Annotated in this window: 116 protein-coding genes (1 of these 116 cut by a window edge); 57 read left to right on the top strand and 59 right to left on the bottom strand. The window is 68.2% G+C overall.

Going from position 1 to position 112221, the window contains the following annotated elements; translation table 11 throughout:
- The 8 genes from L324_RS14805 to L324_RS14770 form a co-directional block, all read left to right on the top strand.
- A protein-coding gene (locus L324_RS14805) for an MFS transporter (RefSeq protein ID WP_037307473.1) crosses the window boundary here: on the top strand, positions 1-239 show its final stretch. The gene continues 979 nt to the left of window position 1, outside the view; only the last 239 of its 1218 coding nucleotides appear in the window; its start codon lies beyond the left edge, outside the window; its stop codon occupies positions 237-239.
- Between the two features lie 98 nt (positions 240-337).
- Complete coding sequence (locus L324_RS14800) at positions 338-2392, top strand: PhoX family protein (RefSeq protein WP_037307471.1); 2055 nt, start codon at positions 338-340, stop codon at positions 2390-2392.
- 179 nt (positions 2393-2571) lie between these two features.
- Positions 2572-4674 carry a PhoX family protein gene (locus L324_RS14795; protein WP_037307468.1) on the top strand — a complete coding sequence of 701 codons (2103 nt, stop codon included), beginning with the start codon at positions 2572-2574 and terminating at the stop codon, positions 4672-4674.
- 159 nt (positions 4675-4833) lie between these two features.
- Positions 4834-6468, top strand: a complete 1635-nt coding sequence (locus L324_RS14790; RefSeq protein ID WP_438938456.1) for a DUF7850 domain-containing protein — start codon at positions 4834-4836, stop codon at positions 6466-6468.
- Positions 6469-6507: 39 nt separating this feature from the next.
- A complete protein-coding gene (locus tag L324_RS14785) occupies positions 6508-7125 on the top strand; it encodes a class I SAM-dependent DNA methyltransferase (protein WP_037307464.1) in 618 nt (205 codons plus the stop codon).
- 54 nt (positions 7126-7179) lie between these two features.
- On the top strand, positions 7180-8904 hold the full coding sequence (locus tag L324_RS14780) for an arabinofuranosyltransferase AftB family protein (RefSeq protein WP_037307461.1): 1725 nt from the start codon (positions 7180-7182) through the stop codon (positions 8902-8904).
- Between the two features lie 14 nt (positions 8905-8918).
- The gene (locus tag L324_RS14775) at positions 8919-9605 is read left to right on the top strand and encodes an SDR family oxidoreductase (RefSeq protein WP_037307459.1); all 687 of its coding nucleotides are present in this window, start codon (positions 8919-8921) and stop codon (positions 9603-9605) included.
- A gap of 140 nt (positions 9606-9745) precedes the next feature.
- Entirely contained in the window at positions 9746-10639 is an 894-nt protein-coding gene (locus tag L324_RS14770; RefSeq protein ID WP_051173907.1) for a trypsin-like serine peptidase, read from the top strand.
- Between the two features lie 57 nt (positions 10640-10696).
- Here L324_RS14770 and L324_RS14765 read toward each other — a convergent pair whose 3' ends face one another.
- The 3 genes from L324_RS14765 to L324_RS14755 form a co-directional block, all read right to left on the bottom strand.
- The gene (locus tag L324_RS14765; RefSeq protein ID WP_037307457.1) at positions 10697-12004 is read right to left on the bottom strand and encodes an amidohydrolase family protein; all 1308 of its coding nucleotides are present in this window, start codon (positions 12002-12004) and stop codon (positions 10697-10699) included.
- A gap of 191 nt (positions 12005-12195) precedes the next feature.
- Positions 12196-12846, bottom strand: a complete 651-nt coding sequence (locus tag L324_RS14760) for a response regulator (protein ID WP_007032342.1) — start codon at positions 12844-12846, stop codon at positions 12196-12198.
- On the bottom strand, positions 12843-14618 hold the full coding sequence (locus L324_RS14755) for a sensor histidine kinase (RefSeq protein WP_037307454.1): 1776 nt from the start codon (positions 14616-14618) through the stop codon (positions 12843-12845). The genes L324_RS14760 and L324_RS14755 overlap by 4 nt, the downstream gene beginning before the upstream one ends.
- Positions 14619-14799: 181 nt before the next feature.
- On the opposite strand from L324_RS14755, the gene L324_RS14750 reads away from it, so the two are divergent.
- Entirely contained in the window at positions 14800-15495 is a 696-nt protein-coding gene (locus L324_RS14750; protein ID WP_037307451.1) for an ABC transporter ATP-binding protein, read from the top strand.
- A complete protein-coding gene (locus L324_RS14745) occupies positions 15495-17747 on the top strand; it encodes an FtsX-like permease family protein (RefSeq protein WP_037307449.1) in 2253 nt (750 codons plus the stop codon). Before L324_RS14750 ends, L324_RS14745 begins: the two co-directional genes overlap by 1 nt.
- Before the next feature lie 212 nt (positions 17748-17959).
- Here the strand turns inward: L324_RS14745 and trmB are convergent, their stop codons facing one another.
- The 6 genes from trmB to L324_RS14715 form a co-directional block, all read right to left on the bottom strand.
- A complete protein-coding gene (gene trmB, locus L324_RS14740) occupies positions 17960-18643 on the bottom strand; it encodes a tRNA (guanosine(46)-N7)-methyltransferase TrmB (RefSeq protein WP_037307446.1) in 684 nt (227 codons plus the stop codon).
- Between the two features lie 43 nt (positions 18644-18686).
- Positions 18687-19229, bottom strand: a complete 543-nt coding sequence (locus tag L324_RS14735) for a hypothetical protein (protein ID WP_037307443.1) — start codon at positions 19227-19229, stop codon at positions 18687-18689.
- A 170-nt stretch (positions 19230-19399) separates the two neighbouring features.
- Positions 19400-20152 carry an ABC transporter permease gene (locus L324_RS14730; protein WP_037307440.1) on the bottom strand — a complete coding sequence of 251 codons (753 nt, stop codon included), beginning with the start codon at positions 20150-20152 and terminating at the stop codon, positions 19400-19402.
- Positions 20149-21069: an ABC transporter ATP-binding protein gene (locus L324_RS14725; protein WP_037307437.1), complete on the bottom strand. Its 921-nt coding sequence runs from the start codon at positions 21067-21069 to the stop codon at positions 20149-20151. Before L324_RS14725 ends, L324_RS14730 begins: the two co-directional genes overlap by 4 nt.
- A gap of 178 nt (positions 21070-21247) precedes the next feature.
- Positions 21248-21997, bottom strand: a complete 750-nt coding sequence (locus L324_RS14720; RefSeq protein ID WP_037307435.1) for an ABC transporter permease — start codon at positions 21995-21997, stop codon at positions 21248-21250.
- Positions 21998-22026: 29 nt separating this feature from the next.
- Positions 22027-22965: an ABC transporter ATP-binding protein gene (locus tag L324_RS14715; RefSeq protein ID WP_037307433.1), complete on the bottom strand. Its 939-nt coding sequence runs from the start codon at positions 22963-22965 to the stop codon at positions 22027-22029.
- Positions 22966-23155: 190 nt separating this feature from the next.
- Here L324_RS14715 and L324_RS14710 point away from each other — a divergent pair, with 190 nt between their 5' ends.
- Together L324_RS14710 and L324_RS14705 are read left to right on the top strand one after the other, a co-directional pair.
- Positions 23156-23746, top strand: a complete 591-nt coding sequence (locus L324_RS14710) for a TetR/AcrR family transcriptional regulator (protein WP_037307431.1) — start codon at positions 23156-23158, stop codon at positions 23744-23746.
- Positions 23736-24647, top strand: a complete 912-nt coding sequence (locus tag L324_RS14705) for an SDR family NAD(P)-dependent oxidoreductase (protein ID WP_037307424.1) — start codon at positions 23736-23738, stop codon at positions 24645-24647. The genes L324_RS14710 and L324_RS14705 overlap by 11 nt, the downstream gene beginning before the upstream one ends.
- 100 nt (positions 24648-24747) lie before the next feature.
- Here L324_RS14705 and L324_RS14700 read toward each other — a convergent pair whose 3' ends face one another.
- The 3 genes from L324_RS14700 to L324_RS14690 form a co-directional block, all read right to left on the bottom strand.
- Complete coding sequence (locus L324_RS14700) at positions 24748-25164, bottom strand: VOC family protein (protein WP_037307423.1); 417 nt, start codon at positions 25162-25164, stop codon at positions 24748-24750.
- An 80-nt stretch (positions 25165-25244) separates the two neighbouring features.
- Positions 25245-25901, bottom strand: coding sequence for a response regulator (locus tag L324_RS14695; RefSeq protein WP_037307422.1), 657 nt, complete (start codon positions 25899-25901; stop codon positions 25245-25247).
- Entirely contained in the window at positions 25898-27106 is a 1209-nt protein-coding gene (locus tag L324_RS14690) for a sensor histidine kinase (protein WP_438938455.1), read from the bottom strand. Before L324_RS14690 ends, L324_RS14695 begins: the two co-directional genes overlap by 4 nt.
- Positions 27107-27301: 195 nt before the next feature.
- Here L324_RS14690 and L324_RS14685 point away from each other — a divergent pair, with 195 nt between their 5' ends.
- From L324_RS14685 to L324_RS14635, 11 genes are all read left to right on the top strand, one after another.
- Positions 27302-28825, top strand: a complete 1524-nt coding sequence (locus L324_RS14685; RefSeq protein ID WP_051173906.1) for a dynamin family protein — start codon at positions 27302-27304, stop codon at positions 28823-28825.
- A 112-nt stretch (positions 28826-28937) separates the two neighbouring features.
- Positions 28938-29417, top strand: coding sequence for a YqeB family protein (locus L324_RS14680; protein ID WP_037307409.1), 480 nt, complete (start codon positions 28938-28940; stop codon positions 29415-29417).
- Positions 29414-30094, top strand: a complete 681-nt coding sequence (locus L324_RS14675; RefSeq protein WP_037307407.1) for a TetR/AcrR family transcriptional regulator — start codon at positions 29414-29416, stop codon at positions 30092-30094. Before L324_RS14680 ends, L324_RS14675 begins: the two co-directional genes overlap by 4 nt.
- Positions 30095-30109: 15 nt before the next feature.
- Complete coding sequence (gene grpE / locus L324_RS14670) at positions 30110-30610, top strand: nucleotide exchange factor GrpE (RefSeq protein ID WP_081736343.1); 501 nt, start codon at positions 30110-30112, stop codon at positions 30608-30610.
- Entirely contained in the window at positions 30607-32442 is a 1836-nt protein-coding gene (locus tag L324_RS14665) for a dynamin family protein (protein WP_037307405.1), read from the top strand. Before grpE ends, L324_RS14665 begins: the two co-directional genes overlap by 4 nt.
- A gap of 92 nt (positions 32443-32534) precedes the next feature.
- Entirely contained in the window at positions 32535-33254 is a 720-nt protein-coding gene (locus tag L324_RS14660) for a DUF6802 family protein (protein WP_037307403.1), read from the top strand.
- A gap of 471 nt (positions 33255-33725) precedes the next feature.
- On the top strand, positions 33726-35549 hold the full coding sequence (locus tag L324_RS14655; RefSeq protein ID WP_037307401.1) for a phosphoenolpyruvate carboxykinase (GTP): 1824 nt from the start codon (positions 33726-33728) through the stop codon (positions 35547-35549).
- Between the two features lie 83 nt (positions 35550-35632).
- The gene (locus tag L324_RS14650; RefSeq protein ID WP_051173905.1) at positions 35633-36529 is read left to right on the top strand and encodes an LLM class F420-dependent oxidoreductase; all 897 of its coding nucleotides are present in this window, start codon (positions 35633-35635) and stop codon (positions 36527-36529) included.
- Positions 36526-37131 (top strand): ABC transporter ATP-binding protein, encoded by a 606-nt coding sequence (locus L324_RS14645; protein WP_037307399.1) that lies wholly within the window; start codon positions 36526-36528, stop codon positions 37129-37131. Before L324_RS14650 ends, L324_RS14645 begins: the two co-directional genes overlap by 4 nt.
- Positions 37125-38372, top strand: a complete 1248-nt coding sequence (locus L324_RS14640) for a DUF6297 family protein (RefSeq protein WP_051173904.1) — start codon at positions 37125-37127, stop codon at positions 38370-38372. The genes L324_RS14645 and L324_RS14640 overlap by 7 nt, the downstream gene beginning before the upstream one ends.
- A gap of 76 nt (positions 38373-38448) precedes the next feature.
- Positions 38449-39024, top strand: coding sequence for an EndoU domain-containing protein (locus L324_RS14635; RefSeq protein WP_037307397.1), 576 nt, complete (start codon positions 38449-38451; stop codon positions 39022-39024).
- Here L324_RS14635 and L324_RS14630 read toward each other — a convergent pair.
- Complete coding sequence (locus L324_RS14630) at positions 39021-39296, bottom strand: helix-turn-helix domain-containing protein (RefSeq protein ID WP_037307392.1); 276 nt, start codon at positions 39294-39296, stop codon at positions 39021-39023. The genes L324_RS14635 and L324_RS14630 overlap by 4 nt on opposite strands.
- Before the next feature lie 180 nt (positions 39297-39476).
- A complete protein-coding gene (locus tag L324_RS14625) occupies positions 39477-41093 on the bottom strand; it encodes an alpha/beta hydrolase (protein WP_037307390.1) in 1617 nt (538 codons plus the stop codon).
- A gap of 203 nt (positions 41094-41296) precedes the next feature.
- Here L324_RS14625 and L324_RS14620 point away from each other — a divergent pair, with 203 nt between their 5' ends.
- Positions 41297-41575, top strand: coding sequence for a DUF3311 domain-containing protein (locus L324_RS14620; protein ID WP_037307387.1), 279 nt, complete (start codon positions 41297-41299; stop codon positions 41573-41575).
- Positions 41572-43215: a monocarboxylate uptake permease MctP gene (gene mctP, locus L324_RS14615; protein WP_037307384.1), complete on the top strand. Its 1644-nt coding sequence runs from the start codon at positions 41572-41574 to the stop codon at positions 43213-43215. Before L324_RS14620 ends, mctP begins: the two co-directional genes overlap by 4 nt.
- Here the strand turns inward: mctP and L324_RS14610 are convergent.
- From L324_RS14610 to L324_RS14580, 8 genes are all read right to left on the bottom strand, one after another.
- Positions 43212-43844: a membrane protein gene (locus L324_RS14610; RefSeq protein ID WP_037307598.1), complete on the bottom strand. Its 633-nt coding sequence runs from the start codon at positions 43842-43844 to the stop codon at positions 43212-43214. The two genes, mctP and L324_RS14610, sit on opposite strands and share 4 nt — an antisense overlap.
- Positions 43845-44048: 204 nt before the next feature.
- Positions 44049-45260, bottom strand: coding sequence for an RNA polymerase sigma factor (locus L324_RS14605; protein WP_037307381.1), 1212 nt, complete (start codon positions 45258-45260; stop codon positions 44049-44051).
- Positions 45257-45634, bottom strand: coding sequence for a YciI family protein (locus L324_RS14600; protein ID WP_051173903.1), 378 nt, complete (start codon positions 45632-45634; stop codon positions 45257-45259). The genes L324_RS14605 and L324_RS14600 overlap by 4 nt, the downstream gene beginning before the upstream one ends.
- A gap of 3 nt (positions 45635-45637) precedes the next feature.
- Positions 45638-45895 (bottom strand): YciI family protein, encoded by a 258-nt coding sequence (locus L324_RS14595; RefSeq protein ID WP_037307379.1) that lies wholly within the window; start codon positions 45893-45895, stop codon positions 45638-45640.
- A 69-nt stretch (positions 45896-45964) separates the two neighbouring features.
- Entirely contained in the window at positions 45965-46888 is a 924-nt protein-coding gene (locus L324_RS14590; protein WP_037307376.1) for a bifunctional helix-turn-helix transcriptional regulator/GNAT family N-acetyltransferase, read from the bottom strand.
- Positions 46889-47127: 239 nt separating this feature from the next.
- The gene (locus L324_RS43090) at positions 47128-47277 is read right to left on the bottom strand and encodes a hypothetical protein (protein ID WP_007032374.1); all 150 of its coding nucleotides are present in this window, start codon (positions 47275-47277) and stop codon (positions 47128-47130) included.
- Positions 47278-47561: 284 nt separating this feature from the next.
- Positions 47562-48752, bottom strand: a complete 1191-nt coding sequence (locus L324_RS14585) for an ATP-binding protein (protein ID WP_037307374.1) — start codon at positions 48750-48752, stop codon at positions 47562-47564.
- A gap of 112 nt (positions 48753-48864) precedes the next feature.
- Positions 48865-49626 (bottom strand): MerR family transcriptional regulator, encoded by a 762-nt coding sequence (locus L324_RS14580; protein ID WP_037307592.1) that lies wholly within the window; start codon positions 49624-49626, stop codon positions 48865-48867.
- 71 nt (positions 49627-49697) lie between these two features.
- On the opposite strand from L324_RS14580, the gene L324_RS14575 reads away from it, so the two are divergent.
- Both L324_RS14575 and L324_RS14570 read left to right on the top strand, forming a co-directional pair.
- The gene (locus tag L324_RS14575; protein WP_037307372.1) at positions 49698-50729 is read left to right on the top strand and encodes a glycerophosphodiester phosphodiesterase family protein; all 1032 of its coding nucleotides are present in this window, start codon (positions 49698-49700) and stop codon (positions 50727-50729) included.
- Between the two features lie 131 nt (positions 50730-50860).
- The gene (locus L324_RS14570; RefSeq protein WP_037307370.1) at positions 50861-51367 is read left to right on the top strand and encodes a DoxX family membrane protein; all 507 of its coding nucleotides are present in this window, start codon (positions 50861-50863) and stop codon (positions 51365-51367) included.
- A 60-nt stretch (positions 51368-51427) separates the two neighbouring features.
- On the opposite strand, the gene L324_RS14565 is transcribed toward L324_RS14570, so the two are convergent.
- From L324_RS14565 to L324_RS14550, 4 genes are all read right to left on the bottom strand, one after another.
- Positions 51428-51799: a YciI family protein gene (locus L324_RS14565; RefSeq protein ID WP_081736342.1), complete on the bottom strand. Its 372-nt coding sequence runs from the start codon at positions 51797-51799 to the stop codon at positions 51428-51430.
- Between the two features lie 98 nt (positions 51800-51897).
- Positions 51898-52701, bottom strand: a complete 804-nt coding sequence (locus tag L324_RS14560; protein WP_037307367.1) for an ABC transporter permease — start codon at positions 52699-52701, stop codon at positions 51898-51900.
- On the bottom strand, positions 52698-53651 hold the full coding sequence (locus L324_RS14555; RefSeq protein ID WP_037307366.1) for a daunorubicin resistance protein DrrA family ABC transporter ATP-binding protein: 954 nt from the start codon (positions 53649-53651) through the stop codon (positions 52698-52700). The genes L324_RS14560 and L324_RS14555 overlap by 4 nt, the downstream gene beginning before the upstream one ends.
- A 70-nt stretch (positions 53652-53721) precedes the next feature.
- Positions 53722-55011: an acetyl-CoA C-acetyltransferase gene (locus L324_RS14550; protein WP_037307363.1), complete on the bottom strand. Its 1290-nt coding sequence runs from the start codon at positions 55009-55011 to the stop codon at positions 53722-53724.
- Positions 55012-55103: 92 nt separating this feature from the next.
- Between L324_RS14550 and L324_RS14545 the strand changes: the two genes are divergently transcribed.
- A complete protein-coding gene (locus L324_RS14545; protein ID WP_037307361.1) occupies positions 55104-56438 on the top strand; it encodes a 3-oxoacyl-ACP reductase in 1335 nt (444 codons plus the stop codon).
- A 2-nt stretch (positions 56439-56440) separates the two neighbouring features.
- On the top strand, positions 56441-57286 hold the full coding sequence (locus L324_RS14540; protein ID WP_037307359.1) for a MaoC/PaaZ C-terminal domain-containing protein: 846 nt from the start codon (positions 56441-56443) through the stop codon (positions 57284-57286).
- On the opposite strand, the gene L324_RS14535 is transcribed toward L324_RS14540, so the two are convergent.
- Positions 57269-57934, bottom strand: a complete 666-nt coding sequence (locus L324_RS14535; protein WP_037307357.1) for a TetR/AcrR family transcriptional regulator — start codon at positions 57932-57934, stop codon at positions 57269-57271. The genes L324_RS14540 and L324_RS14535 overlap by 18 nt on opposite strands.
- Positions 57935-58063: 129 nt before the next feature.
- Here L324_RS14535 and L324_RS14530 point away from each other — a divergent pair, with 129 nt between their 5' ends.
- Together L324_RS14530 and L324_RS14525 are read left to right on the top strand one after the other, a co-directional pair.
- The gene (locus tag L324_RS14530; RefSeq protein WP_037307355.1) at positions 58064-58699 is read left to right on the top strand and encodes an SCP2 sterol-binding domain-containing protein; all 636 of its coding nucleotides are present in this window, start codon (positions 58064-58066) and stop codon (positions 58697-58699) included.
- Positions 58700-58767: 68 nt separating this feature from the next.
- Positions 58768-59376 (top strand): SCP2 sterol-binding domain-containing protein, encoded by a 609-nt coding sequence (locus L324_RS14525; protein ID WP_051173902.1) that lies wholly within the window; start codon positions 58768-58770, stop codon positions 59374-59376.
- Between the two features lie 69 nt (positions 59377-59445).
- On the opposite strand, the gene L324_RS14520 is transcribed toward L324_RS14525, so the two are convergent.
- From L324_RS14520 to L324_RS14510, 3 genes are all read right to left on the bottom strand, one after another.
- Entirely contained in the window at positions 59446-61182 is a 1737-nt protein-coding gene (locus tag L324_RS14520) for an ATP-binding protein (RefSeq protein WP_037307352.1), read from the bottom strand.
- Between the two features lie 88 nt (positions 61183-61270).
- Positions 61271-61753 (bottom strand): FxsA family protein, encoded by a 483-nt coding sequence (locus L324_RS14515; protein WP_037307349.1) that lies wholly within the window; start codon positions 61751-61753, stop codon positions 61271-61273.
- Positions 61754-61819: 66 nt separating this feature from the next.
- Entirely contained in the window at positions 61820-62392 is a 573-nt protein-coding gene (locus L324_RS14510) for a TetR/AcrR family transcriptional regulator (protein ID WP_037307347.1), read from the bottom strand.
- A gap of 87 nt (positions 62393-62479) precedes the next feature.
- Here L324_RS14510 and L324_RS14505 point away from each other — a divergent pair, with 87 nt between their 5' ends.
- The gene (locus L324_RS14505; RefSeq protein WP_081736341.1) at positions 62480-63406 is read left to right on the top strand and encodes a quinone oxidoreductase family protein; all 927 of its coding nucleotides are present in this window, start codon (positions 62480-62482) and stop codon (positions 63404-63406) included.
- Here L324_RS14505 and L324_RS14500 read toward each other — a convergent pair.
- Together L324_RS14500 and L324_RS14495 are read right to left on the bottom strand one after the other, a co-directional pair.
- Positions 63403-65352 (bottom strand): ABC transporter ATP-binding protein, encoded by a 1950-nt coding sequence (locus L324_RS14500; protein WP_051173909.1) that lies wholly within the window; start codon positions 65350-65352, stop codon positions 63403-63405. The two genes, L324_RS14505 and L324_RS14500, sit on opposite strands and share 4 nt — an antisense overlap.
- Before the next feature lie 23 nt (positions 65353-65375).
- Positions 65376-65945 (bottom strand): TetR/AcrR family transcriptional regulator, encoded by a 570-nt coding sequence (locus L324_RS14495; protein WP_037307345.1) that lies wholly within the window; start codon positions 65943-65945, stop codon positions 65376-65378.
- 188 nt (positions 65946-66133) lie between these two features.
- On the opposite strand from L324_RS14495, the gene L324_RS42365 reads away from it, so the two are divergent.
- Positions 66134-66466, top strand: coding sequence for a hypothetical protein (locus L324_RS42365; RefSeq protein WP_152546855.1), 333 nt, complete (start codon positions 66134-66136; stop codon positions 66464-66466).
- A gap of 265 nt (positions 66467-66731) precedes the next feature.
- Complete coding sequence (locus L324_RS14490) at positions 66732-67508, top strand: polysaccharide deacetylase family protein (protein WP_037307343.1); 777 nt, start codon at positions 66732-66734, stop codon at positions 67506-67508.
- A gap of 51 nt (positions 67509-67559) precedes the next feature.
- Here the strand turns inward: L324_RS14490 and L324_RS14485 are convergent, their stop codons facing one another.
- From L324_RS14485 to pdhA, 3 genes are read right to left on the bottom strand one after another with little or no spacing between them, the layout of a single operon-like run.
- Positions 67560-68894 carry a dihydrolipoamide acetyltransferase family protein gene (locus L324_RS14485; RefSeq protein ID WP_037307341.1) on the bottom strand — a complete coding sequence of 445 codons (1335 nt, stop codon included), beginning with the start codon at positions 68892-68894 and terminating at the stop codon, positions 67560-67562.
- 16 nt (positions 68895-68910) lie between these two features.
- Positions 68911-69903: an alpha-ketoacid dehydrogenase subunit beta gene (locus L324_RS14480; protein WP_037307339.1), complete on the bottom strand. Its 993-nt coding sequence runs from the start codon at positions 69901-69903 to the stop codon at positions 68911-68913.
- 1 nt (position 69904) lies between these two features.
- The gene (gene pdhA / locus L324_RS14475) at positions 69905-71110 is read right to left on the bottom strand and encodes a pyruvate dehydrogenase (acetyl-transferring) E1 component subunit alpha (protein WP_037307337.1); all 1206 of its coding nucleotides are present in this window, start codon (positions 71108-71110) and stop codon (positions 69905-69907) included.
- A gap of 373 nt (positions 71111-71483) precedes the next feature.
- Between pdhA and L324_RS14470 the strand changes: the two genes are divergently transcribed.
- Both L324_RS14470 and L324_RS14465 read left to right on the top strand, forming a co-directional pair.
- Positions 71484-72896, top strand: coding sequence for a M20/M25/M40 family metallo-hydrolase (locus tag L324_RS14470; protein ID WP_081736340.1), 1413 nt, complete (start codon positions 71484-71486; stop codon positions 72894-72896).
- Between the two features lie 84 nt (positions 72897-72980).
- Positions 72981-73838, top strand: a complete 858-nt coding sequence (locus tag L324_RS14465) for an alpha/beta fold hydrolase (RefSeq protein WP_037307332.1) — start codon at positions 72981-72983, stop codon at positions 73836-73838.
- A gap of 76 nt (positions 73839-73914) precedes the next feature.
- Here L324_RS14465 and L324_RS14460 read toward each other — a convergent pair whose 3' ends face one another.
- Complete coding sequence (locus tag L324_RS14460) at positions 73915-74913, bottom strand: ABC transporter substrate-binding protein (RefSeq protein WP_037307330.1); 999 nt, start codon at positions 74911-74913, stop codon at positions 73915-73917.
- A gap of 113 nt (positions 74914-75026) precedes the next feature.
- Here L324_RS14460 and L324_RS14455 point away from each other — a divergent pair, with 113 nt between their 5' ends.
- A complete protein-coding gene (locus L324_RS14455; protein ID WP_037307329.1) occupies positions 75027-76010 on the top strand; it encodes a FecCD family ABC transporter permease in 984 nt (327 codons plus the stop codon).
- Positions 76007-77011: a FecCD family ABC transporter permease gene (locus L324_RS14450; RefSeq protein WP_037307327.1), complete on the top strand. Its 1005-nt coding sequence runs from the start codon at positions 76007-76009 to the stop codon at positions 77009-77011. The genes L324_RS14455 and L324_RS14450 overlap by 4 nt, the downstream gene beginning before the upstream one ends.
- Before the next feature lie 4 nt (positions 77012-77015).
- Here the strand turns inward: L324_RS14450 and L324_RS14445 are convergent, their stop codons facing one another.
- From L324_RS14445 to L324_RS14435, 3 genes are read right to left on the bottom strand one after another with little or no spacing between them, the layout of a single operon-like run.
- A complete protein-coding gene (locus tag L324_RS14445) occupies positions 77016-77858 on the bottom strand; it encodes a transglutaminase family protein (RefSeq protein ID WP_037307325.1) in 843 nt (280 codons plus the stop codon).
- The gene (locus L324_RS14440; protein ID WP_037307323.1) at positions 77855-78802 is read right to left on the bottom strand and encodes an alpha-E domain-containing protein; all 948 of its coding nucleotides are present in this window, start codon (positions 78800-78802) and stop codon (positions 77855-77857) included. Before L324_RS14440 ends, L324_RS14445 begins: the two co-directional genes overlap by 4 nt.
- Before the next feature lie 9 nt (positions 78803-78811).
- Positions 78812-80473: a circularly permuted type 2 ATP-grasp protein gene (locus L324_RS14435; protein WP_051173901.1), complete on the bottom strand. Its 1662-nt coding sequence runs from the start codon at positions 80471-80473 to the stop codon at positions 78812-78814.
- A gap of 148 nt (positions 80474-80621) precedes the next feature.
- Between L324_RS14435 and L324_RS14430 the strand changes: the two genes are divergently transcribed.
- The 3 genes from L324_RS14430 to L324_RS14420 all read left to right on the top strand — a co-directional run bounded on the left by L324_RS14430 (position 80622) and on the right by L324_RS14420 (position 83072).
- Positions 80622-81443, top strand: a complete 822-nt coding sequence (locus tag L324_RS14430; RefSeq protein WP_037307321.1) for a transporter substrate-binding domain-containing protein — start codon at positions 80622-80624, stop codon at positions 81441-81443.
- A 70-nt stretch (positions 81444-81513) separates the two neighbouring features.
- Complete coding sequence (locus tag L324_RS14425; RefSeq protein WP_005160261.1) at positions 81514-82320, top strand: amino acid ABC transporter permease; 807 nt, start codon at positions 81514-81516, stop codon at positions 82318-82320.
- Positions 82317-83072 carry an amino acid ABC transporter ATP-binding protein gene (locus L324_RS14420; RefSeq protein WP_037307316.1) on the top strand — a complete coding sequence of 252 codons (756 nt, stop codon included), beginning with the start codon at positions 82317-82319 and terminating at the stop codon, positions 83070-83072. The genes L324_RS14425 and L324_RS14420 overlap by 4 nt, the downstream gene beginning before the upstream one ends.
- Here L324_RS14420 and L324_RS14415 read toward each other — a convergent pair.
- The 7 genes from L324_RS14415 to L324_RS14385 form a co-directional block, all read right to left on the bottom strand.
- On the bottom strand, positions 83069-83812 hold the full coding sequence (locus L324_RS14415) for an ESX secretion-associated protein EspG (protein WP_037307314.1): 744 nt from the start codon (positions 83810-83812) through the stop codon (positions 83069-83071). The genes L324_RS14420 and L324_RS14415 overlap by 4 nt on opposite strands.
- 2 nt (positions 83813-83814) lie before the next feature.
- Positions 83815-85038 (bottom strand): hypothetical protein, encoded by a 1224-nt coding sequence (locus tag L324_RS14410; RefSeq protein WP_037307311.1) that lies wholly within the window; start codon positions 85036-85038, stop codon positions 83815-83817.
- Positions 85039-85041: 3 nt separating this feature from the next.
- Positions 85042-85653: a DUF3558 domain-containing protein gene (locus L324_RS14405; RefSeq protein WP_037307309.1), complete on the bottom strand. Its 612-nt coding sequence runs from the start codon at positions 85651-85653 to the stop codon at positions 85042-85044.
- A complete protein-coding gene (locus L324_RS14400) occupies positions 85653-86159 on the bottom strand; it encodes a hypothetical protein (protein WP_037307307.1) in 507 nt (168 codons plus the stop codon). Before L324_RS14400 ends, L324_RS14405 begins: the two co-directional genes overlap by 1 nt.
- 232 nt (positions 86160-86391) lie before the next feature.
- Positions 86392-86976, bottom strand: coding sequence for a DUF3558 domain-containing protein (locus tag L324_RS14395; RefSeq protein WP_235783536.1), 585 nt, complete (start codon positions 86974-86976; stop codon positions 86392-86394).
- A gap of 151 nt (positions 86977-87127) precedes the next feature.
- On the bottom strand, positions 87128-87730 hold the full coding sequence (locus L324_RS14390) for a DUF3558 domain-containing protein (RefSeq protein WP_037307303.1): 603 nt from the start codon (positions 87728-87730) through the stop codon (positions 87128-87130).
- Between the two features lie 90 nt (positions 87731-87820).
- Complete coding sequence (locus L324_RS14385) at positions 87821-88414, bottom strand: DUF3558 domain-containing protein (RefSeq protein WP_037307301.1); 594 nt, start codon at positions 88412-88414, stop codon at positions 87821-87823.
- A gap of 275 nt (positions 88415-88689) precedes the next feature.
- Between L324_RS14385 and L324_RS14380 the strand changes: the two genes are divergently transcribed.
- Entirely contained in the window at positions 88690-91035 is a 2346-nt protein-coding gene (locus L324_RS14380) for a hypothetical protein (RefSeq protein ID WP_037307299.1), read from the top strand.
- A gap of 35 nt (positions 91036-91070) precedes the next feature.
- Positions 91071-91535, top strand: a complete 465-nt coding sequence (locus L324_RS14375; RefSeq protein ID WP_037307297.1) for an SRPBCC family protein — start codon at positions 91071-91073, stop codon at positions 91533-91535.
- A 94-nt stretch (positions 91536-91629) separates the two neighbouring features.
- Here L324_RS14375 and L324_RS14370 read toward each other — a convergent pair whose 3' ends face one another.
- Positions 91630-92199, bottom strand: a complete 570-nt coding sequence (locus L324_RS14370; RefSeq protein WP_037307295.1) for a hypothetical protein — start codon at positions 92197-92199, stop codon at positions 91630-91632.
- 189 nt (positions 92200-92388) lie between these two features.
- Here L324_RS14370 and L324_RS14365 point away from each other — a divergent pair, with 189 nt between their 5' ends.
- The 3 genes from L324_RS14365 to L324_RS14355 are packed head-to-tail and all read left to right on the top strand — an operon-like array spanning position 92389 to position 96407.
- Positions 92389-94197, top strand: a complete 1809-nt coding sequence (locus tag L324_RS14365) for an NHL domain-containing thioredoxin family protein (protein WP_037307293.1) — start codon at positions 92389-92391, stop codon at positions 94195-94197.
- A 40-nt stretch (positions 94198-94237) separates the two neighbouring features.
- A complete protein-coding gene (locus L324_RS14360; RefSeq protein WP_007032412.1) occupies positions 94238-94531 on the top strand; it encodes a GroES family chaperonin in 294 nt (97 codons plus the stop codon).
- 28 nt (positions 94532-94559) lie between these two features.
- Positions 94560-96407, top strand: coding sequence for a VanW family protein (locus L324_RS14355; RefSeq protein ID WP_037307290.1), 1848 nt, complete (start codon positions 94560-94562; stop codon positions 96405-96407).
- 3 nt (positions 96408-96410) lie between these two features.
- Here the strand turns inward: L324_RS14355 and L324_RS14350 are convergent, their stop codons facing one another.
- Positions 96411-96887, bottom strand: coding sequence for a MarR family winged helix-turn-helix transcriptional regulator (locus tag L324_RS14350; protein ID WP_037307289.1), 477 nt, complete (start codon positions 96885-96887; stop codon positions 96411-96413).
- A 70-nt stretch (positions 96888-96957) separates the two neighbouring features.
- Between L324_RS14350 and L324_RS14345 the strand changes: the two genes are divergently transcribed.
- The gene (locus L324_RS14345; RefSeq protein WP_037307287.1) at positions 96958-97422 is read left to right on the top strand and encodes an ester cyclase; all 465 of its coding nucleotides are present in this window, start codon (positions 96958-96960) and stop codon (positions 97420-97422) included.
- A 3-nt stretch (positions 97423-97425) separates the two neighbouring features.
- Here L324_RS14345 and L324_RS14340 read toward each other — a convergent pair whose 3' ends face one another.
- From L324_RS14340 to mug, 6 genes are all read right to left on the bottom strand, one after another.
- Positions 97426-98142 carry a leucine-rich repeat domain-containing protein gene (locus L324_RS14340; RefSeq protein WP_037307285.1) on the bottom strand — a complete coding sequence of 239 codons (717 nt, stop codon included), beginning with the start codon at positions 98140-98142 and terminating at the stop codon, positions 97426-97428.
- A 32-nt stretch (positions 98143-98174) separates the two neighbouring features.
- Positions 98175-98471 (bottom strand): GlsB/YeaQ/YmgE family stress response membrane protein, encoded by a 297-nt coding sequence (locus L324_RS14335; RefSeq protein ID WP_037307283.1) that lies wholly within the window; start codon positions 98469-98471, stop codon positions 98175-98177.
- Positions 98472-98545: 74 nt separating this feature from the next.
- A complete protein-coding gene (locus L324_RS14330; protein ID WP_037307281.1) occupies positions 98546-98821 on the bottom strand; it encodes a GlsB/YeaQ/YmgE family stress response membrane protein in 276 nt (91 codons plus the stop codon).
- A 124-nt stretch (positions 98822-98945) separates the two neighbouring features.
- Positions 98946-100790 (bottom strand): acyl-CoA dehydrogenase, encoded by a 1845-nt coding sequence (locus tag L324_RS14325; protein ID WP_037307279.1) that lies wholly within the window; start codon positions 100788-100790, stop codon positions 98946-98948.
- Positions 100791-100937: 147 nt separating this feature from the next.
- A complete protein-coding gene (locus tag L324_RS14320) occupies positions 100938-101738 on the bottom strand; it encodes a response regulator transcription factor (protein WP_037307277.1) in 801 nt (266 codons plus the stop codon).
- Positions 101739-102019: 281 nt separating this feature from the next.
- Positions 102020-102571, bottom strand: coding sequence for a G/U mismatch-specific DNA glycosylase (mug, locus tag L324_RS14315; protein WP_037307275.1), 552 nt, complete (start codon positions 102569-102571; stop codon positions 102020-102022).
- A gap of 28 nt (positions 102572-102599) precedes the next feature.
- Here mug and L324_RS14310 point away from each other — a divergent pair, with 28 nt between their 5' ends.
- The gene (locus tag L324_RS14310) at positions 102600-103253 is read left to right on the top strand and encodes a class I SAM-dependent methyltransferase (RefSeq protein ID WP_037307273.1); all 654 of its coding nucleotides are present in this window, start codon (positions 102600-102602) and stop codon (positions 103251-103253) included.
- Positions 103254-103350: 97 nt separating this feature from the next.
- Positions 103351-103524: a hypothetical protein gene (locus tag L324_RS43085; protein ID WP_162835863.1), complete on the top strand. Its 174-nt coding sequence runs from the start codon at positions 103351-103353 to the stop codon at positions 103522-103524.
- Here the strand turns inward: L324_RS43085 and L324_RS14305 are convergent.
- Positions 103468-104112, bottom strand: coding sequence for a VanZ family protein (locus tag L324_RS14305; RefSeq protein ID WP_037307576.1), 645 nt, complete (start codon positions 104110-104112; stop codon positions 103468-103470). The genes L324_RS43085 and L324_RS14305 overlap by 57 nt on opposite strands.
- Before the next feature lie 150 nt (positions 104113-104262).
- Between L324_RS14305 and L324_RS14300 the strand changes: the two genes are divergently transcribed.
- From L324_RS14300 to L324_RS14285, 4 genes are all read left to right on the top strand, one after another.
- Positions 104263-104751 (top strand): GNAT family N-acetyltransferase, encoded by a 489-nt coding sequence (locus L324_RS14300; protein WP_037307272.1) that lies wholly within the window; start codon positions 104263-104265, stop codon positions 104749-104751.
- A 14-nt stretch (positions 104752-104765) separates the two neighbouring features.
- Positions 104766-105551 carry an alpha/beta fold hydrolase gene (locus L324_RS14295; RefSeq protein WP_037307270.1) on the top strand — a complete coding sequence of 262 codons (786 nt, stop codon included), beginning with the start codon at positions 104766-104768 and terminating at the stop codon, positions 105549-105551.
- A 105-nt stretch (positions 105552-105656) separates the two neighbouring features.
- A complete protein-coding gene (locus L324_RS14290; protein WP_037307268.1) occupies positions 105657-107342 on the top strand; it encodes a bifunctional metallophosphatase/5'-nucleotidase in 1686 nt (561 codons plus the stop codon).
- A 115-nt stretch (positions 107343-107457) separates the two neighbouring features.
- Positions 107458-107796 carry an MmcQ/YjbR family DNA-binding protein gene (locus tag L324_RS14285; protein ID WP_037307574.1) on the top strand — a complete coding sequence of 113 codons (339 nt, stop codon included), beginning with the start codon at positions 107458-107460 and terminating at the stop codon, positions 107794-107796.
- Here L324_RS14285 and L324_RS14280 read toward each other — a convergent pair.
- Entirely contained in the window at positions 107793-108320 is a 528-nt protein-coding gene (locus L324_RS14280; RefSeq protein ID WP_037307266.1) for a GNAT family N-acetyltransferase, read from the bottom strand. The genes L324_RS14285 and L324_RS14280 overlap by 4 nt on opposite strands.
- A gap of 34 nt (positions 108321-108354) precedes the next feature.
- The gene (locus L324_RS14275) at positions 108355-108747 is read right to left on the bottom strand and encodes a TIGR03618 family F420-dependent PPOX class oxidoreductase (protein WP_037307264.1); all 393 of its coding nucleotides are present in this window, start codon (positions 108745-108747) and stop codon (positions 108355-108357) included.
- Positions 108748-108783: 36 nt separating this feature from the next.
- On the opposite strand from L324_RS14275, the gene L324_RS14270 reads away from it, so the two are divergent.
- The 3 genes from L324_RS14270 to L324_RS14260 all read left to right on the top strand — a co-directional run bounded on the left by L324_RS14270 (position 108784) and on the right by L324_RS14260 (position 110344).
- Positions 108784-109185 (top strand): DUF4279 domain-containing protein, encoded by a 402-nt coding sequence (locus tag L324_RS14270; RefSeq protein WP_037307262.1) that lies wholly within the window; start codon positions 108784-108786, stop codon positions 109183-109185.
- Positions 109182-109616, top strand: a complete 435-nt coding sequence (locus L324_RS14265; RefSeq protein WP_037307260.1) for a GNAT family N-acetyltransferase — start codon at positions 109182-109184, stop codon at positions 109614-109616. The genes L324_RS14270 and L324_RS14265 overlap by 4 nt, the downstream gene beginning before the upstream one ends.
- Positions 109617-109690: 74 nt before the next feature.
- Entirely contained in the window at positions 109691-110344 is a 654-nt protein-coding gene (locus L324_RS14260) for a hypothetical protein (RefSeq protein ID WP_037307258.1), read from the top strand.
- Positions 110345-110347: 3 nt separating this feature from the next.
- On the opposite strand, the gene L324_RS14255 is transcribed toward L324_RS14260, so the two are convergent.
- Both L324_RS14255 and L324_RS14250 read right to left on the bottom strand, forming a co-directional pair.
- Entirely contained in the window at positions 110348-110836 is a 489-nt protein-coding gene (locus tag L324_RS14255; RefSeq protein WP_037307256.1) for a GNAT family N-acetyltransferase, read from the bottom strand.
- Positions 110837-110863: 27 nt separating this feature from the next.
- Positions 110864-111388 carry a hypothetical protein gene (locus L324_RS14250; RefSeq protein ID WP_235783535.1) on the bottom strand — a complete coding sequence of 175 codons (525 nt, stop codon included), beginning with the start codon at positions 111386-111388 and terminating at the stop codon, positions 110864-110866.
- 454 nt (positions 111389-111842) lie between these two features.
- Here L324_RS14250 and L324_RS14245 point away from each other — a divergent pair, with 454 nt between their 5' ends.
- Positions 111843-112130, top strand: coding sequence for a type II toxin-antitoxin system VapC family toxin (locus L324_RS14245; protein ID WP_235783534.1), 288 nt, complete (start codon positions 111843-111845; stop codon positions 112128-112130).
- Positions 112131-112221: the final 91 nt, after the last annotated feature.

Below are 112221 nucleotides of genomic sequence, written 5' to 3'. Positions count from 1 at the left end.
TCAGCGGTGCTCCGCGTCCGGTCGCGAGCGCCGGTTACAACTTCTGCCGCTGGCTCGGCGGCGCGGTCGCCGCGACCATCGTCGGTCACCTCGCCGAGTGGTTCGGGGCCAAGCAGGCGCCGTTCGTGATCGCCGCGATCCTCTGCGTGCTGGCCGGTGCCCTGCTGACGATCCGCGAGAAGTCCGCCGACCCGCACACGATCCCGGCCGAAGCCGTCCTCGTCGGCGAAGAGATGTGAATCGGAACGAAGGGTGAACACCGGACCAACGAGGGGTTTCCTCTCGTCGGTCCGGTGCCTTAGCGTCGACCTTCCGAACTGCCTGACCGGAGGTCCGCGTGAAGTTCCTTCCGTTGCTGGCCGGCCACTCACCAAGCCGCGCGTCAGTGACCTGTACCTACCGCTGTGGCGACGCGTGCTTCCACGACGCGCCGAACACCTCGGACAACCCCACCTTCGCCGACGTGCTCGGCGCGGTGAGCCGCCGCGGCGCGTTGAAGGCGACCGCCGTCGTCGCGCTGGCCGCCGGTACGCCGCTCGCGCTCGCCGGGCCCGCTTCCGCCGCGCCGGAGGCGGAACCGGCGGGACGGCGCAAGCCACCACCCGGCACCGACTACCAGCGGGTCCAGCCGAACACGCTCGACGCCGTCGTGGTGCCGGAGGGCTACGAGCAGGGCATCGTCATCCGCTGGGGTGACGCGGTGCTGCCCGGCGCGCCGGAGTTCGACTTCGACCACCAGACCGCCGAGGCGCAGGCGAAGCAGTTCGGCTACAACTGCGACTTCGCCGCGCTGCTCCCGCTGGACCATTCCGGCCTTTCCGCGCTTCTGGTCACGAATCACGAGTACACCTCCGAAGAGTTCATGTTCCGCGGCTACGACCGGAACAACCCGACCGAGGAGCAGGTCAAGATCGCCTGGGCGGCACACGGGCTGACGGTCGTGCAGGTGACGCGCGGACGCGACACCGGCCATCTGCGGCCGAAGATGTCGCGCTACAACCGGCGCATCACGCTGCACACCCCGTTCAAGGTCGCCGGCCCGGCCGCGGGCAGTGACCTGCTCAAGACCGCCGCCGACCCCACCGGCACGGTCGTGCTGGGCACGATGAACAACTGCGCCGGCGGCGTCACGCCGTGGGGCACGATCCTGTCCGGCGAGGAGAACATCAACCAGTACTTCGGGAACGCGGACACGGTGGCCGATCCGGTGAAGCGCAAGCGCTACGCGCGGTACGGCATCAAGGGCACCGCGACCACCCGGAAATGGGAGCGGTTCGACGCGCGCTGGGACATCGCCAGGGAGCCGAACGAGGCACACCGCTTCGGCTGGGTGATCGAACTGGACCCGAACGACCCGGACAGCACCCCGGTCAAGCACACGCATCTGGGCCGGTTCAAGCACGAGACGGCGAACATCCGCGTCGCCAAGGACGGCCGCGTGGTCGCCTACTCCGGCGACGACGAGCGCTTCGAGTACATCTACAAGTTCATCTCGAAGGGCCGCATGAAGCCGGGTGACAGCGCGCACGCGCGGCGGCACAACATGACCCTGCTCGACGACGGCACGCTCTACGTCGGCCGCTTCACCGGCGACAGCCCGGCCGCGGAGATCGACGGCACCGGGAAACTGCCCGGTGACGGCGAATTCGACGGCGGCGGCGAGTGGATCCCGCTGGCGTCCGGCAACAAGTCCTTTGTGGACGGAATGACCGCCGAGGAGGTCTATGTCTTCACCCGCGAGGCGGCCGACCGGGTGGGCGCCACCAAGATGGACCGTCCCGAGGACATCCAGGCGCATCCGTACACCGGCCGGATCTACTGCGCGCTGAGCAACAACGTCGAACGCGGCAACCCCGGCAAGGAAGGCGCCACCGAGCCCAACCCGCGGCTGAACAACAAGCACGGCCAGGTGCTGGAACTGGAAGAACGTCGCGGGGACGCGCTCGCGCTCACGTTCAGCTGGCGGTTGTTCCTCGTCTGCGGTGATCCGGCGTCGCCGGACACCTACTTCGCCGGCTTCCCCAAGGACCAGGTCTCGCCGATCTCCAGTCCGGACAACGTGGCCTTCGACCGGCACGGCAACCTGTGGATCTCCACCGACTCGGCGGGTGCCCTCGGCATCAACGACGGCCTCTATTCGGTGCCGCTGGAGGGCCGCAACCGCGGGGAGCTGAAGCTGTTCCTCACCGTGCCCCGCGGCGCGGAGACCTGCGGCCCGATCGTCGAGCGGAAGATTGTCACGGTCTGTGTCCAGCATCCGGGTGAAGTGGACGGCGCGAACGCCGACAAACCGGCCTCTCATTGGCCGGACGGCGGCGAAACCCAGCCCCGTCCCTCGGTCGTGGCGGTGTGGAAACCCGGCAGGCACGGCCTGGCCGACATCGGTTCTTAGTCGATAAGCAACGATCTAGCAGTACTTTTGGTCGATGGCGCGCTACCGGGTCCGGCAGCGCGCCATCGCTCGTTCGCACGCTGTTCATCTTCTGGCCAGAGCTGGATCGTTTTGGTCGCTTAACGTCACGGCGTTCCCCCGACTGGACTACGTGTACCCACCGCGACCATGGAGGCCCTGTGTCCTTCGAGCCTCAGCGGCTGCTGCCGTTGATCACCTCCCACCCCGGTGGCCGCTCCGCGGTCACCTGCGAGTACCGCTGCGGCAACGCGTGCGCCCACCCCGAGCCGAACACGTCGGACAACGAGTACTTCGGCGACGTCGTCAAGAACATGCTGTCCCGTCGTGGCGCGCTGAAGGCGAGCGCCGTGATGGCCGCGGCCGCCGGTGGTTTCGCCGCGCTGTCCGGCACGGCCGCCGCCGAGACCCCGGCTGACGTTTCCGCCGCGGCCCACGGGAAACCGGGCCGCCCCGGACGTCCGGTGCCGGGCACCGACTTCGAAGCGGTGCCGCCGAACACGCTCGACGCGGTCACCATCCCCGAGGGTTACGAGCAGCGTGTGGTCATCCGCTGGGGCGACGCCGTCGAGTGGGGCGCGCCGAAGTTCGACTTCCACAAGCAGACCGCGGCGGCGCAGGCGAAGCAGTTCGGCTACAACTGCGACTTCGTCGGCCTGATCCCGCAGGACCCGCTGGGCATCCGCAACCTCATGGTGGTGAACCACGAGTACACGACCGAGGTCCACATGTTCCCGGTCGACCAGTACGACCCGAAGAACCCGACCGAGGAGCAGGTCAAGATCGCTTGGGCCGCGCACGGCCTTTCGGTCGTCCAGGCCTTCCGTGACCCGATCGGCGGCGCCCTGCGGGTGACGCCGAGCCCGTTCAACCGCCGCATCACGCTCAACACCCCGTTCGAGGTGCGCGGCCCGGCCGCCGGTTCGAAGTACCTCAAGACCTCCGCGGACCCGACCGGCCGCAAGGTCTTCGGCACCCAGAACAACTGCGCCGGCGGCGTGACCCCTTGGGGCACCGTGCTTTCCGGTGAGGAGAACGTCAACCAGTACTTCGCCAACGCGGCCAAGGTCACCGACCCGGTCGCGGCCGCCCGCCTGAAGCGGTACGGCTTCTCCGGCACCGAAAGCACCCGCAAGTGGGAGCGGTTCGACAAGCGCTGGGACCTCGCGCAGGAGCCCAACGAGGCCAACCGGTTCGGCTGGGTCGTCGAAATCGACCCGAACGACCCGAACTCGACGCCGATCAAGCACACCGCGCTCGGCCGGTTCAAGCATGAGGCCGCGAACGTCAAGATCACCAAGGACGGCCGCGTCGCCGTCTACTCTGGCGACGACGAGCGCTTCGAGTACATCTACAAGTTCGTCTCCAAGGGCAAGTACAAGCCGGGCAAGAGCGCGCACGCGCGTCGCCACAACTCGGCGCTGCTCGACGACGGCACGCTGTACGTCGGCCGGTTCACCGGCGACAGCCCGGCCGCCGAGATCGACGGCACCGGCAAGCTCCCGGCGGACGGCGAATTCGACGGTGTCGGCGAGTGGATCCCGCTGGCCGCCGGGGACAAGTCCTTTGTGGACGGTTTCACCGCCGAAGAGGTCTACGTCTTCACCCGCGAGGCGGCGGACAAGGTCCAGCCGACCAAGATGGACCGGCCGGAGGACATCGAGCCGAACCCGGTCAACGGCCGGATCTACGCGGCGCTGACCAACAACAGCCAGCGTGGCCCCGCCGGCAAGGCGAACGTCGACGAGGCGAACCCGCGGCCGAACAACCGCAACGGGCACATCCTCGAGTGGGAAGAGAACGGCGGTGACGCCGCGTCGACGAAGTTCTCCTGGCGGCTCCTGCTCGTCTGCGGTGACCCGAAGACGGCGGACACCTACTTCGGCGGCTTCCCGAAGGACCAGGTCAGCCCGATCTCCTGCCCGGACAACGTCGCGTTCGACCGGCACGGCAACCTGTGGATCTCCACCGACGGCAACGCGCTCGGCTCGAACGACGGCCTTTTCTCGGTACCGGTCACCGGGCCGCAGCGCGGTCAGGTCAAGCAGTTCCTCACCGTGCCGAACGGCGGTGAGGCCTGCGGCCCCGTCGTGACCGATCACCTGGTGCTCGTCGCGGTCCAGCACCCCGGTGAGGACGCGCCGAACTCCGGCAGCCCGGTGTCGCACTGGCCGGACGGCGGCACGTCGCAGCCGCGGCCGTCGATCGTTTCGGTGTGGAAGAAGGGCCGCTGGGGCCAGGTCGGCCGCATCGGCGTCAAGTAGCCGCGGGGTGCCGCCGCCGTGGGAAGACGGCGGCGGCACCTCGATCACTCTCGGCGAGCCACGTTCTGCCTGATCGGGGCTAGGGTCGACACCGTTCAGCGATTACGGAACGGGAAACGGGTAACTAGCTTCAGCCCTGTGAAAAGGGCACTGGTGTTGATGACGACCGGAGCGCTCCTGCTGGGTACGGGCGCATTTCCCGCGTGGGCGCAGGCTCCGGCCGTCCCGCCGGGCTGCACCGGCGGCGTCGCGCCGAACCCGAGTGTGGAGGAAGGCAGCCCGCCCACCGGGTACACCTTCAACCCCGCCGCCCCGGTGCCCGCCGGCACGCCGCGCAGCGAACGGCCCAAGCTGTCCACCGCCGGCGGTTACCAGCAGGACGGCGGGAAGTACGCGCTGATCGCGACGCCGGACAAGATGGTCAGCACCGCCTACGCGGCGATGAAGTTCGTACCCGGCGGCGTCTACACGCTCACCGACTGGACCGGTACGAACGACGGCAACCTCCGCCGCGGGGACGCCGTCCAGGAAACGGGACTGCGGTTCTTCACCGCGGCGAACAAGGTCGTCCTGGAGAACAAGCGCAAGGTCGAGCACGCCGTCGAGGCCGACGGGAAACTCGCCCGCCAGGACTTTCCGCCGTCGACGGCCCCGCCGACGGCGACCTCGGTGAAGTTCTTCGCCGCCACCGACCGCAACTGGGTCATGTGGGACTGCGTCGTCCTGCGGGTGGCGTCGTATTCGGTGAAGGCGGAGGTGCGGGATCCGGCGAGCGGCGCCTGGGGAGCCACCGCCACCGTCGAGGCGGGCACCACCGCGAACTTCCGGTTCACGCTGACCAACGACGGCACCGACACCCTGACCGACATCAAGGTCGACGACCCGTACTGCGACGTGAAACCCGCCCCGATCGCGAGTCTCGACGGCGGCAAGTCCACGACGATCACCTGCGACCACGCGAACGTCACCGAGGCCGACAACGGCCGCGTCGGCACGGTGACCGTCTCCGGCGCGAAGTACCCGGGCGGCACGCTGCCGCAGAAGACCGCGACGACCACGCTCAAGGTCACCCCGCCGCCCGCGATCGACGAGATCGGCGAGTTCGTCTGGAACGACGTCGACCGGAACGGCCTGCAGGACGCCGGTGAACCGGGCGTCGCCGGGGTGAAGGTGACGTTGAAGGACGCTTCGGGCACGGCGCTGGGCACCCTCGCCACGGACGCCGCCGGCAAGTACCGGTTCGCCAAGCTGAAGGACGGCATCTACCAGGTCTGCTTCGACATCGGCGCGCTTCCGCCCGAGTTCGCGGGCTATACCTTCACCACGAAGGACGCGGGTGACGACGCGAAGGATTCCGACGCCGACCCGGCGAACGGCTGCACCGCGACCACCACGGTCGGCCCGCGGAAACGCCAGGATCTGACGCTCGCCGCGGGGCTCGTCGCGCCGGTGAGCAGGATGGGCGACTTCGTCTGGCTGGACAAGGACCAGGACGGTCTTCAGTCTCGTGACGAGATCGGCGTCCCGGATCTGAAGGTGACGCTGAAGGACGCCGACGGCAAGGCCGTCGCGTCGGCCGTGACCGGGCCGGACGGGCGGTACGCCTTCGAGGGCGTGCGCACGGGTTCGTACCAGGTCTGTTTCGACACCGGCTCGCGGCGGCTGACCCAGTCCGGTGCCGCGCGGTACAACGGCACCGATTCGGCGGCGGACCCCGCGACAGGCTGCACTCCGGTGACGAGGCTCGGCGCGCAGGAGGATCTGACCAGGGACGCCGGGCTGATCGAGCCGTAAGCCTCGAACTGTCGGTGGGTGCCGCTAGCGTCGCCCACCGTGACCTCACATCTCGACGCCACCCGCGAGTCCTACGACACCGTCGCCGAGGACTACGCCGTCACCGTCCGGCCGCTCTTCGACCAGGACCCGCTCGGCCGCGCGATGCTGACCGCGTTCGCCGAGCGGGTGCGCGGGCCGGTCGCCGACGTCGGCTGCGGACCGGGGCATGTCACCGCCCACCTGGCTTCGCTCGGACTTGACGTCTTCGGTGTCGACTTGTCGCCGAAAATGGTCGAACTCGCTCGTCGTCAGTACCCGGACCTGCGGTTCGACGTCGGTTCGATGACCGCGCTCGACGTCCCCGACGGCTCGCTGGGCGGTCTCGTCGCCTGGTGGTCGATCTTCCACCTGCCGCCGGAGACGCTTCCGGCGGTGTTCGCCGGGTTCCGCCGGACGCTGGTGATCGGCGGGCAGCTGCTGATCGGCTTCCACGCCGGTGACGAGCGCCTGAGTCCCGAAACGGCATACGGCCACCCGGTCAGCTACGACGCCTACCTCCTGCGGCCGGAGTGGGTCGCCGAGCTGCTCGGCCAGGCGGGATTCGAGGTCACCGCGCGGCTGACCATGGCCGGGAAGAAGCGGCCGCAAGCCTGTCTGCACGCCCGCGCGGTTTGACGCGCGGGCCGCGGACCTGATTCCCTGCGCACGCAACCGAGTCGGACGGGGGCCATGACGCAGACGAGTACGACCGCGAGCGAGAACACGCCCGCGTGGCCTACGCGTGCCTGGTTCCTCCGGCCGTCGACCTGGACGTGGTTCGGGTTCGGTCTGGTGCTGATGGTCTACGCCGACCTCGCGTGGCGCCGCCGCTGGATGAGTGACGACGGGCTCATCGTGCTGCGGACGGTCCGCCAGATCATCGCGGGCAACGGGCCGGTGTTCAACATCGGAGAGCGGGTCGAGACCAATACCAGTCCTTTGTGGACGGCGATACTGAGCGTGCTCGGCCTGCTGCCCGGCGTTCCGCTGGAGTGGATCTCCGTGGTCACCGGACTGGTCTTCTCGGTCGCCGGGCTGTTCTTCGGCTTGGACGGTGCCCGGCGGCTCTACCAACCGCTGGCGTTCCCCGGCCTCGCGCCCGCCGGTGCGCTGGTGGTCTGCGCGTTGCCACCGTTCCGCGACTTCGCGACGTCCGGGCTGGAAACGGGTCTGATCACCCTGTGGCTGGGCGGCACGTGGTGGTCGCTCGTCCGACGTACGTCCACAGTGGACGGCTTGCGGACCTGGCCGGTCGCCGTCGTCGCCGGGCTGGGGTCGCTGGTGCGACCGGATCTCGCGCTCTTCAGCGGTGTCGCTTTGGCGGCCTTGCTCTTCCTTCTGCGGCCGGGAATCCGCCGTGCGCTGGGCCTGCTGGCCGCGGCGGCCGCGCTCCCGTTGGCGTACCAGGTGTTCCGGATGGGCTACTACGGCCTGCTGACCCCGAACACCGCGCTGGTCAAGGAGGCGTCGGAGGCGAACTGGGCTCGCGGCTGGGTGTACCTCGTCGATCTCGTCCAGCCGTATTGGCTGTGGCTTCCGGTTCTGCTGCTCGCTGCCGCGGCCCTCACCGTTTCGTCCACTATGGACAGAACGTTCGTGGCACTGACGGCGGTCCCGCTCGTCGCCGCGGTGGTGCTCTCCGTGTACGTGGTCAGGGTCGGCGGCGACTTCATGCACGGGCGCATGCTGCTCCCGGCGCTGTTCTGCCTGGTACTGCCCGTGCTGGCGGTGCCGGTGACGAGGGTGACCGTGGCGTTCCTGGCCGGCGTCGGCTGCTGGGCGTTCGTGGCCGCGACGTCGCTCCGCCCGGCGCACACCGCCGCGCCGCGGGCCGTCGGCGTCACCGACGAGCGGTCGTACTGGTCGCGAGCGACAGGCTACGAACATCCGCTCCTGGCCAGAGATTACGCCGCTCATCCGGGGATGCCGCCTGCGCTGGAGGCCGTCCACGGCGTGGCGGGGCCCGCGGTGCTGATCCAGGACTACGCGACCAGGCGCTGGTACGCGTACCCGACGTACAGGCCGTACGTGACCGTCGCCGCGGACAGCATGGGCGCGCTCGGCCTGCTGATCCCGCTCGACGTGCGGCTGCGTGACGGTTACGGCCTCGCCAACCCGGTCGCCGCGCATTCGACGTCGCTCCCCGACGGCAGGCCCGGGCACCAGAAATGGCTGCCCCCGGTATGGGAACTGGCGAATTCGGCACGGCTCCCGATCATCGAGGGCGGTCCGGCCCGCGCCGGCGACGTCGCCGCCGCGCGACAGGTGCTCGACTGCCCGAAGATCGTCGAGATCGACGCGTCGGTGCGGGATCCGCTGACGCCTGGACGGTTCACGGACAACCTCATCGGGTCGTTCACGCGTGGCTCCGTGCGGTTCCCCCGGGTCGCGTCACCGCCGGTCGACTGCGGGTGACTAGCGTGACGCCCATGGCTGATCTTCCCCTCGCTCTCGTCACCGGCGCCACTCGCGGGATCGGCGCCGCGGTCGCGCGCGCCCTCGCCCCCACCCACCGCCTGCTGCTCGGTGGCCGGGACGCGGGCGCGCTCGGCGAACTCGCCGTCACGCTGCCCGACGCGCGGCCGTGGCCGATCGACCTCACCGACACCGAGACGCTGGAAGCGGCGACCGCCGAGTTCGGCGAGCTGGACGTGCTGGTGCACTCGGCCGGTGTCGCGCGGCTCGGCACGGTCGAGACCGCGGCCGACGCCGACTGGCGGGCCAACTTCGAGGTCAACGTGCTCGGGGTGGTCACGCTGACCAGGCAGCTGCTGCCCGCGTTGCGTGCCGCGAAGGGGCACGTCGTCGTGATCAACTCGGGTGCGGGGCAGAACGCGCGCCCGGGTTGGGGACCGTACGCGGCGAGCAAGTTCGCCGTCCGCGCTTTCGCCGACGCGTTGCGCGAAGAGGAGTCCACGCTGCGGGTGACGTCGATCTATCCCGGCCGCACGGACACCGAGATGCAGCAGGCGATCGTCGCCGACGAAGGACGCGCGTACGAGCCGGAACGCTTCCTGCGTCCCGAATCCGTCGCGGCCGCTGTGGTCGCCGCCGTCACCGCCACCGGCGATGCGCATCCGACGGAAGTGACCCTTCGGCCACGAGGACTGGTCTAGACGTGTCGGAAACTGTCCGCTTTCGGACATAAACCCGGTACGTACTCACGAAATCCGGGCTTCCTTTGTCATGCTGGTCGGACCGCGGCCGCGGGCTCGTTCCACCTTGGTCCCTCCCTGTGCAGACAAGGAATCCCATCGTGTACCGAACCCTGCTCGCGGTCGCCGTCGCGGCCGTCGCCACCCTGACCGTCGTCCCCGCCGCCCAGGCCGAACCGCCCATCGGCAGCGTGACGAACCACGCGTCACCAACTCAGACCGACGCCTACTGGACACCGGAACGCCTCGCCAACGTCAAACCCGCGCCCGCCCCGGCGAGAACCGGTGGCGTGTCGCGGGTCCAGAGCACCGACGGACCGCCGGTGTCGATCCCCGCGACGAAGCCGTCCGGCGACTTCTCCGCGCAAGCCAGCGTGTGGAACACGTTGGGGCGCCTGGTTTTCACGAACCCGGGTGTCGGTGACTACCTCTGCACGGCGAACGTGGTCACCAGCAACAACCGCGACGTGATCGCGACCGCGCGGCACTGCGTGATGGACATCGCCACCGGAAAGGTGTTCTCGAACTTCCGTTTCGCGCCCGGGTACAGCAACGGCAACACCCCGCACGGCTGGTGGAACTGGCGGGCTGCGGGCTGGCGGATCGACGACAAGGGACCCGGTGGCGACAACGCCTTCATCGTGCTCGCCACCGGCGGGAACAACGGCGGCCACGTGCAGGACGCCGTCGGCAGCTCCGGGCTCGGGTTCAACTGGGGACTCGCGGACCAGGCCTACGGTTTCGGCATCCCGGGCTCGACGAACACCGCCGTCTGGTGCGGCGGGAAACCGTACGACGGGCAGTCGGGCGGCGTGCAGATCCCGAACTGCGACGGGCTCAGCGGCGGTGCGAGCGGCGGCGCGTTCCTGGTGAACTTCCAGAGCGACCAGTCGGGAACGCAGACGGCCAGCTACTTCGGCAGCTGGGGCGATTCGTACTTCGCCTACTACCGGAACGCGGCTCTCGAGGTCTACAACGGCGCCACGAACCGTTAGGCTCGTGAGTGGTAATGACGGTTCTAACCGTCATTACCACTCACGACCCGTGGCTTCTCAAGAACGCAGGCGGGCGGAGGTTTCGGCGACTTCGGCCTGCACCTTCGCGCGGTCCACCCGCAGGGATTCGCCGTCGCCGACGACCTGCTCGCCGGCCACCCACACGTCACGCACCCGACGCGAGCCCGCCGCCCACACCAGATTCGAGAGCAGCTGCTCGTCCGGGACGTCCAGTCCGGCGGCGAAGGCCGGGTCGTCGAGGTCGACGTGCACCAGATCCGCCCAGCGGCCGGTCTCCAGCGCGCCGATGTCGGTCCGGCCGAGCGCGTCCGCGCCGCCGCGGGTGCCGAGCAGGAACGCGTCAGCCGCAGTCAGCACCGTCGAGTCGCCGGTCGCGAGCCGCGCGAACATCGCCGAGAGCTGCAGCTCCTCCCACAGGTCGATGTCGTCGTTCGACGCCGGGCCGTCCGTGCCCAGCCCGACGGCGACGCCCGCCTTCCGCAGCTCCGTGACCCGCGCGATGCCCGAAGCGAGCTTCGCGTTCGAGCCAGGGCAGTGCGCCATCCCGACCCCGCGCGCGGCGAACAGCGCGATGTCCTCGTCGGAAAGGTGGATGGCGTGCGCGGCCAGCGCGCGGCCCCGCAGCATCCCGACCTTCTCCAGCAGCGCGGGCACCGAGCCGTGCTCTTCGCGCTGCTTGACGTCTTCGAGTGCCGCCTCGGCCACGTGGATCTGCACCAGCGCGCCCCGCTCGGCCGCCGATTCCGCGGTCGCGCGCAGTGCTTCGGCGTTCAGCATGTACGCCGAGTGCGGCCCGTAGCCGATCTCGATCCGCTCACCGGGGCCGAACCGGAGGCCGTCGGTGTCGATCCAGCGTTCGATGCCCTGGAGCATCGCGCGCCAGTCCATCCCCGGCAGTTCCATGATCGGCGGGCCCAGGAGTACGCGGCCACCGGTGGTGAGCACCGCGTCGGCGAGCTGTTCGCCTTCGAAGTACATCTCCGCGCTGGTCGTGACGCCGTGCCGCAGCATCTCGACCGAGCCCAGCACCATGCCGGTGCGGATGTCGGCGGGCTTCAGCTTCGCCTCGGTCGGCCAGATGATCTCGGTCAGCCAGCGCAGCAGCGGCAGGTCGCCGCCCATCCCGCGCAGCAGCGTCATCGGGCTGTGCGCGTGCGCGTTGATCAGGCCGGGCAGGAGGATGCCGCTCAACCGGGTCACGGGAGCGGAGGTTTCGGGAGCCCCGGATGTGGGACCGACGTGGGCGATACGTCCCGTTTCGTCCACGTCGACCACGGCGTCACGCAGCAACGAGCAAGCGGGGTCGGCGGGAAGAACGACGGGAGCGTGGAAACGGCGTTGCATGGAAAGAGCTTAGGTCAGGCTGTGTCACTCAAAGCGCGCTGTCGGATTTCCGCAGCCGGGCCGTGGCATGCGCTGACCACTCCCGCGGTCGTATCAGCGGCCCGTCTCCGCAAATCCGAGGCCTTCGGCCCACAAGAAACGCGCGCGCGTGTCGTCACCGGAACTGCCAACTCCGGTTTGAGAGACACGCCCTAATCCACCACGCCGCTCCGCCACGCCCAGGCCGCGATCTCCACCCGGTTCCGCGCGCCGACTTTGCCCTGCACCGAGGCCAGATGCGTTTTGACCGTGGACAGCGACAGGAACAGCTCGGCACCGATCTCGGTGTTCGTCAGCCCCTTGGCGGCGGCCTTGACCACGTCCAGCTCCCGTGCGGTCAGCGGCTCCGAAGGCGGGCTGACGTCGCGTTTCACCGCCCCGCCGTCGAAATGCTTCAGCAGCCGGACGGTGATCTGCGGCGAGACCAGCGCGTCCCCGCGGGCGGCCGCGCGCACGGCCTCGATCAGCAGCGCGGGCCCGGCGTCCTTCAGCAGGAACCCGCTCGCGCCGTTCCGCAGCGCGGTGTGCACGTACTCGTCCAGATCGAACGTCGTGACCACCACGACCTTCAGTGGATCGGTGACGTCCGGCCCGGCCAGCTGCTTGGTGACCTCGAGTCCGTCGATCCCGGGCATGCGGATGTCCAGCAGGCAGACGTCCGGCCGCAGTTCGCGCGCCTTCGCGACCGCCGAGACGCCGTCCGCGACGTCGGCGACCACCTCGATGTCGTCCTGCGCGTCCAGGATCATCCGGAAGCCGATCCGCACCATGTCCTGGTCGTCGGCGATCAGTACCCGGATCACTCTTCTCCTTCAAGTGGTAGCCACGCTTCGACGCGCCAGCCGCCGCCCGGCGCGCGCCCGGCGGAGAGCCGGCCGTGCAGCAGGGCGACGCGTTCGCGCATGCCGATCAGACCGTATCCGCCCGACCCGCCCGCCGGACGGCCCTGGGGCTCGCGTCCGTCGTCGGTCACCTGGAGGTGCAGTTCCCCGTCGGAGACCTCGGCGATGACCAGCGCCTCCTTCGCGCCGGACGCGTGCTTGCCGATATTCGTCAGCGACTCCTGGACCAGCCGCAACGCCGACCGCCCCACCTCGTGCGGCACGTTCGACGGCAGTTCGAGCTTCATCGACGTCTCCACGCCGTGGTTGGACCGTTCGATCAGGGTCCGCAGGTCGGCGGCGAGATCGGTGGTGGCCTGCTCGCTGAACTCGCTGCTCCCGGCAGGCGCGTCACCGCGCATGCTCCGCACGAGCCGTCGCATCGCCGCGAGCGCCTCCACCCCGGCGTCCTCGATCCGGCCCATCGCCTCGACCGCGACCTGCGGATTCGTCTCCCCCATCATCTTCGCCGCCTGCGCCTGCACGACGATCCCGGTCACGTGGTGGGCGACGACGTCGTGCAGTTCCCGCGCGAGCGCCATCCGCTCCGACGTCTGCGCGTCGCTGATCGCCGACTGGATGACCTGCGTACGCTCCGAATCCCGCGAACGCAGCGCCAGGCCGATCGCCACCGAGATACCGAGCAGCAGCAGTCCGGCGATCGCGAATCCGGCGATGTCGTCGGGATCGGTCATCAGCCGGGGACTCGGCCGCCTGGTGTTGAGAACGCAGGCGAGCGCCACCACCCCGGTCATCCCCGCGAGCCGGGAGAGGGATTTGCCGAGCCCGATCGCGCGGACCAGCGTGACGATCGCGCCCATTCCCGCGACGACCTGCGTTCCCGGCACGCCGCCCGGCGTCGCGTATTCGTAGCCGAGCCGGAGGAACGGCGTCACCAGCGCGGAAAGCAGCATGACGGCGGTGAGCCCGATCATCGCGTCGGCCGGCCTTCGCGGCGCGGCGACCGCGATGACCGCCGCGACGATCGAGCAGACCAGGATGGGGAAGCCGTGCGCCCCGCTGGCGTAGGTGAATCCGAATTCCACGATCAGCGCGACGGACAGCATGCCGATCAGCGGCCATTGGCCCAGCACCAGCTTGTTGATCTTCTGCAGCTTCTCGTAGCTTTTCGGGTTCGCCGTGCGATCGCGTCCGGGAATCGCGAAGACCAGCGTTCCGCCGAGCAGGATCCCGCCGAACAGCATGGCCTGCGCCATGGTGCCGTTCGAGGTGCTGCCGTAGTAATAGCGGCCCGAAACCGCGGTCAGGGTCGCCATCACCAGCCCGGTGATCACGGCGAACGCGACCCCCGGCCGCGTCCGGCGCGCCGCGTAGAACAGGATCTCCACCCCGGCCACCACCTCGGTGATGGACAGGTGGGCGAGCACGCTCGAGTAGGTCGGGATGTCGAAGTACCGGACGACCAGCGTGTAGGCCACCAGCACGACCGACGCGGCGACAGCGGCCACGGCCGCCCGTTTCCGTGCCCAGAGCGCGCAGAACACCATCGCGAAGATGCCGGGGAACAGCAGAAGGTCGATGCCTCGGGGGCCCGTGTTGTCGAACGCGGCGTCGGTGATGAAGAGCAGGTCGAAGGCGAGTGCGGCCAGCAGTACGGCCGCGGGCACGCCGATCCGGCGCACGAGGGAGCCCGCGCGTGCGTAGAACTTGTTCTGGGATGGACCTGCTGTCACACCGTGACGGTAGAGGATCCGCCGCCGTCCGCACCTTGGCCGACCGGTCCGTCGTGGGTCGGCCGATCGGCCGATGCGGCGATGATCAGCACTGGCCGTCTGCCCGAAGTGGACACGAGCCCTTCGAAGCGAAGCTCTTCCCCGAAGCAGAACACCAAGTGACTGACTAGGGAGAATCACGGTGGAAGATCCACAGTGGACAGGGCAGCCGGTGCTTTCGGGCCGCGGGCTGGTGAAGCGGTACGGCACGCAGTACGCGCTGGCCGGGATCGACATCGACATCCAGGCGGGGGACGCGGTCGCCATCGTGGGGCCCTCCGGCTCGGGAAAGACCTCCCTGCTGCACGTGCTCGCCGGGATCCTCCGCGCCGACTCCGGGCAGATCTTCCTCGCCGGACAGCGGGTCGACCAGCTCAACGAGCGCAAGCGCAGCGAACTGCGGCGCACCGAGTTCGGTTTCGTGTTCCAGTCCGGCATGCTCGTCGCCGAACTGAGCGCCGAGGAGAACGTCGCGTTGCCGTCCCTGCTGAGTGGCAAGGGCCGCAAGGAATCCATCGAGGCCGGCCGTGAATGGCTGGCGAAGCTCGGTCTCGCGGGCAAGGAGAAGCGCCGCCCCGGCGAGCTGTCCGGCGGTGAGGCGCAGCGCGTCGCGATCGCACGGGCGCTGACGCACCGGCCGAAGGTGATCTTCGCCGACGAGCCGACCGGCGCACTCGACACCCGCACCGGCCGCGCCACCATGGACGCGCTGCTCTCGGCGGCCGCCGACAGTGGTGCCGCGGTGATCGTGGTGACCCACGACCGCGAACTCGCCGAGGCCATGCCGCGTACGGTCTCCATCCGCGACGGGCTGATCGCGACGAGGCTGGCTGCCTGATGAACAGTTTCCAGCTGGCCATGCGGGTGCTCCGGGTCGACCGCCGGACCCGCACGTCGGCCATCCTCACCGCGGTCGGGGTCGCCGTCGCGACCAGTCTGGTGCTCCTGCTGGCCTCCCTCCCCGGTGCCACGCAGGCCCGCTCGCAGCGGGCGATCTGGCAGGACATCCACAGCTACTACTCCAGTTCCGGCGAGGCCCAGCGCCCGGCGCCGCTGCTGATGGCGGCGAACAAGGACTACTCGGGTGACCGCGAGATCACCCGGGTCGACATCGCCCAGACCGGCACTTCGCCGATGCTCAGCCTGCCTCCGGGCATCCCGAAGCTGCCCGGCCCCGGCGAGGCGGTCGTTTCGCCCGCGCTCGGGAAGCTGATCCAGTCGACGCCGTCCGCCCAGCTCGGGGACCGGTTCGGCAAGCTCGTCGATTCGCTCGGCCCGGACTCTCTGATGTATCCGGAGCAGCTGGTCGCCATCGTCGGCCACACCCCGGAGTCGATGCCTCAGTCGGCGCAGGCGGCAGACGGCTTCCCCAACAAGGAGGCCAAGCCCGACCCGCTGCTCGAACTGCTCGCCTGGGTCGGCGTGATCGTCCTGCTCGTGCCGAGCCTGGTGCTCGTCGCGTCCTCGGCCCGGCTCACCGCGGCCCGGCGCGAGGTGCGGATGGCGGCGCTGCGACTGGCGGGCGCCACGCCGGGTCAGGTGACGAAGATCGTCGCCGGCGAGACGGCGTTGTCCGCGATCGTCGGCGCGCTCCTCGGCATCCTCGTGGCACCGGCGCTGCAGGGCCTCTCGACCTTCGTCCCGTGGGGCGGTGGCACCTGGCTCGCGTCGGACTTCAGCCTTTCGCTCGGCTCGACCATCGCGGTCGCCGTGGCGATCCCGCTGCTGGTCGTGTTCGCCGGGGTCCTCGGCATCCGCCGCGTGCTGAAGACGCCGCTGTTCGCGGCTTCGGCGCACGCTCGCAAGCCGCTGCACTGGTGGCGCCTGCTCGCGGTCCCCGTGTCCGGCGCGTTCTTCCTCTTCGCGGTCAGCCAGGAGAACGGCAACCTGGGGATGGTGATGTTCGGGCTCTTCCTGCTGGTCGCCTCGGCCGCGATCATCGGCCCGTGGGTCACCTCGGCGGTCGGCGGCACGTTCGTCCGGGTCTGGCGCAAACCGGCGTCGCTTCTGGCCGGACGCAGGCTCCGTGACGACCCGAAGAGCGCCTACCGCGCCACCGCGGGTGTCGTCCTCGCCGTCTTCACCGGCTCCATGGCGCTCACGCTGCTGCCCTCGTTCGAATCGATGGCGGGCGGCGGCCGGACCTTCAAGGACGAGGTCCTCTACGCCGATGCCGACCTGACCCAGGCACAGCAGGTGGTCGACAAGACCAACGCCACCCTCGCCCGCAACGGGATCACCGAAAAGGCCGTCGCGGTCGGCCAGGTCTACCTGGCGAGCGGTGAGATGCGGTCCGACGGCAGCCAGTCGCTGAACCGGGCCTTCGTGATGACCTGCGAAGACGCGTCCAAGCTGCTTCGGGTGAACATCGGTGGCTCGTGCCAGCCGGGACCCGCTGTCTACAGCAGCTACAAGATCGACCCGGCGCAGTTCCGGGTGACGGGGAAGTGGAACCAGGCCGGGGTGCCGTTCGCCGGGAACATCCCGGCGTACACCTTCCCCGAGTCCGAAAAGGACACTTACAGCACGATCGTCATCGATCCGGCGCTGGTGCCCGCGGGCGTCAAGCCGGAGAACCTCGACGTGGTCGTGCCGACGACGCCGTCGAACGGAGAGATCGTGCGGACGGCGCTGGTCGGCGCGGCACCCGGCCAGGAGGTCGGCAGCCGCGGCCTGCACCTGATCGGCCAGCAACAGGAACTCGGCGACCTGCGCCGGGTCACCGTGATCGGCCTGATCGCCGCAGGCGTGCTCGCCGGCTGCAGCGCGGCCGTGGCGACCGCCGGTTCGGTGATGGACCGCCGCCGCACCTTCGGGGCGCTCATCGCGGCCGGGACACCGGTCCGGGTGCTGGCGAGGGCGCTGCGGATGGAGGCGGCCCTGCCCGCGATGGTGGCCACCATCGGCGCGGGTGCGGTCGGGGTAGGCGTCGGTATGGGGCTCTACAGCATGGTCGAAAAGGACCCTGTCGTGCTGAGCCCGTGGCTGCTGGCACCCGTGGTGCTGGGAATCGGGGTGGCGTTGCTCGGGGCATCCGTCTCGACCCCGGCGCTCAAGCGGGTGCAGTCGGAGCCGCTCGCCGACGAATAGAAAGTTCGCCCGAATGGCGTCATGGCGCCCGGGCGGGCAGGTCTCGTGGGTGGAGTCGGTGGTTCCACCCACGAGCCGGGTGACCCGGTCGTCCCTCTGTCGGGGGAGGGACGAACGGGCACCGGGACGCGCAGGGGGCGTCCCGCGGGCGCGGGGTGTACAGAAAGGGCCGGTCAGGACGGGGGACGTCCTGACCGGCCCTTTCAGGCGCTTCAGACCCGTTCGAAGATCAGGTCGTGCGAGATCCGGCCTTCGACGTCGGCGCGGTTCTCGAACTTGGTGATCGGGCGCCAGTCCGGGCGCGGGGCCCAGCCGCCGGGCTCGTCGGCGTGGCGGTTGCGCAGGAGCGGTTCGGCCGAGCAGACCTCCATCATCTGCTCCGCGTAGTTCTCCCAGTCGGTCGCCATGTGGAAGGTGCCGCCCGGCGCGAGCCGCGAGGCCACCAGCGAGACGAACCCCGGCTGCACGATCCGCCGCTTGTGGTGCCGCTTCTTCGGCCACGGGTCCGGGAAGAACAGCCGGACCCCGGCCAGCGTGCCCGGCTCGACGTGCTCGGTCAGCAGGATGACCGCGTCACCGTGCATCAGCCGCAGGTTCTTCACCCCGAGCTTCTCGGCACGCAACATCAGCTGGCCGAGGCCCGGGTCGTACACCTCGACCGCGACGTAGTTGAGTTCCGGCGCCGCGGCGGCGAGCTGGGACGTGGTCTCGCCCATGCCCGAACCGATCTCCACCATGACCGGGGCCTGCCTGCCGAACCAGTCGTCGAAGTCCACCGGTCCTTCGGGCAGTTCGCCGACCGTGCGGCCGAGCGACGGCCACAGCTCGTCCCACGCTCGCTGCTGCCCGACGGTCATCCGGCCGCCGCGTTTGACATAACTGACCACGCTGCGCATCCGTGGCTGGTCCTCGTTTTCCACCCACCCATTAAACGTGGGGTTACCGGGACGCTTCGAACTCCCCCAGCCGCGAGCGCAGACCCGCGAATCCGGCGACCGCGATCGGCGACGGCGTCGTGCCGGAGTGGGCGGGGAGTACGTCGATCCAGCCGTCGTGGCGGCTGGTGTTCAGCACCGTGGTCGGGATCGAATGCCCGGACGCTCCGCGTTCGGAAGGCATGAACTCCCAGTAGCCGGATTCGCCGTCCGCGGCCCACGGGACGAATTCCCAACCGGGACGCCTGCCGAGCAGGCCGGCGATACGATCTTCGATGCGGAAACCGAGTTCCCGCGATTCGAGTCTTCCTTCCACGACGGCCCGAAGCCACCACGGTGCGGGGATTTCGCCGTGCATTCCACTGGACGCGCGGTACAACGCGACAACGAGATCTTCGGGTGCGCGGTGCACCCAGGCGCGGCGAATATCGGATGGCCGGGTCGCGGACGCCACCGTGCGGGGCAGTTCGATCGCCTGTGACCATTCGAGGTCGAGCATGGGCTCGAGCCGCGGCTGCGTGCTTTCCGTGCGGGCTTTCGGGATCATGCGTTCTACTCCCTGACCGGAATCCACCGTCAAGGATCACCTCCGGGGCCGAGAGCCGAAAAAATAGGCTCGTCCCGAGCATCGCCCGGTGACGAACAGTATGTCCGCTTCCTGTGAGAGAAGCCACAGCCTCTTAACGTGGACTTAACTCCTTTGGAGGCGGTAAAAGCTCACGCATCCCTTCGATGGGTGATCATCAGCCCGGCTGTATAGACAACCACACAGATGCCCGCGAAATAAGCCAAATAACCCCAGGGTCCCAGGGGCGGGTGGAGTTTCAACATCGAAACCGTCAGATCCGGCCCCGAAAACTGATTCGCCGCGAAGAACGGCATCCAGGGGTAGATGTCGTCGCCCACGCGCGGAATCAGCACGACGAGACCCTCGATCAACTGCGTCCAGACCAACGCGAAGCCGAGCGCGAAACCGGTACTGCGGAACAGCAGCCCGAGACCGACGCCGAGGAGCCCGGTCAGCAGGAACGTCGCGCCCTGGCCCGCCACCGCGCGCCAGTCGGCGCCCGAGGTCAGCCCCAGGTCGGCGGCCGGTTTGATCAAGTACGCCAGCCCCCACGAGCCGAAGCCGACGAGGAGCCCGATCAGTCCCGAGAACACCCCGACGACGACGCCCTTCGCCAGCAGGATCGGCACGCGGGACGGCACCGCCTGGAAGCTCAGCTTCATCGTGCCCCAGTTGAACTCGCTCGCCGCCGTCAGGATGGCGAGCACCAGCACCACGGTGCGGCCGAGGGCGCTCGCGGTCTGCGTCGTGGTGACGGTGGTCTCTTCTTCGAGCGGCACGAATCCGAAGAACAAGGCGGTGTAGGCGAGTGCGAGGACGACCGCGATGACGGCGCACCAAAGGGGTGCGCGCGTGCTCAGCAGCTTGATCCGCTCCGCGCGGAGCAGGTTCGCCGCGGTCATCGGACGACCCCCGGGGCCTGGCCGGCGCCGTATTCGACGGCTTCGGCGGTGAGTTGCATGTACGCCTGTTCGAGAGACCCGGTGAGCGGGCTCAGCTCGTGCAGGGTCGCGCCCGCGGCGAAGGCGAGCTCGCCGATGTCGTCGCTGTCCATTTCGGACACGATGAGCGCGCCGTCCTCCTCGCGGAACGCGGCGCCCTTCTCGGTCAGCGCCGTGCGCAGTTCGGGTAGATGCGGGCTGCGGACCCGCACCCCGAGGCCCTTCGCGCGGCCGATGAAGTCTTCCATCGTGCCCTGGTAGATCAGCTTGCCCCGGCCGATCACGACGAGGTCCTGCGCGGTCTGCGCCATCTCCGGCAGCAGGTGGCTGGACACGAACACGGTGCGCCCCTCGGCGGCGAGCGCGTGCATCATCCGCCGGATCCACACGATGCCCTCGGGGTCGAGGCCGTTGACCGGCTCGTCGAACAACAGCACTCGCGGGTCGCCCAGCAGCGCCGTCGCGATCCCGAGCCGTTGCAACATGCCGAGGGAGAACTGCCCGGCCCGTTTGCGCGCGACCGATTCCAGGCCGACCAGCCGGAGTACCTCGTCGACCCGGGCGTCGGGCAGGCCGTTGGTCGCGGCGATCCAGCGCAGATGCTCGCGGGCCGTACGGCCGGGAAGCCGCCACGACGCGTCGAGCATCGCGCCGACCGTCCGAAGTGGATCATGGAGTTCGCGGTAGGCCTTGCCGTCGATGCGCACCGAACCCGCCGTGGGGGTGTCGAGTCCGAGCATCATCCGCATCGTGGTCGATTTCCCCGCCCCGTTGGGTCCGAGGAATCCGGTCACGCGACCCGCTTCGGCCGTGAAGGAAAGGTCGTCGACGGCGATCTTGTCGCCATAGCGTTTCGTCAGCCTCGTGGCCTCGATCATCGGCCCTCCCTCCGGTGGATTCCGACAGTACTCAAAGCCGGGTCCCGGGGCCGGTAATGAGGAAAGGACCGGGCTGCCCCCCGATGTGGCGGCCCGGTCCTTGTTCCCCTTTTTCTCCCCGTCCGGTCGCGTCGCTCCCCCGAGCCGCGCGACCGGCTTTCTCCCCTGTGGAAAGTCCTTACGCGTCGCGCTTGTTCGCGACGACCAGCGAGATGATCAGCAGCACCAGCGCGAAACCGGCGAAGTAGGCCAGCGCCCCGCCCTGGCTCAGCACCGAGTCCGACAGCGGCGGGCCGTCCATCTGCCCGGTGCCCGAGCCGCGGACGAACTTGTCGGCGACGTTGAACGGCATCCACTTGTGGATGTCCTGGCCGAGCTTCGGGATGAGCTGGACCAGGTTCTCCACCGCCAGGTTGTAGATCAGCAGCAGGGAGATCGCGCCGGCGCTGTGCCGGATCAGGATGCCGACGGCGACCGCGATCACCGAGGCGAGCGCGAACACGACGCCGACACCGGCGACGCTGATCCACTCGCCGGTGGTGTTCAGCGCGAGGTCTTCCGACCGCATGACGGCGGCCAGGCCCCAGGCGCCGAACGCGGCGATCTCGCCGATCACGAGCGACAGGAGCGCGACGACGCCGGTCTTGGCCAGCAGTGCCGAGGTGCGGTTGGGCACCGCCTGAAAGGTGGTGCGGATGGTGCCGAAGCGGTATTCGGTGGTCACCGAAAGCGCGGCGAGCACCATGATCACGGCCATGCCGGACTTGTAGCCGAACTGGGTCAGGCTGACGTCGGTGAGTTCACCGGCGGGGGCGTTGCCGGCGATGATGGCGGCGAAACCGATCACGACCGCGAGGGTGATCAGCGCACACCACCACGGTGAACGTGTGGTGAACAGCTTGATGCGTTCCACGGCGAGCAGAGTCATGGCTTTTCTTTCCTCAAGAGAGTGAGCGGCTACTGGGCGGCGGCGACCACTTCGGCGGCTTCGGCTTCGAGACCGGTGTGGTACTCGACCGAATCGCCGGTGATCTGCATGAAGGCCTGCTCCAGGGAGCCGGTCTGCGGGCTGAGCTCGTGCAGCACGATCTGGTTGGCCGCGGCGATCTCGCCGATCTTGTCACTGTCCAAACCGGACACGACCAGCGCTTTGCCCGCGTCGGTGACCTGCGCGCTCGCCTGCGTCAGCGCGGAGCGCAGCGCGGGCAGTTGCGGCGACCGGACCTTGACGGTGTTCTCGGCGGCCCGGGAAACGAAGTCTTCGGTGGAGGACTGGGAGATCAGCTCGCCCTTGCCGATCACGACCAGCCGGCTCGCGGTGAGCGCCATCTCCGAAAGCAGGTGCGAGGAAACGAAGACCGTGCGGCCTTCATCGGCAAGCCGGTGCATGAATTTGCGGATCCAGAGGATGCCTTCGGGGTCGAGCCCGTTGACCGGCTCGTCGAAGAGGAGGACCTCCGGGTCGCCAAGCAGTGCCGCCGCGATCCCCAGTCGCTGCGACATACCGAGGGAGAATCCGCCTGCCCGCTTTCCGGCGACGCTGGTGAGCCCGACGATTTCGAGCACCTCGTCGACCCGGGCCGTCGGGATCTTGTTGGACTTCGCCATCCATTGCAGATGTGCCCGCGCCGATCGGTTCGGGTGCACCCATTTGGCGTCCAGCAGCGCGCCGACCGTCCGCAGCGGATCCTTCAGCTCGCGGTAGAGCTTGCCCCCGATGCGCACCGAACCCGAAGTCGGGTTGTCCAAGCCGAGGATCATGCGCATGGTCGTCGACTTGCCCGCCCCGTTGGGGCCGAGGAAACCGGTGACCTCTCCTCCCGCGACGGAGAAGGACAGGTTGTTCACCGCCAGTGTCCTGCCGTACCGCTTGGTGAGGCCCACTGCCTCGATCATGTCTGCTCCCCTCGGCGACTGCGAAAACAATCGTCGTCCATGTGGGTGGCCGAGCGCGTCATCCTGAGGTGCCAACCTGGTACCCGACCTGAGACGTAGCTTGCCGTCTCCCGGCGGCGTACGCGATCGGTGATGTCCCTGAGAACGACCCTGATTCGCGAGGGTTAATGAACCATGGTTCAATAACAGCATGGCGAGGCCCCGCACCATCACCGACGAACGACTCCTGAACGCGGCGGAGACCGTGATCGGCAGGGTCGGCCCGGGTTTCACGCTGGCCCACGTGGCGGCGGAGGCCGGGGTCGCGGTCGGCACGGTCGCTCAGCGGTTCGGCTCGAAAAACGGCCTGTTGCAGGCGTTGAGCCGGTTGAACACGCGATCCGTCGTCGAGCGGATGCGGGAACGCGGCGAAGTGGCCGATCCCGTGGAAGGACTGCGGGCGGCGGTCATCGTGATCTACGAAGGGCTGGGCGACGCGGACACGGCGGCCAACCATCTCGGGCAGCTGGGGGTGGACATCGGGGATCCGGAGCTTCGTGCCCTGCTCGGTGAGCATTTCACGGCCGTGGAAGCGGAATTGCGGCGATTGACGCGGGTGGCGGTACGCGACCTGCCGGGGGCGCCGGGTGTCGTCCGCGCGGCACGAGTGCTGCTGGGGGTGGCCAACGGGGCCGCGCTGGACTGGTCGATCCGGCCTAAGGGCCGGTATGTCGACCGCGTGGGGCAAGACGTGGACGCGGTGCTGACCGCGTGGAAGGGAAGTGTCCGAAGTGGATCATAAAGTAGCGGTGGTCACGGGGGCGACGCGTGGCTGTGGCCGGGCGATCGCGGTGGAACTGGGCAGGCTCGGCTGGACGGTGTTCGTCACCGGCCGCACGACGCGGGAACACGGGTCGCCGATGAAGCGGCCGGAGACGATCGAAGACACCGCGGAACTCGTCGACGCCGCGGGCGGCCGGGGGATCGCCGTCCGCACCGACTTCACCGTGGTGTCCGATGTGGACGCGCTGAAGGCGCGGATCGAGTCCGAAGTGGACGGCCGGATCGACGTCCTGGTCGACGACGTCTGGGGTGGCGACCCGCTCGCGGACTTCGAGGGGGCGTACTGGGATTCCAGTCTCGACGACGCGCTCACCCTGGTGCACAACGCGCTCGACACCCATCTGATCGCGCTGCACCGGCTCCTCCCGCTCGTCGTGAAGCGGGAGGGAGGTCTCGTCCTCGAGGTCACCGACGGCGATCACGACGAGTACGTCGGCGCGGGGATCCCGTACTTCCTCGCGAAGTCCGGTGTCCGCGCGATCGGCAGGGCGCTGGGTGCCGAACTGAAGAAGTACGGCTGCGTCGGCATGACCGTGACGCCGGGCTTCCTGCGTTCGGAGGCGATGCTCGACTACTTCAAGGTCACCGAAGAGACGTGGCGGGACGCGGTCGGCAAGGCCGCGCCGGTCGACTTCGCCATTTCGGAGACCCCGACGCTGCTCGGGCGCGGCGTCGCGAAACTGGCGACCGACCCCGAGGTCTCGCGGTTCGCGGGCAAAACGCTGGCGTCGTGGACCCTGATGAACGAGTACGGCCTGACCGACGTCGACGGCTCACGCCCCGACTTCGGCAAGTGGATGGCCGAAGTCAGGGACGCGGGCAAGGATCCGGAGACGGCGGACCACGCCCTGTACCGCTGAGTCACCGTGCCGGCCGGGGTGGCCGGGCTGAAAGCGTCCTTCACCGCATGCGACGCGGGGAAAGCGCCCTTCGCCGCGTGAGATGCGACGAAAGCGTCCTTCAGCCCTTCATCCCGGCCAGCACGTCCAGGTAGTGCTGGTTGACCATCACGCCGAGGACGTTGCCGAACGGGTCGACGACGGCCGCGGTCACGAAGCCCGGCCCGCGCTCGATGATCGGCTCGTACTCCTTCGCGCCCTTAGCGAGCAGTTGCGCGAAGGAGTCCTCGACGTTGTCGACCGCCCAGTTCGCGATGGCCCCGCCAGGGCCGGGCTGGGCCATCGCGGGCCGGTAGTCACCGCGGACGATGCCGAACTCGTGCTGGTAGTCGCCGATCCGGAACTCGGCGTACGCCGGCTTCTCGTCAGGGCCGTTGCGGACGAAGTACGGCTCGATCCCGAAGAGGTCGGAGTACCACTCGATCGCGGCGGGCATGTCGTCGGCGTAGAACGTGGTGGTGGTGAGTCCTCGCAGCATTTCCTTCTCCTCCAGTAGTGGCTCTGGAGACAAGGATCCACCGCAAAGTGCTCACCGAATGACCACTTTTCCGGAGAAGTTCAGCTGACCCCGGGGCGGGCCAGACCGGTCTCGTACGCGAGCACCACGGCCTGCACCCGGTCCCGGAGATCCAGTTTGGACAGGATCCGCCCGACGTGCGTTTTCACCGTCGCTTCGGACAGGAACAGCGTCTCGGCGATCTCCAGGTTCGAAAGGCCCTTCGCGATCAGCACGAGCACCTCCCGCTCCCGCTCGGTGAGGACGTCGAGTTCGGCCGCGTCCCGCATCGGCTTCCCGCCCCCGCCGACGAACCGGTCGAGCAGCCGCCTGGTCACCGAAGGCGAGACCACCGCGTCACCCGAAGCCACCGCCCGCAGCGCCGACACCAGGTGATCCGGCTGCGTGTCCTTCAGCAGGAACCCGCTCGCCCCGCCCTGCAACGCCGAATAGACGTACTCGTCCAGGTCGAACGTCGTCATGACGAGCACCCGCGCGGTCCCCGCCTCGACGATCCGCTTCGTCGCCTCGACCCCGTCCAGTACCGGCATCCGGACGTCCATCAACACGACGTCCGGCCGCAGTTCCTCCGCGAGGCGGATGGCCTGGGCCCCGTCACCGGCCTCGCCGACGACATCGATGTCGGCCTGCGCGCCCAGGACCATCCGGAACCCGACGCGCATCAATTCCTGGTCGTCGACGACCACCACTCGGATCACGTCGCCAACCTAACCGGGAGCCTCGCGTGCACTTGCCATCCTCCGCCCGGAACGGGTCCGACCTCCAGCGTGCCGCCGAAGACGTTCGCCCGTTCCTTCATTCCGATCAAACCGTTCCCGCCGGGGACCGTGAGTCGCCGCGGCCCGGCGGGGGCTCCATGGGGAGCCGCTTTCGTGGCGGCGGGCACGAGTTGCTTCGCGCCACCGGCGCCGTCGTCGGTGACCCGGACGTCGATCACGTCCGCCTCCCGGCGCACCAGCACCTCCGCCTGCGCGCCCTGTCCGGCGTGCTTGAGGGTGTTCGTCAGCGACTCCTGGACGATCCGGTACACGCCCAGCGAGACACCGGCGGGCAGCCCGGCCAGCGCTTCCGTGTCGATCGCCAAGGTCACCGGCACCCCCGCCTGGCGGATGCGGTCCGCCAGGTCGGTCAGCGCGCTGGCGTCCGGCTGCGGCACGCGTGGCTCGTCGTCACCGTCGCTGCGGAGCACGTCCAGCAGCCGCCGCAGCTCGGCGAGCGCGCCGCGGCCGGTCTCCGAAATCGTCTGCAAGGCCCGTTTCGCCATTTCGGGATTCCCGTCGACCGCGTAGGACGCGCCGTCGGCCTGCACGACCATCACGCTCACCGCGTGCGCGACGACATCGTGGAGCTCACGGGCGATCCGTCCGCGTTCCTGACCGACGGCGATCCTGGTCGCCTGGTCCCGTTCCGTCTCAAGTAGATGCAACCTGGCTTCCACCTCCTCGTGATAGGCGCGCCTCGCGCCGGCGAACTCGCCGAGCGTCCAGCACAGTGCGCTGGAGAAGACGCCGATGATCGCCAGCACCCACACGTCCTCCGGCGGGTCGGCCCACAGCTGGAGCCCCGAGATGGCCAGGGTGGCCACCAGATACAACAGTCCTTGTTTGCGCCCGACGTAGACCAGCACCGAGTAGATGCTGATCATCAGGGCGAACGCGCTGGCGGCGCCCAGCTCCAGCGCGCTGTGCGGGATGCCGATCACCAGCACCAGGTACGCCGACCACAGCGTCGCCTTCCGCCGGAAGACCAGCGGGGCGACCATCACGATGTCCAGTGGCACCGCCACGTACCAGGGCGGCATCGGGACTTCCGGCGTCTCGGTCGCGGCCACGTAGATCAGCAGGTCCGTGAGCAGCAGGACGACGGCGATGAAACTGTCCCCCGCCATGGGGTGGGCACGCATCCAGAGGCTCAACCGTCGCACCTGATAACACTATGTCGGCCCGGGCCGCTCGCGCGTCGGTCGCCGGTACCACCTTCGGTGCGACCCGAGGATGAGCGGCATGGCACGATTCGACTCGGCAAGCTTGGCGACTGGGAGGGGGCAGGCGTCGTGACGTCAGCGACGGAGCAGGGGCGGCTCGCCGGCCCGTTGTCGATGTCGGTGGCCAACCTCTGCCATCGCCTGCAGCCCCAGGTGTCCGCGCGGACCGCGGCCGGCTTCGCCGAAGTGCTGCGCAGGCTGGGCGGTCCGCTGCAGGTCGCCGTCGCGGGCCGGATCAAGTCCGGGAAGTCCACGCTGGTCAACGCCCTGATCGGGCGCCGGGTCGCGCCGACGGACGTCGGCGAGTGCACCCGGCTGGTGACCCGGTTCCAGTACGGCACCGTCGACCGCGTCGAGATCGTCTTCAACGACGGCCGCAAGCAGGTACTGCCCTTCGCCGCCGACGGGATGATCCCGGCCGAGCTGGGCATCGAGATCGACAAGGTCTCGCATATCGAGGCATACCTCACCAACGCGGTCCTGCAGGGGATGACCGTCATCGACACCCCCGGCCTCGGCTCGCTCGACGCCGCGTCGGTGTCGCGGACCGAGCAGCTGCTGGGCGCGGCGAAGCACCGCAAGCCCGACGACGGCGAAGAAGACGAAGAGGGCTCCGACGAGCTGGACGACACTTCTCGCAACGCTGTCGCGGGTGCCGAGGCTGTTCTCTACGTCGTCACACAGGGCGTGCGCGCCGACGACCAGCAGGCGCTGGCCGCGTTCACCGCCGCGACCGCGAGCCGCGAGGCGGGCCCGGTCAACGCGATCGCGGTGCTCAACAAGGCGGACACCATCGCGCCCGAGTCGGTCGAAGGCTCGGGCGGCGACGTGTGGAAGGCCGCGACGCTGCTGTCGGAGAAGCAGGCCGCGACGCTGAAGCCCCGCGTCGCGGACGTGCTGCCGGTGATCGGGCTGATCGCGGAATCGGCGGAGTCCGGCGGGTTCACCTCAGGCGACGCCGAGGCGCTGCGCCAGCTGGCCGAGATGGACGACGACATCCTCGAGACCATGCTGATCTCGGCGGACATCTTCACCAGCTGGGACTGCGACGTCGCGGCGGGCACCCGGCTGCGGCTGCTGGAGAAACTGGACCTGTTCGGCGTCCGGTACGCCGTCGAGGCGATCCGCAAGGAACCGGAAATCACCGCGGGTTCCCTGCGTCGGAAGCTTCTCGACGCCTCCGGCCTCGAAGCCGTTCGGCAGCGGCTGAGCATCGTCTTCGCCGCCCGCGCCGACGGCATCAAGGCGGCCGCCGCACTGGCGTCGGTCACCGCGCTGGCCCACGCGTCGGGCGACCCGGCCGAACGGCAACGCGTCCACGACGCGATCGAGGTCCTGCTCGCCAAGCCCGAGGCGCACCAGCTCCGGCTGCTCGAAGCGCTCACGCTGGTCGCTTCCGGCGCGGTTGACATGCCCGAGGACCTGGCGGAGGAGGTCCTGCGGGTCGGGAGCAACGCGGACATCGGCGCCCAGCTCGGCAAGCCCGGTGCCTCCCGGGCCGATCTCGCGGCGCACGCGCTGGAGCGCGCAGGCTGGTGGCGCTCCTTCGCGTCCTTCGGCGCGACGCCCGCCCAGAGCCGCGTCGCGCACGTCGTGCACCGCGCGTACTTCCTCATCTGGCAGCAAATCCGCGACTGACCCCCCGCGCCCAGCCCCTCCGGCGTCCAGACTCATGCGAAACGCGTCGCGTTTAGCGGGCTAAAGGCGACCCGCGATTGATAAACCGAGCGCTCGGTCTAATAATGGGCGCATGGAAACGATCGTCGACGAGCCCCAGTGGCTGCGTACGGCCTCCTGGCTCGGTTGCCCCGTGGCCGGCGCCGCGCTCGGGTGGTTCCTCCAGTCGATCTCGGGCTGGGTGGTCTCCCTGAGCTGGGTCCCGTTCAAGGGCCCGTTCCAGCTCGTCTCGGACATCCCCCGGCCCTGGGGTGCGATCGCCGGGATCGGCGCCGGCCTGGTGCTCGGCCTGCTGTTCGCGGGCGTCTGGGCGCACGAGCGGCTCATCGTCAAGGTGACGCCGTCCCGCATCACCCTGCTCAAGGAGGGCCGCACCCGCGCCTTCGAGGCCGAACTCGAGGCTGTCTTCTTCGACGGCAAGGAACTCGTCCTGCTCGCCGCCGACGGCCGGGAACTGGTGCGGGAGAAGGCCGACGTCGATCGCCAAGCCGTCGCCAAGGCCCTTCTCGACCACGGCCATCCCTGGCGCGACGAGCCGCCGGCGGTGAAATGAGGACGGTCGACCCGGCCAAACACGAGGCGAAGCGCCGCGCGATCCTCGACGCCGCCGCGGGCTGCTTCGCGATGAAGGGCTTCGAGAAGACGACGACGGCGGAGATCTGCCGCGCGGCCGGGATCAGCACCGGCAGCCTGTTCCACTACTTTCCGAACAAGCGCGCGGTGTTCGTCGGCATCTTCGAACAGGACGCCGACGAGACCGCGGCCCTGCTCGCTGCCGCCAGGGGGATCGAAGACCCGTGGGAGGCCATCCTCCACGTCATCGCCCACGTGTCCGAACAGCTTCTGCATCCGGTGGCGGCCAAGCTCGTCCTCGAGGTCGCAGCGCAGTGCTCCCGCGACGCCGAACTGGCCGAACTCGTCCAGGGCAACGACCGCGGCCTGCGCGACGGTCTCGTCGGCATCGTGAAGCGGGCGGTGGAAGCGGGCCGGATCGACCCCGGCCTCGAACCGAAGGTGGCGGCCAGCTGGCTGGTCGCGTTGGTCGACGCACCGCTCTCACGCGTGATTCTGGAACCGGACCTTGATCCGACGGCGGAACTCGCGGTGATGAAGGAGCTGATCACCAGATTCCTCCGCCCCGTTCTGCCGATTCAGCCCCCGGACGACGGAGAAGTATCCGACACTGGTGAAATCTCTCCGGGCCGATCGGGAAGCCCGGGACATCAGTGACGGGGGTCGGTGCGGGTGGGAGCGTGGCTGCGTAAGAAGGCCGTCGAGACTGTGGACATCGAAGAGGTGAATCCGGACGACGTGCCGACCGGCCAGATCGCGGCGGCGATCATCGCCGAAGCCGCCGGAGAGACTTTGCCCGCCGAGGGAACCGAGACCGTCGTGGTCGCGTCGAAGACCGATGTGGAGTCCACGACCACGGGTCCGGCCGACCTCGAACAGGCTCTCGCCGACCGGCAGGCGCTGATCCAGCTCTGCCTGTACGCCCTCGATCGCGCCCGCAGCGGTGGCGTCGTCGAGCGGCTCGAACACGGTCTCGCCGGTATCGGTGTCCGTGCCCTGCGCCCGGACGGCGAGCGGTTCGACCCCGCCGTGCACGAGGCGGGCGGCGCGGTCGCGACCGAGGATCCGGCACTCGAAGGGCTCGTCGCGGAGACCGAGGTCGTCGGCTTCGCCGATCACGACCGGGTCCTGCGCGCGCCGATCGTCATCGTCTACGCGAAGAAGGCCCAGTGACCGCTCCGAGCGCGGCGGCAGGCCTGCCCGCGGTCGTGAAGAGCACGCGAGAACAGCTCCTCACGGTCGTCCGCGAAGCCGATCCGCAGGCCGCGAAGTGGGTCGAGGACATCCGGAAGGCCCGGCCGAAGAAGCCGTCGGTCGTGGTGGTCGGCGAGACCAACCGCGGCAAGAGCTCGCTCGTGAACGCGCTCCTCTCCATGCCGGGACTGTCCCCTGTGGACGCCGACGTCGCCACGGCGACGTACCTCGTCTTCGAGCACGCCGAGCAGTGGTCCGCGCAGGCCTGCTATCCGGGGCAGCTGGCTCCGGTGCCGATCAATCTGAACGACCTGATCCGGTGGGTCTCGGCCGCGCACGAACTGCCCGAGGGGCAGATCCCGCCGCGCTACGTCGAGGTCTCCGGCCCGGTCCCGCTGCTCGAACGCGTGTCCATTGTGGACACCCCCGGTGTCGGCGGGCTCGACTCGATGCACGGCGAGCTGGCGAAGGAGGCGGCCGCCGGGGCCACCGCGCTGCTGTTCGTCGTCGATGCCTCCTCCCCGTTCACGGCACAGGAACTGCAGTTCCTGCACGACATGGGCGAGCGTGTCGAGACCGTGCTGTTCGCGCTGACCAAGACCGACCAGTTCCGCGGCTGGCGCGAGGTCCTCGAAGCCGACCGGCGGCTGCTCGCCGAGCACGCTCCCCGGTTCGCCGACGCGGTCTTTCACCCGGTGTCCGCGCGCATGTTCGAGACGGCGGCCAAGGCGCCGAACGAGCAGATGGCCATGATGCTGCGGGAGAAGGCCGGTATCGCCGCGCTCCAGGGCGCGTTGCAGGAAATGCTGGTCGGCCGCTCGGCGATGCTGGGCGAGGCCAACACCCTGCGCGCGCTGTCGAGCGCGCTCGCCGAACTCAAGGCGAAGCTGCAGGCGGAAAGCCGTGCGCTGTCGGCCGGTGAGGCCGAGGCGGAACAGCTGCGCCAGCGCCGCGACGACCTCACCACCGAACGCCGGTCTTCGACGCGGGGCTGGCAGCTGAAACTGCGCGCGGAGATCCAGCGGACCCGCGTCGAGGTCGGGCACGAGACCAGCAGGCAGATGCGCGACGCGTCGACGCACTTCCGCCAGCGCATCGACGGCGCGAAGCGGGATGATCTCGCCGCGCTGCCGCAGCAGGTGGACATCGCGCTGCAGACGACGTCGCAGCGGATCTCCATGCTGCTCTCCCAGCGGCTCAACCAGGTCACCAACGTCGCGCTCTCTGAGCTGTTCTCGGCCGAGGAGCTCGACATCATCCGCGGTCAGTTCGCCAGGGCGGGCGGTCCGCCGGTGGTGCTGCGGCCGCCGGACAAGAAGCCGCCGACGGCCGAAGACAAACTGCTCATCTTCATGGGTGTTTCCGGCGGTCTCGGCGCCGGGAAGGTCGCCGCGCTGCCCTTGGCGGGCGTCGCGATCCTGAACCCGGTGATCCTGCCTGCCACGATCATCATCGGTCTCGGCGCCGGCTGGTGGATGGCGCGGACCCGCAAGCACGCCTCCGACAAGCAGCATATGAAGCAGTGGCTGGTCGAGGCGATCGCCGACGCGCGGTCCACACTGGACCAGCTCGTCGCCGAACAGCTGATCGAGGCCGAACAGCAGCTGTCGATGGCGCTCGACGAAGCCCTCGGCCGCCGTATCGACGCGATCGAGGCGGAGCTGAAGGAAGTCGACAAGACGATCAAGATGGGCGCGCAGGAACGGGCGAAGAAGATCTCGGCCGTCGCGAAACGCCTGAAGGACGTCTCCGACGGCCGCGACCGCGCCGAGGCGCTGCTCGGCCGTATCCGGTCGCTGCGGGACGCCTGACCAGGGCGGCCCTGTTGTGGACCGGAACCGAACGGGCCTACGGTGAGTCATAAGCTTCGACACACCAGTCAGGTCAACGAGGGGGTTATCCCATGTGGGTCGACGAGAGCGGCGGCACGGACACCGAGGCGGGCTCCACGGAGGCGGTCACGGTCCACGTTGACGGCGAGGAGTACCAGGCCGAGCTCAACTACGACCTCGACAAGGACGGCGTGAACGACGCCGCCGTCATCCAGCACGACGACGGCACCGGCCAGGCGTTCGTCGACACCGACGGCGACGGCGACGCCGACCAGTACGCGGTGCTCGACGAGAACGGCAAGGTCGTCCAGGAAGCCGTCTACGACGAGGCCGCCGGCGCCTGGGTCGAAGCCGGTGGCGGCAGCGGTTCCGACGGCTCCGACGCGGGCACCAGCGGCACCATGCACGCCGACATGCCGAGCGGTGACGTCGAGGTCGGCGCGCCGACGATCGACACCGACGGTGACGGGAACCCCGACACCGCCGTCATCCAGACCGAGGACGGCCGCACGATCGCGTTCACCGACAAGGACGGTGACGGCAATGCCGACATCGCGGTCGAGACGGACGCTTCGGGCAACTCCAAGACCTACGAGCACACCGGCCCGGGACAGTGGACCGAGACCAACAGCGGTGTGGTCAATGAGGACATCGGCTCCGCCTTCGCGAACACCCCGGCCGCCGTGGGTGACCCGGCAGGCGACGCGGCGTGGGGTGGCGCGGGCACCGAAACACTCGAAGGAGTGGCGAAGATCGATTCCGCCACCGGCCAGTGGATCAGCCCCAACTGAATCCTGAAATGGACTAAACCAATACGGATATCCATTAGCGCTCCGGGGTGAAGGGCGCTTTCCCCGCATCGCATGCGAGGAAAGCGCCCTTCACCGCGTGAGATGAGGGGAAAGTCCCCTTCGGCCACTCGCTGATGTAATTCTGGTCACAGAACAGCCCGGTACGAGACCCCGTGCCGGGTTTTCTCGTGTCCGATTCGGGCGGGCGTTGTGCCATCGATCACCGGAAGAATTTTTGCGTATGGCCCATTCCGGTGATACTGAATCGATTCCCTTATCGTTCTTGTGAGAGAACCGACAGGTCAGCTCTCGGTTACCTGCCGGTCATCCGGCTACTCTCGGGGAATCCCAAAACCTGCACGCCGGTCTTCCCGCCGGTGTGCGAAGCCATTCGGTCGCCGGCATCGAAGCCCGCATCGGAACAGCGTCGTTCCCGATGTGGGCTTCTGCCGTCGGAAGTCAGGAGTAGAGATGACCGCAGTCGCCATCCCCGGACTGGAAAAAGCGCCGACGACGCACAGCGGCGTGCTGTCCTGGGTCCGGGAGGTCGCCGAACTGACCACTCCGGACCGTGTGGTGTGGGTCGACGGGTCCGACGAAGAGGCCGCGCGTATCAACGCCGAACTGGTCGCCGCCGGCACGTTCGTGCAGCTCGACGCCAAGCCGAACTCGTACTGGGCCGCCTCCGATCCGAATGACGTCGCCCGTGTCGAAGAGCGCACCTTCATCTGTTCGGAGAACGAGGAAGACGCCGGTCCCACCAACAACTGGATGGACCCGGCCGAGATGAAGGCCACGATGACCGAGCTGTACCGCGGGTGCATGCGCGGTCGCACGATGTACGTGATCCCCTTCTGCATGGGCCCCCTCGGCGCCGAAGACCCCAAGCTCGGCATCGAGATCACCGACTTCGCCTACGTCGTCGCCTCCATGCGCGTGATGACCCGCGCCGGCAAGGCCGCGCTGGACAAGTTCGTCACCGAGGACGGCACCGAGCGCGAGTTCGTCCCGGCGCTGCACTCCGTCGGCGCCCCGCTGGAGCCCGGCCAGAAGGACGTCTCCTGGCCGTGCAACACCACCAAGTACATCTCGCACTTCCCCGAGAGCCGGGAGATCTGGAGCTACGGCTCCGGCTACGGCGGCAACTCGCTGCTCGGCAAGAAGTGCTACTCGCTGCGCATCGGTTCGGTCATCGCCCGTGACGAGGGCTGGCTGGCCGAGCACATGCTGATCCTCAAGCTGATCTCGCCGGAGGACAAGGTCCACTACGTCGCGGCGGCGTTCCCGAGCGCCTGCGGCAAGACCAACCTCGCCATGCTGCAGCCGACCATCCCCGGCTGGCGCGCCGAAACCCTCGGTGACGACATCGCGTGGATGCGGTTCGGCGAGGACGGCCGTCTCTACGCGGTGAACCCCGAGTTCGGGTTCTTCGGCGTCGCACCGGGCACCGACTGGCACACCAACCCCAACGCGATGCGCACCATCGAAAAGGGCAACACGGTCTACACGAACGTCGCGCTCACCGACGACGGTGACGTCTGGTGGGAGGGCATGGGCGAGAAGCCCGCGCACGCCACCTCCTGGAAGAAGCAGGACTGGACGCCGGAGTCGGACGAGAAGGCCGCGCACCCGAACTCGCGGTACTGCACGCCGATGTCGCAGTGCCCGATCCTCGCGCCGGAGTGGGACGACCCGCAGGGCGTGCCGATCTCGGCGATCCTGTTCGGCGGCCGCCGCAAGACCACGGTCCCGCTGGTGAACGAGGCCCGTGACTGGCAGCACGGCGTGTTCATGGGCGCCACCATGTCGTCGGAGACCACCGCGGCCGCCGCCGGCGCGGTCGGCAACGTGCGCCGCGACCCGATGGCCATGCTGCCGTTCCTCGGCTACCACGCCGGTGACTACTTCAAGCACTGGCTGGACCTCGGCAAGAACGCCGACGCGAACAAGCTGCCGAAGATCTTCTACGTCAACTGGTTCCGCCGCGGCGACGACGGTCGCTTCCTGTGGCCGGGATTCGGCGAGAACTCGCGGATCCTGAAGTGGGTCATCGACCGCGTCGAGGGCAAGGGCAACGCGAAGGAGACCCCGGTCGGTTTCGTGCCGAACGCCGAGGACCTCGACACCGAGGGCCTCAAGGAGCCGCTGGCCGACATCCAGGCCGCGCTGGACGTCTCCGCCGACGAGTGGCGCCAGGAACTGCCGCTGATCGAGGAGTGGTTCGAGAAGATCGGCGACAAGGTCCCGGCTTCGCTGCGTGACGAGCTGGACGCGCTGAAGCAGCGTCTCGGCTGATCGAGAACACCGGAGAAGGCCTCATCCTCATGGTCATGCCAGAGGATGAGGCCTTCTTCTTTCGCGCTGGGTAACGTGATCTCATGACCACTGGAGGGAAGCCCAAGCCGTTCAAGTTCGGGGTCAACATGATCGTCCCCGAGAGTCGCGCGGCGTGGGTCGGGAAATGCCGCAAGGCCGAGGATCTCGGCTTCGACGTCGTCGGCGCCGCGGACCATCTCGGGATGGCGCCGCCCTTTCCCGCGCTCGTACTCGCCGCCGAGGTGACCGAGCGGGTGCGGCTCAACACCTTCGTCATCAACACCGCCTTCTACAATCCCGTGCTGCTCGCCCGTGACGTCACCGGCACGGACCAGTTCACCGAAGGCAGGCTGGAACTCGGCCTCGGTGCCGGATACGTGAAGTCCGAATTCGAAGCGGCGGGGCTGGAATTCCCGCGCGCCGGCCGGCGCGTCGACCATCTCGAACACACCATCAAAGAACTCAAACGGCTCTATGCGGACGAAGCCCACAAACCGGAGACCGTGCAGAAACCGGGGCCGCCGCTGATGATCGCCGGTCGCGGTGACAGGCTGCTGGGCCTCGCCGCTGAGCACGCCGACATCATCGGATTCACCGGCACGAAGGCCGTTCCCGACGGCGGCGCGCTGGCACCCGACGACGCGGACGGAATCGCGGAACGGGTGGACTTCGTCCGCGGGAAACTGAACGGCCGCGACGTGGAATTGAACCTCCTCCCGCATTTCGTCGCGGTGGTCGAGGACCGGCAGAAGGGGCTGGAGAATCTGCGCGAACTCGTCAAGGGGCAATTGAGCGTCGACCAGCTCGCCGTTCTGCCGACGGCGCTCGTCGGCACGCACGAGCAGATCGCCGAACAGTTCCTGGCGCATCGCGAGCGGTACGGGTTCAGCTATTTCACCGTGCTGGAACACAATATGGAGGCACTCGCCCCGGTGATCGAACTCTTGCGCGCCCCATGATCGACGTACGCGGTCTCGGCGTCCAAGCCGGGGAGCACTGGTTGTTCGAAGCCCTCGACTTCGAGGTCGAGGCCGGTGAATGCGCGGTCATCGTCGGCCCGAACGGAGTCGGGAAATCGACCCTGCTGCGGTGCCTGTACGGAACGCAGACCCCGCAGCGGGGCCGGGTCGTCGTCGCGGGCGGGAAACCCGATGAACGCGATTTGTCCTTCCGCCGCAAGGTTTCCGTATTGTTCGACGATTCCGATTTCTTCGCGGAACTGACCCCGATCCAGCATCTCGAACTGCTGGAGGGCTCGTTCGGTGCCGATCTCGGCGACTTCGACGCACTTCTCGCGGACGCGGGCCTTTCCGAACGCGCGAAGGTCACCGCGGGCAAGTTCTCCGCCGGGCAACGCCGCCGCCTGCTGCTCCTGGGCGCGACGGCGCGGCCACACGACGTGCTGCTGCTCGACGAGCCCGAGCGGGCGCTCGACGCCGCCGGGAAGGAATGGCTGACGTCGTTGATCAAGCGTTCGACCGACGCCGGGGCGGCCGTCGTCGTGGCCACGCACCATCCTCCGCTGCTCGAAGCGGCCGATTCCACCCTCGAGTTGTGGTGACCACGAAAGCCCCCACGCGTGTCCCGGGACGACAGCGCTTCGGCGGGGTGTTCAACGGGGATTACCAGACCTTCCTGGCGCTGTTCGGGGGCGGCGCGTTGTTCACCGCGTTCGAGAACCTGCCGAAACTCCGCGCTTTCCTTTTTGGACAGTCTCTTGTGGACTTCGCCGCGGTGTTCGGTCTGCTGATCGTGCTGTGCGCGATCTTCTGGCGCAGCCTGCTGCGGCGTGGCTTCGTCTGGGCCGAACCGGCGGCGCTGACGTGGATGGACTTCGCGAGCGTCGACAGGCGCCGCGTCGTGGTGAAGCGGATGTGGACCCTGTGGTGCGGCCTGGTCGTCGTGGTCGGCTACACCGGGGCGCTGGTCACCGCGATCGGTGACGGCTCGAAGGGCGTCTGGATCGCGATGGCGGCGTTGACCGCCTCCGGGGCGATCCTGGCCGCCGTCACCGCGCGGCGGACGGCGATCCGCGGGGAAACGGCGGGTCCGGTCGTGCTCGCGCTGGCCGGGCTGGCGGTGGCCGCCGCCGGACTGGGCCCGATCGCGGTCGAAACGCTGGCCGGTGCGCTGTTCGTGGTCGCGATCGCGGTGGCCTTCGGTGGCCGGCCGACGTCCGCGGCCGGGCGCGCGGAACTCGTCGACGGCTGGAACGCGCGCCTGCTGCGGGCGATGGCCGCCGTCTTCATGGACCCCATGCTGCTGATCCCGGAGTCGAGGCCGGTGCCGTGGCTGTCGCTGCGGCGCCCGACGACACTGCGGCTCGCGTGGGCCGGGGTGCTCGGCCGTCTGCGCTACGCGGCGGCCGGTGTGGTGATCGCCTGCCTGGTGGGCATCGGTCACCTGGCTTTCCCGGCCGTCCCGGTGGGGGCGATGTTCGCGCTCGGCGCGTACGCGGCGCTCGTGCCGTTCGTCGGCGGGCTCGGCGAACTGTGGCGCAACCCCGGCCGCAAACGCTGGCTCGGCGCGTCGGACTGGGAGTTAAGGCTGGTCAACGGCCTGGTGATCGCCGCGCTCGGCCTCGTATGGGGCGGCTTGCTCACCCTGGTGACGCTGACGCTCGGCGTGACCCCGGCCTGGCCGGTGTGGCTCGCGATCCCGCTCGCCGTCGTCGCCGCGCTGCGGACGGCGACCCGGCCGCCGATGAACTACGACGTCAGCGGCGGCGCCGCGGGATTCCAGGCACTGCGAGGCGTCGACCTGCTGATCGTCGGCTCGATAGTGCTCTCCGTGAGCACCTGACCTCACCCGTTCCCGCGTTCGGATCATTCGAATACTCCGAATGCGAGTTACCCTCGGTGCGACGAAGGGAGCACGAGTGGGCGGCGGGCACGCACCGGGAAAGGGACGGCGGGCGACCAGCGAGTTCCCCGCGGGCTGGACCGACGAGCAGATCATCGCGGTGATCAAGGACGTCGCGAACGATCCGAGCGAGCCCCGTCGCAGACAGCACAACGGTCGTTGGCGCTGCGCGGGCGAACGGTACGGCGTGCATCTGATCGTGCTCGTCGAGGACAACGGGCACGTCAAGACCGGATATCCGGTCGCGGGTCCCGGCGTGGTCCGCAATCCCGACACCGCGGCCGACCCGGCGAACCCGACCGTCGCCGACCTGGCCGCCGGCCGCATCAGCTTCTTCGGCGAAAGCCTGCTCGACCAGATCGCGGACCGCGTCGCGCCGGACGTCCTGGCCTTCTACCGGACCCTGCACTGGTCGGGTGAGTGGGAGGAGCTGGCCGACGTCCTCATCGCGCACGCGGTGAACGAGGATCTGCGGCTCGGGGTGGACGAGTTCGCCACCCTGGAAAGCCTGTTGAACAGCTTCGACCTGCCGATCGACGGGTTCCTCTACCTGAACGACCGGGCCCACGCCCTGGCGACCCTGCGCCCTTAACTCGCTTCGGCGACTTCGCCGTCGTTGCCTTCCGCGGCCGTCCGCAGCGCGTCCAGCGGCAGCCCGACGGCGTCCGCGATCGCCGCCACGGTGAAGAAGGCCGGCGTCGGGATCCGGCCGGTCTCGATCTTGCGGAGCGTCTCCACCGAGATCCCGGCCTCCGCGGCGACCTCGACCATGCTCCGCGACGCCGACGCGCGCGCGTCCCGGAGCACCAACCCCAGCCGCTCGCCGCGTTCGCGTTCCTCGTCCGTCAACGGCACTCGCACCATGGACCCAATAGTAATACCGGCCCGTCTCGTGAGTGGTAATGACGGTTCTAACCGTCATTACCACTCACGAGACCGGAGTTACCCCCAGCCTGTGGACAACTCTGTGCACAGGCTGGGGACGGGCGAAAGAAAAGGGCCCCGCCGAGCCGAAGCTCGACGGGGCCACAATCCCTGGGGGCATCAGCCGCCCGCGGGCACCGGAAGTGGGAGTCCGGGGAGGCTCTGGTCGTTCGGCACCTTGCCGTCGACGAGGAAGTCCTCCACGACCTTGTCCACACCCACGTTGCCGCCGGCGTAGATCCCGTGGTCGCCCTCGCCGGTCACGGTGATCATCCGCGAGTTGGCGAACGCGCGATGCGCACGGGTCGCGCCCTCGATCGGGGTCGCCGGGTCGTGCACCGACTGGACGATCAGCACCGGCGGGACGCCGACGCCGTCGAGCCTCGGCAGGTCGACCGGCTTGTTCTTCCAGAAGATGCACGGCTGGATCAGCCAGCCCGCGCCCAGCAGCGGCAGGTCCTTGTCGATCAGCTTCTGCGACTGCCGGATGACGCTGTTCCGGTTGCCGTACCAGGGTCCCTCGTTGCAGGGGATGGACCAGAAGCTGGCGTTGTAGGAGTCGCCGTCGCTCGGGACGAACAGCGGCTGCGGGCCGATGACGCCGTCACCGTCCACCGTCTCCGCCTTGACCTTCTGCGCGGCCGTGCTCTTCTGCTGCTGGGTCGAGGTGCCCTCGGTCAGCGTCTTCAGGTTGACCAGGTACTCGGCCAGCGCCGGGAAGTTGCGCTTCGAGTAGAGGTATCCCGCGATGGTGGAGTCGAGCGCGTTGGCCGAAACCGGGACGCCGTCCACCTCGACAGGCTTCTGCGTCAGCGCGAAACGGACCTTCTCGTAGCTCTGGCGCGCGGCTTCACCGGTCTTGCCGAAGCCGTAGACCTTGTCGTACTTGCCCATCCACGGCAGGAAGTCCTGACGCCAGCGGCGCTCGAAGCCGAGCGGCTGCCCGTCGAAGGAGTTCTGCCAGGTGGTGGTGAACTCGGTCGACGAGTCGAGCAGGAACCTGCCGGTCCGGGTGGGGAACTGCTGCGCGTAGTGCGCGCCCATCCAGGTACCCGCCGAGTAGCCGACCCAGTTGATCTTGTCGCGGCCCAGCAGGACACGCAGCAGGTCGATGTCGCGGATGGTCTGGGCGGTGTTGATGAGCGGGCCCAGCTCGCCGGACTTCACCTGGCACGAGTCCGCCGCGTACTTGGTGGCGTCCAGGATCAGGTTGAGGTTCGCCCGGCTGCGGTCGCGCGGGTCGAGGTCGGAGCCGGTGCCGATCGCGTTGCCGCAGGTGATGTTGGTGCTCTTGCCGGTTCCGCGCGGGTCGAGACCGATGATCTCCTGGTTCGCGCGCAGCTTCGTCTGGTTACGCAGACGCGCCGGGAAGTTCCGGCCAGGAGCACCGGGGCCACCGGGGTTCGTGATGACGCTGGCGGTGGCGGTGCCGCTGGTCGCGGCCAGCCTGCTGACGGCGATCGTCAGGTCGATGTTCTCGCCCGGGTTGTACCAGTTGCGCGGCGAGCGGTAGGTCGCGCACTCGATGTTCTCGGCCCCCGGAGGCGGCGCGGACGGCAGCTCACTGGCCGTGCACTTGTGCCAGTCCAGCTTCTGGCCCGCGTACTTCGCCGGAATGTTGGTGGAGTTCAGAGGCTGCTGCGTGGCCGCCTCCGGTCCTGCGAACGCAGGAGTGAACCCGGCCAGCATGGTGCCGGCGACAGCCGGGATCACCACCGCATAGCGGAGTTTCTTCATCCGATGCCCCTTTGGTCTTGCGTGCGAAGTTCCTGTTCGCCACTGCGGGCTATTGATATCCGCTCCGGATGCGGGCGGCAACCGCCCTTCGTCGGATCGACGGTGCTGATCAAATCGATATCGGGCACGCGTGACCCAGGTGGGGGAGAGGTTCTAGGGTCATCGGGACCATCCGGGGTTACGGGAATGTTAGGTGAGGTCCGATGGCGTCAGGTAAGGCAGACGGGAAGGTGAAGGGCTTTCAGTTCAGCCCTTGGAACCTCCTGCTGATCATCCCGTTGCTGGTGCTGATCACGTCGTTGTTCAACACGGACGGCCCTCGGCTGTTCGGGATGCCGTTCTTCTACTGGTTCCAATTCGTGTTCGTGGCCGTCGGTGTCCTGTGCACGTGGATCGTCTTCGTGATGACCAAGGACAAGCCGACCAGTGAGCGTCCCGACCGGCTGTCGGTGGACAAGCTCGACGAGGGGGACCTCAAGTGAACGGCATCCAGTGGCCCGAGCTGATCATCTTCACGATCCTCTTCGCGGTCGTCACCGTCCTCGGCTTCGTCGCTTCGCGTTGGAAGGCCGGCAACACCCTCGACCACCTGGACGAATGGGGCCTCGGCGGCCGCAAGTTCGGCTCGTGGATCACCTGGTTCCTGCTCGGCGGTGACCTCTACACGGCGTACACCTTCGTCGCCGTGCCCGCGCTGATGTTCAGCGCCGGCGCTATGGGCATGTTCGCGCTGCCTTACACGATCATCGTCTACCCGATCGTGTTGATGCCGGCGCTGCGCATGTGGTCGGTCTCCCGTGTCCGCGGCTACGTCACGCCCGCCGACTTCGTCCGCGGCCGGTTCGGTTCGCCGACGCTGGCGCTGCTGATCGCGATCACCGGCATCATCGCGACGATGCCCTACATCGCGCTGCAGCTCGTCGGCCTCGAAGCGGTGCTGCGGACGATGGGCATCAACGGCTCCGGCATCGTCGGGCACCTGCCGCTGCTGGTCGCCTTCATCATCCTGGCGGTCTACACCTACCAGTCCGGCCTGCGCGCGCCCGCGTTGATCGCGTTCGTCAAGGACATCCTGATCTACCTCGTGATCATCGTGGCGATCATCTACCTGCCCTCGAAGCTCGGCGGCTGGTCGGCGATCTTCGACGCGGCCGACGCGAAGTTCGACAAGTCGCAGTCCCCGGCCGACGGCATCCTGCTCAACGCCAACAACCAGCTGCAGTACGCCACGCTGGCCCTCGGTTCGGCGCTCGCGCTGTTCCTTTACCCGCACTCGCTCACCAGCGTGCTCGCTTCGCGCGGCCGCAGCGTGATCAAGCGGAACATGGTCGCGCTCCCGGCGTATTCGCTGGTCCTGGGTCTGCTGGCGCTGCTCGGATACGTGGCGATCAGCGCCTCGGTCAAGCCGATCACCAACAACGCCACCGGCAAACCCGACACGAACACCGTCGTCCCGGTGCTGTTCGACTCGCAGTTCTCGTCGTGGTTCGCCGGGATCGCGTTCGCCGCGATCGGCATCGGCGCGCTGGTGCCCGCGGCGATCATGTCGATCGCGGCGGCCAACCTGTGGACCCGCAACATCTACAAGGAGTACATCAAGAAGAACGCGACGCCGGGCCAGGAGGCGAAGCAGGCCAAGCTCGCTTCGCTGATCGTGAAGTTCGGCGCGGTCGCGTTCATCCTGTTCATCGACCCGCAGTTCTCGATCGACCTGCAGCTCATCGGCGGGGTGCTGATCCTGCAGACGCTGCCCGCGGTGGCGATCTCGCTCTACACACGGTGGTTCCACCGCTGGGGCCTGATCGCGGGCTGGGTCGTCGGCATCGGCTGGGGCCTGATCCTGCTGTACGGCATTCCGAACGCGGCGACCGGCAAGGCGCACTTCGGCGGCTCGGCGCTGGCGCTGGACAAGCTGTCGATCTTCGGCTGGCACCCGTTCAGCGGCTCACAGCTGCAGATCTACGTCGGTTTCGTGGCGCTGCTGGCGAACCTGCTGATCGCGGTGATCTTCACGGTGATCGCGCGGCAGATGAAGGTCTTCAACGGCACGGACGACACCGAGCCCGAGGACTACCACGCCGACGAGCACGACAAGGATCTCCGCGAGATCGGCGTCCACTAATCGCTGACCGAAGAAGCCGCGTCCCGCCGGGACGCGGCTTTTTTCGTGGCCGTGGACGCCGCGAGGTAGAGGACGAACCCGTTCAGCAGGTGCCAGAGGAAATGCGTCCCGGCGGAGAAGTGCCCGCAGACGGTGTGGTCGGCCGTCCGGAACGCGAGGGACACCCCGAAGACCCCCGCGGCGAGCGCGAACCCGCGGCGATCCTCGCCCTTGAGGACGACCGCGAAGACCACGAGACCGATCAGCGCGGACAGGTACAGGCCGCCGCCCAGCGACGCGACGACGGCGGTGAACGCCAGGAACACGAGGATGCCGAGCCAGGACAGCCCGCGCCGGACCCCGAAGAACACATGCGGGAACACCGCCGCGCAGTACAGGACGAACACCAGGATGAAGCCGGAATCGGCGGCCGCGGCCCAACGCGTCGCGAACAGGTGGAAGGCCGTGCTGCCGAGGAACACCAAGCCGATGAGAAGCGCGAAGACGCGGCCATGGGTTTCCTTCGTCTGCCGCCAGACGGCGATCGCGGCGATCAGGAACGCGAGGTTGCTGAGGCTGTTGAGCGGCTCACCCCAGAGACCCGGCGCGACCCGTTCGCAATAGCCGTCGATGTACGCGGTCCAGTTCACGTGTCCAGATAACCAGGGACGGTGGGCCGGCCCCCAGCCTCCCTCTCCCCTCAGTTGTCCACACCCCACCACCGTTGTGGACAACTCGGCCCCCGATCCCCCACGACCCCGCTCCCCGACACCCCCTCCCGATACGCTGGAGCGGGGCGCGCCCCCCTGGGACGGGTGGGGGGTGGGGTTCGCGCGCGGAGGCCGAAAAGTGGGTCAGGGGGTGCAGGCCGCCAGGCGCCGGGTGAGGAAACGGCGGCGCGGCTCCGAGCACGGCAGCGCCAGCGCCCGCCGGTAGTGGACGGCGGCGCGCGCCGGGTCGCCGGCGCGCAGCCACAGCGCGCCGAGGACGGCCGGTAGCAGGGGGTAATCCGGCAGGTCGGCCTCGATGGCCTCGAGTTCGGCGATCCCGGCGAAGGCCCCGTCCACCATGGACAGGGCGATCGCCCGGTTCAGCCGCGCCACCGGTGACGGGCGCAGCGCCAGCAGGTCGTCGTACAGCCCGACGATCCGGCGCCAGTCGGGCGGTGAAGCGGTGCTGTGGCACAGCGCGATGGCCGCCTCCACGTGGTAAGCCGACATTTCCGGACCGGTGCACGCCAGCCCGAACAGCCGCGTCCCCTCGGCGATCATCGGATGGTCCCAGCGGTCGCGGTCCTGCTCGTCGAGCAGCAGCAGATCGCCGGCGAGGTCGACCCGCGCGGGCAGCCTGCTCGCCTGCAGCAACATCAGCGAGACCAGCGCCCGCACCCGGGGCAGATCCGTCTTCGGCTCGGCCAGCAGCAGCCGCCCCAGCCGGATCGCCTCGCCGCACAGCTCCCCGCGCACCGCGACCTCACCGGTCGTCGCGTCGTAGCCCTCGTTGAACAGCAGATAGAGCACCGCCAGCACACTGTCCACTCTGGACTCCAGGGCGTCCGGTCCCGGCAGGGTGAGCGGCTTCCCGGAGCGCCGCAGCCACCTCTTCGCCCGCACCAGCCGTTGCGCGACCGTCGCCGGTTTCGTCAGCAGAGCCGCCGCGATCTCGTGCACACCGAGCCCGCCGACGGTCTTCAGCGTGAGCGCCACCTGCGAGACCGTCGGCAGCGCGGGATGGCAGCACAGCAGCATCAACACGAGTTCGTCGTCGGTACGCCGGTCGACGTCGTAGCCGTCGAGTTCCACCAGCCGCGGCAGCAGTGCCCGCAACGTCCGCTCCCGCCGGACGACGTCCATCGCCCGGTTCCGCGCCGCCCGGAACAGCCAGCCCTGCGGATTGTCCGGCACCCCGCACTGCGGCCAGCTGCGCAACGCCTGCTCCAGCGCGTCCGCGACCGCTTCCTCGGCGAGATCGAGCCGCTCGGGGCCGAGCGCCCTGGCCAGCGTGGCGACGATCCGCCCGGCGCTGTGCCGGAACAGATGCTCGACCACGCCGGCCGGGCGGTTCACGACCGCTCGAAGCGGCTCAGGTGTTCCTCGCGCGGGGTGTCGAGCTCCAGCGCGATCTCGCTGACCACGAACATCCCGACGCCGTCCACCGCGATCGGATGCGTCTCGAACAGCTTCGCCGCTTCGTCGAGATCGGCGGCTTCGACCACGAGATACCCGGCGACGATCTCGCTGGCCTCGGTGAACGGCCCGTCGGTCATCGTGCCGGCGCGCACCACCCGCGATTCCGGGTCGAGCCCGGCGGCCGCGATCAGCCTGCCGGACGCCCGCAGTTCCTCCTGCCACGCGAAGTACCGGTCTATGCCGCTCTCCGTGGCTTCACCCGTGGACTCGGCATCCCGCGGAAAGGTCATCAGCCCGACGAATTTCGGCATCGGTCAGTCCTCGCAACCGCGCTCGCCGACCTGGCGCACCTCGATCGGCCCGAACTCCAGATGCGGGTGCGTCGCGAAGATCTTCTCCGCCTGATCGAAGTCGTCGGCTTCGATGACCTGGTAGCCGCCGACGAACCGCCCCTCCTTCGTCCGCTCGTCGTCCCACGCCAGGTAGTTCTCGAGGACGCGTTGTGCCTCGTCGGGGCCGAGACGGTCGTGCGCGTCCTTGCTCGCGCGGATGAATCCGATGTAGTGGGGCATGGCTTCCTCCCTGGGATCGATGGTCCCTAGACGAGCAAGCACGCCGCGAATCGACACGATCGCGTCATCTCACAGCTCCAGCCGCCAGGTCTGCCCGGTGAGCTCATAGCCGAAGCCGGGGATCGTCTCCTCGCTGACCAGCTGAAAGCCCGCCTTCTGGTAGATCGCCCGCGCCGCGTCCAGCAGGGAGACCGTCCAGAGTTCGATCGCCGGGTAACCGGACGCTCTCGCGAACTCGACGCATTCGGTGACCAGGCGCTTCCCGACGCCGCGTCCGCGAGCGGCCGGTTCGAGGAGCAGCAGCCGCAGCTTCGCGGTGCGCCCGTCCTCGGCGGGCATGCAGAAGACGCTGCCGACCCGCTCTCCGTCGAGTTCGGCGATCCACCCGGCCTGGCGGGGATCACCGCGATGGTCGGCGTAGTCCGCGACGACCCGCGCGACGAGGGCTTCGAAGCGTTCGTCCCAGCCGTACTCGCGCGAGTAGAGGGCGCCGTGGCGGTGGACCACCCAGCCGAAGTCGCCGGGCCGGGGCGGCCGGAGGACCAGGGTGGGATCGGCCGCGCGTTCGCCGACCAGCGACGTGATCGTGCCCATCGCGCCGAGCAACCGCTCCTGCTCGTCGTCGGCGAACCGGCCGAGCAGCGAGTCGATCCGGTCCACCGAACGCGCGTCGAGGACGGCGAAGGCCTTCTTGCCCTCTTCGGTGAGCCGGATGACCTGACGGCGCGCGTCCTCGTCGCTGCGCTCACGGACGAGGAGGCCGCGGCCTTCGAGCCTGCCGAGCAGTCTGCTCGCGTAGCCGGCATCGAGGTCGAGACGTTTGCGGAGATCGGTGACCTGGGTCGAGTCCTGCTGGGCGAGTTCGAAGAGGACCCGAGCCTCGCTCAGGGAGTACTCGGCGTCGGCCGGTCCTTCGTCGAGGACGCCGATCACGCCGGTGTACAGGCGGTTGAACGCCCGGACGGTCGCCACCCGGTCCGCGGATCCAGTCATTTGACCACCTCAACAGATTCGTTGACTAGGTCAAAGATTACCGCGCGAAGCGGCGACGGCAAGAAATTTCAGGGAAAGGATCCGGACATATGGAAACCCCGTGATGCTGCCAGGTCGGGGGTCCGCCAGCATCACGGGGTCGTAGTGGGTATCGACGCGGTGTTCCGCGGCGTTACACCTCACGCACTATGTGTCGTAGGTCACTCTAATGGGCGACACTCACAACGGTGGTAGTCAGGTCAGCGCATGTGCGTGTGACGCGCCTGGGAGATAGCGATGAGCTCCTGACGAACGGTCGCGGTGGCCGCGGTGTCGATCGCCCGGTTCAGCGCCCGGCGAGTGCGAGCCTCGGCGCGACGGGCACGGAGCTTGGCGGCGATGTTGTTCATCGGTTAAGTCATCCCCTTGAGGGTCTTGTGTCTTCGTGGCTGTGCTTCTAGTATGCACCCTTTTTCACAAGGAATCCAACGATTATCCGGTGACTTGGCACACCTGCCGATGAATCATCGGCAACGGCGAGGAAAATCCGGAGAGATTTGGTGTCGCCGGTCACTTCTTGGTAACGCTAGCGATCTCTAGTGTTCATGCCATACGGTGGAAGAAGGCGCGATGAAGCTGACAGTAGAGTTTTCTACCGCTTTATAGCCCTGACGCTAGAGAGTGCGAGAGAGATCTAGTCCCGGCCGAGCAGGTAGTGGCCGAAATGCGGGACGGTGAAGGCGATGTGCCCGCGCTCGGCGGAGTACACCAGGCCCTTCTTCATCAGGCTGTCCCGCGCGGGAGACAGCGAAGACGGCTTCCGCCCCAGGTAGACGGCCACATCGGCGGTGCCGGCCGCTTCATCCCGGCCCTGCGTCAGCTCGGCCATCGCGAGCAGGTACTCGCGTTCGGCGGGTGTCGCGCGCTCGTAGCGGGAGCCGAAGAAGCCGACCGCGAGTTCGGATTCGGCCTCCGGGGCGGCGACCTGGACGTCCTTCACGGTGATCGGATCGGCGGGGGCCGCGTCCCAGGCGGCCTTCCCGTACGCCTGGATGAAGTACGGGTAGCCGCCGGACGCGTCGAACAGCGCGTCCAGCGCCTCCGGTTCGATCCCCGCGTCTTCACGCTCGATGGGCGCCATCACCGCGAGGTCGGCGTCTTCGCGCTCCAGCCTGTCGATACGTGCGTAGCGGAAGAGGCGTTCGGAGTACGACTTCGACGCCGAGAGGACGGCGGGCACGTGAGGCAGCCCCGCGCCGACCACGACCAGTGGCGCCCCGGACTGCGAGAGTTCGTGGCAGGCGGCGCAAAGCGCGGAGACGTCCTCGGGCAGCAGATCCTGGATCTCGTCGATCAGCAACGCGACGCCGGTGCCGACGTCGGCCGCCAGCTCCGCGACCTCGGTGAACAGCTCGACCAGATCGATCTCGATGTCGCCGGAATCGGCGCGGCCCTGCGCCGCCGGCACGTCGATCCCGGGCTGCCAGCGATCGCGCAGCTTGGCGTCCGGTTTGTTGGCGCGCAGCGCGAACGCCTTGAGCACGCCGAGTACCTGCTCGACCCGGTCCGGCGCGCGATGGCGCACGGCGAGGTCGCGGATCGCGCGATGCAGCGCGGCCGAGAGCGGCCGCCGGAGTTCGGTGTCGGGACGGGCTTCGATCTTGCCCGCGCCCCAGCCGTGCTTGATCGCCCTCGAGCGCAGCTCGCCCAGCAGCACGGTCTTGCCCACGCCGCGCAGACCGGTCAGCATCAGGCTGCGTTCCGGTCTCCCGCGCGCGACCCGTTCGAGGACGACCTCGAAGGCCTGGAGCTCACGCACACGACCGGCCAGCTCGGGCGGCCGTTGACCGGCGCCCGGGGCGAAGGGGTTGCGGATGGGATCCACTCTCACACGCTATCGGCGTTTCTAGCGTGGGTCCGATATTCCGCCATAGAGGGATAGGCGTGTCGCGGCGGGTTACGCCGAGTGGACGGGTCTGCAGCCCCGTCCTTCGGTCTTAATCCCGCAGGTTCCGCTCGGCGTAGACCGCCATCGCGTCGCGGATGTACTCCGCGGTTCCCGCACCGTGCTTCTCGTCGTACTGCCCGTAGCGCGGGTCGTCGACGTAAAGCTGCCCGAGACCGGCGAAGTAGCCCTTCGACACCGCGCGCACGGCCGGCCGGAGCCAGTCGTACAGCCGCTGCGTGAGCGCCTGCGCCTCGTCGCCGTCAGCGGGCAGGCCCTTCGCGCGGGCTTCCCCGAAAGCGGCCGCGATGTCCTTCTGCTCCTGCTGATGCGCCTTCTTGTCCTCGGCGCTCAGCGACTTCCACCACTGGTCGCCCTGCTTGTAGGCGTCGGCGCCCCAGCGTTCGGTGACCTCTTTCTCGTACTTCGTGTGGTCGAAGCCGTCGAACACTTCCGTTGCCATCAGTCGTTCACCTCTCTCCGTCTTCCTCAAGGTCGTTTTGACCGATTCGATCTGCCGTCCGAGCCGCTGTCGCTCCTGCTCCAGCCACTTCAGGTGCGTGCGTAGCGCCGCCGTCGTGTCCTGCTCCCCTTCGAGGACTTCGCCGATCGCGGGCAGGCTCAGCCCGAGTTCGCGAAGCAGCAGGATCCGTTGCAGCCGCACCAGCGCGTCCTGGTCGTAGTAGCGGTATCCGTTGCTCCCCACCCGGCTCGGTTCGAGCAGCCCGATGTCGCCGTAGTGGCGCAGCGTGCGGCTCGTGGTCCCCGCCGAGCGGGCGATGTCCTGGATCGACCACTCCTTCTCGTTCGGCATGTCCACGACGGTAGAGGTTGACGTTGCGTCAAAGTCAATCGAAGTTCACCCGGCTGTGTCATGGTTCCGCCATGAAGACCTTTGCGCTGGTCATCGCCACCGCGCTCACCCTCACCACGGCCGGGGTCGCCGACGCGCACCCGCGCCGCGCCTTCGACATCCAGGCCCACCGCGGTGGCCTCGGCCTCACGGTCGAGAGCACGCTCGCGTCGTTCGGCAAGGGGATGGAACTGGGGGTGACCACGCTCGAACTCGACATCCAGATCACCAAGGACGGTCGCGAGGTGATCACCCACGACCGCAAGACGACACCCGCGAAGTGCCGTGACACCGCACCCGCGACGCCGGGCGACCCGGCGTACCCGTACGTCGGGAAGTACGTGAAGGACCTGACGTTCGCCCAGGTCCGCACGCTGGACTGCGGGTCCATCCGCCAGCCTGCCCACCCCGGCCAGACGCTCTCCCCCGGCGCCAAGATGCCGACGCTCGCCGAGCTGTTCCAGCTGGCGCGCGAGCGTCACGCGTGGGGCGTCAAATTCAACATCGAGACGAAGGTCGAGGCCGCCGCTCCGCAGGAGACCGCGCCGCGCGAGCAGTTCGTCCAGCGGGCGGTGGGCGAGATCCTGCGGTCTGGGTTCGCGCGCAACGTCACCGTCCAGAGTTTCGACTGGGGCACGCTGAGGCGGCTGCGCGAGGTCGCGCCGTGGCTTCCGGTGGTCGCGCTGACCCAGCCCGAGTTCCTCCAGGTCGGGCAGCCGGGTAAGTCGCCGTGGCTCGGCGGCCTCGACATCGACGACTTCGGGGGCAGCCCCGTCCGTGCGGTGCAGTCGTTCGGCGCGAGCGCGCTTTCGCCGGTGCACGGCAATCCGCAGGGCGGCAAGGTCGGCGACCCGGACTACCGGCCGTTCACCACGAAGGCGCTGGTCACCGAGGCGCACCGCGCGGGGATCAAGGTCGTGCCCTGGACGATCGACGACCCGGCCACGATGCACAAGCTCATCGACGACGGCGTCGACGGCATCATCACCGACTATCCGGACAGGCTGCGGGAGGTCGCGGCGGACCGCGGGTTCAAGCTGCCGAAGACGTATCCGGCTCGCTAACGGAATCTAGTGCCGTCTAGCACCAGAGAAATATTCACGGATACCCCGTTAGCGCGGTTCGGCGCCCTGGCAGGCGGGAAGTCTGGGGATAGATTTGCTTTCCCTGGTCCGGATCAAGAAAGGCTACGACCGTGATTCTCCGCCGCGTCGCACGTCCGCTCCTCGCCGCGATCTTCATCTCCGGCGGGATCGGCGCGCTGAGGGACACCCAGGGCCACGCGAAGGCCGCGGAGCCGTTCCTCACCGAGTCCTTCGACAAGCTGGAGGGCGTGGTGCCGGAGTCGGTGCCGCGCGACCCCGCCACCCTGGTCCGGATCGACGCGGCGGTGAAGGTCGGCGCCGGGGTCGCGCTCGCCGCGGGCAAGGCGCCGCGGCTGGCCTCGCTGCTGCTGCTCGGCAGCCTCGTCCCGACGACGCTGGCCGCGCACCGGTTCTGGGAGATCAAGGAACCGGCCGAACGTCAGCAGCAGCAGATCCAGTTCATCAAGAACGCCGGACTCGCCGGCGGCCTCCTGCTGGCCGCCGCCGACACCGCGGGCAAGCCGTCGCTCGGCTGGCGCGCCCGCCGGGCCGCGTCGAAGACGGAGAAGCGCGCCGAGAAGCTGGCGAAGAAGGCCGAGAAGGCCATCACGAAGTAACGCCCGCGTTTAGTCCTCTGGATGCGAAAAGCGCATCCAGAGGACTAAACGCGTGTGGGGTCACGAGGTGAAGGCTTCGACGTCCTCCATCTCGACAACCGTCCGGACCTCGACCTCGATCTCGTCGAAGAGGGCGGCGTAGGACTCGGCGAACGAGACGGCCTCGGCCAGGTCCTTGGCGTTGATCAGCGCGAACCCGCCGATGACCTCCTTGGCCTCGGTGAACGGGCCGTCGGTGGCGGTGATCTTGCCGCCGCGCACCTTGCGGACCTTCGCGCCCTTCTCCGACGGGTGCACACCCTCGGCCGTGATCAGGAAGCCCTTCTCGAACGAGTCCTGGATGAAGGCGCCCATCTTCTCGATGAACTCCTTGCTGGGGTTCCAGGCTTCCGGGGCGCTCTCGTCGAGCCGGTGCATCATCAGAAACCGCATCGCTGCTCCTCAGTGTCTTGGCGGGGCTGTTTCTACCCCGCCTTCACCGACGCGTCGAGCGGCTCGACGACGGTTCGACATTTCGTTCAGAAAAATTCTCAGCGGCTCGCGACCTTCTTGTACTGGGCCGTCGCCAGGGGCGCGAAGATCGCGATGATGGCGACGCAGCACAGGATCGCGTACAGCGAGGCGTGCTCGGCCGGCCAGCCCGTCGGTGCCGCGCCGAAGCGGTTCCCGAACAGGTCGCGCGCCGAGTTGATCACCGCCGTGAACGGGTTCCAGTCGGCGATCGCCTTCAGCACCCCGGGCAGTTTGTCCGCCGGGACGAACGCGGTCGAGATGAAGCTCAGCGGGAACATCCACATCAGCCCGGCGCTCTGCGCGACCTCGACACTGCGCGCGACGAGCCCGATCCACGCGCCGACCCAGGACAGCGCCCAGGCGAACATCAGCATCACCAGGTACCCGAGCACCGCGTCGAGGAAGCTGCCGCGGATCCGCCAGCCGACGAGCAGCCCGCACAGCGACATGACGACCAGCGCCACCACGCTGATCACCAGATCCGACGTCGTCCGGCCGAAGATCACCGCGAGCCGCGAGATCGGCAGGGAGCGGAACCGGTCGATGATGCCCTTCTGCAGGTCGTTCGCGAACCCGATCACGGTGAACGCCGAGTTGAACGCGACCGTCTGCGCGAAGATGCCGGCGATCAGGAACTCGCGGTACGCGAGCCCGCCCGCTTCGCCGCCGATCGCGTCGCCGAAGACATACGCGAACAGCAACACGAACATGATCGGCTGCAGGGTCGCCGCCATCAGCCAGTCCGGGTTGCGCTGGACGTTCTTCAGGTTCCGCCAGGTGATCACGCCACCGTCGGAGAAGGCCTTCGCGACCGCGCTCACTGCTTTTCTCCCTCGTCCGTGGCGTGCCCCGTCAGCGAAAGGAAGACGTCGTCGAGCGTCGGCCGGTGCAGCGCGACGTCCTGGACGGCGACGCCGTGGCCGTCCAGCCGTCGCAGTGCCTCGATCAGGGCCTTCGGCCCGCCCTCGACCAGGACGTCGACCTTGCGGGTGTGCTCGTCGACCGTCGGTGTCCCCGAGCCGACCTCGGTGAGCACCTGCGTGGTGATGGCGAGATCGCTCGTTTCCGCCACGACCAGCTCCAGCCGCTCGCCGCCGATCTCCTGCTTGAGTTCGTCGGCCGTGCCGCGGGCGATGACCTTCCCCTTGTCGATCACCACGATCGAGTCGGCGAGCTGGTCGGCCTCCTCCAGGTACTGCGTGGTCAGCAGGACCGTGGTGCCGTCGGCGACGAGTTCCTTGATGACCTCCCAGGTGTCGATCCGGCCGCGCGGGTCGAGCCCGGTGGTCGGTTCGTCGAGGATCACCACGGTCGGCTCGGCGACCAGCGCGCCCGCGAGGTCGAGCCTGCGCCGCATCCCGCCGGAGTACGTCTTGGCCGGCCTGTCGGCCGCGTCCTCCAGCCGGAACCGCGCCAGGAGTTCCCGCGCCCTGGCCTTCGCCGCGGCCTTCTTGCTCCCGTACAGCCTGCCGACCATGTACAGGTTCTCGAACCCGGTGAGGTTCTCGTCCACGGCGGCGTACTGCCCGGAGAGCCCGATCGACCGCCGGACGGCGTCGGGCTGGGCCAGCACGTCATGCCCGGCCACCTCCGCTTCGCCCGAATCAGGGCGAAGCAGCGTGGTCAGGATGCGGACCGTGGTCGTCTTGCCGGCGCCGTTCGGCCCCAGCAGGCCCAGCACCTTGCCCGTCGGGATCGACAGATCGACCCCGTCGAGCGCCCGTGTGGACCCATAGGTCTTGACCAGCGCTTTCGCCTGAACTGCGAACATGCGGACAAACTAGACCCCGGTGCCGACAAAGGCACCGGGGTTTTTCCCGGATCCGCTCCAGGCGAACGGACTACTTCTCGAGGATCGCGGTGATGCCCTGGCCGCCCGCCGCGCAGATCGAGATGAGGCCGCGGCCGGATCCCTTCTCGTTCAACAGCTTCGCGAGCGTGGCGACGATACGGCCGCCGGTCGCGGCGAACGGGTGCCCGGCCGCCAGCGACGAACCGTTGACGTTCAGCTTCGCCCGATCGATGGAACCGAGCGGCTCGTCGAGGCCCAGCTTCTGCTTGGCGAACGCGGGGTCCTCCCACGCCCTGAGGGTCGCGAGCACCTGCGAGGCGAAGGCCTCGTGGATCTCGTAGAAGTCGAAGTCCTGCAGGGTGATCCCGGCGCGTTCGAGCATCCGCGGGACCGCGTACGCGGGCGCCATCAGCAGCCCTTCGTCACCGTGGACGTAGTCGACGGCGGCGGTCTGCGAGAACGTCAGGTACGCCAGCACCGGCAGCTTCCGGGCCTTCGCCCACTGCTCGGTGGCGAGCAGGACCGTCGAAGCGCCGTCGGACAGCGGCGTCGAGTTGCCCGCGGTCATCGTGCCGTCGGGGCCGCCGAAAGCGGGCTTCAGCTTCGCGAGCTTCTCGACACTGGAGTCCGGCCGCAGGTTCTGGTCGCGGGCGAGCTTCAGGTACGGCGTCACCAGGTCGTCGAAGAAACCGCTGTCGTACGCGGCGCCCAGGCGCTGGTGGCTGGTGGCGGCGAGTTCGTCCTGTGCCTCGCGGGTGATGTCCCAGACCTTCGCGGTCAGCGCCGCGTGCTCGCCCATGGAGAGGCCGGTGCGCGGCTCGGAGTTGCGCGGGATCTCGGGGACGATGTGCCCGGGGCGCAGCTTCGCGGCGAGCTTCAGCCGTTCGGGGAGCGTCTTCGCGGCGTTGAGCTGGACGAGGATCTGCCGCAGGTCGTCGTTGACCGCCAGCGGGGCGTCGGACGTGGTGTCGACGCCGCCCGCGATGGCCGAGTCGATCTGGCCGAGGGCGATCTTGTTGGCGACGTTGACGATCGCCTGCAGGCCGGTGCCGCAGGCCATCTGCACGTCGGAGGCCGGGGTGGCGGGGTTCAGCCTGCTGCCGAGGACGCTTTCGCGGGCGAGGTTGAAGTCGCGGGCGTGCTTGAGCACGGCGCCGGCGGCGACCTCGCCGATCACCTCGTCCTGCAGGGAGAAGCGGCTGACCAGGCCGTCGAGGGCGGCGGTGAACATGTCCTGGTTCGACGCCTTCGAGTACGGACCGTTCGAACGGGCGAAGGGGATCCGGTTGCCGCCGATGATCGCGACCTTGCGCACGGGTGTCGTCCTTTTCGTGGCCATTTTTTCCACTCCTCCGTAGGCTCTCTCACACTGTAACCTACTAGCGAGTAGGTTAGAATGCGACGTGATGCAAACTGCACGGGAGGCAAGCGATGGCTGACAGGTACCAGCAGTTCACGAAATCCCCGGTGGGGAAGTTCGTGGTGCCGAAGCTCGGCCTGCCGAACCCCGCGACGCTCCGCCGGTACAAGCCCGGCCAGCCCGCCCTCGAGGGTCCCGCACTTCTCGGCTCCGCGCCGGGTGGTCGCCTCGAAAAGGTGGCCGAGGCACAGCTGCACCGCGCGGGCATCGAGGTCGTCTCGACGGCGGCCGGCAAGCACGCCGCACTCGTCTTCGACGCGACAGGCGTGAAGGACCCGAAGCAGCTTCGCGAGGTCTACAACTTCTTCCACCCGGTGATCCGCAGTGTCGGGCCGTCGGGCCGGGTCGTCGTCCTCGGTACCCCGCCCGAGCTGGTGGAGGGGCACGAGCGGATCGCTCAGCGCGCGCTCGAAGGCTTCGTCCGCTCCGTCGGTAAGGAACTGAAGCGCGGCGCCACCGCTCAGCTCGTATACGTCGCCGAAGGTGCCGAAGAGGCCACCGAGTCCACGCTCCGGTTCCTGTTGTCGGCGAAGTCGGCCTTCGTCGACGCCCAGGTCATCCGTGTCGGCATCGAGACCAAGACAGCCTCCGCCCCGGCCGACTGGGCGAAGCCGCTCGACGGCAAGGTCGCGCTGGTGACCGGCGCGTCCCGCGGCATCGGCGCCGCCATCGCCGAGGTGCTGGGCCGCGACGGCGCCCACGTCGTCGCGCTCGACATCCCCGCGCAGGGCGCGGATCTGTCCAGGGTGGCCAACAAGGTCGGCGGCTCCTCGCTGCAGCTGGACATCACCGCCGCCGACGCGCCGGAGAAGCTCGCCGAGTACCTGACCACACGCCACGGCGGCGTCGACATCGTGGTGCACAACGCGGGCATCACCCGCGACAAGACGCTGGGCAACATGACCGAGGGCGGCTGGGACTCGGTCATCGCGGTCAACCTCGCCTCGCAGCTCGCGGTGAACGAGAAGCTCCTGTCCGGCAAGGTGCTGCACGAGAACGGCCGGATCATCGGCGTCTCGTCGATCGCGGGCATCGCGGGCAACGTCGGCCAGACCAACTACGCCACCAGCAAGGCGGGCGTGATCGGCATGGTGAACGACGGTGCGCCGAAGCTCGCCGAGTACGGCGGCACGATCAACGCGGTCGCGCCCGGTTTCATCGAGACCAAGATGACCGCGGCGGTCCCGCTGTTCATCCGCGAGGCCGGACGACGGCTGTCGAGCCTCGGCCAGGGCGGGCTGCCGGTGGACGTCGCCGAGACGATCGCCTGGTACGCGAACCCCGCGTCGGCCGCGGTCAACGGCAACGTGGTCCGCGTCTGCGGCCAGGCACTGCTGGGGGCGTGAGCATGGCCGTCAAGGAACTCCACGAGTCGCCGAGCCTGTCTTCGCTGTATCCCAAGGCTCTGCTCGGCTCGTTGCGCAAGAGCGGCGGGAACACGCTGCCGGGCACCGAGTTCGTCCGCGAGGGCGTCGTCGTCGACCCCGCGCATCTCGCCGCGTACAACCAGGTGTGCGGATTCCGGCTGGACGACGTCCTGCCCGCGACGTACCCGCATATGCTGGCGTTCCCGCTGCAGATGGCGCTGATGACCGAGCGCGACTTCCCGTTCCCGTTGCTGGGCATGGTGCACGTCGCCAACCGCATCACCCAGCACCGGCCGCTGCGGCTCGACGAGTCGTTCACCCTGCGGGTGCGCGCCGAGGAGCTGCGCCCGCACGAGAAGGGCAAGCAGTTCGACGTCGTCAGCGAGCTGCTCGTGAACGACAGTCCTGTTTGGACGGACGTCAGCACGTACCTGCGCCGCGGCGGCGGCAGCGGCGAGAAGACGTCACGCGGTCAGCTCGCCCAGCCCGCGCCCACGGCGATCTGGCATGTGCCCGCCGACATCGGCCGTCGCTACGCCGAGGTCTCCGGCGACCGCAACCCGATCCACCTGCACGCGATCACCGCCAAGGCGTTCGGCTTCCCCGCCGCCATCGCGCACGGCATGTGGACGAAGGCACACGCGCTCGCGGCGTTCGAGGGCAGGCTGCCGGAGGCGTTCGCCGTCGACGTCAAGTTCAAGCAGCCGGTGCTGCTGCCGTCGAAGGCGGCGTTCACGACTTGGAGTGAAGGCGGGGGCTGGGCCTTCGAACTCTGGAACGCGCGCAAGCCGAAGCCGCATCTGGAAGGTTCAGTCGTCGCTCTCTGACGGCTTCCAGACGTCGCCTTCGACGAGGTCGTTGAACCCGAGCCAGACCAGGTTCATCAGCCACGAGGCGAGCACACCGTCGGAGACATCGGGGTGGTCGAGCGCCCAGTCGGCCAGCGACTCGGCCGCCCCGACCAGTGCGGCGGACAGCCCGGCGCCGGAGAACTCGGCCTGCTCGCCGAGGCCCTTGCGGGTACCCGCGGAGACGACGAGCGCGGCGACCAGTTCGATCGCGCGGGTGCGCATGTCGGTGATCTCCGCGGCGAAGGTGCCGCCGACGGTCATGGCCTGGCGGTGCAGGACCGTCCAGGACTCGCGGTAGTCGGCGACGAACCGGTAGAACGCGCGGAGGCCGTGCCAAAGCTGCATGTCCGGCGGCAGGTCGGGTTTGATGCCGTCCTGCACCGCTTCGAGCAGGCGCGTGGCTTCACGGCGGATGCACGCGCCGAAGAGGTCTTCCTTGGACCCGAGGTAGGTGTAGATCATCGGCTTGGACACGCCGGCGACCTCGGAGATCTCGTCCATCGACGCGGAGTGATAGCCGTAGCGCGAGAACACCGAGACCGCTGCGTCCAGGATCTGGCGTTCCCGCACCGCTCTCGGCAGCCTTTTGGCGCGTTCGGCGGGACGCGGTACTTCCTCGGACACTCAGGACCTCCCTTTAAGTTCCCGTAAGACGCTACCGGGCTGCCCCTGGCATGGGTGATTTCGGCACGCTTGCCCGGCTACCTACTCGCGGGTAGCCTTACGCTCGGGTAGGCGGAGCTGGAGGGGCAGATGACCGAGACCGTGGGGCTGACCGGCCGCGCGCTCGTCGACGCGCTGGAACGGATCGAACCGGATTCGCCCGAAGCGCACGCGCTCGACGTCAACGAGGTCGCGGGGGCCATCGACCCGAAGGACCTGGGGAAGGACGACGTCCGGCGGCTGCTCGCCGCGCTCGGACGGCTCGCGGAATCCGCGCCGGCGTTCGACCTCCGCAAGGTCGATCCGGCCCGGTTCGCGAACCTCGTCGCCCGCGCCTCGCGTACGCAGCTCGAGAGCGTCGTCGCCGAACGGCCGCTTCGCGAACGGGTGTTGCGCGAGATCTTCGACCGCATGGGTGCCCACATCCGGCAGGACCGGGCGAAGACGCTGCACGCGGTGGTCCACTGGCGGATGTCCGGCGGGCAGGGCGACGCCGGGTACGACCGCTACGAGACGGTGATCTCGCACGGTGAGTGCAGGGTCGGCCGGGACATGAGGGAGAAGCCGAGGGTGACGATCACGATCGCCCCGGTCGATTTCTTCCGGCTCATCACCCATCAGGCGACACCCGCTGTGCTATTCGTCACCGGAAAGATCAAAGTAAAAGGTGACCTGGCATTCGCGGCGGGCCTGATCGGTTTCTTCGACCTGCCGAAGCCGTCCTGAACCCGGCCGAGCAGATAGACTTCCGTGCCGTGCCCCGAAATTCTCCGAACCGGCGCTGGCGGGACAAGATGCGCTTTTCCCGCCCCTTGCGGCTGCACAAGACGCGCACCGCAGGCGAGCACGTCGTCAACGCTTTCGCGGAGAAGCTCGAATTCACCAAACTGAGCCCCGGACAGTTCGTGCAGGTACTGGAAACCCTGCACATGCTGGGCGAAACCGGCGCGGGCATCGAGTTGAGCTCGCTGGAGACGGAGGTACTCGTCGACGTCGTGCAGCGCGCGTCACGAGAGCAGCTCAAGGCCATCGCCGACCACCCGGAACTGCGAGCGGCGTTCCTCGACGAGATTTTCCGCAGAATGTCGGACCATTTCGTTCCCGAACGCGCCCGGCATGTCGACTTCGTCGTCGCATGGCGTTTTACCGACGGTGACGGCGAAGACGGATTCGATCGCTTTCAAACGGTCATCGAAGACGGTGTCTGCGTTTCCAGCACCGATCTCGCCCGCGTTCCGGACACGACCATCACGCTGTCGGTCGACGACTTCATCCGGATGGCCACCGGCAACGCGGCCGTGGCGGCGATGTTCGTGACCGGCAAGGTGAAGGTCAAGGGCGAGTACGCCCCGGCCGTCCGGTTCAGCGGCTATTTCGACATCCCGAAGCCGAGCGGGGGCTGAAAGCGTCCTTCACCGCATGCGACGCGGTGAAGGACGCTTTCGTCGCGTGTGATGCGGGGAAGGCGCCCTTCAGCCCTCGTCGAGAGTTCGCTGAGAGGTGCGGCGATAGCGGACGTTGGGACTCCGCAGGTTTCGCTCTGTCGCTTCGACCAGTCCCTGCCGGAGCAGAACGCTCAGCCATCGGGTCATCGTGCGGTCATGCAGGCCGGTCGCCGTCACCAGGTCGGCACGCGTCGCCTCATCGTCACCAAGCGCTTCGAGGATCTCTTCGCGTCGGTCGGCGCGACGTCTGGGAGGGGACGGACTGTCCGTGGAAGTGGGCACCACGTCCTCGGCAAGGGTGTACTGCGCGTACCGGCGACCGCCGGCCGGGACCAGGAGACCACGGGCGACAAGGTCGCCGAGTTCTTCGGTCGCCACACGGGAATCGAGATCGTTGGCGTTTCTATAAGCCTGGTTGTTGAGCGTCTCGCCATGGAACAGCATCGCGAGGCCATGACATTGACTGTCGGTGAGGCCGTGCTCGTCGAGTGAAGCGATCCAACGAACCGCGTCCTCTCCCATCAGGGTGTGGTTCGGGAACGTCGCCGTGAAAGTGGAAATGTCATCGGCGAACCTTGGCGGGCTGAGTTTCGCGTCTCGCATGGCGGCCAGCATCGCCGGGATCCCGGAGCCACGGTTTTCGCAGATCGGGCGATCCGACCCGGGCAACGGGGTGTCTTCGAGAATCTTCAGCAACGTGGCGTTGCGAGCTGACGAGGTACCTTCGACGCCCAGGTTCTCTTCACGGACCGATCCGTAGAGACCGCCTGGGTTACGGATGAGCAGACGGTCGGGATACATCTCGACCTGCACCTGTGTCCCATGGGAAGAACCCGAGTAATCGCGGTGCACCAGCGCGTTCACCACCGCCTCGCGTAACGCGGTCTCGGGGTATTCGTACGTCTCGGCCCGGCCGGCTCCGCGAACGGTGGACCGTCGTTTCATGTTGCGGCGAAGAGCGATCAGCGCTTCGTCAACCATTACCGGGACAGGTCCCTCGGCAGCCACGTTGTCGATGAACCGCGTTCCATTTCGTGGATCGGGCCCTGATTTCGTCGGGTAGTGGACGAAGGTGAGCATGAGCTGCGGGAAGAACTCCTGGGGGTATTCCCCAAGAGCCAGGAGGCCCGCGAGGGACAGTTCGTCGCCGATGAGGACTTTCGCTCGTCGCAATGCCGCAGTGGTATCCAAGTTCGCAAACGCCCTGCTGCGATGGCGGCGGAGCCGGCTCAAGAAGGTGTCGACCAGCGCTTTGTCGAGATTCGCGACGGTCGTACCGATGACGGGCTGTTCGTCGTCCCGAGGTTGACCTCGATTCGCCATCATCAGCTGTACTTCGTATGGGCTCAGCCTGCGATCTCCATCGGCGACCCTGATGAAGCTTCCCTGCGTCATACCCGCACCGCGGTTGTACGAAGGCTTACTCCCCTGGGGCAGTTCAGGGATCTCCGCGACCACCAGGTCCGCGCCCTCGAAGCGGTGGGTCCCGATAAGAGGACGTAGTGGCGGCTCCAGGTTCTCCGAGCACAACGCGGCCAGATCGGCCTCCATCTTGGCCGGGTCGCGAACTCCGGTCGCCTCGAACCCGTTGGCTTCGTCGAGGCCGAGGATCAGGACGCCCCCGCTGGTGTTGGCAAACGCCGAAAGTGTCTCGCGCACGCTCTTCGGGAGCTTGGTTTCAGCCCGTTTGGCCTCGACAAAGGCGTGGTCGCCGCCGAGATCACGAAGGTTCGTGATGATCTCGGCGAGTTCGTCGTAGAGCATGTCGCCGTCCCAGCTTAGACACTAGCTTAGACACTAGCTTAGACACTGGAGTCTAATGGCGAAGCTGGTGTCTAAGCTGGCGCGGCACTCAGCCCTCGACGATGCGGCCTTCGATCACCTGCGGCTGCCTCTTGGCCGCCTCCGCGGGCGGCGTGTCCGTGACGACCTCGCTGTCCACCACCATCACGGGCCCATGGGACCGGTTGGCGAACTTGATCGCGCGGCGCTGCATCCGCTTCTGCCAGACCTTGCGCGCCACCCCGCGCGTCGGCGGCAGGATGAGCAGCAGGCCGATGACGTCGCTGACGAAACCGGGCAGCAGGATCAGCAGGCCGCCGAGGCCGATCAGCATCCCGTCGGTGAGTTCCCGCTCCGCGTCGGCCGGGCGGCCGAGCCGCGCGGACTCGGCGAAAGCCCGGAAGGCGCGACCGCCTTCGCGGCGGGCGAGCCAGGAGCCGATGAACGCACCGGCGAAGAGCAGGGCGATCGTGCCGAGCACGCCAACGGCCGAGCCCACCGCCCAGACGGCGGCGATCTCGGCGACGACATAGAGCAAGAACGCGACAGCCATACCTGGACAACGTACGACTCGCCCGTTTTGCTCCCTACCCCCCGATACGGTGGTCGATCGTGTGCGCTAAGTCCGGCGGACCTGACCCAGCAGACTGTCCACCATCGATCGCAGCGCGTCCGCCAGCCGTGCCGACTCCTCGCTCTTCAGCAGGTGCGCGACCAGTTCGCTGCGCAGCGAACCCAGTAGGACGTGCGCGATCACTTCCGCGTCGAGGTCCGGCCTCGCCTCGGCGATCAGGCCGCTGACGTGCTTGTGCCAGCTCACGTAGAGATCGTTGCCGTGCCGGTGTTTCGCCGATTCCTCGAACGCCGCCATGAGCGCGACGTTCTTGGTCGCGACCGTGATCACCGCGTCGAAGAACGCCGTCAGCCGTTCCCGGGGCGGGGCACCGGGGCCGAGCGGCGGCGGGCCGGCGGTGAACGCCTCGTTGTGGGCGCGCATCCGCTCCTCGATCAGCGCGGTCATCAGTCCGGCGCGGTTGGTGAACCGGTGGAACACGGTGCCCTTGCCGACGCCGGCGGCGGCCGCCACGCGTTCCATCGACACGTATTCGAGGCCGTGCTCGGCCAGCAGTTCCTCGGTGGCGCGCAGGATCGCCCGGCGATTGCGGGCGGCGTCCGCGCGTTCGGCTGCCATCGGCGTCCCCTCGACAAGTTGACCGTCGGTCCATATAGTACCGGCAGAGAACTTGACCAACGGTCCAGTTAGTCATGGGGTGACGTGATGCGTGCGGTTCTGATGCGGGAGCAGGGTGGCCCGGAAGTACTGAAAGTGGAAGAAGTCCCGGTGCCGGAAAGGAAAACGGGTGAGGTGCTCATCCGTACCGAGGCGATCGGTGTGCCCTACTACGAGATCCAGCAACGGTCCGGGGCGTTGCCCGCCGGAGAGCTGCCCGCCGTGTTCGGGCACGAGGCCGCGGGCACGGTCGCCGAGGCGGACGACGCCGCACTCGTCGGGCGCCGGGTCGTCGCGATGTCGATGGCCGGTGGCGCCTACGCGGAGTTGTTCGTCGCGCCACGCGAAGACACGTTTCCGATCCCGGACGACCTCGACGCGGTAAACGCCGTCGCCGCGGCCGTTCCGGCGTCCATCGCGCTCGCGCTCGTCCGCACCGCGAAGCTCGCGAAGGGTGAGACGGTGCTGATCGAGGCGGGCGGTGGCGCGATCGGCGGTTACCTGGCGCGGTTCGCGGCCGATCAGCGGATCATCGTGACGACCGGCGCCGGAAAGGCCGCGTCGGTCGAGCATTTGAACCCGGATCTGGTCCTCGACCACGACGATCCCGGCTGGCGCGCGAAACTGCCGGACGGGATCGACGTCGTCTTCGCCGCCATCGGCGGGCCGGAAACCACTGAACTGCTCGACAGGATGACGCCCGGCCGAGGCCGGATCCTGGTCTACGGCCTGCTCAGCGGCGCACTGCCGTCGATCACGGCGGCGGACCTCCTGCCCCGCGGACTCACGATGACCGGCTTCGGCGGTATGGGTTTCATCGCGGACGTGCGGGCCGCCCGCCCCCCGGCGCTGGACCGGGTGGCGGGCGGCCTGCGGACGGCGATCGACCGCACCTACCCACTCGACGAAGTGGCCAAGGCCCACCAGCGTGTCGAAAGCCGTGAAGTCAGCGGAAAAGTCGTGCTGCTTCCTTAGCTCACGGCCTCGTCGAGGTACGCGGAGGCCTGCAGGGTGAACAGTTCGGCGTAGCCTGCCTGCGCCGCCATCAGCTCCTCGTGCGTGCCGTACTCGGCGACCTTTCCGTTCTCCAGCAACAGAATCCGCTCGGCCTGTCGGACGGTGGAGAACCGATGCGAGATGTACAGCGTCGTCCGGCCCTCCGAAAGTTCCCGCAGGCGGGAAAAGAGGTCGTGCTCGGCCTGGGCGTCCAGTGCGGACGTCGGTTCGTCGAGGATCAGGATCGGCGCTTCCCGCAGGAACGCCCTGGCCAGCGCGATCTTCTGCCATTCGCCCCCGGAAAGGCTGACGCCCTGGTCGAACCAGCGGCCGAGCGGGCTGTCGTACCCGCTGGGCAGCCGCACGATCCGCTCGTCGGCCCCGGCGCGTTTCGCCGACTCCTCGATCCGCTCGCGGTCGACGAGATGCGTCAGGTCGCCGAGCCCGATGTTCTCGGACGCGGTGCCCTGGTAGGTCACGTAGTCCTGGAACATCGCGCTGATCCGTCGTCGCAGTTCCAGTGGGTCGTACTCACGGATGTCGACGCCGTCGAGCAGGATCCGCCCGCCGGTCGGGTCGTACAGCCGGCACAGCAGTTTGAACAGCGTCGACTTCCCGGCTCCGTTGCGGCCGACGACGGCGACCGTCTCACCAGGCCGGATTTCGAAGCTCACGCCGTCGAGTGCCGGTTCCGGGGCGCCGGGGTAGGTGAAGGACACTTCCTCGAACTCGATATGTCCCTCCACAGTGGACGGAAGAGGGCGCGGTTCCGGCGGCGCGACGATCTCCGGTTTCGTGCCGAGGAAGCGGTACAGCGTGTCGAGGTAGAGATTGTTCTCGTACATCCCGGAAAACGCGGTGAACAGGCCCTGGACCGACGTCTGCACCGAGGCCGCCGCGGCCGTGTACAGCGCGAGATCGCCGAGGGTGAGCCTGCCGCCGACGGCCTCCAGCGCGATGTACAGCGCGATCGCCGATCCGGCGGCGGTGCTCAGCAGCCCCCAAGACGTCGAGCTGATGCTGCGGTTGCGGGTCAGTTTCCGCTGGCGGTCGTAGAAGACCTGGCCGAGCCGCTGGAACCGGTCGACGAAGTACGGGCCGAGGCCGAAGAGCTTGGTCTCCTTGGCATAGGTGTCGGTGGTGACCAAAGAGGACAGGTAGTCCATCCGCCTTTTCAGCGGCGACATCATCAGCGTCAGCCAGAAGGCACGGGCACCGTACTTCGACTGCGAGATGAACGCGGGGATCGGCGCAACCAGCGCGACGAGCGCCAGTAGCGGGCTGATCGAGACGAGCAGCGCGATCATGCTGCCGAAGGTGATCGCCGTCCGGACCAGGCCCAGTGCCGAGTTCATCATCGACAGCGGCCGGGTCGGCGCTTCCTGCGCGGCCTGGCGCAGCATGTCGTAGGACGCCGAGCCCTCGAAGTACGACAGATGCAGTTTGCTCGCGTGGTCCATCACCTGGTGGCGGATGGTCAGGGTCATCCGTTCCTGGAGCAGGGACTGGCCGTACGTGGTCAGCGCCTGCGAGATCGCGGTGAGCACGAGGACACCGAACTGGAACAGCGCGACGCCGACGATCGCACTCTTCGTCCCGTGTCCCTGGATCGCCGCGACCACCGAGTCGATCAGCAGCTTCGCGATGTACGCGGTCGCGGTGGGCAGGAGGCCGGACAGCAGCGTCACCACGGTGATCGTGATGGTGAGGACCGGGCTCGCCTGCCAGGTCAGCTTCGCGACCTTCGGCAGCCCGCGGACCGTGCCGATGACGTTGACCCACATACGGTTGAGCCGTGACTTGAGATCCTTCGGCCCGGTGTCGGGCTCGGGATCCGGGATGTCGACCGGGCCGGTGAGCCCGCTGTCGGGCACCGTCGTCGGTGGACGGCGGCGTCTGCCGCCGCGGGCCAGCAGCAGCTCCATGCCGCCCCCGCCGGGCGGGCCGATCACGCGGCCACCACGGCGCCGTTGAGGAAGACGTCGACGAGTTCCATCGTGGTCGGTTCGTCGCCGTTATCGTCGAACCGCATCCGGCCGCTGAACAGCAACGACAGGAAGAGCGCCGCCAGCTGCGCCGACGGCAGCCGAAGGCGTTTCCGCTCCGGTTCGAACAGTTCGGCCATGGCGTCCCGCATCACGCCCATCGATTCCCGCCGTCGATCCTTGCCCGCGGGTTCGCGGCGGGCCGGGCGGTTGCCGGAACCGTGCATCGCGGCCATCAGCGCGCCCATCCGCTGGAGGTGCGCGCTGAGTGCGTCGGCCGCCTCGACGAGCCTGTCTTCCAGCGGCTGATCGAGGTCGATGACCGCGATCGCGTCGAGCACCTGGTCGGGCTTCAGTGCTTCGGCGAAGCAAGTGGCGAAGAGTTCGTCCTTGTCCTTGAACACGCGGAAGACCGTGCCCTCGCCGATCCCGGCGGCACGGGCGATCTGGGCCGACGTGACACCGGCTCCGTGCTCCACCAGCAACGGCAGCACGGACTGGACGATCATGCGGCGCCTCTCGTCGGCGCTCATCCCCGGCGCTCTCCGCCGGGCGGTGGTTTCAGTCATGTGACCAGTCTGCGGAGTGAGCGCTCACTCCGTCAAGTGGTTAAAGGTCGTGTCGTGCGCGACTTCCTGTCGATAAGCGGAATCGAAAAGCCGTCTGGTACGCCTGGTCCGAATGCGCTACAGTCCATTTCGTACTGGGGAAGGAGTTATCAATGAGGCCGCTCAAGCGCGTGCTCATCGGTGCTGCGACGACGTTGGTCGTCGCATCATCTGCAGTAGTAATGAATGCCTCGCCCGCATTTGCCGAGGTATGGAGTTGTCGGGCCGGGGTCAATAACGACCTGAACGCGGGCTGGGCGGTCTGCGAGCAGGGATTCGGTTACTACCACGTCAATGTCACCTGCAACTCGGCGCATTGGCCCTACTCGAGGACCATTGACGGACCTCGTGTTTACAAGGAGCAAGGATTCCTCGGTCCGGAGTCCACTGTTCGTGGTGAACCGAATGGCTGCCATGTCGTGGACGCGCGCGTCGTGGCCGATTAGTCGATCGACAGGATTCGCTGTTCGGTGAATTCAAATTCGTGAAAAGGAAGCGGCATCGCATTCTGTATTCGCGATGCCGCTTTCCTGTGCTTTACTTTTCCTTGAAGATGCGGGAGATCGCGCCCTGACTGCCGAGTGCGTTGGGTCACATTTTCCTGGAGATCACGCAACGTAGCACCCGTCTGCCTCGTCACTCAATCGTGTAAACGATTGCTTGCTCCATGACTACGGAGAAGGACGGGGGTGCGGAATGCGTGGCGGTGCCATGACGAAGCGACACTGGCGGGTGACGGTCGGCTTGGCGGCGGTGGTGCTCGCCGTGGTGGCGTGTTCGTCACCGAGTCCGGAGGCCCGGCCTGACGAACCCGATCAGCCGAACCCGGCCCCGGGCGCCGCCCCTGGTCCGGCTTTCACCGCGCCTTACCCGTTCGGGACGATCCAGCAGAAAGCGCCGCCACCGGTGGACGGCGCCGTCCAGGTCGTCCGGCGCATCGCCACCGACAAGCCCTTCGTGTTCATCACGATGGACGACGGCGCGGTCAAGGATCCGGAAGCGCTGCGGCTCATCAAGGAGTCCGGCACCCATCCGGTGCTGTTCCTGAACCAGAAGTACGTGAAGGGGCACGAGGCCTACTTCAAGGCCATCCTCGACGCGGCCGGCGCGACGCTCGGCGACCACACCGTGAACCACCCGAACCTCAAGGGCAAGCCGTTCGAGTTCCAGCGCAAGGAGATCTGCGACGACGCGGACGACTTCCAGGCCGAGTTCGGGATGCGGCCGGTGCTGTTCCGCCCGCCGTTCGGCAACTACGACGCGAACACGCTGCGCGCGGCCTCCGCGTGCGGGATGCGGGTCGCGGTGCTGTGGTCCGCGGCGGTCAACGACGGACATGTGCAGTTCCAGGTCGGTGACAAGCTGCGTCCGGGGGACATCGTGCTGATGCACTTCCGCAAGACGTTCCCCCAGGACTACACCGCGTTCCTGGAGCAGGCCAAGAAGGACGGCCTCACACCCGTACCGCTGGCCGACTTCCTCGGCTGAGTCTCGTGAGTGGTAATGACGGTTCTAACCGTCATTACCACTCACGAGCGGTCAGTAGGTGATCGCGACCGCCGGGTCGGCCAGCAGCGCGCCGACGTCGGCCAGGAACTCCGAACCCTGCTGCCCGTCGACCACGCGGTGGTCGAAGCTCAGCGAAAGCTGGAGCACCTTGCGCACCTTGATCTCGCCGTCGACCACCCACGGGGTGTCCTTGATCGCGCCGAGGCACAGGATCGCGGACTCGCCGGGGTTGATGATCGGCGTACCGGTGTCGACGCCGAAGACGCCGACGTTGGTGATGGTGATCGTCCCGCCGAGCATGGCCGCCGGGGTCGTCTTGCCCTCGCGGGCGACGTCCGTCAGCTCGGTGAGCGCGATCGCGAGTTCCTTCAGCGACATCGAGTCCGCGTCACGGACCTTGGGCACGACGAGCCCGCGCGGGGTGGCCGCGGCGATCCCGAGGTGGACGTAGTCCTTGTAGACGATCTCCTGTGCCGCCTCGTCCCACACCGCGTTGACGTCCGGAGTGCGCTTGGCCGCCAGGCAGACGGCCTTCGCCGCGAACGTCAGCGGGGTGACCTTGACCCCGGCGAACTCCCGCGACTTCTTGAGCTTCTCCCGGAATTCCATCATCGGCGTGACGTCGACGGTGAGGAACTCCGTGACATGCGGGGCGGTGTAGGCGCTCTGCACCATCGCGGCCGCGGTGGCCTTGCGGACACCCTTGACCGGCACCCGGCGTTCCCGCGTCGCGGGGTCGTAGCCACTGTCCACAACGGACTGGACAGGGGCGGCCGTCGCCGAACCGTTGGCGGCGGCCTGGACGTCGTCCCTGGTGATCACGCCGCCGTCGGCGGTGCCGGTGAGCGCGTGCAGGTCGACGCCGAGGTCCTTGGCGAGCTTGCGCACCGGCGGTTTCGCCAGCGGCACGTACCCGCCCTTGGGCTTGGCGGGAGCGGGTGCCGGAGCCGCCGCCGCCGGAGCGGCCGGGGCAGTCGGGGCGGCGGCGGGTGCCGCGCCCTTCCGGGCCCGGCGGTGCGTGACGACCGCCTTGGAGCCGTAGCCGACCAGCGGCTTCATCTCCTCCTCGGCCGGTTCCTCTTCCTTCGAGGGGGCAGCCGCCGGAGCCGCTTTGCCGTCGGGGTCGACGTCGATGGTGAGGATCGGCGCGCCGACCTCCACCGTCTGACCCGGTTCGACGAGCAGTTCGGTGACCACGCCCGCCCACGGGATGGGCAGTTCGACGGCGGCCTTCGCGGTCTCGACCTCGACCACGATCTGGTTCACCGTCACGGTGTCACCCGGTTTGACCTGCCAGGCGATGATGTCGGCCTCGGTCAGCCCCTCCGCCGTGTCGGCCAGGGGGAAGTGTTTGTATTCGGGCATTTCGGAGACGTCCCCCTTACCAGGCGAGTGAGCGGTCGACGGTGTGCAGCACCCGGTCCAGGTCGGGGAGGTAATGCTCCTCGAGCTTGGCAGGCGGGTACGGCGTGTCGAATCCGGTCACCCGCAGCACGGGGGCTTCGAGTGAGTAGAAGCATTCCTGCTGCACGCGTGCGGCGATCTCCGAGGTCAGTGACGTCTCCGACGGCGCCTCGCTCAGCGCGATGAGCCGTCCGGTCTTGCACACCGACTCGAACACCGGGTCCAGGTCCAGCGGGGACAGCGTCCGCAGGTCGATGACCTCGAGCGATTTGCCCTCGTCCTCGGCGGCGGTGGCCGCGTCGAGCGCGACCTTCACCGAAGGGCCGTACGCGACGACGGTGGCCGTCGTGCCTTCGCGGACGACGCGGGACTTGAACAGCGCGTCCGGTGTGCCCTCCGTGTCGACCTCCGCCTTCATCGCGCCGGAGTGGTACAGCTTCTTCGGCTCGAAGAACAGGATCGGGTCGTCGGATTTGATGGCCTGCTGGATCATCCAGTAGGCGTCGACGGCGTTCGAGCACGAGACGACCTTGAGGCCGGGGATGTGCGAGAACAGCGACTCCGGCGACTCCGAGTGGTGCTCGACCGCGCCGATGCCGCCGCCGAACGGCACCCGGATCACGATGGGCATCTTGACCTTGCCCTGTGTCCGGTAGTGCAGCTTCGCCACCTGGCTCACGATCTGGTCGAAGCCGGGGAAGATGAAGCCCTCGAACTGGATCTCGCACACCGGGCGGAAACCGCGGACGGCCAGGCCGACCGCGGTACCGATGATGCCCGACTCGGCGAGCGGCGTGTCCAGCACGCGCTGCTCGCCGAAGTCCTTCTGCAGGCCGTCGGTGATGCGGAAGACGCCGCCGAGCTTGCCGACGTCCTCACCCATGATCAGGACCTTGGGGTCCTCTTCCATCGCGCGCCGGAGGCCGAGGTTGATCGCCTTGCCGATGGTGAGTTTCTGGAGGTCGCTCATTTCAGTGCTCACCCGCCCCGACGAAACCATCCAAATAGGACAGATACTGTTCGCGCTGCGCGTCCAGCATCGGCGTGGACTCGGCGTAGACGTTCTTGAAGATCCGCTCGGGTGGCGGTTCGGGCATGTTGAAGCAGTACTCGCGCAGCTCGGCCGCGAACGCGTCCGAATCGGCCTGCACCTGGTCGAAGAACGCCTGGTCGGCGCCGCCACCGCGGGCGAGGTACGCCCGGACGCGCTCGATCGGGTCCTTCAGCTTCCACTCCTCCAGCTCGTCGGAGAGCCGGTAGCGGGTGGGGTCGTCGGTGGTGGTGTGCGCGTCCATCCGGTAGGTGAACGCCTCGATCAGCACAGGGCCGTTGCCGTGACGGCATTCCTCCAGCGCCCAGCGGGAGACCGCGAGGCAGGCGAGGACGTCGTTGCCGTCCACGCGGATGCCGGGGAAGCCGTAACCGCGGGCGCGCTGGTAGAGCGGCAGCCGCGACTGGCGTTCGGTGGGCTCCGAGATCGCCCACTGGTTGTTCTGGCAGAAGAACACGAGCGGCGCGTCGTAGACGGCGGCCCAGACGAAGCCTTCGTGCACGTCGCCCTGCGAAGTCGCTCCGTCACCGAAGTAGCAGATGGTGGCTTCGCCGTTGTCGTCGCCGACCTTGCCTTCGAACTTCTGGCCCATCGCGTAACCGGCGGCGTTGAGCACCTGGTTGCCGATCACGATGGTGTAGGGGTGGAAGCCGTGGGCCTTGTAGTCCCAGCCGCTGTGGTCGGTGCAGCGGAAGATGCCGAGCACCTCTTTGAGGTCGACGCCGCGGGCGTACGCGACACCGTGCTCGCGGTAGCTGGGGAACGCCATGTCCCGTTTCTGCAGCGCACGGCCGGAGCCGATCTGCGCGGCTTCCTGGCCGAGCAGCGGGACCCAGATGCCGAGCTGGCCCTGGCGCTGCATCGCGTTGGCCTCGCGGTCCGCGCGGCGGACCAGGACCATGTCGCGATAGAGGCTCTTGAGGGCTTCCGCGTCGATGTCGTCGACGTACCGGTCGAATCGCGGCGAGGAGACCCGTTCGCCTTCGGGGGTGAGCAGCTGAGTCAGCTCAGCGCCACCTTCGCTCGTTGCTCGCAAACCGGCGATCACCTGTTCGGGGGACGGTTGGGCCGCTACCGCGGCGGGGCCGTCTCCAGGCTCCGGGTGCGTCCAGTGTTCGGACGGCATGCGCTGTTCTCCTTGATGTCGGCGCCTCTGGCGGCCACTTGTGGCGGCCACAGTGACTGCGCCGGCGGGGACCAGCGCGTCGGATCTGAAGCGCTGGGTCACCATCGGCGTTGACGGTTCGTGCGCACATCCTGGCATGCCGGACGCCGGTTTGGTCAGTGGCGGTTGCTGATTTGTTGCTGAGAAAGGGTGTCTGATCAGGGAAAATGCTAGGAAGCCCGAGTGTGGGGCCGCCGAAAGTAGGTGATTCACCCGCGGGCCGACCAGCGGACGGCGCGCACCGACGGGTGTAGCGCCCACCTTGATCGATGACGATGCGTGCCCGCCATTGTGACCCATCACACGCTCCCTTGCCCGTGGCAGGATGGCGGACGTGGAGCAGAAATCCGTACGCGAAACCGTGGTTTCGAACTGGGCGCACGACGTCCTTCCCAGCCTGTCCGGCCTGGTGGCGATCCCCGCCTTGTCGCCGGCCTTCGACTCCGAGTGGGCGAAGAGCGGTCATCTGGCCGCCGCCGTCGAGCACGTCCGTGCCTGGATCGCCGCCCGGGAGATCCCCGGCGCGACGCTCGAGGTCGTGGAACTCGAAGGCCGCAGCCCGCTGCTGGTCGTCGACATCCCGGCGACGTCCGAAGCGGCCGACAAGGGCACCGTGCTGATGTACGGGCACCTCGACAAGCAGCCCCCGGTCGGCGGCTGGTCCGAGGGGCTCGACCCGTGGACGCCGGTGATCCGTGACGGCAGGCTGTACGGCCGCGGCGCCGTCGACGATGGTTACTCCGGCTACGCGGCGACGACGGCGATCGAGGCCGTGCGCGCCGCCGGTGGCGAGCACTCCCGCGCGGTCGTGCTGCTCGAAACCGGTGAAGAGTCCGGTAGCCCGGATCTGCCGGCGTACGTCGAGCACCTGAAGGAGCGGCTCGGCGCTGTCTCGCTGGTCGTCTGCCTCGACGCGGGCGGCACGGACTACGAGCGCCTGTGGCTGACCACCAGCCTGCGCGGGATGCTGCACGTCAACGTCACCGTCCGGGTGCTCGAATCGGCACAGCACTCCGGCATGGCCAGCGGCATCGTGGCGAGTTCGTTCCGCGTGCTGCGCGTTCTGCTCGACCGGATCGAGAACGCGGAGACCGGCGAGATCAAGCTCGCCGAACTGAGCGTCGACATCCCGGAGAACCGCGTCGACGAGGCTCGCGGCGTCGTCGAGATCGCGCCCGGCGCGGCGAAGACGCTCTTCCCGGTGGTCGGCCGGACGGTGTCCGACGACGACCTCGAACTGCTGCTCAACAACTCGTGGCGGCCGACGCTTTCGGTGATCGGCGCGGAGGGCTTCCCGCTCCCTGCCGACGCGGGCAACGTGCTGCGCGACAGCACCACGCTCACGCTGAGCTTCCGGCTTCCGCCGACGGCCGACGCGAAGGCCGCGATGGAGGCGGTCCGCCGCGTCCTCACCACCGACGTGCCGTATGACGCTTCGGTCGAACTCGGCGACTTCCAGGCCGAGAACGGCTGGAACGCGCCGGACACCGCGCCGTGGCTCGACGAGGCCCTGCACCGCGTGAGCGGCGAGGTCTTCGGCGCGCCGCACAAGAGCTACGGCATGGGCGGGTCGATCCCGTTCATGGGCCTGCTCGGCGAGAAGTACCCGGCCGCGCAGTTCGTGGTCACCGGCGCCTGCGGCCCGGACTCGAACATCCACGTGCCGGACGAGTGGTTGAACATCGACTTCGCGCAGCGGGTCACCGAGGCGGTCGCGCACATCCTGGACGCGCACGCGCGTAGCTGATCTCCCCGCTCACGCTGCGATGAAAGGTCCTTTCCTTGCAAAATTTGCCAGGAAAGGACCTTTCATGGCGCGTACGGGAGGATCATGTTCGAGGGTTTCGAGCTTGAGAACGTCGACGTCGGCGAAGCGACCTTAAGAGTCCGTCACGGTGGTTCGGGACCGCCTCTCGTCCTTCTGCACGGACATCCGCGTACGCACACCACCTGGTACGACGTCGCGCCCCGGCTCGCGGACGCGTTCACCGTCGTCTGCCCGGATCTCCCCGGCTACGGCCAGTCTTCGAAACCCGAGACCACCGAAGACCACTCCGCGCATTCGAAGCGCGCCATGGCCCGGCACATCGTCGCGCTCATGCGGCACCTCGGCCACGAACGGTTCGCCGTCGCCGGACACGATCGCGGCAGCGCCGTCGCCTACCGGCTGGCCTTCGATCACCCGGAAGCCGTCACGAAGCTGGCCATCCTCGACGGCATCCCGATCGGCGAGCATCTTTCCCGCGCGGACGCGAAATTCGCGCAGGCCTGGTGGCACTGGTTCTTCTTCGGCCAGCTCGCGAAACCCGCCGAACGCGTGATCAACGCCGACCCGGACGCTTGGTACGGCGGCGATCCCGAGGCGATGGGCGCCGAGAACCACGCCGACTTCCTGCGCGCGATCCACGATCCCGAAACCGTCCACGCCATGCTCGAGGACTACCGAGCCGGTCTCGGGCCTGACCGCGCGGCCGACGACGCCGACAAGGCGGCCGGGAACAAGATCGCGTGTCCGGTGCTGGTCCTGTGGTCCAGCCTCGACGATCTCGGCGAACTGTACGGCGACCCGGTCGCGGTGTGGCGCGACTGGGCCGAGGACGTGCGCGGCTTCGCCATCGAGTCCGGGCACCACATGGCCGAGGACAACCCGGCCGACCTCGCGGCGGCGTTGCGCGAGTTCCTGAGCTGAAGGGCCCTTTCCCCGCATGCGATGCGAGGAAAGCGCCCTTCACCGCGTGAGATGAGGGGAAAGGGCCCTTCAGCTCCTACGCGAACTTGTTCAGTGCCGCGGTCAGTTCCGTCAGCTGCGGCGTGAAGCGCTGGTACGAGAACGGCGTCTCGTTGTTCCACGGGATCAGCTTCCCCGCCTTCACCGCGGGCAGCTGGGTCCAGGTCGGCACGCCGCCGAGCCCGTCGGGACCGAGCGAGAGCGAACCACCGCGGTTGTCGTACATGATCACGTCGGCGGGGTACTTGCCGATGTTCTCCCAGCTGATCTGCTGGTAGTACCCGCCCTGGCTCTCGTCCGGCGCCTCCGGCGTGACGAAGTCCAGGCCCTTGCTCCGGTAGTGCTTCGAGGTCGCGAACTTCGGCGCGTTCGAGACGTAGACGGCGTCCTTCTGCGCCGACACCAGCAGGATCTTCAGTCCGGCGGCCTTCTTGGCCGCCTCGGCGAGCGCGGCGTCAGCCTTCTCGTACTCCTCCTTCGCGGCCTTGATCGCGGGAGTTTCCGTGTCGGCGCCAAGCGCCTTCGCGAGCGAGATGAACTTCGCGATCCCCTCGGGCATCGAGATGTCCTGCAGCCGGATCCCGACACTCGGCGCGGCCTTGTCGATCTTCTCCGTCTGCGTGTCCGGGACGTACCACATCTGTTCCTTGAGGTACATCACGCTGATCAGCAGCTGCGGGTTCAGCGCGACGAACTTGTCGAAGTTGAACTCGTTCCACACGTTCCCGAGCGAGGTCACGGAGTTCAGGTCGACGCCGCCCGCCTGCGGGTCCGGCTTGCCGTCGGCGAACTTCGACGGGCCGAAGATCCCGACCGACTTCACGCCCAGATCCCACAGCGCCGCGGCGGCGGTCACCTGCGCGACGATCCGGGTCGGCCGCTCACCTTCGAGTTCGCGGCCGCGGTCGTCGGTGTAGGACCACGTCGTGCCGCCCCCGGACGCGGGTTTCTCCTCCTGGTAGCCGCAGGCGGTCAGGAGGCCGGTCGCGCCGAGCGCCGCGGTGCCGGCGAGAAAGCCGCGTCGAGAGAGGTGCATGGAGATCTTCTTTCGCCGTCGAACCGGATTCGTAGTTAGGCTAGCCTTCGCTTACTCTGAACGCCATGGTCCAGGTCACGGAGCGCGTCAGATCACCCAGGACCAGCGTTTCCGTGAGAACGCTGGTCCTCACCGGGTCGCTCATCGCGCTCGCCGCGGTCATCCTGCTGTCGATCGGCTTCGGCTCGAACCGCCTTTCCCTCGGCGAAGTCCTCCACGCCCTCTTCGCTTACGACGGCCGCTACACCGACGTCGTCGTCCGGGACGATCGCCTGCCCCGGACGGTGCTGGGCCTGCTCGTCGGGATGGCGCTCGGGCTGGCGGGCTCGCTGATGCAGGCGATCACCCGCAATCCGGTCGCGGAACCCGGCCTGCTCGGCATCAACCACGGCGCCGCCGTCGCGATCGTGCTCGGTTCGGCGGTGTTCTCGGTGACGTCGCCCGACGAATACGTCTGGTTCGCCTTCGCCGGAGCGCTGGCGGGCACCGCGCTGGTCTCGGTGATCGGCGGGACGCGGGGCGCCACCAGTCCGCTGCGGCTGGTGCTGGCCGGTGTCGCGATCCAGGCGGTGTTCGTCGGGATCAACCAGGGCATGCAGATGATCAACACGCACAATCTGCAGGCCATGCGGTTCTGGCTGGTCGGCTCGCTGGTCAACCGGGACCTCGGCGCCCTCTCCGTCCTGCTTCCCTTCTTCGTCGCGGGGGTGGTGATCGCGGTCGTCCTGGCCCGCGCGCTGAACGCGCTGGCACTCGGCGAAGACACCGCCCGCGGTCTCGGCGCGAATCCGGCGCTCGTCCGGGTCGCCGGGATGGTCGCCGTCGGGCTGCTGTCGGCGGCGGCGACCGCGGCCTGCGGGCCGATCGCCTTCGTCGGGCTGATGATCCCGCACGTCGTCCGGTCGCTGATCGGCCAGGACGAACGCTGGGTGATGCTGCTTTCGGCACTGCTCGGGCCGGTACTGCTGCTCGGTTGCGATGTCCTCGGACGGTTGCTCGGCTCACCGGGCGAGATCCAGGTCGGCGTGATGACCGACGTCGTCGGCGGCATCGCGTTCGTGATCGTGGCCCGGCGACTGAAGGCGGTGCGCCGATGACCTCGCTCGTCCGTCGCGAGTCCGGTTTGGACAGTCGATCGCTGACCGTCGTCGCCGCACTGGCCCTGGCGACCCTGGCCCTCGTCGTGCTTTCGGTCGGTACCGGCGACTACGAGATGAGCCCCGGCGAAGTGCTCGCGACCCTGGCGGGCCAGGGGACGAAGGCGCAGTACCTGGTCGTCATGGGGCGGCTTCCCCGGGTGCTGGTGGCGATCCTCGTCGGCGCCGCGCTGGCGCTGGCGGGCGCGATCTTCCAGACGGTGACCCGGAATCCGCTGGGCAGCCCGGACATCATCGGGTTCACCACGGGGTCGGCGACCGGCGGTATCGCGACACTGCTGATCTTCGGTTCCGCTCCCGGCGTCGTCTCGCTCGGCGCGCTGGCGGGCGGACTGCTGACGGCGGCCGTCGTGATGGCGCTGTGCGCGCCGCACGGACTGCTGAGTTCGCGGCTGGTGCTGCTCGGCATCGCGGTCAGCGCGGTACTGGTCGGCGTGAACTCGTACCTGCTGGTGAAGGCGAACCTCGAAGCCGCCGCGCAGGCTGTCGGCTGGCTGGTCGGTGACCTCGCCGGACGCGACTGGACCTACTTCGTGCCGCTGGCGATCGCGATGGCGGTGTTCGTCCCGATCGTGTTCGCGAACGGCCGCGCGCTGCGCATGCTGGAGATGGGCGACGACACCGCCATCGGGATCGGCGTCGACGTCCCCCGCGTGCGGCGGACCCTGGTGCTGGTGGCCGTGGCGCTGGTCGCCGCCGCCACCGCGGCGACCGGGCCGCTCCCGTTCATCGCCCTCGCCGCACCGCAACTGGCGCGCCGGATGACGCGCCTGCCGGGGCCGAACCTGGTGGCGTCGGCCTTCGTCGGGGCGGCCCTGGTCGTCGCGGCGGACTATCTCGGCCAGCGCCTGCTGGAGTCGTCATTGCTGCCGGCGGGCGTCGTCGCGGCGGCCCTCGGCGGCGCCTACCTGCTCTGGCTGTTGCTCCGGCGACGGGCCTGACGGGTCAGGTCAGCCGGGTCAGCTGCACCGAAACGTCCAAAGTGGACTGACCGCCGCCGGTGAAGATGCCCTTGAGCGGCGCGACGTCGGCGTAGTCCCGGCCGTAGGCGACCCAGACGTGCCGTGTCCCGACCGGGATCGCGTTCGTCGGGTCGTAGGCCCACCAGCCGCCGGTCCAGACGTCGACCCAGGCGTGGCTCTCGCCTTCGACCGTCTCGCCGAGCTTCGCCTCCGGTTTCGTGTGCAGGTACCCGGAGACGTACCGCGCCGGGACGCCGATCGCTCGCAGCATCACCAGTGTCACATGCGCGAAGTCCTGGCAAACCCCTTCGCGTGCGCGCCAGGCGTCGGTCGCCGTGCTGTGCACGCCGGTCGTCCCCGGCTGGTACTTCAGCTGCTTGTTGACCCACTCGCAGATCGCGAGCACGGCCTCCGCCGGGTCAAGCCCCTTCCGCAGTTCGCGCGCGACCTTCGTCAGCTCCGGATCACGCGGCGTGTACGGGGTCGGCGTCAGGTACTCGGTGCGGTGGTCGATGACGGTCTCGGCGCGCAGGTCCTTCCACGACGCCGAGCGGATCGGCTCGCTTTCGTCGGCGGTCTCGACCACCGACGTCGCGAGCACGGTGAACTCGGTGTGCGGCGCGTGAAGGTCGAACGAGGTCACGACGGTGCCCCAGTAATCGGTGTACCGGTAGGCACGGGTCGCCGGTGTCGTCTCGACCCGGTTCACGACCGTGGTCTGCCGCCGGTCGGACCGCGGGGTCAGCCGCGCCTCGTTGTACGACTGCGTGGCGGGTGTCGCGTACCGGTAGCCCGTCCGGTGAGCCACCCGAAGTTGCCAGGTCACAGCGAAACCTCCGCACCGCTCCAGGCCACCCACGGCGACGAATGGAAGAACTGCACCGAAACCGCGTCGCCGATGTCCTTGATCGACGTCTGCAGGCTGCCGAGCCGTTTCGGCAGATCCTCCAGCAGATCCGACGGCCGCAGGAATTCCAGCTCGCTGCGGGCGCGGCCGAGCTGCCGCAACGCCTCCGACTTCTCGTTGGTGCGCGAGTTGACCCCGGGATCCAGTTGCTCCAGGCATTCCTCGGCCTGGCGCAGCGCGTGGAACACCGAACGCGGGAACAGCGTGTCCCGCAACAGGAACTGCACGACACGGGCGGCGTCGAGCGCGCCGCGGTAGGTCCGCAGGTAGGTGTCCTGCGCGCCCGCCGACCGGAGCACCGTGATCCAGCCCGGCGACGACGCGCTGTCCTGCACCCGCGAAAGCAGCAGCCGCACCACCATGTCCGCGCGCTCGACCGACCGGCCGAGCACCATGAACAGCCAGCCGTCGTCCCGGCTCATCGTCGAATCCGCGAGCCCGGCGAACATCGCCGCCCGTTCCTCCACAAAGGACAGGAACGCGTGCGGGCCGGCGCGGCGCGCGTACCGCTGCCTGTCCGGCACCGCGTTCCACGTCGCGTTCAGGCATTCCCACAGTTCGGTCGAGACGACCTCGCGGGCGCCGCGGGTGTTCTCGCGGGCGGAGTTGATCGAACCGACGATCGACGCCGGGTTGTCCTTGGCGTAGGCGACCAGTTCGGTCAGCTTCCACACGTCGAGCGAGTCCATGCCCTCCGGCGAGATGCCGAGGACGGCGAGCAGCTGACGGCTCGCGTGGTCCGGGTCGACGCTGGCGTCTTCGAGCAGCTGGTGCACGGAGACGTTGAGGATCCGGGAGGTGTCGTCGGCACGTTCGACGTACCGGCCGATCCAGTACAGCGATTCCGCGTTGCGGGCCAGCACGGTGCCTCCCTATGCCTGTTGCTGCTGTTGTTGCTGGGTAGTGGTCAGCTCTGGCCCCTGTTCGGCGACCAGACCGTCCACTTGGGACAGTGCGCCGAGCGCGGGCCGTTCCAGCTCCCGCTCCGCCGTCGAGGATCGCGGCGCCAGTACCCAGGTGTCCTTCGAGCCGCCACCCTGCGACGAGTTGACCACCAGGCTGCCTTCCGGGAGCGCGACCCTGGTCAGTCCGCCCGGCAGCACGAAGATGTCCTTGCCGTCGTTGACCGCGAACGGCCGCAGGTCGACGTGCCGCGGCGCCAGCCGATCATCCACTTTGGAGGGAGCGGTGGACAACTGGACCACGGGCTGCGCGATCCAGCCGCGTTTGTGCGCGCGGACCTTCCGTTTCAGCGCGGCCAGTTCGGCGGGCGTCGCATCCGGCCCGAAGACGATGCCGTAGCCGCCGGAGCCTTCGACCGGCTTGACGACCAGCTCTTCCATATGGCTCATCACGTGGTCGAACTCGTCCGGCAGCCAGCACCGGAAGGTGTCCACGTTGGGCAGGAGCGGCTTCTCGTTGAGGTAGTACTTCACCATCTCGGGCACGTAGGTGTAGACGAGTTTGTCGTCGCCGACGCCGTTGCCGACCGCGTTCGCGATCACCACGTTGCCCGCGCGGGCCGCGTTGAGGATCCCGGCCACCCCGAGCACCGAATCCGGCCGGTAGTGCACCGGGTCGAGGAATTCGTCGTCGATCCGCCGGTAGATGACGTCGACCTGCTGTTCGCCCTCGGTGGTGCGCAGGTAGACGACGTTGTCACGGCAGAACATGTCGCGGCCTTCGACCAGTTCGACACCCATCAGCCGGGCCAGCAGCGAATGCTCGAAGTACGCGGAGTTGTGCACCCCCGGGGTGAGCACGACGACCATCGGGTCGGCGACGTTCGCCGCGGCCGCCGCCCGCAGCGCCCGCAGCAGATGGGAGGCGTAGTCGCCGACCGGGCGGACCCGGTGCTGAGCGAACAGGTCCGGGAACACGCGCGCCATCGTGCGGCGGTTCTCCATCACGTACGACACACCGGACGGATTGCGGAGGTTGTCCTCCAGGACCCGGAACGTGCCCTCCTCGTCGCGCACCAGGTCCACTCCGGACACGTGGATGCGGACGCCGTTGGGCGGGTTGATCCCGAACGCCTCGCGCTGGAAATGCTCGCACGAGGTGATCAGCCGTCGCGGGAGAACACCTTCACGCAGGATCTGCCGGTCGCCGTAGATGTCGGCCAGGAAGGCCTCCAGCGCGCGGACCCGTTGTGCCACACCGCGTTCGAGTTTGCTCCATTCGGCGGAAGTGATCACGCGCGGCACCAGGTCCAGCGGGAACGGGCGTTCCTGGCCGGACAGCGAGAACGTGATGCCCTGATCCACCATGGCCCGGTCGATCGCCGCCGATCGGGACGAAAGATCCGTGGACGTCAGCGCGGAGATCGACTCGTACAAGGCCCGGTACGGCTGGCGGACCGTGCCGTCGGCGGTGAACATCTCGTCGTACGCCCCCGCGTGCGGTCTCGACGGCGAGAGATAACCGTCGAACTGCGCTCCGGGTTTCGCCGCCCGCCGCGCCGAAGTCGTCGTCCGCGGACGGCGGCCCGACGGCGGAAGGCGCGGCGCCGAGTTGTTGTTCATGGTCGCCATACTCGCTCACCCTGCCATGTCGGCGCGATACCCGGCGTGAGGACCGTTACGGCCGAAACGGCCCTGTAACGTCGCGGTGCTGGGCTTGCCGCCGGATGAGTGGCAATATGCGTGCTCTCGACACATGGGAACTACAAGGAGTGACGACGTGGCCCGATTGAAAGCGCTCGCCCTGATCCCGGCGCTCGCCCTCGCCGCGGGGGCGCTGACCGCCTGCGGTGACAAGGGTGGGCAGAACACCGCGGCCGGTGGCGTGCAGCTCGTCGCCTCCGGCAAGCTCACCACCTGCACGCACCTGCCCTACCAGCCGTTCCAGGTCAAGCAGGGCGACAAGATCGTCGGCTTCGACGTCGACCTGGTCGACCTGGTCGCGAAGAAGCTGGGCGTCGAGCAGAGCATCGTCGACATCGCCTTCGAGAACATCGAGTCCGGCGAAGCGATGAACACCGGCCAGTGCGACCTCGCCGCCGCCGGGATGACGATCAACGACAAGCGCAAGGCGAAGTTCGCCTTCTCCGACCCCTACTTCGAGGCCTCGCAGGCGCTGCTGGTCAAGACCGGTTCGCCGATCAAGGACCTGAGCAACGTCGCGGGCAAGAAGATCGGTGTCCAGTCGGCCACCACCGGCGCCGACTACGCCAAGGAGAAGGCCGCCGGCGCCGAAATCGTCACCTTCGACGACCTCGCGCTGCTGGAGCAGGCCGTCAAGAGCGGTCAGATCGACGCGGGCGTCAACGACAACGGCGTGCTGTACGACTTCGTGAAGACGAACCCGGACACCACCGTCGTCACGGAGTTCAAGACGAACGAGTTCTACGGCATCGGGATGAAGACGGGCAACACCGCCCTGCTCACGCAGGTCAACGAGGTGCTGAAGGCCTCGGTCACCGACGGCTCGTACGCGCAGATCTACCAGAAGTGGTTCGGCAAGGCACCCACCTGGCAGCCGGGCAGCCCGACCGCGGGTTGATAATCACCTTCTCTGTGGCCGGTGCCAGCGCACCGGCCACAGGCTTGTCGCCACCTTTCTGAGGAGTGAAATGGCACTGAGCCGCCGCCAGCGACGATCGGCGTTCCGGTGGGCGCAGTACGCGCTGCTGCTGGTGATCGTCGTGGTGTTCGCGTTCCTGGCCGACTGGGGACGGCTGGGCAAGGCGTTCTTCGATCTCGACGTCGCCGCGAAGCAGTTCCCGGACGTCATCACCGTCGCGCTGAAGAACACCATCATCTTCACCGCGCTGGGCTTCGCACTCGGCCTCGGGCTGGGGCTTCTGCTCGCGCTGATGAGACTTTCGTCGGTCGGCCCGTACCGATGGTTCGCGCGCGGGTACATCGAATTCTTCCGCGGCCTGCCCGCGTTGCTGATCTTCCTGGCGGTCGGTGTCGGGGTGCCGATCGCCTTCCCGAACGTGTTCCTGCCGCGGAACGTGTCGATCATGCTCGCGCTGGGCATCGTGTCCTCGGCCTACATGGCGGAGACCATCCGCGCGGGTATCCAGGCTGTGCCGCGTGGGCAGGTCGAAGCCGCGCGTTCGCTCGGCATGTCACCGGCGCGCACGATGATCACCGTCGTGATCCCGCAGGCGTTCCGGATCATCCTGCCGCCGCTGGCCAACGAGCTGATCATGCTGACGAAGGACTCTTCGCTGGCGTTCCTGCTCGGCACCACGCCCGCACAGCAGGAGCTGGCGCAGTTCAGCCGTCAGGCGCTGCTGGAGGCCAAGGGGCTGACGCCGATCGTCGTCGCCGGTCTGTGCTACCTGGTCATCACCATTCCGCTGTCGATCCTGCAGCAGCGGCTAGAGAAGAAATACGGAGCCGGAGTGCCCGGCGGAGGAACGGTATGAGCGGCCAGACGATCGTCGAGGTTTCGGGACTGCACAAGGCGTTCGGCGAACTCGAAGTGCTCAAGGGCATCGACCTGCACGTCGAGCGGGGCCAGGTCGTCTGCATCATCGGCCCGTCGGGTTCCGGCAAGTCGACGCTGCTGCGCTGCGTCAACCTCCTCGAGGAACCGCAGCAGGGCAAGATCGTGGTCAACGGCAGCGAGATCACCGACCCGGACGTCGACATCGACGCCGCCCGCACGAAGATCGGCATGGTCTTCCAGTCGTTCAACCTCTTCTCGCACCTGAGCGTGCTCGACAACCTCACGGTCGCGCAGCGCAAGGTGTTGAAGCGCGGCAAGGAGGAGTCGGAACGCATCGCGCGAGAAAACCTCGCGAAGGTCGGCCTGGCGGAGAAGGAGTCTTCGCTGCCGACGCAGCTCTCCGGCGGACAGCAGCAACGCGTCGCGATCGCCAGGGCGCTGTCGATGAACCCCGACGTCATGCTGTTCGACGAGCCGACGTCGGCGCTCGACCCCGAACTCGTCGGTGACGTCCTCGCGGTCATGCGGCAGCTGGCGCAGGAGGGCATGACGATGCTCGTCGTCACGCACGAGATGCAGTTCGCCCGTGAGGTGGCCGACACCGTGCTGTTCATGGACGGCGGCGTCGTCGTCGAACAGGGCGCGCCGGACCAGGTCATCGGCGACCCGCAGGAGGAACGCACGAAGACGTTCCTCTCGCGGGTGTTGAACCCGAACCACCAGGGCTAACGGCCTCGGAGCTGCGACTCCAGCTGGACCACCTTGGCGGCCACTTCGTGCGGCCCGGCCCCCATGAGGCTCACCCAGCCCTTGGTGTCCGGGCCGAACACGACACGGCCCTGCTCGGTGTCCATCCAGCCCGGTGGTTTCTCCACGCGTTTCCGGTTGCCGCCGCCGTCACGGATGGCGACGTACAGCCTGCCGAAGAAGGTGTGCGGTGACCGGATCCACTGGAGGACCTTCTTGGCGTCGCGGATGCTCGGGCTGCTGCCGGTCAGCATCTCGCCCTTCATGAGGACGTGCAGATCGGCTTCCGAGCAGTTCAGCGAAGGCGTGCGCGCGGCGGGTGCCTCCGGGAGCAGACCGGTGAAATCCTGCGCGAGCGTGTCGGGCCGGATCGGCGTCAGGTAGACGACCTTGTCGACCAGGACGACCGTGACCGCTTCCCGGCCACTGCCCGCGGCGCGAACGGTCCGTTCCCGCCCCTCGGACTTCACCCACGAGTAGTACTCGACCGCCGGCCGTTGCAGAAAGCGCAGCGTGTCGAGGAATTCGTCGTCGATCCGGCCACGCCTGAGCAGTCCTTGTCTGTCCAATTCGGACTGTGCGGTGGCGGCCAGCGCACGGCGTTCCTCGGGCAGGTACCACTGCGCGCCGCGGACGAGCGTCGGGTGGATGTCGCCGAGATTATGTTGATCCAGCAGGGTTTCGTAGGTCTGGAGCGTCAGCTCGACAGGCTTCTGGAGCACGGCTACGCGCCGATCACCGGCGGGACCGGCTTGTCGCCGTCGTAGCCGCCGAAGATGGAGTCGCCGTCCTCTTCCTGAAGCATGATCTTGCGCTGGTGCTCCTCGTCCTCGCCACCCTTGCCGCCTTTACCGGCACCACCCATGCCGCCGCCCATCCCGGGCGCGCCGGGCCTGCCCGCCGCCGCACCCCCGGCAGGCGTTCCGGCCGGACCGCGCATCGCGCCTTCGCCGGGCATACCGGCCCCGACACCGCGACCGGGCCCCATGCTCCCGGGCCCACCGGTCGACCCACCCGGCCCGAACCCGCCACCAGGCCCGAATCCGCCGCTGAACCCACCCGAACCCGGCCCGAATCCGCCACCACCTGGTCCACCTGGACCGGCCGGACCGCCACCGCCGGGCCCGAAGCCGGGCGGCCGGAACTCACCAGGGCGCATCGCGGGCGCGGGCTTCACCGAGGAAAGATCGGTCTGGTCGTTCGGCCGCCGAGGCGGCTGCGAGGGCAGCGGGGTTTGCGGCATCCGAGGCGGCACGACCGGCGGCCTCGGCGCCTGGTAACCCTCGGCCCCCGGCGGCGCGCTGTACGAACTCGGCCCGCCGGTGTACCCGCCCGGCCCAGGCCCCGTCCGCCCCGAATCGCCGCCGGAATGACCACCGCTGAACCCGCTGACCTTGGTCTGCCCGGGATCGATCGGATCCGGCGTGATCGGCCCGGCGGAGACGTTCGGATCGTGCGCGGCCGGGTAGACCGGCGCGAGTGTCAGCTGCCGCGGCTGGGTGCTCTGGTAGTACGGCTCGTAGATCTCGACGTTGTGCTTGGTGTCCGCGTCGAACTTCGCGGCGGCGATCTCGTCGTCACTCGCGCCGATGGACAGCACGTCCTCCGGCCCGCTGTCCCCGGCGCGCTCCTTCTCGACCGGGCGGACATTGCCGCGCGTGTAATGGAAGGAGGCGTTCTGGTCGAACATCGACTGACGGGCGCGGTCCATGTTCTCGCCCGCGATCTTGGAGGTCGCGATGAGCGGGGCGAGGCCGGCTGTGCCGCTGTCGGCGGCCTTGCCCTTCCAGAAGGAACTCAGCGCCGTCTGGCTCGACTCCATCGCCTTGCTGAAGTTTTCGTGGAACACCATCAACTTGTGGGAGGCGACCTGCGCCTTGTCGAGGGTTTCCGTCGTCGAAGGATTGGCGTTGAGCTTGGTGAAGATCTCCCAACCGCTGTAGGTCATGGCCTAAGCTCCTTTGAGCTTCTTGATCGCTGCGGACGCGACTTTGGTGGCCAATCCGCATGGATCCGACAGCATGGGATTACCGGTGGCGAGGAGCGGGGTGACCGTGTAGGTGAGGTCGTCACGCACACCCACGGCGAGTACGCACCGCCCCTTGCCTTCTCCGCCGTTGTCATAGATGACGCCTGGGTAGCCTTCGATCGAGTCAACCGGCGTGAAGGTGGAAAGCCCGCCCTGCGCGTGTTTTGCATAGAGACTGCTCAGTCCGTCCTTGTTGCCCGGCAGGAGGCCTGCGGTCACGCTACTGGGGCCTTCTTCGAAGATCCATCCGCAGCTCTTCCCGAAGGTCCCGTCATCGATTTCCGTCTTCTCGACCTTTCCGCCGATCTCTTCGATCTGAGCGGTGGTCACCGTGCTGCACGGGTCCGATTCGGCCTGCGAGGTGTTCAGGATCGGGTTCGTCACCCTCGGCGCTCCGTTTGCCGGGAGGCGGGCGGAGGACGGTGCGGGTGTGGCGGCCGACGTCGGGGTTCCCGTCTTCTGGTCGCTGCATCCACCGGTGAGTACGACGGCGCCTACTGCGGCGATCGACAGGAGCTTCCTAGCGTGGTGCATCAGTCGGCCTTCCCGATCTGGCGGAGTGCGTCGATGGCTGCCTCATCTTGATTTTGATAGGCAGTCCGGATTTGCTTCAGAGTGTCCAGGTACGAGTTCGTGTATTCCCACGCCCCCTGCATGAACGCCTGATAAGCGGCTCCGGAGTTGTTCGCGGCGGCGGTGTACCCCTCGCTGCCGACCTCGTGACCAGGGGGCTGAATCTGGTTCAGTACGTCGGCTTCGCGCCGTGCCTTTCGGAAGTCGCTTTCCAAGCAGTCCTCTAGGGACTTGATCACCTTGTCCATGGCCGCCGGGTCGAATTCCCAGCCGCCGTTCGCCGACGCGGCGGCGAAGTCGGCCTTCGCCTGCCCGCTGCCCAGCTCGCCGTAGTTCGGCGGCGGTGGCGGGGGCGGTGCCGCGGCGGCACCCGGGATCAACCCCGAGCCCGGCGGCGGTGGTGCCTGCGGCGCCGTCGAGCCCACCTGCTCGTAGATCCCCTGAGGGCCGCTTCCCGGTCGTGTCATGACGTGCCTCCCCGCACGGGCCGCGATCGGGCGCGACCTACCCGTAGTTCCCCACTGACTCCAATCGGTGACGATAGCAGCAGGTAAACCGCCGATCAGCCCCTTCGCGGAAGATCGCCATCGAAAGATGGGGGATCGGCTTGCTTTTGTCCCGATCGGCCTTTTCGCCCGGTCTGGAAGAGGGGCACGTCGTCGCACGGTCGGGATTGAGCTGGTGAAGACCTCGCCGCTGCTAGGCCAGCTTGAAGTTCTTGATCGCGGCAGCCGCGACTCTGGCCGCCAAACCACAGGGATCGGAGAGCATGGGGTTGCCCGCATAGAGCTGGGGAACGATGGTGTACACGAGGTCATCGCGAAGACCGACAGCCAAGTTGCAGAAGCCCTCACGGCCGCCAGTGGTGCCGTAAATGACGGCGGGATAGCCCTCAATCGGGTCGATCGGCTTGAAAGTGACGAAGTCGCCGTGTGCCTTCTTTGCGTAGAGGCTGCTCAGTCCTTCCTTGTTGCCGACGACGAGTCCGGCGTTGACATTGCTGGGGCCCTCTTCGAAAATCCAACCGCAGTTCTTGCCGAGTGCACCGTCGTCGGTCACGGTCTTTTCGACTTTTCCTCCGAGTTCTTCGATCTGCGAGGTCTTCACCGCGGTACATGGATCCGTCTCCGCCCCCGCCGTGTTCTTGATCGGTTCGGGAACCGCGGGAGCGCCGTCCCTCGGAAGCTGTGTCGAGGCTGTCGCCGGCGACGGCGCCGGTATGGGGCTCCCGGACTTCTGATCGCTGCAGCCATCTGCGAGGACCATTACGGCTGCGACGGTCACGGACAGGAAATGGGTACTCCGGCGCATCAAACAGCCTTTCCGGTTTGCCGAATCGCCTCCAGTACGGCCTCGTCCTGCCGTTGGTCCATGGCTACTCGGGGGCGAAGTCGCGGCCGGTTGGCTGCGCGACCTGTCATTTCTGGTCCGCTGATCAGGACTTCTTGAGATTTTCGATCGCCGCGGCGGCGACCTTGGTCGCCAGACCACAGGGATCGGAGTACGAAGGGTGGTCGCTGCCGAGTCGCGGAATGGTGGTGTAGACGAGGTCATCGCGGACGCCGACGGCGAGCGTGCAGGTCCCCGGGCCTTCGCCGCCGTTCGCATAAACGACGGCCGGATAGCCGACGACCTGTTCGACCGGTTTGAACGTGGTCAAGCCGCTAGTCGCGTTTTGCGCGTAGAGAGAGCTAAGACCGGGCTTGTTGCCGGCAACAAGCCCGGCACTCACAGTATTCGCCCCCTTTGCGAAGATCCACGCACAGGCCTTACCCATGGTCATCTGTTCCTGCTCGGACCGCTCGACCTTTCCGCCGATCTCTTCGATCTGAGCGGTGGTCACCGTGCTGCACGGGTCCGTTTCGGCCTGCGAGGTGTTCAGGATCGGGTTCATCACCGCGGGCGCTCCGTTTGTCGGAAGGCGGGCGGAGGACGGTGCGGGCGAGGCCGGGGTTGCCGTCTTCTGGTCGCTGCAACCACCGGCGAGTACGACGGCGCCTACTGCGGCGATCGACAGGAGTTTCCTAGCGTGGTGCATCAGTCGGCCTTCCCCATCTGGCGGAGTGCGTCGAGGGCTCTTTGATCTTCATTTGGACAGGTATGGCCGCAGGTCGATGTGATCGCCTGATCAGGACTTCTTGAGATTCTTGATCGCCGCGGCGGCGACCTTGGTCGCCATTCCGCAGGGATCGGCGAAAGAGGGATGATCGCTGCTAAGCCTGGGGATGATGGTGTACACGAGGTCATCCCGAATGCCGACGGCCAGAGTGCAGGTCCCTTGGCCTTCGCCTCCGTTGGCGTAGACGACGGCCGGATGGCCATTTATCGGCTCCACCGGTCTGAACGTGGTGAGGCCGCCGGTCGCGTTCGATTCGTACAACGAACGCAGACCGTTCTTGTTGCCGGTGACCAGGCCCGCGCTGACAGTGGTGGGGGACACTTCGAAGACCCAGGTGCAAGCGACGCCCGTCGTCAAATCCTCAGTGCGGGTTCTCTTGACCTTGCCGCCGATGGACTCGATCTCCGCGGCGGAAAGGACCCCGCAGGGATCAGCCTCGGCTTTCGCCGTGTTGCTTATCGGGTCCGTCACGGCCGGTACCCCGACTGTCGAAGGCGCACTCGTCGGCACGGAAACGCCTGAATTCCGGTCACTGCATCCGCTGATCACTACCGCCAGCGCCACCGCCCCGGCCACCAGGACTTCGGTCGTCGTCTTGGTCATGTCGTGCCTCCCCGCACGGGCCGCGAAGGGCGCGACCTACCCGTAGTCCACCTCTGACTTCGGTGAGTGACCGTAGCAGCGAGCCGCCCGCTCAGTGACAAGTCCGACGAAGATCACCACGACGAATGCGAACGCCCAGGTCTGTAACCCCGAGGGCCGTTCTGCCGTCCTGATTCCTGGCAGGTTCCGGTCTACTGACCTTGGGCCCCTTGCGAATCCAGGGCATGATCGGCTTCGCTGATGGCCGGGGAACGACGGGGGAGGGAAGCGAGACGATGCCGGGCTTTCGGCGCAACAACGGGCCGCGCGATCCTGGGGAGGGTGAGACGAACGGCGACGCCGCCCTGCCGCCGCTCGATCCGTTCGACCCGAACCCCGACAAGCGGTACGAGGTCCCGGCTTCCGAGTTGATGAAGCCGGGGACGACCGGTCTGCTCCGCTGGCGCCGCCAGGCGACCAACGCGCCGATCGTGCAGATCGAGGACGCCTACATCACCGGGACGCTCGATCTGCGCGCGGCGGACCTCAAGTATCTGTTCCGGTTCGAGCGGTGCCGGTTCGAGCATCCGCCGGACGTCCGCGAGGCGCATCTGCTGGGACTCGTGTTCCGCAAGTGCTGGCTGCCCGGGCTCAAGGCGCGGAACCTCCGCACCCGCAACGACGTCCGCCTCATCCGCAGTGTCGTGCACGTCGACGGCGAGCACGAGATCGAGGAGACCACGGTCCAGCGCGGCGACGATCGTGAGCGCGGGATGCCGAACGCGGCGGTCAACCTCACGGACGCGGTCATCGAGGGGTCGGTCGTGCTGACCCGCACGGTGATCACCCATCCGCGGGGGAAGGCGATCCAGGCCGACCGGGTCAACATCGTCGGCGCGCTGCTCGCGTACCGGTTGGTGGCCAACGGGGAAGTCCGCATCCCGGGTATGCGGGCCGGCGGTAACGTCAACTTTTCGGGCGCGACGCTCAACAACCGGGACGGCTTCGCCCTCAACGGGAACGGGATCCACATCGGCGGCAGCCTGCTCTGCGAGGTGGACAACTACGGGCCCGCGGCGCAGCGGAAACGCTTCTCCGCCAGTGGGATCATGTTCCTGCCGAGCGCCACTGTGGACAGTGACATCATCATGCGTGAGGCCCGGCTTTCGGTGAACCAGTCCGGGCCGATCGTCGTGGGTGCCTGGAAGTCGAACGATCCATACATCGACCCGCGGCCGGCGTTGGTCGCGGATCGCCTGACGGTCAACGGAAATCTCGAACTGAGCGACGGCATGCAGGCGACCGGGACGCTGCGGATGGTCAACGCGCGGATCGGCGGATCGCTGCGGTTGGCCGGGGCCGAGGTCCAGGTCGTGCGCGGGCAGAGCACGCCGTACTACGACCGGGCGATCCATCTCGACGGGACGACGATCGGCGGCGACATCGAGGCGACGAGTCTGCGGGTGCCGTCGGGACAGTTGCGCATGGCCGACATCACCGTCGGCGGCAACGTCCTCGCCTGGAACTCGATGTTCCTGCACCCGCGCCGCGACGTCTTCTCCGCGCGGCGCGCGAAGATCGCCGGGAACTTCCAGCTCACTGACGCGACCGTGCAAGGGACCCTGCGGTTGCAGGGTGCGGAGGTCGGCGGCAGCGTGAACCTCTTCGGTACCAGTTTGACCGAGCCCGGCGCACGGACGAACACCAGTTACTCGCTGGACGTCCGCACCGCGCGGATCGGCCGGGACCTCGTCCTCACCGAGAACAAGGAGCGCCCGTTCATCGCGCAGGGCGGGGTCAACCTCGACGGCGCCCAGATCGCGCGGCGAGTCGATTTCCGCGGCGCGCGGCTCGGTTCTCTGCCGCAGCACGGGATCGCGCTCGACGGCAGTGACGTTTCGGCCGACGAGTTCCTGCTCACCCCGGCCACGCCCCCGGACGGCCGGATCGTGTTGCGGCGCGCGCATTGCGGCACGCTGGGCGACAACGAGGCATTCTGGGCGTCGGCGGCGGGGATCGAGCTGGAGGACTTCCGGTACGACGCGCTCCAGGAGGACATCGCCCTCGACGACGACCGCGCGATCGACCATCGGATCGTGTTGCTGCGCAAGGCGATGGACGGCTACCGGCCGGGACCTTACGACCAGCTGGCGGCGACGCTGCGCGCGTCCGGTAACGAAGAGCACGCCTCCACGGTGATGCTGAAGAAACAGCAGTTCCGGTACGAGGCGCTCGCGAAGGGCTTCAAGTTCTTCGGTCCCGGCGTGCACGTGTGGAGCTGGCTGCAGCGGTCGATGGTCGGCTACGGCTTCCGCCCGGTGCGGGCACTCGGCTGGTTGCTGACGTTGCTCGTGCTGGGGAGCCTGTGGTTCGGGCTCGGGATGGACGACTGCGTCACCAATCCCAAGCTCACCGTGAGCGGGCCGCGGTGCCTGGTCAACCAGGACGACACCGGGCTGCAGTGGAACCCGGTGCTGTACACGGTCGATCTCCTGGTCCCCATCGTCGACTTCGGGAACAAGTCGCGCTGGTACATGCACGGCGTGGACAACTGGGTCGCGGCCGGGTTCACCGCGTCGGGCTGGGTACTGGCCACGACGGTCGCCGCCGGTATCAGTCGCATGCTCCGCCGGGACAACTGAGGGTATTTCACATACCCTCAGTACGGAGGTATGTCATGACAGAACCCAGCGCCACCGGCAAGATCGCCATCGCCGCTCCACCCGAGAAGGTGTACGCCCTGGTCAGTGACCCGGGCGCGCTCGCGGGAATGGCCGAAGAGTACGAGGGGCACCGCTGGGTCGGTGATGCGAAGGCCGCCGCCGTCGGCGCGAAGTTCCGTGGCCGCAACCGCCACGGGATCCGCCGGTGGAGCACGCTTTCGACGATCACCGACGCCGACGAGGGCAAGCGGTTCGCGTTCGAGGTGACCACCTTCGCCGGGCTTCCCGTCGCGCGCTGGCAGTACGACATCGAGTCCACCGGTGACGGCTGTGTGGCCGTCGAGAGCACGTGGGACCGGCGGCCGGGCTGGCTCCGCGGCCCGACGTCGCTGTTCACCGGGGTCTGGAACCGGGACGACGCCAACCGGGCGAACATCGCGGCGACCCTGGCCCGGCTGAAGGCCGCCGCCGAGTCCTGACCCCCACCAACCACCCGCATTTCGTCCTCCGGATGCGGTACTTGCGCGCGCAACTACCGCATCCAGAGGACGAAATGCGGTGGGGGCGGGCGCCTCACTCCACGAAGTGCGACCAGAACTCGACGTGCCGCGGGCCGCCCGGCGGCGGTGGGCCCAGCGGCCGGCCGCCGAAGTCATGCTGCAGGTATCCCCGCAGGTCGTAGCCGTAATAGATGATGTCGGTCTGATACACCGAAAAGACCGGATAGCCCGAACTCCCGGCTATCCCGGGCAGATACCGGTGCCCGCAGACCGGCACCAGCTGAGGCACCCGCGCGAGGTGCTCACGGGCCCTGGCCAGCGCGTCGGCCAGGTCGAGCGGCCGCATACCCCAGCCGGTCAGCCAGAAGCCGTTGTGCTCGATGTCGTAGAGCACCCCGTCGACCGGCCAATCCAGCCGTTTCCGCAGCTGTTCGGGGTTGCCGCAGCGCCAATCCGGCCAGCGGTCGCCGATCGGCACCCCGGCGGAGAGGAAGGTCCGGTGGTCCGCGGCGAATCGGAAGCCGAAACGTGCTTCGACGTCGTCGAGCTCGGCCTCGCTCAACCCGGGGCGCACGGGTTCGGCCAAGCTCGCCTGGAGGTCATGTGCCTCCTTGAGGGTGAAGGCGTGCTCAACTGTGGACATGTGTTCGAGCCTAAGTCGCGCAACGCGGTGGCGCCTTCTCTTTTAACGCCGCTCCCACGCCGGCCCTCATCACCCACATGAGCCTCCTCCCCTGGGGTGAGCTCGCCCTCTCAACGCGCGGAGCCCGGAACAGAGCGGCGCCGGGTGTAGTTCACTCTTGTCGTGACTTCTCCACAAACGCAGTCCCGCGTGCGGGCGCCCGAGCTCGCCGGTGACGTCTGGCTCAACACCGGCGGCGAGCGGCTCACGCTCGCCGGGCTGCGCGGCCGTGTCGTCCTGCTGGACTTCTGGACCAGCGGCTGTATCAACTGCCTGCACGTCCTCGACGAGCTGCGCCCCCTGGAGGCCGAGTTCGCCGACGTCCTGGTGACCATCGGCGTGCATTCGCCGAAGTTCCTGCACGAGGGCGAGGCGGCCGCGATCGAGGCGGCGGTGCGGCGCTACGAGGTGCACCATCCGGTGCTCAACGACCCGCGGATGACCACCTGGTCCCAGTACGCGGTCAAGGCCTGGCCGACGCTGGTCGTCGTGGACCCCGAGGGCTACGTCGTGCACGTCGCCGCCGGTGAAGGGCACGGCGAAGCATTGCGCCGCGTGATCGCCGACCTCGTCACGACCCATGAGGCCAAGGGCACGCTCCGCCGCGGCGGAAGCCCGTACGTCCCGGCCGAGGAGCAGCGCACCGAGCTGCGCTTCCCGAGCAAGGCCGTCACCACCGCCGAGGGCCGGATCCTGGTCGCCGACACCGGCAACCACTCCATCGTCGAGTTCGCTTCCGACGGTGAGACGATCATCCGCCGCTTCGGCAGTGGCGCCCGCGGCGCGCAGGACGGGCCGTTCGACCTGGCGAGTTTCACCGAGCCGTCCGGGATCACGCTGTTGCCGTACGAGGTCGCCGAGCGCGCGGGCTACCACGCCGTCGTCGCCGACACCGCCGGCCACCGGCTGCGCGGTATCGACCTGATCACCGGCGAGGTCACCACCGTCGCCGGTACCGGCCGCCAGTGGCGCGACGGCGTCGACACCGGCAAGGCGCTCGACATCGACCTCACCAGCCCATGGGACGTGGCTTGGTGGGGCCCCGCGGGCGGAGTCGTGGTCGCCATGGCGGGCAACCACACGCTGAGCGTGTTCGAGCCGGTCTCGGGCACCATCCGCCGCTTCGCCGGTACGACCGTCGAAGGGCTGAAGGACGGCGACGTCCACGAAGCGTTCTTCGCGCAGACGTCCGGCCTCACGCCCGACGGCAGGCGACTGTGGCTCGCGGACGCCGAGACGTCGGCGCTGCGCTGGATCCAGCCCGAGGACGAGACGTTCACCGTGCACACCGCGGTCGGCGTCGACCTGTTCTCCTTCGGCCACGTCGACGGCCCCGCCGACCAGGCGCTCCTGCAGCATCCGCTCGGCCTCGCCGTGCTGCCCGGCGACACCATCGCGATCGCCGACACCTACAACGGCGCCGTCCGCCGCTACGACCCGCTCACGCGCGAGGTGACCACGCTCGCGACCGGTCTCGCCGAACCCTCCGGCCTGCTGGTGCACGACGGCTCACTGCTGGTCGTCGAGTCCGCCGGGAGCCGGATCGGGCCGGTGCCGCTCGGCGAGCGGTCCGTCGCCGGGGACGCGCACGCGGTCCGCCGCCCGCCGACCGTGCTGGCGCCGGGTGAGCTGGAGTTCTCCGTCGTCTTCACCCCGCCGCCCGGGGAGAAGCTCGACGACCGCTACGGCCCCTCGACGCGGCTGGAGATCAGCTCGTCGCCGCCGGAACTCCTCGCCGACGGCGCGGGGGTGGGCACCGACCTGTTCCGCAAGCTCCGCTTCGCCCCCGGAGTCACCGAAGGCGTGTTGCAGATCGTCGCGCAGGCAGCGAGCTGCGACGACGGGGGCGAGCATCCCGCCTGCCGTATCACCCGGCAGGACTGGGGAGTGCCCGTGCGGTTCGAAAACGGTGGAGAAACCGTGCTGAGCCTGGTCATGGCCGGGGATCCGGGTAAGTAGAGTCGTCTACGTGTCAGATGGGCCGAAACTCGAGATTCAGATGCTGCAGGACCGGGTGCTCGTGAAGCTGTCCCCCGAGGACGGCGAGCGCCGGAGCTCCGGCGGCATCGTCATCCCCGCCACCGCGCAGGTCGCGCGGCGGCTCGCCTGGGGTGATGTACTGGGCGTGGGCAACAGTGTGCGGAACGTCAAGACCGGCGATCGCGTGCTGTTCAATCCCGACGACCAGCACGAGGTCGAGATCCAGGGCGAGGGGCACCTGGTGATGCGCGAGCGCGACATCCACGCGGTGGCGACCGAGCGGACGGAGCACGGTACGGGGTTGTACCTGTAACTCCAGCCGCTGGGAGAGGTGGTGAGGGTTGGTACGCGATGATCACGACGAGCCGGGCACCGACCTGTTCACCGACGAACTCCTCCCGGCGACGGAAAACGACGAAGACCTGGTAGACGAGCTCTTCGAGGGCGACAGGGTGGTGCATCCGCCGCCGACGCCCGCGTCGAAGTTCCGGAGGGCCCTCGGCAAGGCCTTCATGACCGCCGGGGTGCTCATGGGCCTGTTCGTGCTCGCGTACGCGGTGGACCTGATCGTCAGCGCCGGGGACGTGCCGCGCGGCGTCACCGTCGCCGGGATCGACGTCGGCGGCCTCACGCACAAGGAGGCCGAGTCGAAGCTCCGCCGTGAGCTGGAGCCGAGGCTGATCCGGCCGGTGCGCGTCCGCGCCGGGGACGTGCGCACCGAGCTGCAGCCCGCGTCGTCCGGCCTCGGCCTGGACTGGCCGCAGACACTGGGCCGCGCCGGTCATCAGCCGTTGAGCCCGTACACGCGGCTGATGTCGTTCTTCAGCAGCCGTGAGGTCGGTGTCGTCACCTGGATCGACGCGCCGAAGCTGGAAAAGGCCGTTTCCGACCTCGCCGCCGCGAAACTGAACCGCCCGCCGGTCGAGGGGACCATCGGTTTCCAGCCCATCGCGGGCGGCGACGGCGGGGTCCGTCCGGTCGCGGTCGAACCGCGGGCCGGTCAGACGCTCACCGACGTCAAGGCGGCGGTCACCGCGGTCACCGACCGCTGGCTGAGCGACGACGGCGTCGAGCTGAAGGTGAACGTCGCGCCGGTGAAGGCGAGCTCGGCGGGAGTACACGCGGCGCTCGACGGCGTCGTAGTCCCTGCCGTGGCGAAACCGCTGCTGATCCGCGGCGAGGGCAAGGACGCGACCCTGAAACCGGACGTGATCGCGGGGTCCTTCCAGTTCGCCGCGCGTGACGACGGCAATCTCGAAGTCCGCATCGACCAGGGCAAGCTCCGGGCCGCGGCGCAGCCGCAGCTGAAGGAGACCGAGACCGACGGCGCGGACGCGCAGATCGTCTTCGTCGACGACCGGCCGGCGGTACAGCCGTCGAAGGACGCGCGGAAGGTCAACTGGGACCTCACCTTCTCCGCGCTGACCTCGGTACTCGCGAAGAGCGAAGAGCGGGAACTGAAGGCGGTCTACGACGCCAGCAGCCCCGCCGTCAGCACCGACGCGGCGAAGGTCCTCGGCATCAACGAGATCATCGGCGAGTTCACCACGTCCGGCCTGAGCGGTCCGGCGATGACGAACACGCAGGCGCTGGCCACCCGGGTCTCCGGGACCATCGTGAAGCCGAGCGAGACCTTCAGCCTCGGCGCGCGGTCCGGGGCGAGGACGGCGGACGCGGGCTACGTGCCCGCCCCGGCGAGCGAAGACGGCACCGGCCCGGTCGTGGTCGGCGGCGGTGTCTCCCAGCTCGCGACGACGCTCTACAACGCGGCATACCTGGCGGGACTGGCCGACGGCGGGCATCTGGAGCATGACCACTACCTCGACCGCTACCCGGTCGCGCGCGACGTGAAGGCCGTCAACGACGACGGCTCGCCGGTCGAGATGCAGATCGTCAACGACGCGCCGACCGGGATCGCCATCCAGGTCATCCCCGCCAACGGCTCGGTGACCGTGCGGATCTGGGGTACGAAACGGTTCTCGGTCCAGAGCGCCGGCGGCGAACGGCACTCTTTCGTCCCGCAGCCGGTGCGGATCGGCTCGGGCCCCGGATGCGTGCCGGACCCCGGGGCCGCCGGCTTCAGCACCTCCGACACCCGCGTGCTCATCGACGTCATCTCCGGCACCGAGGTCCGCCGCGAGACCCGCAACGCGACCTACTCGCCGCGGACGGCGGTCATCTGCGCCTGAGGCTCAGCGCTTCGACAGTCGTTCGGCCTGTTCGGTGCCGACCTCCGTCGTCCGCCGCAGGTACCGCTCGATCACGGCGAGTTCGCCGTCGTCGAAGTCCGCGAGAACCTCCGCGAACGCGCTGCCGGGCTCCTCCCAGGCCGTGGCCACCTCGTCCGCGCGCCGGGCCGCCAGTGAGACGAGCGCCTTCCGTCGGTCCAGCGGATCCGGTACCCGGGCGATGAAACCCGCCTTCTCCAGCCTGTCCACCAGGCGGGTCGCCGAACCCGAGGTGAGGCCGATCAGCTTCGCGATCTCACCGGTGGACAGGGGTTCGGCTTCGAGTTCGAGCAGGCCCAGGCACTGCAGATCGGTCGGATGCAGGCCGAGCCGGTGCGCAAGAGCCTGGTTGAACAGGGTGTAGGCGACGTAGTGCCGCCGTGCGGCCACGGTGACGGCCGCCAGCAGTTCCGCGTGCTTCTCGTTTGACACGGTCGACATCCATTCCTAAGGTACCTGCATGACGCAGATACTGCGTGGCGCAGATACCAGTGATGACAGGAGTTCCCTCATGGACACTTTGCCCGACGCCGACCTTCGCGAGCTGTACGCCCGTTGGTCCGAGCTGTGGCGCGGCGATTTCAGTCACGCCGAGGACATCCTCGACCCGGCTTTCGTCGTGCATCAGGCGCGGCCCGACGGCAGCGATTCGGAGGCCACCACCGGCCCGGCGCGGCTGCTCCCCGAGATCGAGCAGACGCGGGCGGCCTTCGGCGACATCTCGATCAGCGTGGACCTCGGCCCGATCGTCGACGGTGACCTGGTTTCGGCGAGGTGGACCATGCGCGCCACCTATGCCGGTGGCCTTCCCGGTGCCACCGCGCCGGCCGGCACCGAGGTCGCGTTCAGCGGCCACGACATCCTCCGTGCCGCCGACGGCAGGTTCGTCGAGTACTGGACCTGCACCGACGTCCTGGACGGACTCACCCAGCTCGGCGCGATCGCCGGGCCGAACGGGCCCGCCCGGCCCGAGTAGGGCTCAGCGCAGCACCATGCAGCCGAGGGCTTCGAAGTCCGCGAGCCACGACGGCTCCCGGAGTTCCTTGTTCCATCGCAGATCCAGTTTGTCCAATTTGGACAGCCGGACGAGCGAATCCGGCAGTGTGGTGAGCCGGTTCTCGCGCAGGTCCAGCTGACGCAATTCGCTCAGCTCCCCGATGGACTCCGGCAACGACGTCAGCCGGTTCTTCCGCAGATGCAGTTCGCGCAACGAGGAAAGCGTCCCCAGCGACTCCGGCAGTTCGGTCAACCCGTTGCCGTACAAGCGAAGTTCACGCAACGACGTCAGTCCGGACAGATCTTCCGGCAGTGTGGAGATCCGGTTGTCCGTACACCCCAGGTACTTCAGCCGCCCGAGCGAGCACAGCGCGGCGGGGAACGCGGTCAGCCGGTTGTCGCTCAGATAAAGGTATTCCGTCAGCCCGGAAAGCTCCGCGAGTTCGTCGGGCACCGCGGAAAGCTCGTTGTGGCCCAGATCCAGCGTGTGCAGCTGCCGCAGCGCGCCGATCGAAGGCGAGATCGACGTCAGCCGGTTGGTGGCGAGGTTCAGCACGCGGAGCCCGGACAGCGACCACAGCTCGTCGGGAACGGACGTCAGCCGGTTGTCGTAGAGGTCCAGGTACTCCAGCGTCGCCGGGAGGGTCGTGCCGGACAGGGAGGTCAGCCCCTGGCCACTGAGTTCGAGTCGAGTGGTCACAGGGGCCGACCGTAGGCGATGTACCGGCGGGCTCAGGTCACGGCCCGGTGCCCGCCGCCCTTGACCTTCGCGTAGATCGCGGCCGCGGCGATCACGCCGACGACGGCCGCGCCGACCTGGAAGGCGTGCCGGATCCAGTCGATACCCGGGGTGTCGCGGACACCGAACACACCGGCCAGCCAGTTGCCGATGAAGGCGGCGATGATGCCGACGACGATCGTCAGCCACATCGGGATCTTCTGATCGCCGGACGCGAGCATCCGGCCGATGACACCGAGGATCAGCCCGACCACGATCGTGGTGATGATGCCCCAAAGGCCACCCAACATGGTTCCTCCTTCGCTGGAGAATCGAGTTGGGCCCACCGTGACACCGATCCCGCCTTCCCGCGCCTCAAGCCCCCTTACCGGGTGACACCCCGGCGTCCGTAGAGGTTCGCGGCCAGGGTGACGCCGATACCCGCGATGACGATCTGGGTGATCAGTTCGAGCCAGTCGAAGCCCTTGGTGTCCGCGTAGCCGAGCCCGCGGGCGATCGCCGTGCCGATGAGGGCCGCGACGATACCCACCACGATCGTCAGCCAGATCGGGATGGACTGTTTGCCGGGGGCGAAGAACCTGCCGAGCACCCCGAGGATCAAACCGACCACGATCGCCGTGATGATGCCGGTGACTGTCATTGAGACTCCTTTGCCGAGGTCTCCGCCCGGTGGGCGGACTCAGCACGGAGATGCCCCCGCGATACCCCCTCGAAACCAGAAAAGCCCTCTCCGCGAGGGAGAGGGCTTTTCGTCACGAAACCGTTTAGAAAGCGGCTTCGGGGATCTCCATGAGGCTGTTGTCAGCGGCCTCGACGATCGCGCGGCGCGCGGTCAGTTCCGGCAGCACGCTCTTCGCGAAGAACGACGCCACGGCGATCTTGCCCTCGTAGAACGGGGTGTCCTTCGCCGACGCGCCCGCGTCGAGCTTGGCGATGGCGACCTCGGCGTGCTTGATGAGCTGCCAGCCGATGAGCAGGTCGCCGACCGACATCAGCAGGCGGACCGTGTGCTGGCCGACCTTGTTGATGTTCTGCGGGTCCTCCTGCGACGAGGTCAGGTAGCCGATCAGCGAGCCGAGCATGCCCTGGGTGTCCTCGAGCGCCTGCTTGAGCAGACCGCGCTCGTTCTTGAGCCGCCCGTTGCCGATCTCCGACTCGATGGTCTTCGTGATCTCACCGGCGACGTAGGCCAGCGAAGCGCCCTTGTCGCGGACGATCTTGCGGAAGAAGAAGTCCAGCGACTGGATGGCCGTGGTGCCTTCGTACAGCGAGTCGATCTTCGCGTCACGGATGTACTGCTCGATCGGGTAGTCCTGCAGGAAGCCGGACCCGCCCAGGGTCTGCAGCGACTGCACGAGCTGCTCGGTGGCGCGCTCGGAGCCGACCCCCTTGACGATCGGCAGCAGCAGGTCGTTGACGCCGTGCGCGACCTTCTGCGAAGCCTCGTCGCCCTCGCCGGTCCACACCTGGTCCTGGAACGACGCCGTGTAGAGGTACACCGCGCGCAGACCCTCGGCGTACGCCTTCTGCAGCATCAGCGAGCGGCGGACGTCCGGGTGGTGGGTGATCGTGACGCGCGGCGCGGTCTTGTTGAGCATGTTCGGCAGGTCGGCGCCCTGGACGCGCTCCTTGGCGTACTCGAGCGCGTTGAGGTAACCGGTCGACAGCGTCGCGATGGCCTTGGTGCCGACCATCATGCGGGCGTACTCGATGACCTGGAACATCTGCGCGATGCCGTCGTGCACCTCGCCGAGCAGCCAGCCCTTGGCGGGGGTGCCGTGCTGGCCGAAGGTCAGCTCACAGGTGGTCGAGGCCTTGATGCCCATCTTGTGCTCGACGTTGGTCACGAAGGCGCCGTTGCGCTCGCCCAGCTCGCCGGTCTTGCCGTCGAAGTGGAACTTCGGCACGAGGAACAGCGAAAGACCCTTGGTGCCGGGCCTGGTCTCGATGCCGGGACCCTCGGGACGGGCCAGCACCAGGTGCATGATGTTCTCGACCATGTCGTTCTCGGCCGAGGTGATGAACCGCTTCACGCCGTCGATGTGCCAGGAGCCGTCCTCCTGCTTGACGGCCTTGGTGCGGCCGGCGCCCACGTCGGAACCGGCGTCGGGCTCGGTGAGCACCATCGTCGCGCCCCAGCCGCGATCGATCATGATCTGCGCCCACTGCTTCTGCTCTTCGGTGCCGTTCTTGTCGACGATCCCGGCGAAGCTCGGACCCGCCATGTACATGAACAGCGGCGCGTTGGCGCCGAGGATCAGCTCGGCGGCGGCCCACTGCACGGTCGGGGGCAGGCCGAAGCCGCCCAGCTCGTTCGGCAGGCCCAGCCGCCACCATTCGCCGTCCATCAGCGCCTGGTAGCTCTTCTTGAACGACTCGGGGATCTTCACCGAGAAGGTCTTCGGGTCGTACACCGGCGGGTTGCGGTCCGCGTCGGCGTACGAGTCGGCGAGGGGACCGGAAGCGAGCTTGTTCAGCTCGGTCAGTACGCCGCGCGCGGTCTCCTCGTCGGATTCCGCGAGGACGCCCTTGCCGAGGCGGTCCTGCACGCCGAGGACCTCGAAGAGGTTGAACTCCAGGTCTCGGACGTTGCTCTTGTAGTGGCCCATTTCGTCACTCCAATGTGTTCGGCTCCCCGGCCGGGCACACGTCCCCTACTCGCCGGTAACTTCAGGATATTACCTGTGGGTAACCGGCGGCAAGTGAATGGCCACTGTTGTGATGTGGAAATCAGCAATCTGGGGGGCTTAGGGGGTTCAGCGGGGGGCCGGGGCGATCGTGGTGGCCGGGGTCGCCTCCGGCGGGGTGTGCGCGTCGTCCGGGGTGGCGATCAGGATGCCGGCGCGGAACGCGATGGTGACCGCGTGTGTCCGGTCGCGGGCCGAAAGCTTGCGCAAGATGCTCTTGACGTGCGTCCTCACCGTTTCGACGGAGAGGAACAGGATCTTCGCGATACCGGAGTTCTCCAGCCCTTCGGCCACCAGTTGCAGGACCTGGTACTCGCGCCGGGACAGCGGCATCAGGCCGCGGGCGGTCGCGGCCTTGGGCGGTTCACCCGTCTTGGCGAGCACGGGCTGGCGTTTCGGCCGCGCCGTCAGGGCCGCCAAGGTCGGATCGATGTAGCGGCGGTCACTGTGCGCCCGCCGGATCGCCTCGGTCAGATGGCGGCCGTCGGTCGCCCTCGGCACGATCGCGTGCACTCCTGCCGCGATCGCCGCTGCGAGGTACTGCTGCGTCCGATTCGTGTCCCTGACCAGCGTGATGATGACCAGCGCCGGATCGCCGCCGCTGAGCAGCCTGGACAGGTGGCAGTTCGGGTCGAGTGCCGAATCCAGCACGATGACGTCCGGTTTGAGCTGTTCGCACAGCTGCAGGGCGGCATGGTGGCTGCCCGCGTGCCCGAGCCATTGGAGCCCGGGGGTGCGGTGGACCAGGGAACTCAGGCCCTCGCAGAAGATCGGGATCGGATCGACGGCGGCCACGCCGAGTCCTCTGCCGCCTGGTGGCGGACCGCCAGGCCTCCCGGCCTGCGTTCGGTTCGGCTCGATGCCTCGCATCACGGACCCCTCCGCTTTCCTGCCCGCTATCCCCGGACAAGAGGACATGACGTCCATTCGGTGCCCACGGCCCCCCGGCGTGGTCACCCTCGTCAACCGGTCCCCCCTGCGGGACCGGACGGGAATAACACCTTGTAACTATTACGAGTCAGTAGGTCCGGAGACGTGACGCGGTATCCCCCTCATAGATGTATCGCATCGTCGCAGCAAACTCTGGGTATCCGCTGCTGGTGGATCTCTTGCTCGAATGAGCGCGCCGACGGGAGATGTTGGCGCGTTCGCTACTCAGAGTGGACTTCCGCCCGGAGGCGGCCGAACTCGTCCCCGAGCGTCGCGGGCGTCCAATGCGCGTTCAGCCCGCTGGGATTCGGCAGCACCCAGACCCGGGCGCCGCCGATCTCGACGTCCTGGGGGCCGACCTTCGCCTTCGGCAGGCCGAACGCGGTCCGGAAGGCCGTGATCCCGACCACGGCGAGCCAGCGTGGCCGGTATTCGGCGACCTTCGCCGTGAGTAGCCGCCCGCCTTCGCGGAATTCGTCCGGCGACAGCTCGTCGGCCCGCGCCGTCGTCCGCGCGACGACGTTGGTGATGCCGAGTCCGTAGCCGATCAGCTCGTCCTGCTCACTGGGGTCGAGCTGCCGGGGCGTGAAACCGCCGCGGTGCAGGGCGGGCCAGAATCGGTTCCCCGGCCGGGCGAAGTGCAGGCCGAGCGCGCCCGAGTAGAGGCCGGGGTTGATCCCGCAGAACAGCACGTCCAGGTCCGGCGCGATGACGTCGTCGATGGTCTTGCCGTACGCGGCGGCGAGCTGGTCCTTGGTCGGTCGTGTCCTCACCCGGCCAGTTTCCGGCACGCTGGCGGGTATGGATCAGGGGGCTTTCACGGCCGACGGCTGTTCGGTCGAGGTGTACCGGCTGCTGCCGCCGGACGGCGAGCCCGGGATCGTGCACGCGGCGGTTCCGGACGGCGCGTCGATCCTGGAACTCGGCAGCGGCAGCGGGCGGCTCACGCACGCCCTGCTCGACCTGGGTCATCCGGTGGTCGCGGTGGACGATTCGCCGGAGATGCTCGCCCACGTCCGCGCCGAAACGGTCTGTTCGAAGATCGAAGACCTGCGGCTCGACCGGCTCTTCGACGCGGTGCTGCTCGGCAGTCACCTGGTCAACACCGCCGACGCGGCTGTCCGGGCGGCCTTCCTGGCCGCGGCCCGGCGGCATGTCTCGCCCGGTGGGCGGGTGCTCGTCGAATGGCATCCGCCGGAGTGGTTCGAATCGGTCCGGGACGGCCAAGGCGGACGGCTCGGCGAGGTCGATCTCCGGCTCGGCGAGATCGTCCGCGACGGCGATCTGCTGTCGGCCGTCGTCCGGTACTCGTCGGGCGACCGGTGGTGGAGCCAGCCGTTCACCTGCCGCCGTCTGCCGCTCCCCGCGCTGGACGCCGCCTTGACCGCCGCCGGGTTGACCTTCGACCGGTGGTGCACCGCGGACCGGACCTGGTTCGCCGCGCTCCCGGCGTGACCGGCGCCACGATCCGTCGTCGCGAGGGGTGGCCAAGTCACCACGAACTGCGTACAGTTTGTGATCTCGCGCACAAGGTCGTCTTCGAGGAGGAGTTTTGCAGCTCTCGCTCATCCTCGGGCTGGTCGCGGTGATCTTCCTGGTGGCCACGGTGCTGGTCGTACTGGAAGACCGGCGGGCCGCGCGGCGCGCGGCCGAGCGGCGGCGGGCGCGGCTAGCGAGCCTGGGCGAAGTCGATCCGCTCGCGGCGCAGCGGCTGCTCGACCGGTGAAGGAACGGGCTTCCGCACGAGGCTGAGCAGCAGGGCTCCGGCGATCCAGCCGAGCATCGCGCCGCCGGTGTTGTTGAGCAGGTCGTCGACGTCGAAGATCCGGTAGACGTAGGGCGCGGTGCCGAAGTTCGCGGTCAGCTGGGTGATCTCGATCAGCAGCGAAGCGGCGAGACCGAGCAGCGTGGTGCCGATGAGGCCGCGCTTCCAGAGCGTCCTGGCGAAGAAGCCGAGCGGGACGAACAGCAGCACGTTCATGGTGGCCTGCTGGAAGGTCTGGGTGGTGAACCAGTCGGCGGCGGGCAAACCGTGCTTGAGCAGTTCGGTGTGGATGTCGGCGACCCATTGGAACGGGTTCAGCTGGACGGTCTGGCTCAGCCGTTTCGCGCCGGGGCCGGGCAGCGGCAGGAAGGTCACCGCCAAGGTCATGCTCCCGTAGAGGAGCACGGCGGCCATGGTCAGGACGGGACGAAGGCGCACCTGGCCGTGCCGGGCGTGCAGGATGATCAGCTGCGGGATCAGCAGCGTCGCCCACAGCGCGAAGAAGCCGATCAAGCCGTACTGCAGGGCGGTGACCTGTGCGTTCGTCATGACACCGACGTTATGGATCACCAGGGGCCCGCCACTTCGGTCGAAGGGCCGCGGCGGGCGGGATCGGATCGGCCGACCGGCCGATCCCGGTCTTGGCCGATCGGCGATATTCGCTCCCCATCGGCGCCGTGGCCGTGGGATTCTTCCCGGATGGTGCTCGTGCGACGGCTGACCGCCGGAGATCTCGACGTCTTCCGTGAGATCCGCTTGCGTGCCCTCACGGACACCCCCGAGAACTACGGCTCGATCGCCGCGGCCGAACGGGAGCAGCCCGACGAAGAATGGCTAGCGAGGCTGGACGGGGACGCCTGGTTCGCCGCCTTCGACGCCGATCGCCCGGTCGGCCTGGTCGCCGGGCGGGCGCGCGACGGGAGCTGGATCCTCTATTCGATGTGGGTCGCCCCCGAAGCGCGAGGTCAGGGGCTGGCCGCGAGGCTGATGGGAGAGGTGCGTGCGGCCGCCGAGGCCGACGGCGCCCGTGAGGTGTGGTTGCACGTCGCGGAGGACAACGACCGGGCGCGGCGGCTGTACCTGCGGCTCGGGTTCATCGCGACGGGGGAACTGGAGCCGATGCCGAACGACGTCGGCCGTCGGCGCGAACGTCTTTATTTACCTGTTACCGCCGGTAGCAGTAAATAGCTTAGCCTCGGGGGATGGACAACGTCGTCTTCGACCGCGCGGGCCAAGGCGAGCCGCTGGTGCTCATCCACGGGGTCGGCCACCGCCGTCAGGCCTGGTCGCCCGTGCTCCCGCTGCTCACGCCGCATCGGGACGTCATCACCGTCGACCTGCCCGGTTTCGGCGAATCGGCACCGCACGCCGGTGGCTACGGCATCGAGGCCGCCGTCGAGATGTTCGGGAGGTTCTTCCGCGAACACGGTCTCGGCCGACCGCACGTCGCGGGCAACTCGCTCGGCGGCCTGCTCTCGCTCGCGCTCGGGGAAGCGGGCCTCGTCCGGAGCGTGACGGCGTTGTCCCCGGCCGGGCTGTGGACGCCGAGGCAGCAGCGGTACGCGCTGAGCATGCTGCGCACCCACCGCCTGCTCGCCGAGCGGATCCCCGAACGCACCGCCCGCCGGCTCGCCGCGACCCCGGCGGGCCGGTCGATGCTGACCGGGATGATCGTCGGCCGCCCGGACCGGCTCACCACGCAGGTCGTCATGGAGGACATGCGCGCGCTCGCCGGCTGCCCCGGCTTCCGGCCGACGCTGGAACAGGCCAGGGGCGGCTTCCGGTTCGCGGGCGTCGTCGAGGACATTCCGGTGACCATCGCGTGGGCGCGGCGCGACCGCATCCTCGCCCGCCCGAAGGCCGCCGAGCTGCGCCGGATCGCGCCGAAGGCCGAACTGCTGGTCCTTCCCGGCTGCGGGCACGTGCCGATGAACGACGAGCCGGAGCTGGTGGCGCGCGTGCTGCTGAACGGTTCACGCGCCATGTGACGTTTGCTTATCGTCCTGCTTTCGCCTCTGGTGATCGTCAAGTTCGCCAGGCAAACTCCTCCGCCGTGCGCCCGTTGGGGACTCGGGGCGCGAATCGGAGGAAGAATGAAGCTCTCTACCCGGCTGGCCGTGGTGACGGGTGCCGCGCTGACCGCGCTGGCCACCGTCGCCGGGCCCGCGTCCGCGGCGGCGGCCACCACTGACGTCCGGATCATCACGTTCAACGACCTGCACGGCAACCTCGAACCGCCGTCCGGTTCGAGCGGGCGCGTCACGCTGCCCGGCGGCGCGACGGTCAACGCCGGTGGTGCCGCGTATCTCGCGACGCATTTGAAGCGGCTTCGCGGTGAAGTGGCCAACTCCGTCGTGCTCTCGGCAGGGGACAGCATCGGCGCGTCGCCGGTGATCTCGGCGCTGTTCCACGACGAGCCGACCGTCGAACTGCTGAACCTGCTCGGCGTCGAGGCTTCCGTGGTGGGCAACCACGAATTCGACGAAGGTCTCAAGGAACTCCGCCGGATGCGGAACGGCGGCTGTCACCCGACCGACGGCTGCCAGTTCCGGAAGTCCTTCGAGGGCGCGAACTTCCCGTTCCTCGGGTCCAATGTGTACTACGAGAACGGCATCCCCGTGTTGCTGCCGTTCAGTGTCGAGTTCTCCGGCGGCGTCCCGATCGGCGTCATCGGCGCGACGCTGAAGGATCTGCCACAGGTCGTCACCCCGGAGGCGATCAAGGGCCTGAAGTTCGGTGACGAGGTCCAGGCGATCGACCGCACCGCGAAACTGCTCGACCTGTTCGGGGTCAAGGCGCAGGTCGTCCTGCTGCACCAGGGCGACGGCTCCGAGACCGCCGGTCCGGACGAATGCAAGGTCCGGCCGGGCGCCGCGACCGCCATCGCGCGGCAGGTGACGTCCACAGTGGACGCGATCTTCACCGGGCACAGCCACCAGCAGTACAACTGCTCGATCGAGGACCCCGCCGGCAAGCCGCGTCCGGTGATCCAGGGTGCGTCGTTCGGCCGTCTGCTTTCGGTCGTCGACCTCAAGATCGACCGCCGGACCCGCGACGTCGTCCGTGGCGAGACCAAGGCGCACAACGAGATCGTCACCCGCGACGTCACGCCGGACACCGACGTGCAGAAGCTGATCGACGAGGCCAAGGTCAAGGCCGCGCCGATCGCGAACAAGGCCGTCGGCACCATCACCGCCGACCTGGTCGCCAAGGGCGCGGCCTCCGGTGAGTCCCCGCTCGGTGACGTCATCGCGGACGCCCAGCTCGCGGCGACGCGGAGCAACAACGCGCAGATCGCCATGACGAACCCGGGCGGCATCCGCACGGACTTCACCTACGCGTCCTCGCCCGCCGGTGAAGGCGACGGTGTCGTGACCTACGGCGAGGCGTTCGCCGTGCAGCCGTTCGCGAACATCATGCAGACGATCACGCTCACCGGCGCGAACCTGAAGAACGTCCTCGAACAGCAGTGGCAGGCGAACGGGGTCGTGCGGACACTGCAGATCTCGAAGTCGCTGAAGTACTCGTACTCGGCGTCGGCGGCCCAGGGGGCGCGTATCTCGAACCTGACGCTCAACGGCACGCCGATCGATCCGGCGGCGTCGTACCGCGTTTCGGTGAACAACTTCCTCGCCGCCGGCGGGGACGGCTTCACCGAGTTCACCAAGGGGACCGATCTTTCCGGTGGTCCGGTGGACCTCGACGCGCTGATCGATTACTTCGAGGCGAACCCGGGTATCGCTCCGCCTCCCGCGGACCGGATCACCGTCCTGCCGTAGCCCCCCCCCCGGCGCGTGCCATGAAAGGTCCTTTCCTTGCGAAATTTGCGAGGAAAGGACCTTTCCTTGCGTTCACGGCGTGGTTTCGACAGTGACCCAGGGCACAATGTCCGCCATGACGACCTGGGAAGAAGTCGTGGACCTGGCGGGCAGGCTGCCCGAGGTCGAGGTGTCCACGTCGTACCGCACGCCGTCGCTCAAGGTCGCGGGCAAGAGTTTCGCCCGGCTGCGCACCGAGGCCGAGGGCGGATTGATGCTGTTGTGCGAGCACGCGGAGAAGGAGGCCCTGCTGGCTTCCGGCGACCCCGCGTACTTCACCACCCCGCATTACGACGGCTACGGCGCGATCCTCGTCGACCTGGAGAAGGTCGACAAGGCGCAGTTGCGTGAACTCATCGAGGAAGCCTGGCGGATGAAGGCGCCCGCCAGGCTCACGAAGGGGCTGGACGACTAGCGGAGTTCCCCTTCGAGCAGGCTCATCAGGTACTCGTCGTGCCACTGGCCGTTCTGGCCGCGGAACGACTGCCGGTGCCTGCCGTCCACCTGGAACCCGATCTTCTTGTAGATGTGGATCGCGGCCTCGTTGTCGACCACGACCCAGAGCGCGATCATGTGCAGCCGCATCATGTCGAAGCCGTAGCGGCAGAGCGTGCGCATGGCATCGGTGCCGTAGCCGCCGCCCCAGTGGTCCTTCTCGCCGATGTAGATGTCGAGTTCGGCCCGGCCTCGTTCCGGGGTGGCGTCGCGCAGCGTGCACGTGCCGATCAGCGTGCCGACGGCGAGGGTCTCGATCGCGAAGGTCGCCTGTTCGTAGCTGTTGGGCTTCCGCTTGGCGAACCGTTCGCGGATCTGGGCGAGGGATTCCGGGTGATCCGCGACGAACCAGCGCATGACCTCCGGGTCGTTGTGCCAGCGCCACAACGTGTCGGCGTCCTCGGGCTCCAGCGGTCGCAAACGGATCAGTTCCCCGGTCGGCATCGTTCACCCCAAGATCGGTATCGGGCTTCCGAGACTATTGGGCCACGCCTTCGAGCAGCCACCGTTTTACCGGGACTTCCAGCAACACCCTGGCACCGAAGGGTTCGACCTCGACGTCGGCTGCCCAGCCGTCGTACTTCGCCGCGAGTGCCGCGAGAACGTCTTCGCGCGGAGCCCCGCGATGGACGCGCGCCGAGCCCTCGGCGACCGCGGGCGCGTCACCGTCTTCGAGCGCGATGCTGACGCGCGGGTCTTGGCCGACGTTGCGCACCTTCACGTTCCGCTCACCGCTGCTGATCCAGAAGACGTCGTCGAGATACACGAACCACACCGGCGTGACATGCGGCGAACCGTCCGCGCGAAGCGTGCACAACCAGGCGTTTCGTTCCCTGGCGAGGCGTTCGATAAGCGATTGATCACGATTCACCTGGTCAGCTTGCCCGAAAGCTAGGGTCCGGGGCGTATGAAGGTCCACCAGTACTGCTACTTCGCTTTGAAGAGCGAAACCGTGTCCGCCGGGGAGATCTCCGCGCGGCTCGGCATGCAGCCCGACGAGGCCCTGGTACTGGGTTCACGGTCCGCCGAACACCGGTTGCCGCGGATGCACACGTGGAAGGTGACGCATCGTGGCACGGGACCGGTCGACGACCAGATCGAGAGCGTGATCGGCAGGCTCGCCCCGGTCCGCCCGGGAATCCGGAAACTGGTGGACGAGGGCGCGAGCGCGGTACTGCAGGTCGTCCGCTACTTCCATCACCGCGACGGCGGCGAGGAGTTCGGCTGGCACCTCTCGCCCGCCGTCCTCGCCTTCCTCGCCGAAGCCGCCGCGGCCCTGGACGTCGACGAGTACGACCTCAGCGAATGATCCGTCCGGCGACCGAAACCGACCTTCCCGGACTGCTCGGGCTGTACGCGGAACTGCATCCGGACGATCCGCCGCTGTCCGCCGAGCGGGGTGTCGCCATCTGGCGGCGAATCGCCGACCAGCCGGGCCGCGAGATCCTGGTGGCCGACTCCGGCGACGCGATCATCGGCACGGTCGATTGCTCGATCCACGCCAACCTCACTCGCTCCGGGCGCCCGTTCATGCTCGTCGAGAACGTGGTGGTCGCGGCGGCACGGCGCAGAACCGGTGTCGCCTCGCGGTTGTTCGAGGCGGTGGTCGACCTCGCCCTGCGCGAAGACTGCTACAAGGTGCAATTGATCTCGCGTTCCGACCGCGCCGACGCGCACGCCTTCTACCGGTCGTGCGGCTTCGACGCCGTCGCCGAGGGCTATCGCCGCTACTTCCGCTGAGCCGGTGCGCGGCGGCGACGCCGGAGATGGTGGGATGGTGCCCCACAGCCGGACAACCCCGTTGGGAGCCCAGCATGTCGAGCGAGAACTGGCCGCTGCGTCAGGATCCGGAGTCGCCGGTCATCATCTCCCGGTCGCTGGTGGAGGATCCGGCGAACCTCGCGTTCGTCGTACTCGACGACGACGGCGACTGGTTCATCAGCGACGGCAACGAGTTCTCTGAAGACATGGAACTCAACCGCGACGCGTTCGGCTCGCTGCCCCTGCGGGACGCGGTGGACCTCATCCCCGAACTCACCGCGCTCGCCGGCCTCCCCACCGGCATGGCCGCCGACTGGGACCCGGAGCGGCGCGCGTGGCTGCTGAGCTCGGTCGCCGACTCCGATGACGACGACGAAGACCTTCTGGTGCGCGCCGCCCGCCTCGCGGCGTGGACGCACCCCGGTTCGCCGCTGGAAGAAGTGCAGGTGAGCGCCGAACTCGCCGAGATCTCCACCGACCCCGCCGCTCCGGCCCGCGCCGTGCGCCAGGTCGTCCGCGAGGCGGACGGCACCTGGCTGCTCGTCGGCTTCCAGGTGCCGGAGAACGAGGACTTCGAGGTCGAAGCCCTGGAGATGGAGCACGCCGTCACGCTGTACCCGGACGTCGCCCTGGTGCTCAGCGCCGCGCCCGGCCAGGTGTACGACCGTGCCACCGCCGACGCCCCGTGGGAACTCGTCGAAGGCTGACCCTCAGCCGAAGTCGCAGTACATGACGTGCAGCCCGATGCGCCCCAGCGCCGGGTGCTCGAACGCGCCCGGCACCGTCCCGACGATCTTGAACCCGAGCCGCTCGTAGACCCGGATCCCGGCGGCGTTCGCCTCGGTGACCGCGTTGAACTGCATCCCCGCGAAACCCTGTGCCCGCGCCCATTCCAGCGCATGCGCGCACAACGCACTGCCGACGCCCTTGCCGCGAACGTCCTTGTCCACCATGAAACTGGCCGTCGCCACATGCGATCCGGGCCCCGCGCGATTCGGCCCCATCTTCGCCGTCCCGAGCACCCGACCGCCCTCGACCGCGACCACCGTCCGGCCGGGCGGCGACTCGACCCACGTCTCGCGAGCGTCGGCCTCGGTGAGGTTCGGGTCGTAGGTGTAGGTGTCGGCCGCCTGCACGACTTCGCGCACGATCGGCCAGACCTGTGCCCAGTCGTCGTTCGTGAACCCCCGGATGTCCATGTCCGTCACCGTAACAACGCTCGGAAATCAAAAACCGGTCCTGCGGTTCTGGAACCATCGCCAGGCGAAGCCGGAGCCCAAGAGCAACCCGGCGCCTGCCAAGGCCGCGCCGATCCAGATCTCCGTCGAGCCGGACTCCCGCTCGACGCGCGTTTCCGGCGGCAATCCGGCCGCGATCCCGTCGATCTTGGCCTGGACCGAACGATGGTCGAAGACGCTCAAATCGCCGTCCTCCGCCAACGTGGCCAACCAGTTGCGAACCTCGTCGTTCTGCGCGGGCGAAAAGCCGGGGAATTCGACAGACGACGTCCGAAGGACCCCGCCGCCTATACACCTCAGCGGCTCGCCGGTGGACGCGTCGAGGTATTGCCCGGTCGTCCCGCATTTGTCACCGGCCTTGGCGAAGACGACCGTGTACGGCCCCGGGGCGCTGCCTGTGTTCAGGCCGATGATGAGGAAGATCGCGCCTACCAGCAAGAGCGGAAGGATCAGCGCCGCGGACAGCACGGTCAGCAAGGCCGCCGCCGTGCTGTCACCCGACCTTCTTGGCACGGTGCGAAGATAACAGGGGATGGGCAAACCCGAACCATCGTTGATCACCGTCGGCCGCCTCTTGCAGGGGAATCTAGTTGCGTCGTGCTTGTCGTCGCGGCACATCGACTACGCTTACTTAGCGTTACGTGAACTTGCGCGTCATGCACAATGCGTACACCGCATTCCCGAATGGGGCGCATGGCCGCGGCTAGGATGGGGATATGACGACTGGCGAAAACCCAGACCCGGGTGCTCCCCGCGAAGAGGCCCGACGTCTCCTCGAGGCCGTCCCCGATGAGCGGGTATCGGCTGCGTTGGCAGCGCTCAGGCAACTGGCCGAGGTGCAGCCGGACACCGAGTCGCCGCGTCGTCGTTTTCGCACAGTCGGTGTATTCGACGGCGAAAGCGATCTCGGTCGGCGTGCCAAGGAGATAGCTAGACACGAACTCGGCGGCGGATCGAGTAAGTCGGCGTGATTCTGATCGACACCGGGGTCGTGGTCGCGATGGGCAACCGGCGCGACGATGATCACGAACGCTGCACAGAGCTCTTGGTTTCGACACTGGAACCGCTGGTCTTGCCAGAGCCTCTCTTGGTCGAGATCGGCTACATGCTCGGCTCGCGTGCCGGCGCTTCAGCAGAAGCCGACTTCCTTCGTGACGTCGTTGATGGTCTCTATACCGTCGAGTCCATGTTGCTCGCCGACATCGCACGGGCAGCCGACCTCGTGGAGAAGTACGCCGATCTCCCGCTGGGGTAATGCCGACGCGTGCGTCATCGCCCTCGCCGAGCGGCTTGGTGTCACGCGTGTGGCGACCCTCGACACGCGTCACTTCTCTGTCGTCAAGCCC

This window comes from Amycolatopsis orientalis DSM 40040 = KCTC 9412 (assembly GCF_000478275.1).
GTDB classification, from domain to species: Bacteria; Actinomycetota; Actinomycetes; order Mycobacteriales; family Pseudonocardiaceae; genus Amycolatopsis; species Amycolatopsis orientalis.
This window is presented reverse-complemented; position numbering and strand designations above follow the sequence as displayed.

Bases quoted from the DNA above. Each gene is read 5' to 3' on its own strand.
- L324_RS14790 (WP_438938456.1), top strand. From the start codon at position 4,834: ATGACGACCGGAGCGCTCCTGCTGGGTACGGGCGCATTTCCCGCGTGG.
- L324_RS14780 (WP_037307461.1), top strand. From the start codon at position 7,180: ATGACGCAGACGAGTACGACCGCGAGCGAGAACACGCCCGCGTGGCCT.
- L324_RS14775 (WP_037307459.1), top strand. From the start codon at position 8,919: ATGGCTGATCTTCCCCTCGCTCTCGTCACCGGCGCCACTCGCGGGATC.
- L324_RS14765 (WP_037307457.1), bottom strand. From the start codon at position 12,004: ATGCAACGCCGTTTCCACGCTCCCGTCGTTCTTCCCGCCGACCCCGCT.
- L324_RS14745 (WP_037307449.1), top strand. From the start codon at position 15,495: ATGAACAGTTTCCAGCTGGCCATGCGGGTGCTCCGGGTCGACCGCCGG.
- trmB (WP_037307446.1), bottom strand. From the start codon at position 18,643: ATGCGCAGCGTGGTCAGTTATGTCAAACGCGGCGGCCGGATGACCGTC.
- L324_RS14735 (WP_037307443.1), bottom strand. From the start codon at position 19,229: ATGATCCCGAAAGCCCGCACGGAAAGCACGCAGCCGCGGCTCGAGCCC.
- L324_RS14730 (WP_037307440.1), bottom strand. From the start codon at position 20,152: ATGACCGCGGCGAACCTGCTCCGCGCGGAGCGGATCAAGCTGCTGAGC.
- L324_RS14725 (WP_037307437.1), bottom strand. From the start codon at position 21,069: ATGATCGAGGCCACGAGGCTGACGAAACGCTATGGCGACAAGATCGCC.
- L324_RS14720 (WP_037307435.1), bottom strand. From the start codon at position 21,997: ATGACTCTGCTCGCCGTGGAACGCATCAAGCTGTTCACCACACGTTCA.
- L324_RS14715 (WP_037307433.1), bottom strand. From the start codon at position 22,965: ATGATCGAGGCAGTGGGCCTCACCAAGCGGTACGGCAGGACACTGGCG.
- L324_RS14710 (WP_037307431.1), top strand. From the start codon at position 23,156: ATGGCGAGGCCCCGCACCATCACCGACGAACGACTCCTGAACGCGGCG.
- L324_RS14700 (WP_037307423.1), bottom strand. From the start codon at position 25,164: ATGCTGCGAGGACTCACCACCACCACGTTCTACGCCGACGACATGCCC.
- L324_RS14690 (WP_438938455.1), bottom strand. From the start codon at position 27,106: ATGCGTGCCCACCCCATGGCGGGGGACAGTTTCATCGCCGTCGTCCTG.
- L324_RS14685 (WP_051173906.1), top strand. From the start codon at position 27,302: ATGTCGGTGGCCAACCTCTGCCATCGCCTGCAGCCCCAGGTGTCCGCG.
- L324_RS14680 (WP_037307409.1), top strand. From the start codon at position 28,938: ATGGAAACGATCGTCGACGAGCCCCAGTGGCTGCGTACGGCCTCCTGG.
- L324_RS14675 (WP_037307407.1), top strand. From the start codon at position 29,414: ATGAGGACGGTCGACCCGGCCAAACACGAGGCGAAGCGCCGCGCGATC.
- L324_RS14660 (WP_037307403.1), top strand. From the start codon at position 32,535: ATGTGGGTCGACGAGAGCGGCGGCACGGACACCGAGGCGGGCTCCACG.
- L324_RS14655 (WP_037307401.1), top strand. From the start codon at position 33,726: ATGACCGCAGTCGCCATCCCCGGACTGGAAAAAGCGCCGACGACGCAC.
- L324_RS14650 (WP_051173905.1), top strand. From the start codon at position 35,633: ATGACCACTGGAGGGAAGCCCAAGCCGTTCAAGTTCGGGGTCAACATG.
- L324_RS14645 (WP_037307399.1), top strand. From the start codon at position 36,526: ATGATCGACGTACGCGGTCTCGGCGTCCAAGCCGGGGAGCACTGGTTG.
- L324_RS14630 (WP_037307392.1), bottom strand. From the start codon at position 39,296: ATGGTGCGAGTGCCGTTGACGGACGAGGAACGCGAACGCGGCGAGCGG.
- L324_RS14625 (WP_037307390.1), bottom strand. From the start codon at position 41,093: ATGAAGAAACTCCGCTATGCGGTGGTGATCCCGGCTGTCGCCGGCACC.
- L324_RS14620 (WP_037307387.1), top strand. From the start codon at position 41,297: ATGGCGTCAGGTAAGGCAGACGGGAAGGTGAAGGGCTTTCAGTTCAGC.
- L324_RS14600 (WP_051173903.1), bottom strand. From the start codon at position 45,634: ATGCCGAAATTCGTCGGGCTGATGACCTTTCCGCGGGATGCCGAGTCC.
- L324_RS14595 (WP_037307379.1), bottom strand. From the start codon at position 45,895: ATGCCCCACTACATCGGATTCATCCGCGCGAGCAAGGACGCGCACGAC.
- L324_RS14590 (WP_037307376.1), bottom strand. From the start codon at position 46,888: ATGACTGGATCCGCGGACCGGGTGGCGACCGTCCGGGCGTTCAACCGC.
- L324_RS43090 (WP_007032374.1), bottom strand. From the start codon at position 47,277: ATGAACAACATCGCCGCCAAGCTCCGTGCCCGTCGCGCCGAGGCTCGC.
- L324_RS14580 (WP_037307592.1), bottom strand. From the start codon at position 49,626: ATGCCGAACGAGAAGGAGTGGTCGATCCAGGACATCGCCCGCTCGGCG.
- L324_RS14575 (WP_037307372.1), top strand. From the start codon at position 49,698: ATGAAGACCTTTGCGCTGGTCATCGCCACCGCGCTCACCCTCACCACG.
- L324_RS14565 (WP_081736342.1), bottom strand. From the start codon at position 51,799: ATGCGGTTTCTGATGATGCACCGGCTCGACGAGAGCGCCCCGGAAGCC.
- L324_RS14555 (WP_037307366.1), bottom strand. From the start codon at position 53,651: ATGTTCGCAGTTCAGGCGAAAGCGCTGGTCAAGACCTATGGGTCCACA.
- L324_RS14550 (WP_037307363.1), bottom strand. From the start codon at position 55,011: ATGGCCACGAAAAGGACGACACCCGTGCGCAAGGTCGCGATCATCGGC.
- L324_RS14545 (WP_037307361.1), top strand. From the start codon at position 55,104: ATGGCTGACAGGTACCAGCAGTTCACGAAATCCCCGGTGGGGAAGTTC.
- L324_RS14540 (WP_037307359.1), top strand. From the start codon at position 56,441: ATGGCCGTCAAGGAACTCCACGAGTCGCCGAGCCTGTCTTCGCTGTAT.
- L324_RS14530 (WP_037307355.1), top strand. From the start codon at position 58,064: ATGACCGAGACCGTGGGGCTGACCGGCCGCGCGCTCGTCGACGCGCTG.
- L324_RS14525 (WP_051173902.1), top strand. From the start codon at position 58,768: ATGCGCTTTTCCCGCCCCTTGCGGCTGCACAAGACGCGCACCGCAGGC.
- L324_RS14520 (WP_037307352.1), bottom strand. From the start codon at position 61,182: ATGCTCTACGACGAACTCGCCGAGATCATCACGAACCTTCGTGATCTC.
- L324_RS14515 (WP_037307349.1), bottom strand. From the start codon at position 61,753: ATGGCTGTCGCGTTCTTGCTCTATGTCGTCGCCGAGATCGCCGCCGTC.
- L324_RS14510 (WP_037307347.1), bottom strand. From the start codon at position 62,392: ATGGCAGCCGAACGCGCGGACGCCGCCCGCAATCGCCGGGCGATCCTG.
- L324_RS14505 (WP_081736341.1), top strand. From the start codon at position 62,480: ATGCGTGCGGTTCTGATGCGGGAGCAGGGTGGCCCGGAAGTACTGAAA.
- L324_RS14500 (WP_051173909.1), bottom strand. From the start codon at position 65,352: ATGGAGCTGCTGCTGGCCCGCGGCGGCAGACGCCGCCGTCCACCGACG.
- L324_RS14495 (WP_037307345.1), bottom strand. From the start codon at position 65,945: ATGAGCGCCGACGAGAGGCGCCGCATGATCGTCCAGTCCGTGCTGCCG.
- L324_RS42365 (WP_152546855.1), top strand. From the start codon at position 66,134: ATGAGGCCGCTCAAGCGCGTGCTCATCGGTGCTGCGACGACGTTGGTC.
- L324_RS14490 (WP_037307343.1), top strand. From the start codon at position 66,732: ATGACGAAGCGACACTGGCGGGTGACGGTCGGCTTGGCGGCGGTGGTG.
- L324_RS14485 (WP_037307341.1), bottom strand. From the start codon at position 68,894: ATGCCCGAATACAAACACTTCCCCCTGGCCGACACGGCGGAGGGGCTG.
- L324_RS14480 (WP_037307339.1), bottom strand. From the start codon at position 69,903: ATGAGCGACCTCCAGAAACTCACCATCGGCAAGGCGATCAACCTCGGC.
- pdhA (WP_037307337.1), bottom strand. From the start codon at position 71,110: ATGCCGTCCGAACACTGGACGCACCCGGAGCCTGGAGACGGCCCCGCC.
- L324_RS14465 (WP_037307332.1), top strand. From the start codon at position 72,981: ATGTTCGAGGGTTTCGAGCTTGAGAACGTCGACGTCGGCGAAGCGACC.
- L324_RS14460 (WP_037307330.1), bottom strand. From the start codon at position 74,913: ATGCACCTCTCTCGACGCGGCTTTCTCGCCGGCACCGCGGCGCTCGGC.
- L324_RS14450 (WP_037307327.1), top strand. From the start codon at position 76,007: ATGACCTCGCTCGTCCGTCGCGAGTCCGGTTTGGACAGTCGATCGCTG.
- L324_RS14435 (WP_051173901.1), bottom strand. From the start codon at position 80,473: ATGGCGACCATGAACAACAACTCGGCGCCGCGCCTTCCGCCGTCGGGC.
- L324_RS14425 (WP_005160261.1), top strand. From the start codon at position 81,514: ATGGCACTGAGCCGCCGCCAGCGACGATCGGCGTTCCGGTGGGCGCAG.
- L324_RS14420 (WP_037307316.1), top strand. From the start codon at position 82,317: ATGAGCGGCCAGACGATCGTCGAGGTTTCGGGACTGCACAAGGCGTTC.
- L324_RS14410 (WP_037307311.1), bottom strand. From the start codon at position 85,038: ATGACCTACAGCGGTTGGGAGATCTTCACCAAGCTCAACGCCAATCCT.
- L324_RS14405 (WP_037307309.1), bottom strand. From the start codon at position 85,653: ATGCACCACGCTAGGAAGCTCCTGTCGATCGCCGCAGTAGGCGCCGTC.
- L324_RS14400 (WP_037307307.1), bottom strand. From the start codon at position 86,159: ATGACACGACCGGGAAGCGGCCCTCAGGGGATCTACGAGCAGGTGGGC.
- L324_RS14390 (WP_037307303.1), bottom strand. From the start codon at position 87,730: ATGCACCACGCTAGGAAACTCCTGTCGATCGCCGCAGTAGGCGCCGTC.
- L324_RS14385 (WP_037307301.1), bottom strand. From the start codon at position 88,414: ATGACCAAGACGACGACCGAAGTCCTGGTGGCCGGGGCGGTGGCGCTG.
- L324_RS14380 (WP_037307299.1), top strand. From the start codon at position 88,690: ATGCCGGGCTTTCGGCGCAACAACGGGCCGCGCGATCCTGGGGAGGGT.
- L324_RS14375 (WP_037307297.1), top strand. From the start codon at position 91,071: ATGACAGAACCCAGCGCCACCGGCAAGATCGCCATCGCCGCTCCACCC.
- L324_RS14370 (WP_037307295.1), bottom strand. From the start codon at position 92,199: ATGTCCACAGTTGAGCACGCCTTCACCCTCAAGGAGGCACATGACCTC.
- L324_RS14360 (WP_007032412.1), top strand. From the start codon at position 94,238: ATGCTGCAGGACCGGGTGCTCGTGAAGCTGTCCCCCGAGGACGGCGAG.
- L324_RS14350 (WP_037307289.1), bottom strand. From the start codon at position 96,887: ATGTCGACCGTGTCAAACGAGAAGCACGCGGAACTGCTGGCGGCCGTC.
- L324_RS14345 (WP_037307287.1), top strand. From the start codon at position 96,958: ATGGACACTTTGCCCGACGCCGACCTTCGCGAGCTGTACGCCCGTTGG.
- L324_RS14335 (WP_037307283.1), bottom strand. From the start codon at position 98,471: ATGTTGGGTGGCCTTTGGGGCATCATCACCACGATCGTGGTCGGGCTG.
- L324_RS14330 (WP_037307281.1), bottom strand. From the start codon at position 98,821: ATGACAGTCACCGGCATCATCACGGCGATCGTGGTCGGTTTGATCCTC.
- L324_RS14325 (WP_037307279.1), bottom strand. From the start codon at position 100,790: ATGGGCCACTACAAGAGCAACGTCCGAGACCTGGAGTTCAACCTCTTC.
- L324_RS14320 (WP_037307277.1), bottom strand. From the start codon at position 101,738: ATGCGAGGCATCGAGCCGAACCGAACGCAGGCCGGGAGGCCTGGCGGT.
- L324_RS14310 (WP_037307273.1), top strand. From the start codon at position 102,600: ATGGATCAGGGGGCTTTCACGGCCGACGGCTGTTCGGTCGAGGTGTAC.
- L324_RS14305 (WP_037307576.1), bottom strand. From the start codon at position 104,112: ATGACGAACGCACAGGTCACCGCCCTGCAGTACGGCTTGATCGGCTTC.
- L324_RS14300 (WP_037307272.1), top strand. From the start codon at position 104,263: ATGGTGCTCGTGCGACGGCTGACCGCCGGAGATCTCGACGTCTTCCGT.
- L324_RS14295 (WP_037307270.1), top strand. From the start codon at position 104,766: ATGGACAACGTCGTCTTCGACCGCGCGGGCCAAGGCGAGCCGCTGGTG.
- L324_RS14290 (WP_037307268.1), top strand. From the start codon at position 105,657: ATGAAGCTCTCTACCCGGCTGGCCGTGGTGACGGGTGCCGCGCTGACC.
- L324_RS14285 (WP_037307574.1), top strand. From the start codon at position 107,458: ATGACGACCTGGGAAGAAGTCGTGGACCTGGCGGGCAGGCTGCCCGAG.
- L324_RS14280 (WP_037307266.1), bottom strand. From the start codon at position 108,320: ATGCCGACCGGGGAACTGATCCGTTTGCGACCGCTGGAGCCCGAGGAC.
- L324_RS14270 (WP_037307262.1), top strand. From the start codon at position 108,784: ATGAAGGTCCACCAGTACTGCTACTTCGCTTTGAAGAGCGAAACCGTG.
- L324_RS14265 (WP_037307260.1), top strand. From the start codon at position 109,182: ATGATCCGTCCGGCGACCGAAACCGACCTTCCCGGACTGCTCGGGCTG.
- L324_RS14260 (WP_037307258.1), top strand. From the start codon at position 109,691: ATGTCGAGCGAGAACTGGCCGCTGCGTCAGGATCCGGAGTCGCCGGTC.
- L324_RS14255 (WP_037307256.1), bottom strand. From the start codon at position 110,836: ATGGACATCCGGGGGTTCACGAACGACGACTGGGCACAGGTCTGGCCG.